Below are 112,205 nucleotides of genomic sequence, written 5' to 3' on the forward strand. Positions count from 1 at the left end.
GCCGCAGCACCGTCAAACGCCCGTTGCCATGACGCACTATCGCTGTGGGTGTCCGTAGCTCGACTATGTCCATACCCCCTGCGCTCTGTTGTGTCGTCACTCACGATAGGACGACCATGCCATGATTGTGACCACTCGGTCCGACACCAGGGGGTGATCGTCCCGACGTGTTGCCGCAGATGGTCGGGGAACCACCCGCGTTCTCCAGCCGTTGATCTGTCGAACTGCACTAACTGCTGAACTGCGCGATGTTACGACTCGACCCTACGGGGTAACGTGGCTTGTCCGCATCCGTTCGCCGGAACGGGCGCGCCACCAAGCATCGCAGGCATGCTCATGGTTGTTGTACGACCCCGGACACACCCCCCGGAAAGGACTGGCCCGCCGGCCGACGCTCTATGAACCGCAAGACTGTGTTCCGCAACCTGGCCATAGTCGCGGGCTTCCTGCTCGTGATCTACCTGGTCAGCTACTTCAGCAATGACACGCGCGGCTGGCAGAGCGTCGACACGTCGGTGGCGCTCTCCCAGCTCCAGGACAAAGGCAATGTCAAGTCGGTTCAGATCGACGACAAAGAGCAGCAGATCCGCATCACGCTGAACAATGGGAACGACGCCACCGACGGCAAGACCCAGATCCTCGCGAAGTACCCGGGCGGCGGTGAGATCTCGCAGCAGATCTTCCAGGCCGCGCAGGCCACCGGCGCGAAGGTCAACACCAGCGTGAAGCAGGACTCGTGGCTCAGCCAGATCCTGCTGTTCATGCTGCCCATGATCATCCTGCTGGGCCTTTTCATCTTTGTCATGGCCCGTATGCAGGGCGGCGGACGCGGCGGCATGATGGGCTTCGGCAAGTCGAAGGCCAAGCAGCTGTCCAAGGACATGCCCAAGACCACTTTCGCGGATGTGGCCGGTGCGGACGAGGCCGTCGAAGAGCTCTACGAGATCAAGGACTTCCTCCAGAACCCTTCGCGCTACCAGCAATTGGGCGCGAAGATCCCGAAGGGCGTGCTGCTGTACGGCCCGCCCGGAACCGGTAAGACGCTGCTCGCCCGCGCCGTCGCCGGTGAGGCCGGGGTGCCGTTCTTCACCATCTCCGGTTCGGACTTCGTGGAAATGTTCGTCGGCGTCGGCGCTTCGCGAGTGCGCGACCTGTTCGACCAGGCCAAGCAGAACAGCCCCTGCATCATCTTCGTCGACGAGATCGACGCGGTCGGCCGCCAGCGCGGCGCGGGCCTCGGCGGCGGTCACGACGAGCGGGAACAGACGCTGAACCAGCTGCTCGTCGAGATGGACGGCTTCGGTGAGCGCACCGGCGTCATCATCATCGCGGCCACCAACCGGCCCGACATCCTCGATCCCGCGCTGCTGCGCCCGGGTCGCTTCGATCGCCAGATCCCGGTGGGCAACCCGGATCTCGCGGGTCGCCGCGCGATTCTCCAGGTGCACTCCAAGGGCAAGCCGATCGCACCCGACGCCGACCTCGAGGGTCTGGCCAAGCGCACCGTCGGCATGTCCGGTGCCGATCTCGCCAACGTCATCAACGAGGCCGCGCTGCTCACCGCGCGCGAGCACGGCAATGTCATTACCGGTGCGGCACTCGAGGAGTCGGTCGACCGCGTCATCGGCGGCCCCCGGCGCAAGTCCCGCATCATCAGCGAGCACGAGAAGAAGATCACCGCCTACCACGAGGCCGGCCACACCCTGGCCGCCTGGGCGATGCCGGATATCGAGCCCGTCTACAAGGTCACCATCCTGGCGCGCGGCCGCACCGGCGGTCACGCCATGACCGTGCCCGAGGACGACAAGGGCCTCATGACGCGCTCGGAAATGATTGCGCGCCTGGTGTTCGCGATGGGTGGCCGCGCCGCCGAGGAGCTCGTGTTCCACGAGCCCACCACCGGTGCGTCGTCGGATATCGACCAGGCCACCAAGACCGCTCGCGCCATGGTCACCGAATACGGCATGAGCGCGCGCCTCGGCGCGGTCCGCTACGGGCAGGAGCAGGGCGACCCGTTCCTGGGCCGGTCCATGGGCATGAGCTCGGACTACTCGCACGAGGTGGCCCGCGAGATCGACGAGGAGGTGCGCAACCTCATCGAGGCCGCGCACACCGAGGCGTGGTCGGTGCTCAACGAGTACCGCGACGAACTCGACGCGCTCGCGACCGCGCTGCTGGAGAAGGAGACGCTGCACCGCAAGGAACTCGAGCAGGTGCTCGCCACCGTCGAAAAGCGCCCGCGCATCACGGCTTTCAACGATTTCGGCGACCGCGTGCCGTCGGACCGCCCGCCGGTGAAGACGCCGCGCGAGCTGGCCGCCGAACGCGGTGAGCCGTGGCCGGAGGAGCCGGCGCGCCCGCTGCGGGCCGCGCAGCCCGCGCCCGCCAATGGCGGTTACGCCCCCGACACCGGCGGCTACCAGGCCCCGCAGCCCGGTTACGGCTACCCGGCGCCCGCGCCCGCGGGCTACCCGGTGCCGTCCTCGGGCGGCTACCCGCAGCGCGGTGGCACGCACGGTTCGCGGCCCGATTACGGCGCTCCGGCCGGCTGGTCCGCGCCGGGCTGGCCGCCGCAGGAGGACGAGCAGCAGCAGCCCCCGGCCGGGCAGCGGCCGTCGTACGGCGGCTGGGCTCCGGCCGGTGGTTCCCGCTACCAGCAGCCGCCCGAGTACGGCCAGCAGCCGGAGTACGGGCAGCCGGGTTACGGCCAGCAGCCGGATCCGGCGCACGGTGACGACGAGAAGAACGACTGGGACGGACCGAACGGTCGGCGCTGACGCCGGTCCGGATAACCTCATAGGGTTCGCGATCCGAGCTATTCGGGCACGTGGGCAGGCGACGGTCCGGCCGTCGCCACCGCAGTACGGTTCGCGGCCCGGCTCGGTCCGGCCCGACCCCGGTGCCTCGACACCCGGGGACGGGCGGATCCGGGTGATCGGCAGCCGCGAATGCCGCCCGACAGCGCGGCAATTCAACTAGGAGGTGTCGATTGTCGGCCAACAACCACGTCGTCTCCGGCCCGATCGCGCTCGACACCGGTCGGCCGTTCGACCAGGAGCGGGCCGAGGCCGCCGTGCGCGAACTGCTGCTCGCGGTCGGTGAGAACCCGGATCGCCCCGGGCTCGCCGATACCCCGGCCCGCGTCGCGCGCGCCTACAAGGAAATGTTCGCGGGTCTCTACACCGACCCCTCGGAGGTGCTCAACACCACCTTCGACGAGGGCCACCAGGAACTCGTCCTGGTGCGCGACATCCCCATGTACTCCACCTGCGAACACCACCTGGTGGCCTTCCACGGCGTCGCACACGTCGGCTACATCCCCGGCCCGCACGGCCGCGTCACCGGCCTGTCCAAACTGGCCCGCCTGGTCGACCTCTACGCCAAGCGCCCGCAGGTGCAGGAGCGCCTCACCTCCCAGATCGCCGACGCCGTCATGAAGAAGCTCGACCCGCGCGGCGCCATCGTCGTGGTCGAGGCCGAGCATCTATGCATGGCCATGCGCGGCATCCGCAAGCCCGGCGCCAGCACCACCACCTCGGCCGTGCGCGGCCTGCTGCAAACCAACGCCGCCTCCCGCGCCGAGGCCCTGGACCTCATCCTGCGAAAGTGAGCGCACCGACCATGACCGAAAGCGGTACGCGGGGGACCGGATTGGTTGTTCCCCGCGGTGGCCGCTCCACGGTCGTCATGGGCGTGGTCAACGTGACCAGCGACTCGTTCTCCGACGGCGGCCGCTACCTGGATCCGGGCCTGGCCGTCGCGCATGGGCTCGAGCTGTACGAGATGGGTGCGGACATCGTCGATGTCGGTGGTGAATCCACCCGGCCGGGCGCGGTCCGCGTCGACCCGGAAATCGAAGCGGCACGGGTGGTTCCGGTGATCCGGGAACTCGCGGCGGCCGGTGTCCCGACCAGCGTCGACACCATGCGCGCCAGCGTCGCCGAGGCCGCCCTCGAGGCCGGCGTCACCATGGTCAACGACGTCTCCGGCGGTCGCGCCGACGCCGACATGGTGAAAGTCGTTGCAGCAGCCAAGGTTCCGTGGATCCTCATGCACTGGCGCGCCGATGCTGACTACCGGCACACCGGCCCGGCCGAACAGTACGACGATGTGGTGCGTCGGGTCTGGTACGAACTACACGACCAGGTCGACGCGGCTCTAGCCGGGGGCGTCGCCTTCGAAAATCTGATCTTGGATCCCGGCTTGGGCTTCGCAAAGAACGCCGAGCACAACTGGGAACTGCTGGGTGCGCTGTTCGCCGGTCTGACCGAGATGTCGGACTATCTGCCGGTGCTGATCGGTGCCTCGCGCAAGCGGTTCCTCGGTACGCTGCTGGCGGATTCGGACGGTCCGCGTTCGCCGGACGGCCGCGAGATCGCCACCGCTACCATCTCCGCGCTCGCCGCCGAGCACGGTGCGTGGGGTGTGCGGGTGCACGATGTGCGCGCCTCCCTGGACTCCATCGCCGTGGCCGACGCGTCCACGCGGGCCGCGGCGCGAGTGCGGGAGAAGTACCGCCTGGAACGTGCGGCCGCGACCGGTTCCGACGTACTGCGGGTGGACCTGCACATGCGTGCGGCCACGGACGATGATCTGTCCGCGAGCGACATTCAGGGAGACCGGCTTTGAGCACTGACCGGATTGAGCTGCGGGGGCTGAAGATCTATGGCCATCACGGAGTCTTCGATTTCGAGAAGCGGGACGGCCAGGAATTCGTGGTCGATGTGACGCTGTGGACCGACTTTTCGGCCGCGGCGAAATCCGATGACATCTCCGACACCATTCATTACGGCGAGCTGGCCGATGACGTGGTGCGGATCGTGTCGGGACAGCCGCGGAATCTGATCGAGACGGTGGTGTCGGAGCTGGCCGACGAGATCATGGGGGATCCGCGGGTGCACGCGGTGGAAGTGGTGCTGCACAAGCCTTCCGCGCCGATTCCGCATACCTTCGAGGATGTTCGCGTGATCACGTCTCGTCGTCGTGAGGTCCCGTCGTCGTGAACCGGAGGCGTTGGTGAGTCGGGTAGTTCTGTCGATCGGATCCAATCTCGGCGATCGGCTCGCGCATCTGCGCAGTGTGGTGGAGGCATTGCGACCGCGGCTGGTGGCCGTGTCGTCGGTGTATTCGACGCCGCCGTGGGGCGGTGTGCCGCAGCAGGACTACCTGAATGCGGTGCTGGTGGCCGAGGATCCGGCGCTGGAGCCCAGCGACTGGCTGAAGCTCGGGCAGGAACTCGAGCAGGCCGCCGAGCGGGTGCGTGAAGTGCGCTGGGGTGCAAGGACTCTCGACGTGGACGTGGTGTGGGCGGCGCAGCGCCGCCAGGCCGCGATGATGCCGGTGCGCAGTGCCGACCCGACGCTGACCCTCCCGCATCCGCAGGCGCACCATCGCGCCTTCGTGCTGGTGCCGTGGCTGGAGGTGGAGCCCGGTGCGCTGCTCGAGGTGGCCGGTGCCACGCGCCCCGTCGGCGAATTCCTGGCCGCGCTGGATGCCGCCGAGGTGGAAGGCGTTCGCCGCACCGAGCTTTCGCTGGGATGGCGTGTGCTGTGAAGCCGACCCGGGTGCTCGATCTGTGTTTGAACGTCCTGCTGGCGGCGTTCGTGGCGTGGGTGGCCACCAATGCCGCGTATTCGAGTTTCCCGCCGATCTCGGTGTTCTCGGGGGCCTCGCTGCTGCCGGTGGCGGTGCTGGAGGTGGTGCTCGCCTTCGTGATTCGGTCGCGGGTGGAGAACCGCGGCGTGGGCAACGATGGGCGGCAACTGCATCCGATCACGGCCGCGCGAGCGGTGGCGCTGGCGAAGGCGTCGGCGCAGGTGGGTTCGCTGGTGGGCGGCATCTGGCTGGGGTTCCTGATCTGGCTGCTGCCCAAGCGTTCGGATCTGAGTGCGGCCGCCGCGGACACCCCGGGTGCGGTGGTGGGTCTGGTGGCGGGGCTGGCGCTGGTGGCGGCGGCATTGTGGCTGGAATATTGCTGTCGCGCACCGATCGACCCGCCCGATGAAGCAGCTACCTCTTAGCTAACACTTTGGCGATGTTCTATTGCGAGGTGGGAGCCACGGCCGGAAGATCAAGCTACGCTGGCTGACATGGTTTCACCCTCCCGTAGCAGTACTTCCCGTCGACGGCGGGAGGACGCGGGAAAGTTCTTCACCGGCGTACTGCTTCTTCTCGGTCTGGTTGCCAGCATTTTCCTGGTCTTCAGCGACAACGTGCAAATGGTGCGCGTCGGCCTGGTGACCGCCCTCTGGGCCGCTGCCATCGGAGCCCTCGCCGCGACCCGTTTTCGCAGGGAATCGGCCATAGACAAGGCGAAAGTGGGTGACCTGCAGAAGGTCTACCAACTCCAGCTGGAACGCGAGGTTGCTGCCCGCCGCGAATACGAGCTCGGCGTGGAAGCCCGCATCCGCCGCGAAACCGGCGCCGACGCCGAGGAAATGGCGGCCCTGCGCGCCGAACTCACCGTGCTCCGCGAGAGCCTGCAGCGCCTTTTCGAGGGCGACCTGCCCTTCGACCGCCCGGCCCTGCGCGCGGATGCCGTTCGCGTCCAAGAACTCCCGGCCCGAGACGGCTCCGGCTCCGCGAATCCGGCGAACGATAACTGGCACAACGCGGACTCCGGCGAAGAGCCCTGGGACCCCTGGTCGGCTCCCCTCGGGGACGACATCCGCGGCCGCGTCACCCCTGTCTTCGACGCCGACCATCCCGAACCCCCCGTCTTCGCCACCCCCTACGACGATCCGGTCACCGCCGAAACCTCCATCGTGGTCACCGAGATCGTCGAGAAAACCGAACGCGTCGAGGTTCGCCACGAATTCACCCAGCACCACCCGGAACCGGCCCCGCCGACCGTCGACGCCACACCGCCCGCACAGTCCCCCAACACCCGCCACACCGAACCCATCCACGGCCCCGAACCCCTCCAGCAGGTCCCATGGTTCGAGACCGAACACCCGGCCGGCAACACCCCCACCGATCCGTCGGTCCCCCGCAACGGCAATGGCGCGGGCCCTGCCGCGCCCGCCCCGGCGCCGGCCACACCCATGGGCACCGCCAGCTCCCGCCGTCGCCGCCGCGCCGACGAGGACAGCGAAAGCACCGGCCAGCTCTCCGTAGCCGAGATCATGGCCAACCTCCGCTCAGAGTCCGGCCGCTGATCGCGCCCAGCGACCTTCGGGGGTCCGGGGCGAAGCCCCGAAATCTCGAGGGGGTTCGGGGGCGAAGCCCCTGAGAGCCCCAACGAGAGTGGTTCATCCCACAGAGGATGGCCGCGTCGTATCGGGACGGATATTCTCGGGCGGTAACGTCCGGTACCCGCCATGCGGGACTGGAACGAAACTTCGAGAGGACAAGGGTGACCCCGGACATTGATGTCCGTGGAACCGACCCCGCGCCTGCACGACTGACGGTGGGAATCGTCTCGGCGGGACGCGTCGGATCCGCGGTGGGTGTGGCACTGGAGCGTGCCGGCCATGTCGTATTCGGCGTTTCCGCTATTTCGGATGCGTCGGTCCGGCGGGCCGAGACTAGGCTCCCGGATTCCCGGATCCTGCCCGCCGAAGAGGTGGCCGCCCGCAGCGAGCTGCTGATCCTCGCGGTGCCGGACAGCGAATTGGCCGGTCTCATCTCGGGTTTGGCGGCCTCTGGCGCGGTGCGTCCGGGCACCATCGTGGCGCACACCTCGGGCGCGAACGGCGTCGGCATTCTCGCGCCGCTCACCGCGCTGGGCGCGCTGCCGCTGGCCATCCATCCGGCCATGACCTTCACCGGCCACGACGAGGATGTGGCGCGACTCGCCAACGCCTGCTTCGGGATCACCGCCGCCGACGAGATCGGCTACGCCATCGCCCAGTCGCTGGTGATCGAAATGGGCGGGGAGCCGGTCAAAGTCGCGGAGGAGAACCGCACCCTCTATCACGCGGCCCTCGCGCACGGCAGCAATCACCTGGTCACGCTCATCGTGGACGCCGTCGAAGCCCTGCGCGCCGCCCTCGCGGGACCGGGCCTGATGGGTCAGCAGGTGGTCGACGATCAGCCGAACGGCCTGGCCGAACGCATGCTGGCCCCGCTGGCCTCGGCCGCGCTGGACAATGCCCTGCGTCGTGGCCCGGCCGCGTTGACCGGTCCCGTCGCCCGCGGCGATGTGGAAGCCGTCGCCGCGCATCTGAACGCGCTCGAGGCCCTCGATCCCAAGCTGGCCGCCGGCTATCGCGCGCAGTCGCTGCGCAGCGCCGAGCGCGCGCGCACCAATCCTGATCTGCTCGATCTTCTGGAAGGACCCCGGCCGAGCGGTCAGGCCTGGAGGCGGCAGCGCAGCGTAACCACGGAAGGCCCCGATCGGCCGGAGAAAGGACACTGATGGACCCGAAACTTCGTGGCACCTACAAGCCCGGCGAGTTGACGGTGCTGCATGATCCGGCCGTGGTCACGCAGGTCGTGAACGCGCTGCGGTCCGTCGGCCGCAAGGTCGCGCTGGTGCCCACCATGGGTGCGCTGCATGAGGGTCACCTGGAGTTGGTGCGGCTGGCCAAGCGCACCAATCAGGTCGTCGTGGTGTCGATCTTCGTGAACCCCTTGCAGTTCGGCGCGAACGAGGACCTCGACAAGTACCCGCGCACCCTCGACGCCGATGTCGAACTGTTGCGCGGCGAGGGCGTCGAGCTGGTGTTCGCCCCGTCCGCCAATGACATGTACCCGGACGGCCCGCGCACCACGGTGCAGGCCGGTCCCTTCGGCGACATTCTCGAAGGCGCCCATCGCCCAGGGCATTTCGCGGGCGTGCTGACCGTGGTGGCGAAGCTGTTCAATATCTGCCGCCCGCACGAGGCGTTCTTCGGTGAGAAGGACTACCAGCAGCTGGCCCTGATCCGGCAGATGGTGCGGGACCTGAACTTCGATCTGAAGATCCGTCCGGTCGCCACCGTCCGCGAGGAGGACGGTCTGGCCAAGTCCTCACGCAACCGCTTCCTCGATCCGGAGCAGCGTGAGCTGGCCGCCACCCTCTCGGCCGCGCTCATCGCGGGCCGCCACTCGCAGGGTCTGGGCGCGGAGGCTGTGCTCGCGACCGCGCGTGCGGTCCTCGACACGGCGCCCGAGATCGAACTGGATTATCTGGCCCTGCGGTCCGCCGATTTCGGTGAACCGACGACCGGCAATGCCCGCCTGCTGGTCGCCGCGCGCGTCGGCAGCACCCGTCTCATCGACAACATGCCCGTCACGCTCGGAGTCCCGATCGACGGCCATCCCACGACTCCCGATCAGCCTGCCCAGGCAACCCTCTAGGAAGGCGCCCGCCATGTTGCGCACCATGATGAAGTCGAAGATCCACCGCGCCACGGTGACTCACGCCGATCTGCACTATGTCGGTTCCGTCACCGTCGACCAGGACCTCCTGGACGCCGCCGATCTGCTCGAGGGCGAGCAGGTCTGCATTGTCGACATCACCAACGGCGCTCGCCTCGAGACCTACATCATCGCCGGTGAGCGCGGCTCGGGTGTGATCGGAATCAACGGCGCCGCAGCGCATCTGGTGAATCCGGGTGATCTGGTGATCCTCATCGCCTACGGCATGCTGGACGAGGCGGAGCTGAAGGAGTACAGCCCGCGCGTGGTGTTCGTCGACGACCGCAACCGGCAGGTGGAGCTGGGCTCGGATCCGGCGCACGCGCCCGAGGGTTCCGATCTCGTCTCGCCGCGCACGCTCGCCTTCAACTGAGCCCTTCCGTCCGACCTTCGAGAACGGACCCAGCCATATGTTGCTGACCATCGACGTCCGCAACACCAGCATCGAACTAGGGCTGTTCACCGGCAGCGGTGACCACGCCAAGCTGGCGAAACAGTGGCGGATGCACACCAATCCGCTGATGACCGCCGACGAGTTCGCCATGCAGGTGCGCGGTCTCGTCGGCGCCGACGCCGAGCAGGTGACGGGTGTGGCGGCGCTGTCCACGGTGCCGCCGGTGTTGCGTGAACTGCGTGAGATGCTGTCCCGCTACTGGGGTCATGTCCCGAATGTGGTGGTGGAACCCGGTGTGCGCACCGGTATTCCGCTGCTGGTGGACAATCCGAAGGAGGTCGGTGCGGACCGCATCGTGAATTGCCTGGCCGCCTATCACCGTTTCAAGAATCCGTCGATCGTGGTGGATTTCGGCAGCGCCATCTGCGTGGATCTGGTGTCGGCCAAGGGCGAGTTCCTGGGCGGCATCATCGCGCCGGGCGTGGAGATCTCCATGGAGGCGCTGGTGGAGCGCACCGCCCTGCGCCGCGCCGAGCTGGCCCGCCCGCGCTCGGTGATCGGCAAGAACAGCATGGAGTGCATGCAGTCGGGGGCGATCTTCGGTTTCGCGGGTCTGGTGGACGGGCTGATCGACCGCATTCGCGACGAGTTCGACGCCTTCTCCGGTGAGGACGTGTCCGTGGTGGCGACGGGTGCTTCGGCGCCGTTGATCGTGCCGGAGTCGGAGACCATCGACCATCACGAGCCGCATCTGACGCTGGATGGCCTGCGGCTGGTGTACGAGCGCAATCAACTGCGCAGCCGCGCCCGCTGAAAATGATGGTGGCGGCCCGCAGGGCCTCGGTGGAGGGTGGTTGGTGGGCGACGGGTGGGCGGACCGCAAGGTTTGTGACCCAGTCGTCGCCGCGGGGCCCTATTGCTTCGCGGCGGCGCACTGTTAAACTCGCGCTCGTGTATTTCCGCATGAGCACCCAGGAGTGTTGTCGAGGCTGATTCGCCTCGACGGTCGTCGAGGCTTCGTATAGCCCCCGACCACATACACAATTCCTGGAGTTTCGCTCATGCGTTCCTCTTTATTCTCCCTATCTGTCGATGACACCGCCCGTACTCCGGGTACCTCGCGCCTGCTGCCCGAGGTGACCGAGCGGGCCACCGCCTCCGCTCTCCCCACCCGGCTGCGTCCCGCCGACCTGCTGCGTCTCACCGACGAGGGCGCCGAGGACGTGCTGGCCGGCCGCTACGATCACCTGCTCCCCGAGGACGGGCTGTGGCCCACCGAAAAGCGCTGGGCCGTAAGGCTTGTCGCCGACGACGAGGTGGACGTGTGGCTCATCTCCTGGGTGCCGGAGAAGGCCACCGAACTGCACGATCACGCGGGCTCGCTGGGCGCGCTGACCGTTCTCTCCGGGGCGCTCAACGAATTCCGCTGGAACGGCACCGAATTGCGCCGCCGCACGCTGGCCGCCGGTGACCAGGCTTCTTTCCCGCTCGGCTGGGTGCACGACGTGGTGCGCGCGCCCGCCGAGGAGGCGGGCATTGTCGGCCCCCTCGATCCCACTCTGAGCGTGCACGCCTATTCCCCGCCGCTGACGGCCATGTCCTATTACGAGGTCACCGGCCACGGCACCCTGCGGCGCACCCGTTCCGTCCTGACCGATCAGCCCGAAGGCGAACTCCAATGACGCACATGACGATCGACGGCATGCTCACCCAGGCGCGGGCGGCGCTGCGCCGGCTGCTGCCGGTGGAATTGCCGCAGGCCATCGCCCGGGGCGCGATTCTGGTCGATATTCGGCCGCAGGCGCAGCGCCAGCGCGAGGGCACCATTCCGGGCGCCCTGGTGATCGAGCGAAATGTCCTGGAATGGCGGTTGGATCCGTCCTCCTCGGCGCGTTTGGCGCTGGCCGCCGACCATGATGTGGAATGGATCATCGTCTGCTCCGAGGGTTACACCTCGAGCCTTGCAGCGGCCTCTTTGCAGCAGCTGGGCCTGCGTCGCGCCACCGATCTGATCGGCGGTTACCACGCATTGAAAGCGGCCGGTTTGTTGACCGTCGCGGCCGCCGCACCGCACTTTCAGCGTGAAGTAGCCACACTCGCCTGGGTGTGAGAGGCTCCCCGGGAGTTGGGGTAGGGCGGCGGAAAAAAGAGTTTCCGACGCCCAGTAGGCTAGAACCCCGTGAGCACCCCCAACCCCACTTCTACCGGTAGCAACAAGGCATCTGCTGGGCAAACGCGCGCCGCGAACCCCGTCGAGCAGGATGTCCCGGAGCAGATGCGGATTCGCCGGGAGAAGCGGGAGCGGTTGCTGGCGGAGGGCCGCGAGGCCTATCCGGTGGTGGTGCCGCGGACCCATACTCTCGCCGAAATTCGCGCGCAGTTCCCGGATCTGGAACCGGGAACCGAGACGGGCGTACAGGTCGGTGTGGCCGGCCGCGTCATTTTCATGCGCAATACCGGCAAGCTGTGCTTCGCCACGCTGCAGGAGGGCGACGGCACCAAGTTGCAGGCGATGATCAGCCTCAACGGTGTCGGCGAGGAATCCCTGGCGGCCTGGAAGGCCGATGTGGACCTCGGTGACTTCGTTTTCGTGCACGGCGCGGTGATCGCCTCCCGCACGGGTGAATTGAGCGTCATGGCCGATTCCTGGTCCATGGCGGCCAAGTCGCTGCGTCCGCTCCCGGTCGCGCACAAGGAGATGAGCGAGGAGTCCCGCGTCCGCCAGCGCTATGTCGATCTGGTGGTGAACGAGGACGCCCGCACCATGGCCCGCACCCGCGTGAAGGTCATGCGCGCGCTGCGAAATGCCTTGGAGCGCAGGGACTTCCTGGAGATCGAGACGCCCATGCTGCAGACCCTGCACGGTGGCGCCGCGGCTCGGCCGTTCGTGACGCACTCCAATGCCCTGGACATGGATCTGTACCTGCGCATCGCGCCGGAGCTGTTCCTCAAGCGCGCGGTGGTCGGCGGTATCGACAAGGTCTTCGAGATCAACCGGAACTTCCGCAACGAGGGCGCGGACTCCACGCATTCCCCGGAGTTCGCAATGCTGGAAACCTACGAGGCGTACGGAACCTACGACGATTCCGCGAAGATGATCCGGGAATTGATCCAGGAAGTCGCGCAGGAGGTGTACGGCACTCAGGTCGTCACCCTCGCGGATGGCACCGAATACGATCTGTCCGGTGAGTGGGCGACGGTCGAGATGTACCCGTCGCTGTCGGAGTCGATCGGTGTGGAGGTCACTCCGGAAACGACCGTCCCGGAATTGCTGGCACTCGCCGAACGAGTCGGTCTGGAAATTCCGCAGGACAAGGGCTACGGCCACGGCAAACTCGTGGAAGAACTTTGGGAACACGTGTACGGCGACAAGCTGTACGCACCGACTTTCGTCCGCGACTTCCCGGTTGAGACATCGCCGCTCACGCGCCAGCATCGGAGCAAGCCCGGGGTTACCGAGAAGTGGGACCTCTACGTGCGCGGCTTCGAACTGGCCACGGGCTATTCGGAACTCGTCGATCCGGTCATCCAGCGCGAACGGTTTGTGGATCAGGCGCGTTTGGCCGCTGCCGGTGATGACGAAGCCATGCGCCTGGACGAGGACTTCCTTGCCGCGATGGAGCACGGTATGCCGCCGACGACCGGAACCGGTATGGGTATGGATCGTTTGCTGATGGCCCTGACTGGCCACGGAATCCGGGAAACGATACTCTTTCCAATTGTGCGTCCATCGGCTCGTTGAGTTCGCTGGATTGCATTGCCGATCCCCGTTCTGGGACTATCGGAATTCGCGGTATTCTGGCGTCGGGTAATCGGCCTGACTATGCGGGTCGCACGATTTCGAGAGGACGTTCATCTCATGGCAAAGAAGGTCACCGTTAGCTTGATCGACGATGTCGACGGTGAGTCCATCGCGGACGAGACCATCGAGTTCGCTATCGATGGCGTCTCGTACGAGATCGACTTGTCGACCGAGAATGCGGCCAGGCTGCGGGACGGGCTGGAGCCCTGGGTTTCCAACGCGCGCCGGGTGAGTGGTCGCCGGCGCACCAAGACGGCTCCGGCCGGGACGGCCGGGCCGAAGAGCCGGGTCTCCATCGATCGCGAACAAAGTGCGGCGATTCGTGAATGGGCTCGCCGTAATGGACACAAGGTGTCGGCTCGTGGGCGCATCTCGGCAGATATCACCGAGGCTTACAACAAGGCTGCGGCGAAGAACTAGTTGCTCTTTGCGACTGCCGCTCGGGTGTTTCGTGCGAACCCGGGCGGCAGTGGTTTATTCATACGCTTTGCGTATAACTGTCATGGGTATGCACTGCCCATCTGTAAGGTGCGATCTTGCTCGTGCCCGAACTGCCAGGCACCATTGAAACTGTGCGAACGATGTCACTGGCTGGGTTGAGAGAAGAGGTATCGGCGCAGTGACCGCTTTCCACGGATCGTTCTTGCGAGTCAAAGACCACGAGGGGCGTCAGCACGAGCTGATGCTGACCCCTGACCAGCAGCGCATCACCATCGGCCGTTCCCCGCAGGCCGATCTGTCGCTGTTCTGGGACGTCGAGGTGTCCCGGCTGCACGCGACCGCCGAATACCTGGGCGCGCACTGGACCATCGTCGACGACGGGCTTTCCCGCAACGGCACTTTCGTCAACGGGGATCGCCTGGTCGGCCGCCATCGGCTGCAACCGGGCGACGTGATCCGCATGGGCACCTCGCGGGTCACCTTCCACGACTTCTCCGGCGCCGCAGGCGATATCACGCAGACCTCCACCGGCGGCCTGCCCACGCTGCGCTCGCTCACCGAAACCCAGCGCTCGGTGCTGGTGGCGCTGTGCCGCCCGCTGCGCGGCAATGACGGTTTCGCCTCCCCGGCCTCCAATCAGCAGATCGCGGCGGAGTTGTTCCTGAGCGTGGATGCCATCAAGACGCATCTGCGCGCCCTGTTCGCCAAGTTCGGTGTGGAGGATCTGCCGCAGAACCAGAAGCGGGTGCGGCTGGCGAACCTGGCCATGCAGTCCGGCGTCATCTCCGAACGCGACCTCTGAATCCCTGACCTGGACGCTCGCTGATGCGCTCGAGCGTTTCAGCGATGTTGTGCTGCGCTCCCGGGCGGTTGACTGTAAACAGTTGATCCCCCGAGGTTTTCGGGAGCAAGTCAGTCAGGAGATAGAGATGAACGCGCTTCGCATTGCCGCCCTGGTGGCCGCGATCCTGTCCACGGGCCTGATCGCGGGACTGTTCTACGGCTACGCGAATTCGGTCATGCCGGCGCTGAACCAGGTCGACGATCGCACCATGATCGACGTGATGCAGCGCATCAACGTGGTGATCATCAATCCGGTGTTCATGATCGGGTTCATGGGCACCGTCGGTTTCTCGATCCTGGCGGCGGCCCTGCACCTGGGCAAGGACCAGCGCGCCACGCTGATCTGGATCGGAGTCGGCCTGGTGCTCAATCTGATCGCCTTCGCGGTGACCTCGGGCCTGAACGTGCCGCTCAACGACCAGCTGGCCGCGGCCGGTGACCCGGCGCAGATCACCGATCTGGCCGCGGTGCGCGCCCAGTTCGAATCCTCCTGGGTGCGTTGGAATATCGTCCGCGGCGTGCTGCACGGCCTGGCCTTCCTGGTGCTCTGCGGCGCGCTGTTCGTGTCCGGTATGCAGCGCGGTGAGGCGAAGGCGCAGGGGCCGGTGCAGTCCGCGGCTCCGGTCGCGGCCGCGCAGAACTGGGCCCGGTAGCGCCCGCCGGTTTCGCCGAAGCGCCCGCCGCATCTCGCGGCGGGCGTTTTCGCGTTTCCGGAGCCCATCTGTGGGCCGTAGCCGAATTGTTGGAGTAACGCGTTGTAATAGTTACCCGCTGGTACGGCCGTCAACTGCGATGTTCCCCCGTTACATTGCCCGAAACGCGTTTCAATTTGGAGGGGTTCATGCAACGGCTGCGTCAACGGCGCGTGCCGCGATCAGTGCTGGTTCTGGCGGTTCTCACCGCGTTATGGGCCACAGTGAGCGGTACCGCGCGGGCGGAATATCCCGTCGACTACAACTTCTTCGCGGGCATTCCCTACGAGCTCGCGAATCCGGGCGGCTCCCTGCCCGGCTCCAACGACTGGTCCTGCCGCCCCAGCGCCGCGCATCCGAATCCGGTGGTGCTGCTGCACGGCACCGCCGGTGGCGCCCAGACCAATTGGGGCGCGTACGTCCCGCTGCTGGCCAATGAGGGCTACTGCGTCTTCGCGCTCACCTACGGCGCGCTGGATGTGCCCTGGCCGTTGTCGGCCATGGGCGGTATGCGCCCGCTGTCCGAAAGTGCCGCGCAGGTCACGACTTTCGTGAACAGCGTGCTGGCCGCGACCGGAGCCGGGCAGGTGGACTTCATCAGCCACTCGCAGGGCAGTCTGGTCGGCAACTACTTCGCCAAGAGCCCGGAAGGCGCGGGCAAGGTCGGCGCATTCGTCTCCATCGCGGGCCCGTGGCTGGGCGCGTACGGCGAGCAGATGGACGTCTGGCGCACCATCGGGCAGCGGCTGGGCGTCGCGGCCGAGGATCTGGACAGCATGGTCTCCGGCGGAATCTGCATGCCGTGCAGCGAGATCATGGGCGGATCGGCCTACATGCGGGAGGCGAACGCCGACGGCGTCTATGCCCCCGGCGTCCGCTACACCAATATCGCCACCGTGTACGACGAGATCGCCTACCCGTACACGAGCGGTCTGGTCGAGGGCCCGAATACGGTGAACATCGTGGTGCAGGACGGTTGCCCGGCCGATTTCTCCGAGCATCTGGCCATCGCGGGCAGTCCCCGGGCCGCCGCGTACGCGCTCAACGCCCTCGATCCGGCGCATCCGCGACCGGTTCCGTGTGAGTTCATCCCGCCCTTCACCGGGTAGCTCGCGGCGCTGTTCGCTGTGGGCGTAGCCGGGTCGGAAACGAACCCGGCTACAGGCCCGTTATGGATGAATGAGTCACGTTGTCGCCTGTTCGCAATAGGGTGGACGGACGACGTGCGTGACCCCTGCCAACTAGAGTGGAGGCGGGGGATGCAACCCCAGGGCTTCATGGCAGGCTGGCGTCAGTCATAGGCACTGAAGCGCCGGATGCCGTTGATAGCGGAGCAGGAAGTGAGGGAGCGATGTTCGAGAGGTTCACCGACCGTGCACGGCGGGTCGTTGTCCTGGCCCAAGAAGAAGCCCGGATGCTCAACCACAACTACATCGGCACCGAGCACATCCTGCTTGGCCTCATTCACGAGGGTGAGGGTGTCGCCGCGAAGTCGCTGGAGTCGCTGGGGATTTCGCTGGAGGGTGTGCGTTCGCAGGTAGAGGAGATCATCGGGCAGGGCCAGCAGGCGCCGTCCGGTCACATCCCCTTCACGCCGCGGGCCAAGAAGGTGCTGGAGCTGAGCCTGCGCGAGGCGCTGCAGCTCGGCCACAACTACATCGGCACCGAGCACATTCTGCTCGGCCTGATCCGCGAGGGTGAGGGTGTCGCGGCGCAGGTGCTGGTCAAGCTGGGCGCGGATCTGAACCGCGTGCGCCAGCAGGTCATCCAGCTGCTGTCCGGATACCAGGGCAAGGAGCCGGTCGAGTCCGGTACCCGCGGCGAGACGGGCACCCCGTCCACCTCGCTGGTGCTGGATCAGTTCGGCCGCAACCTGACCCAGGCCGCCCTCGAGGGCAAGCTCGACCCGGTCATCGGCCGCTCGAAGGAAATCGAGCGCGTGATGCAGGTGCTGAGCCGTCGCACCAAGAACAATCCGGTCCTGATCGGTGAGCCCGGCGTCGGTAAGACCGCCGTCGTGGAGGGTCTCGCTCAGGCCATCGTCAACGGCGAGGTGCCGGAGACGCTCAAGGACAAGCAGCTCTACACCCTCGACCTGGGTTCCCTGGTCGCGGGCAGCCGCTACCGCGGTGATTTCGAGGAGCGCCTGAAGAAGGTGCTCAAGGAGATCAACACCCGCGGCGACATCATCCTGTTCATCGACGAGCTGCACACCCTGGTGGGTGCGGGCGCGGCCGAGGGCGCGATCGACGCGGCCTCCATCCTCAAGCCCAAGCTGGCTCGCGGTGAGCTGCAGACCATCGGCGCCACCACCCTCGACGAGTACCGCAAGTACATCGAGAAGGATGCCGCGCTGGAGCGTCGTTTCCAGCCGGTGCAGGTGGGCGAGCCGACGGTCGAGCACACCATCAACATCCTGAAGGGTCTGCGCGACCGGTACGAGGCGCATCACCGCGTCTCGATCACCGATGCGGCGCTGGTCGCGGCGGCCACCCTGGCCGATCGCTACATCAACGACCGCTTCCTGCCGGACAAGGCCATCGACCTGATCGACGAGGCCGGCGCCCGCATGCGCATCCGCCGCATGACCGCGCCGCCGGACCTGCGCGAGTTCGACGACAAGATCGCCGATGCCCGCCGCGAGAAGGAAAGCGCCATCGACGCGCAGGACTTCGAGAAGGCCGCGCGCCTGCGCGACAAGGAGAAGCAGCTCGTCGCCAAGCGTCAGGAACGCGAAAAGCAGTGGCGCTCCGGTGATCTGGACGTCGTGGCCGAGGTCGACGACGAGCAGATCGCAGAGGTGCTGGCCAACTGGACCGGTATCCCGGTGTTCAAGCTCACCGAGGAGGAGACCACCCGTCTGCTCCGCATGGAGGACGAGCTGCACAAGCGGATCATCGGCCAGGAGGATGCGGTCAAGGCCGTGTCCAAGGCCATCCGCCGCACGCGTGCCGGTCTGAAGGATCCGAAGCGTCCGTCGGGCTCGTTCATCTTCGCCGGTCCGTCCGGTGTCGGTAAGACCGAGCTGTCGAAGGCGCTGGCGAACTTCCTGTTCGGCGACGACGACGCGCTCATCCAGATCGACATGGGCGAGTTCCACGACCGCTTCACCGCCTCGCGTCTGTTCGGCGCCCCTCCGGGCTACGTCGGCTACGAGGAGGGCGGCCAGCTCACCGAGAAGGTGCGCCGCAAGCCGTTCTCGGTCGTGCTGTTCGACGAGATCGAGAAGGCCCACCAGGAGATCTACAACACCCTGTTGCAGGTCCTCGAGGACGGCCGCCTGACCGACGGCCAGGGTCGCACGGTCGACTTCAAGAACACGGTGCTGATCTTCACCTCGAACCTCGGTACCTCCGACATCTCGAAGGCGGTCGGCCTCGGCTTCGCCCAGAGCAATGTCGAGGGCTCGAACTACGAGCGCATGAAGCTCAAGGTGAACGACGAGCTGAAGAAGCACTTCCGCCCCGAGTTCCTCAACCGCATCGACGACGTGATCGTCTTCCACCAGCTGACCCAGGATCAGATCATCCAGATGGTGGACCTGATGATCGGCCGCGTCGCCAAGCAGCTGAAGAACAAGGACATGGAGATCGAGCTGACCGAGAAGGCCAAGAGCCTGCTCGCCAAGCGCGGCTTCGACCCGGTGCTCGGCGCGCGCCCGCTGCGTCGCACCATCCAGCGCGAGATCGAGGACCAGCTGTCGGAGAAGATCCTCTTCGGCGAGCTCGGCGCCGGTCAGGTCGTCGTGGTGGATGTCGAGAACTGGGACGGCGAAGGCCAGGGCGAGGCGGCGAAGTTCACCTTCACCGCCAAGGCCAAGCTGACCAAGAAGGATGCTCCCGCCGAGGAGCCGGTCGTCGCCGTCGCCGGTGACGCTCCGGCCGCCGCGGCCGGCGAGTAATCCGGCAGGTTCGACCACGGAAGCCCCGCTCATCCTCGTGGTGGGCGGGGCTTCCGCATACCGGGACCCGAAAATCAGTGGCGGCCGGACAGTCTCTTCACGGATGCTCGAAACGAGTCATCCGATGAAAGGACCCCATGCTCACCGACAGTCAGGTAGCGGACTTCATTACCGACGGATTCGTGAAGCTGGAGAACGCCTTCCCCCGTGAGGTGGCCGAGGCCGGACGCGAGATCCTCTGGAAGGCAACCGGCTGCGACCCGGACGACCCCTCCACCTGGACCCAGCCGGTGCACCGCTTCGGCGATTTCTCCATGTTCCCGTTCGTGGCCGCCGCCAATACCCCCGCATTGCGTGAAGCGTTCGACCAGCTGGTCGGCCCGGGCCGCTGGTGGCCGCGAAACAGCTTGGGCGGCTTCGTCATCCGTTTCCCCAGTGATCAGAATCCCGGCGACGACGGCTGGCACGTCGACGCCAGCTTCCCCAGCGACGACCCCGACGCGGAACCCTTCGACTACCTGCGCTGGCGGGTCAATCTGACCTCGAAGGGCCGCGGCCTGCTCATGCTCTTCCTGTTCTCCGATGTCGAGCCCGATGACAGTCCCACCCGCATCCGGGTCGGCTCCCACCTGCGTCTCGCGAAAGCCCTGGAACCGTTGGGCGACAAGGGCGCGGCCGTCGTCGACGAACCTCTGGTCGAGGTCTACAACTCGACCGCGGACCTGCCCGAGGCGTACGCCACCGGCCGCGCCGGCGACGTCTACCTCTGTCATCCCTTCCTGGTCCACGCCGGCCAGGCTCATCACGGCAAGAACCCGCGTTTCCTGGCCCAGCCTCCGTTGCAAACTCTGGAACCGTGCGTCCTGGACCGCCCAGACGGCGCGTATTCGCCTGTGGAACAAGCGATTCGGCTGGGGCTGGGCAAGTAGTCCGAGTGCCTACCGGAACCGGGCGAGGATCGGGGCGAAGGCTTGGGCGAGTTCGCCGGGGACCAGCAGTTCGTCGATGCCGTACTTCTCGCGGCGCTGTTCGAGCAGGGCGGCGGCCTCGGCGGGGTCGCCGGGCAGGAGGGCGGCGGCATTGGCCTCGCGCAGCCGCTCGATGGTGATTCCCATGTATTTGCTCATGTAGAAGGGGATCTGGTCGCCAACAGCGACGGCCTGCAGGCTGAAGCCGATGGGGCGGTCGGTGTGATCGCGTACGGTGGCGACGATCTGGGCGAGGTCGTCCTCGGTGGCGGTGGGGTCGACGGCGAGATGGACGCGATCGGCGAGTTCGGCTGCCGTGGCCAGCATTTTCGGTCCGGAGGCCGCGATCACGATGCCGGGTGCGGGTTGCACGGCCGCCCGCACCGCTTCGATGGTCTCGATCAGCTGCCGCCGCCGCTCACCGGCGGAACCCCAGGTCACGCCGAGCTTTTCGGCTTCGGCCTGGGCGTCGGGGCGTCCGGTGCCCATGCCGAGTTCGAAGCGTCCGTCGGAAAGTAGTTGCAGCGCAGCGGTTTCCCGCACGGTGGCGGCGGCGGTGCGCATCGGGGAGGCCAGGACATTGGGGCGCAGGCGGAGGGTGCTGGTGACTGCTGCCGCTGCCGCCAGGGCCGGGAACGGTGACGGCGTGTACAGCGTGTCGGGCAGCAGTACCGTGCCGTAGCCCTGCTGTTCCGCGGCCTGTACCGCGCTAACCCATTCGGCGCCGGAGCGGGGTGCGAGGACGATTCCGAAGTTCATGCTCATACTCCGAGCATGCGCCGATCCGATTGTCGCGGAATCGGTTCGGAAGCGGTGATCCGGCTACGTCCGGATACGTACGCCAAGGACTTGACCCGGTGTTTCATAAGGTCGCGAGCGTACGCTCGAGGACATTCATCTGCGTCCGCTCGGGGGGTACACAATGACAGATCCGGATCTCACACTCATCGCCGTTCTGCTGGATCGGTCCGGTTCCATGCAGACCATCAAGTCCGATACCGAGGGCGGTTTCGCCGCCTACATCGACCAGCAGCATCAGGTCCCCAAGCGGATCGAGGTGACCCTGGCCCAGTTCGACACCGAGTACGAACTCCTCTACGCCAACCGCCCGCTGCACCAGGTCCCCGCGCTGGACCTGAAGCCGCGCGGCATGACGGCCCTCTACGACGCAGTGGGCCGCCTGATCACCGATGTCGGCGCCGAACTGGCGGCCCGCCCCGAGCCCGCCCGCCCGGGAACCGTCATCGTCGTGGTCCTGACCGATGGCCACGAGAACTCCAGTAAAGAGTGGTCCCACGCGGCGGTGAAGGCCCTGATCACCCAGCAGCAGGAGATCTACCGCTGGAACTTCCTGTTCCTCGGCGCGAACATGGACGCCGTAGCCATCGGCACCGGCATGGGTTTCGGCCCCCAGCAATCCATCACCTATTCCACCGGCTCCCGAGGAGTCGAAGGCGTCTTCCGCGCCGCCTCCGCCTACACCGCCCGCCTGCAGGCGGCCCCGCCCGGCTCCCGCCTCGTCGACGGCTTCACCGACGAGGAACGCGAACAGTCCAACCCCGGCCGCTGACTACTGCCAGCCGGGGCGGACCAGGCCGGATTCGTAGGCCATGACGACCAGCTGGGTGCGGTCGCGGGCGTTGAGTTTCAACAGGATTCGGCTGACGTGGGTGCGGGCGGTGGCGGGGGACATGTAGAGGCGTTCGGCGATTTCGGCATTGGTGAGGCCCTCGGCGACCAGGGTCATGACTTCGCGTTCGCGGTCGGTGAGTTCGGTGAGGTCGGCGGTGGGGGCCGGTTTGGCGTGGGTGGCGAATTCGGCCACCAGGCGTTTGGTGACGCTGGGGGAGAGCAGGGCTTCGCCGCCGGCGACGACTCGGACGGCTTTCACCAGGTCGGCTGGTTCGGTGTGTTTGACCAGGAAACCTGTTGCGCCGGAACGCATTGCCTCGAACACGTATTCGTCGAGTTCGAAGGTGGTGAGGACGACGACCTTCACGTCGGCGAGGGCGGGGTCGGCGGCTATGGCGCGGGTGGCGGCCAGGCCGTCGAGAATCGGCATGCGGATATCCATGAGGACCACGTCGGGGGTGAGCTCGCGGGCCAGGGTGAGGGCCTGCTCGCCATTGTCGGCCTCGCCGACCACCTCGATATCGTCCTGGGCGTCGAGCAGAGCGACGAAACCGGCGCGGACCAGGGCCTGATCGTCCGCGATGACGACTCGAACGGTCACGGTGCCTCCTGATGCGCGGACATGCCGAAACTACGCGGCGGGTTCGGGGTGTGCCAGATGGACGGGCAGGCGGGCCTCCACGTGGAAGCCGCCGTCGGGCTTGGGTTCGGCCAGCAGTCGCCCGCCCAGGGCGGTGGCGCGTTCGCTCATGCCGACGATGCCGTGGCCGCCGCTGGGGGCGGTGCTCACCGGGGTGGTGGCGGGGCGGGTGTTGTCGATCGCCACGAACAGCCGCTCGGGTGAATACCGCACGGTGACAAGGACACTCGCGCCGGGAGCGTGCCGCACCACATTGGTGAGGGATTCCTGCACGATGCGCGCCGCCGCCACGTCCACCACCGAGGGCAGCCGTTGCGGGACGCCGGTGACGATGCTGCGCACCTCGAGTCCGGCGGTGCGGGCCGGCTGGATCAGCCCCTCGATCTCGCTGATGCGCACTGTCGGCGCGGTCGGCGCGGGCACGGTGGCGGTGCCGGAGCGGATGGAACGCAGCAGCGCGTTCACCTCGCCGAGTGCGTCCTTGCTCGCGGACTTGATGGCCGACAGCGCCGTCGCGGCCTGCTCGGGCTTGCGGTCGAGCAGCTCCAGCGCCACCGAGGACTGCACGTTGATGAGCGAAAGACTGTGTGCCAGCACATCATGCAGTTCACGTGCGATGGCCAGGCGTTCCTCGCTGGCCCGGTGTTCGCGCTCGGCGAGCTCGCGAGCGCGTTCGGCCCGCTCGCGTTCCCGCTCGGCCTGCTCGTTGCGGCGCGCCTCCTCCTCGCGTTCGCGCCGGGCGGCGACGGCGAGGCCGCGTTGCCGGATGCCCTCGGCAATGGCGATGAGCACCACCAGCCAGGCCAGCAGCCCGAACTCCTGCCACACGGTGGTGTCGTAGCCGCGCCACCCGGGCACCGGCCACACCATGAGCAGATAGCCGACGCCGACCAAAGGGTAAGTGGCCCAGCGGGATCCGATGATCCCCGCGGTCAGGAAGGCGATGATGAGCGAGAAGAAGACCGGTCCGTAGCCGTATCCGACGAGCAGATACGCGGCGCTGACCGCCAGCACCCCGTAGAACACCGGATGCGGGTACCGCCGCCGCACCGTGAGCAGCAGTGGACCGGCCACCAGCAGCGCATATCCGAGTGCGTCGAGCGACCGCAGGCCCGTCTGATTGTGATTCGCGGCGACCCCACCGCCGACCTGCACCACGGCGACGATCAACGCCAGCAGTACGTCCCACCCTTGTGCGGACATCTTCCCCATAGCTGCACGGTAGCGCTGTACGCTCCGAATCGGCAGCGCCTCGGGCCGAAATACGTCCAGATACGTACGTCCGATCGCGCGCCGCGGCGGATGTGTCCGTGCAGGTCGGAGCGGATTCTTGAAGCCATGAACGAAGCGATTGTCACCACCGACCGGTTGACCAAACGCTACGGCTCCCACACCGCCGTGGACGCCGTGCGCATGAGCGTCCGCCGCGGTGAGATCTATGGATTCCTGGGCCCGAACGGCGCCGGCAAGACCACCACGCTGCGCATGCTGGTCGGCCTCATCCGCCCCACCGAGGGGACGGCGACGGTGCTCGGCCGGCCGCCCGGCGATCCGGAAACCTTGCGCCGCATGGGCGTTCTCATCGAGGGCCCGGGCTTCTACCCGTATCTGTCCGGCCGCGACAACCTGCGGGTCATGGCCCGCTACCGTGGCGTCGGCAAGGACGGCGTCGAGGAGGTCCTGGACCGGGTCGCCCTCACCGCCCGCGGTGACGACAAGTTCCGCACCTATTCACTCGGCATGAAGCAGCGTCTCGGCGTGGCGGCGGCCCTGCTCGGCCGCCCCGACCTGCTGATTCTGGATGAGCCCACCAATGGCCTGGATCCGGCCGGTATGGCCGAGATGCGGGAGCTCATTACCGGTTTGGCCGCCGACGGGCACACCGTCGTGCTGTCCAGTCACCTGCTCAGCGAAGTGCAGGAGATCTGTGATCGCGTCGGCGTCATCTCCGGTGGACAGCTGCTCACCGAATCCACCGTCCGGGAATTACGCGGCGCCGCATCGCTTTTCGTGCGCGCCGAACCCCTCGAACTGGCCTTCCCCGCGGTGCGTCGCGTGGTCGGAGACCGGTCCGCGCTGCTGACCGCCACCGGCATCAGGGTCGATGCCGGCGTGGCAAAGGCGCCGGCGGTGGCGCGCGCGGTGATCGAGGCGGGCGCGGACCTGCTGGAACTGCGCACCGATGAGAAGTCCCTGGAAGAAGTGTTTTTCGAAATGACGGAGACGGCGAAATGAACGACCTGATCTCGAGCACCCGCGCGGAACTGCTGCGGCTGCGCAAGTGGCCCGCCTTCTGGATCGTGCTGGGCGTCTGGATTCTGCTGAACCTGACGTTCGCGTACCTGTTCAACTACCTGGCCTACACCACCGGCGACAGCTCCCGCATGTCGAACGGCCAGCCGCGAGAAGTCTTGTTGCAGTTGATGCTTCCCGCTGCCGTCCCCGAGGTCTTCACGCAGGGCATGGCCATGTTCGGCGGCGCGCTCATGCTGGTGCTGGGTGCGCTCGCGGTGGGCAGCGGCTACGGCTGGGGCAGCTGGAAAACCGTTCTCACCCAGGGGCCTTCGCGAGTCGCCGCGCTCGGTGGCATGGTGAACAGCCTGGCGGTGACGGTGGTGTCCCTGGTGGTCGTGGCCTTCGTGGTCGACACCGGCGTGGCGGCGCTCATCGCCGCCACCGAAGGCCAGTCCCTGGCGCTGCCCGCCGTGAGTAAGATCCTGGCCGGAATCGTCTCGGGCTCAGCGATTCTGGGCATGTGGACGTTGGCCGGGGCCTTCATCGGTGCGATCGCCCGCGGCCCGGCGCTCGCGGTCGGCCTGGGTCTGGTGTGGGTGCTGGTGGTCGAGAACCTGCTGCGGGGTGTGGCCGGAATCTTCACGCCCATAGAGGTTCTCACCGATTACCTGCCGGGCACCGCCGCCGGTTCCCTGGCCGGTTCGATGCGCACCACGGGCGGTCCGGCCACCCCGGGTGTCGTCGACATTCTCACCCGCACGGAATCGCTTGTCGCCCTGGCGGTTTACGTCGCGATCTTCGCGGCGGGCACGGTTTTCCTGATCCGCCGTCGTGACATGGTCTAACTCAATACGCCGTGGGCGAGCCTGCCGAGCGCGGTCTTGATCTCTTCCGAGGTCAGGCCGCGCTCCTTCTGGTGCAGGTACACCTCCGCCGCCAGCGGCGCGAGCAGCGGCTCGACGAGCGAATCGGGTTCCGGCACACCGGCTTCCGTCGCCAGCGTGCGCACGTGCACCCGCCAGAACTGATAGGCCCCGGTGGCGAAGCGCGCACTTCCGGTTTCCGCGCCGAGCACCAGATTGGCATGCGCGTCCAGCAGGTCGATCATGGCGGCGTAGAAGGCGGCGAGCCGTTCGGCCGGTGGCGCGCCCGGCCCCAGCGGCGGCGGCCCGGACAGCAGCTGTTCCTGCACTGTGCGCTCGTACTCGTCCAGCAGCGCGACCGCGATCGAGACGACGTCCGGATACCGCCGATACAGCGTGCCGCGCCCGACCCCGGCGGCCTTGGCGATGTCGTCCATGGTGACGCCGCGTGGGTCGCGCTCAGCGAACAGTCCGGCGGCGGCCTCCAGGATCTTGGCTCGATTGCGGGCTGCGTCCGCTCGTTCCGCGGGTGCGGTTCCGGGTGTCGAGGGCTGACCGAGCAGCGGCAGATCGGCGGATTTCATGAGGTCACTGTAGCTCGGAAGGGAATAAGTGGACAAGATGTCCACTTGTGTCTACTGTTGCGAACAGCAAACGGACACAGTGTCCACTTGATTGGAGACCTGCTCATGACCACGCTGCTGCACCTCGACTCCAGCGCCCGCCGCAACTCCCTCAGCCGCGAGGTGAGCGCCGCCTTCGCCGACGCCTGGCGCGCCGAGCACCCGAACGGCCGCTACATCCACCGCGATCTGGCCGCCGACCCCGTCCCCTTCATCGGTGAGGGCTGGACCGAACTCTGCGACCGGGTACTCGCGGCGGGCCGCACCGACTTGGATCGGCTTGCGGCCCTGGTGGATTCGCCCGCCCAGGTCGAGGCGTGGGCGATCGTCGAACCCCTGCTCACCGAGGTCCGCGCCGCCGACGTGGTGCTCATCGGCACCCCGATGTACAACTACTCGATCCCGGCCGGCCTCAAGGCGTGGCTGGACCAGATCACCTTCCCGCGAATGTCGTTGGCCCCCACCCGTTTCGTGGTCGCCACCGCGCGCGGCGGCGCGTACTCCCCGGGCGCGCCCAAGGCGATCTACGACTATCAGGAGCGCTACCTGCGCGACTTCTTCGCCGGTCATTTCGCCGTCGAGGACACCGTCTTCATCAATGCGGAACTGGGCAATTCGCGGCAGGACCCGAATCTGGCGCACCTGCGCGACCAGCACGACGCGTCCTACGCCGCCGCCCTCGACACCGCTCGCGCACTCGGCAAGGAGTACTGAAATGCCCTGGCTCATCCTGGGTTTGGCCGGTCTGGTGGAGATCGCGTGGTCGCAGTCCATCAAGCCGACCCAGAATTTCACCAAGCCGCTGGCCACGCTCATCTGCCTGGTGCTCATGGCCGGTGCGGTGTACCTGCTGTCGGTGGCCATGCAGTCGTTGCCGGTCGGGACCGCCTACGCGGTATTCACCGGGATCGGCGCGGTCGGTGCGATCACCATCGGCATCGTGGTGCAGAAGGATCCGCTGTCGGCCGGACGCGTGCTGGCGCTGGCCATGATCATCGGCGGCATCGTGCTCGCTCACGCCACCAATCCCGAGTGACGACGCGGTCGGACGGTATCGTTCGCGCCCATGGACGTCGCACCTGTTCGGCCTCCGGATCTATCCCAGCGGCCGTTCTTCCTCGCCGTCGAAAGAATCATGGCGGCCTCACCCGACGAGCTCTACCGCATGTGCACCCGGCAATTGGGCCTCTGGTTCGCCGATCCCGGTTCGGTGCTCATGCATCAGCCCGCGGTGAACGAGACCTTCTTCTTCACCGCGGGCGGCGGGCATCCGCACTACGGCCGTTTCCTGAGATTGCTCCCCGAACGCCTCATGGAGGTCACCTGGGTGACCGGCGAAGGCGGCACCGAGGGCGCGGAAACCATTGTCACCATTGAACTCTCACCGCACGGCGCGGGCACGGCGCTGCTGCTCACCCATGCCGGATTCCCGAACGCGGCGGCCCGCGACCGGCACGAGAAGGCGTGGCCCAAAGTTCTGGAGCAGCTGGATCAGCGTGCCACCGCGGCCGTGTGAAGCGCGCCACCGCGACCGCGTGACACGGAGTAGGTTCTAGCGGTGAAGCTTCCGTAGATGAAAGGACAGTGATGCCCACTCGTAGCGCACGCACCGCGTGGACCGGCGGACTGCAGGACGGTTCCGGACAGGTCGAGCTGGTCAGCTCGGGCGTCGGCAAGTACGACGTCTCCTTCCCGAAGCGTTCGGCCGACAATGCCGACGGCACCACCAGCCCGGAAGAGCTGATCGCGGCCGCGCACTCCTCCTGCTACTCGATGGCGCTGTCGGCGCAGATCGGCAATGCCGGTGGCACGCCGCAGAGTCTGGACGTCACCGCCGATGTCACCCTCGGCCCGGACCCGGCCGGCGGCTTCCGCATCTCCAAGATCAAGCTGACCGTGGTGGGCCGCGCCGCCGGCATCGACGAGGCCGGCTTCCTGGCCGCCGCCGAGGCCGCCAAGGCGGGCTGCCCGGTGTCGAAGGCGCTCACCGGCGTCGACGACATCGAACTGGATGCCACCTTCGAGGCCTGATCCTCCCGGTGCCGGTCCGGACGCCGCACTGCGATTCCGTCCGGACCGGATAACCGGCGCTCTCTGCGAAAGTCCTTCCTGAACTGCGGTTTTCGGTGTCCGATCGACCGGAGCCGGACAATCGCCGCCCGTTTCGCCCGCCCCGGATTCCTACTCTCCGATCAGCGACAAAAGCTGCATTCGGAGGGGGAAGACAATGGGGAAAACGGCGACCATAGCGGTTCCGGAAGAGGGGCGGGGGGCCGATTCACTACCGCGCGTACTCGCGCTGGACGCGGCCCGCGCCATTGCGGTGCTCGGCATGTTCGCGGTTCATATGGGTCCGAGTACGGAGCTGTCGGACCAGGCCTCGTGGCTGAGTGTGTTCGAGGGCCGGGCATCGGCACTGTTCGCCGTGCTCGCCGGCGTATCGGTGGCGCTGCTGTCCGGCGGCGACCGGCCCACGCGTGATCGGACCCGGCTCGGCGCGCTGCGGATCGCGGTGCGCGCGGTGCTCGTCGTGCTGGTGGGTCTCGCACTGGCGCAACTGGAGTCGAGCATCGGGGTCCTGATCATCCTGGTCTACTACGGCCTGTTCTTCCTGTGCGCGCTGCCGCTGCTGCGCTTGCGGGGGCGGACTCTGGCGCTGATCGCGGTGGTGTGGGCGGTCGCCGGGCCCGTCGTGTCGTTTCTGATTCGAAGCCCCATGGAGACGACCTACCTGGGGAATCCGACCTTCGACATGTTCACGTCGCTGACGGGCGTACGGGCGCTGGCCGAATCGCTGCTGCTCACCGGCATCTACCCGGTGATGACCTGGATGCCGTTCATCATTGCCGGAATGGCCCTGGGCCGCATCGGAATCCGGTCGGTGCGACCGGCCGCGGTGATCGGGCTGGGAGCCGTGCTCGCGGTGCTCGGACACGGCGGATCCTGGGTGGCGCAGCAGGTGCTGGGCGGACGCGACCGCCTCGTCGAAGTGATGCTGCCGGAAGCCGCCGAATTGGGGCTCTCCGACTCCTACCTGGACCTCGTGCTCGATGGGAGCAGCTTCGGCACGGTGGGCACCAACAGCTGGTGGTGGCTGACGATCGACACGCCGCACAGCGGGACGCCGTTCGACATCTTCGCGGTCACCGGCTCGGCACTGCTGGTGATCGGCGTGCTGCTGCTGGTCACCCCGCGAGCACACATGGCGCTGCGGCCCTTGATCAGTGCCGGTTCCTGCGCGCTGTCGCTCTACATCCTGCATCTGGTGGCGCTCTGGGTGCTCGCGCCGCTGCCCGACTACAGCGCGATCATCGACTACGCCTCGCTCGAGGAACTTCCTCCGCCGCCCAGCGGAATTCACGAGCCGGGATGGTCGATGCTGGGGTTGGTGGCGATCGGCGGGGTGGTGCTGGCGACCCTGTGGCGTAGCGTCTTCCGCCGCGGTCCGGCGGAATGGCTGCTCCACGGCGTCAGCCTCGGTATCGCGAAACGGGTCGTGCCGGTTGCCGAGCGGCGCCGCCGCCGGGAACTCGCACAGTAGGAGCATAGGAGTGGTCCCCGGCTGAATCCATTGTTGGCCGGGGGTTAACTATTTCGTCTATTTATTGCGGATAAACAGGGATCGGCCTCGCCATGCGTACGTTTTCGCAGCTAGCGTCGTAATCGTGGTTGAAACCGTGATTGAGAAGGCTGATGCTGGAAGTTCGCTTCCGCGTGTGCTCGCGCTCGATGCGGCACGCGGAATCGCGGTGCTCGGTATGTTCGCGGTGCATGTGGGACCGCAGGGCGACATGCCTGGAGCCTCCTGGCTGACCGTTTTCGCGGGCCGCTCGGCTGCCCTGTTCGCGGTGCTCGCGGGCGTCTCCCTGGCACTGCTCTCCGGCGGTGATCGCCCCTACACCGGAATCGCGGCCCGCCGCAGCATCGTTCGCATCGCCGCGCGGGCGGTGCTCATCGCCCTGCTGGGTCTCGCACTGGCGCAACTGCATTCCGGTATCGGGATCATGCTCATCCTGGCCTACTACGGGCTCTACTTCCTGCTGGCCCTGCCGCTGCTGCGGCTGTCCGCGCGCACGCTCGCGCTGCTGGCGGCGGGGTGGGCGGTCGCGGGACCCGTCGTGTCCTTCTTGATCCGAAGTCATATGGAGCAGAACAGTTTCGGTGGCAGCCCCAGCTTCGAGATGCTCACCTCGTGGTCGGGCGTACGGGAGGCGGCCGAGATGCTGGTGCTCACCGGCGCGTATCCGGCGCTGACCTGGATGCCCTTCGTCCTGGCCGGAATGGCGTTGGGCCGGTGGGGAATCCGCGCGGCCCGCCCACTGCCGGTGATCGTGACGGGTGCGGGTCTGGCCTTGCTCGGTTACGGCGGATCGTGGCTGCTGCAGCATCCCGGCGGCGGCCGCGCGCAGCTGCTCGACCTGCTCACGAGCGCGCTGGCCACGAACGGCGGCACCGATATCGACGCGGGACAGATCATCGATGCGGGCAGCTTCGGCGCGGTATCCACCACGAGCTGGTGGTGGCTGACGGTCGCCACCCCGCACAGCGGCACCCCGTTCGAGATCGTGGGTGCGATCGGTGTGGCGTTCCTGGTGATCGGCGTCCTGCTGGCGGTCGTGCCGCGAGCGGAAACGGCGCTGCGGCCCCTGATCTACGCCGGTTCGTGCGCGCTGAGCCTCTACATCCTGCAGGTGGTGGCGGTCAGCGTGCTGGTGCCGATTCCGGATCCGGATGCCATCGAGCTGCCGTCCGGCATCCATGCCCCGGGCTGGGAACTGCTGGCGCTGCTGGCCATCGGCGCACTGCTCGCGGCAACCCTGTGGCGCAGCGTCTTCCGCCGCGGTCCGGCGGAATTGCTGCTCCACAGGGTCAGCATGGGTCTTACGAAAGCGCTTGTGCCCGATCCCGCGTCGCGAATTCGGTGAGCGCCGCGAAGGCCAGCCCGAGTGCGATCCACAGCGTGGCGGTCTGCGCCAGCGAGGACACCCGGAACTCCCACAGCAGCGTGGCCGGGAAGTCGGACTTCACCTCGTTGACGCCCGGCAGCGCGATGTAGCCGATGGCGACGACAAGGACGAACGCCGCCACTCCGCCGATGAAACGCACTGTGTCCAGCTGCTTTTCGAGCAGCTTGTACACGTACACGCCCACCCCGACGGCGGCGAAGCCGAGCAGCACCGACGCGAACCACAACCAGGTGCGGTCGGTGATGGTCTCCGGATCGCCCACGGCGGGCGGATTGGCCGGGTACTTGAAGAACGGCACCAGGGTGTACGCCACCCAGCCGCCGGCCGCGAGACCGAGCGCGAGCTTCGTCCCCGACATGGTGGTGTACCGGCGCGCCACATTCGCGGCGACCGCGTAGATCGCGCCGAGGGCCAGTCCGGCCAGGCTCAGCGCCAGGAACAATCCGAACTTCTGTCCGGTCCGGCTCACGAGGGGTTCTTCCTCGTCGCCGTGCGAATGCCCACCGGTCTCGGTGGACTCGTGCGAATGCCCGTCCGTGGCGGGCTGGGACTGAGCTTCCTCGATGGCGATGGCCGCGTTGATCTTCGGTTCTCCGATGAAGAATCCGACGGTGCCGGCGAGCAGGCCGGCGATGAGGCCGGCCAGCAAGCCACGCAGCAACAGCGTCTTGAGTGAACCCGTCAGTTCGGCGGAATCACTCAGTGGCACGGCACGCCCAGCAGGTGTCGTCCGTCGTGCATGAGCTCGTGCATGAACATGCCGCTGCGCGAGATGGCGCCCTGATCGAAGCCGACCAGGTACAGCGTGAGCAGTGCGAAGAGAACGACCGCGGCGGAAACGAGCAGCGCCTTGAGGGCGTCGCCTTCCCGGCTGGGGTTGTGGACGATAGCCATTCGAGCCTCCTTCGGGATTTCGCGTCCCGTCGAGTTGGGTGCGACGGTTCCGGTGTCTGGCTCTCCCGGCACCCGAACTGCTCGAAATGCTTGGATTACAGTGGCGCGACCGCCCCGGATTCCCACCGGGTTACACGTCACCGTCGCTTACTTCACCCCGAAGAGTGACATCCGAGCTGGCCCGGCGTCAATATGAGGCCCTATCAGGCGTTCTTCGCCGCCACATCGAGGACGACCTCGAATTCGAGCAGGGACGCGCCCGTGGAGACCGGCTTGCGATCCGAACCGGCGTGCGCGGCGCGCGCCGGGCCGTCGCGCCAGGCGGCGAAGGAGTCCTCGGAATCCCACTGCGTGACAACGAAGTAGCGGTTGTCGCCCGCGACGGGGCGCAGCAGCTGGAAGCCGAGGAATCCGGGCGAGTTCTCCACGGCGTGCGCACGCGCGGCGAAGCGGCTCTCCAGTTCGGGGCCCGCGCCCTCGGGAACCTCGATTGCGTTGATCTTGACGACTGCCATGGGTCGAGGCTACCTCGCACGGCGGGGGAGAAAGGGAGCGATATGGTCTGCGAGATGTTGTACGACGAAGGCGGCTCGGGCACACCGATTCTGCTGCTGCACGGGTTGATGGGCAGTGCTCGCACATGGCGTTCGCACCTGGACTGGTTGCGCGAGTTCGGGCATGTGTACACCTTCGACGCGGCCGGGCACGGACGTCCCGCACCGGCGGAGCTGACCACCGAGGCGTTCGTGGACGATCTCGCCCGGGCCACCGCGGCGATCACCGAACCCATGGTGGTGATCGGACATTCGATGGGCGCGCTGCACGGATGGGTTTTCACCGCGGCTCATCCCGAGCGTGTCCGCGCGCTCGTGGTCGAGGACATCGCGCCGGATTTCCGCGGGCGCACCGCCGCGAACTGGGCGGCCATGATCGCGGCCTGGCCGCAGCCGTTTCCGGACGCGGATTCCGTGCTGGATTTCTTCGGCCCGGTGGCCGGTCGCTACTTCCTCGACTCGTTCACGCACGGCCCCGACGGCTATCGCCTGCACGGCGAGGTGCCGACCTTCCGCGATATCTCCGAGGAGTGGGGTTCGCGCGATTTCTGGGCGCAGTGGCAGTCGATCACCGTCCCGGCGCTGCTCATCGAGGGTGAGCACACCATCACCCCGCCGGGTCAGATGCGGGAGATGGCCGCGGTGCATCCGAATGCCCGGCATGTGGTGATCGCGGACGCCGGGCATCTCGTGCACGACGATCAACCCGCTGCCTACCGGGCCGAAGTCGAGGGGTTTCTGCGCCGCGTCCGCATTTGAGGGCGGGTGCCTTCAGTCATCGGTGGGTCGCGTCGTATGCTCGGCTCGCACGCCAACTCGAACGAATGGTGACCACCGATGATCGACTTCACGATTCCTGCCGAACTCGCCGCCGAACGTGACCGGGTGCGGCAGTTCGTCATCGACAAGATCGTTCCCTTCGAGCGCGATCCCCGCCTGACCGCGCACGGCCCCAATGACGAATTGCGCCAGGAACTGGTCGAACTCGCGCGCGCCGAAGGCCTGCTGACCGTTCAGGCCCCCAAGGAGCTGGGCGGTCGCGGCCTCACCCACGTCGAGCAGGCCGTGCTCTACGAGGCCTCCGGCTGGTCCACGCTGGGCCCGGTCGCCATGAACTGCGCCGCCCCCGACGAGGGCAATATGTTCCTGCTCTCCAAGATCGCCGACGAGGAGCAGACCAAGCGCTACCTGCAGCCGGTCATCGACGGCCACCAGCGCTCCGTCTTCGCCATGACCGAGCCCGGCGGCGCCGGCTCCGACCCCAACCAGCTCGCCACCGCGGCCACCTTCGACGGCGAGAACTTCACCATCAACGGCCGCAAATGGCTGATCACCGGCGCCGACGGCGCGAAGACCTGGATCATCATGGCGCGTCTGGCCGCCAACCCGCACCTGCCCGAGGGTCCGACCCTGTTCCTCTGCGACGGCGACCAGCCCGGCATCGTCATCGAACGCATCATGAACACCATGGACCGCAACTACGTCGGCGGCCACGCGGTGGTGAACTTCGAAAACCTGGTGCTGCCAAAGGATTCCGTGCTCGGCGAGACCGGCCAGGCGCTGCGCTACGCCCAGCTGCGCCTGGCCCCCGCGCGCCTCACGCACTGCATGCGCTGGCTCGGCGCGGCCGAACGCGCCCAGGCCATCGCCATCGACTACGCCAAGACCCGCACCGCCTTCGGCAAGCCCATCGGCGAGCACCAGGGTGTGTCGTTCCTGTTGGCGGACAACGAGATCGCGCTGCACCAGTGCCGCCTCACCATCTGGCACGCCTGCTGGCTGATGGATCAGGGCGAGAAGGCGCGGCACGAGTCCTCCATCGCCAAATCCTATGTCTCCGAAGAACTTTTCAAGGTGACCGACCGCTGCGTGCAGGTGCTCGGCGGCATCGGCATCTCCGACGAGACCGTGGTGGAGATGATCTTCCGCGACATGCGCGCCTTCCGCCTCTACGATGGCCCCACCGAGGTCCACAAGTACGCGATCGGACGTCAGATCCTGAGGGGGTAGCTACGACCGCGATCGGGAGGTTTCCCGGCCGCTGCCGTCGCTGTGGATCGTCGGCCGCACCGACGGCAACTACGGACAGATGACGAAGGCCCGGGACAAGGTGCTGGCCGCCTGGAAGCTGGGTGACGGCCGGGTGCTCGCGGACAACCCCGGCTACACGACGACCGAGTACGGCGGGCCGGGGCCGGTACTCCAGTTCTGGGCGCACAACTACTCCGCGCCCGATGCCGCAGTGCTGAAAGGCCATTGCATGCCGGGCGGCACGCACGCGAGCATGCTGCCGCTGCTGCCGGAATTCTGGGCCGGCACCAGCTGCGCGCCGACCGGGCCCGAACCCGTGTTCAGCGCCGGAGAGGTGGCGATGGATTTCTTCCTGGCCCATCCCCGGCAGCCCTGACCATCGCGGTCCGATTCGGCCGCGATGGCTCGTCGCGGGTGGTTCGATCCGAACCCTCGCGCCCTCGCGTGCCCGGTTTTTCGCGCTTGACGAGCACTTTTTATTCGAACAGTGAACACGGATTCGGGCGTGCCGTGCTCGCGATGACTAGGATTCCCGCACATGAGTTCGGAATTGCACGTGGACGTCTCCGGGGGAGTCGCCGTGCTCACGCTCAACCGGCCCGCCCAGCAGAATGCGCTCACTCCGGCCATGGCGTCGGAACTCGGTGCGGCGCTACGACGCTGCGACAACGATGATGCGATCGGTGCGGTCGTCATCACCGGGACGGCGCCGGCGTTCTGCGCGGGCGCGGATCTGTCATTGAAGGTCGGCGAGGTGAACGGCCTGATCGATCCGCCGCCCTTCCGCATTCGCAAACCGGTCATCGCCGCGGTGAACGGGCACGCGGTGGGGATCGGCCTGGAGATCGCGCTGCAGTGCGATCTGCGCTACCTGGCCCGCGACGCCGTCTACGGGCTGAACCAGGTGCGGCGCGGCGCGCTCGCCGACGGCTACGCGCACTGGACGCTGCCGCGGCTCGTCGGCAGCGCCAATGCCGCTGACCTGCTGCTCACCGGCCGCACCTTCGACGGCTACGAGGCCCGCGCGCTCGGCCTGGCCAATGGCGTCCTGGATGCCAGTGAGGTGCTGCCCACCGCGCTGGCCGTCGCCCACGACATCGCGCACGGCTCCGCCCCGCTGCCGGTGGCGCTGTCCAAGCGCCTGCTGTGGGAGGCCCCGACCATGACGCCGGAATCGGTGGGCCGTTTGGAAACCGAGCTCAACGACTACGTCGCCAAGAGCGCCGATGGCGGCGAGGGCGTGGCCGCGCTCAAGGATCGCCGTCAGCCCAAGTGGACCGGCAGCGTCAGCGCCGAATGGCCGGCCTGGGATGCCGTCACCGACGGCAAGCGCCCGACCCTGGACTAACCCCGGCCGCCCAGGATCATCAGCAGGTAGAGGAACGCGAAGAAGATCATGAAGAAGGTCCCCACGATCCCCGCGACGTAGCCGACCATCACCTGGGTGCGTCCGCCGAGCGCGCCGCCGGACGCATCGATCTCATTGAGCGCGCGCCGCCCCAGTACCCAGGCCATGGGCCCGGTGATCCCGCAGCAGAACAGGCTCAGCACCCCGAGCAGCAGCACGGTTGTCGCATAGTTGTGCTCGACCGGAGACCCGATGGGCTGCTGAGGAATGACCACCCGCCGATTTTACGGTCGCAACCCGGTTGCGAGCAGGGTGACGCGCGGAATTCATATAGCGGGGCAATTGATTTCGCGCGGGCCGGATGCCCCCGCCCGGCCCCTCCCTGACCGCCCGCCCCGTCATCCTGGCGCGTGCCCCCGCCCCGTCATCCCGGCGCGTGCCCCCGCCCCGTCATCCCGGCGCGTGCCCCCGCCCCGTCATCCCGGCGCGTGCCCCCGCCCCGTCATCCCGGCGCGCTTTTGGCCGGGATCCACACTGTCCGCCAACAACTTCCGGGTGTGGATTCCGGCCAAAAACATGCCGGAATGACGGGGTGACGGTCCCGTTGACGACGCCCGTTGACGACGCCCGTTGACGACGGGCTCGTTTCAGTTGCGGCGCTGCCGGGCGGCCTCGGCGAGGACCACACCGGCGGCGACAGAGGCGTTGAGCGACTCGACCGGGCCCGCCATCGGGATGCTGAGGATGGTGTCGCAGGTTTCGCGGACCAGGCGGGACAGGCCCTTGCCCTCGGAGCCGACGACGATGACAGTCGGTGCGCTGCCGTCGAATTCGTCGAGGGTGGTGTCGCCGCCCGCGTCCAGGCCCACGATCTGGTAACCCTTGTTGGCCCAATCCTTCAGCGTGCGAGTGAGATTCGTGGCGCGAGCCACGGGGAGCCGGGCCGCCGCACCCGCGCTGGTGCGCCACGCGACAGCGGTGACGCCCGCGCTGCGACGCTGCGGGATCACCACGCCCTGACCGCCGAACGCCGCCACCGAACGCACCACCGCGCCCAGATTGCGTGGGTCGGTGATGTTGTCCAGCGCCACCAGCAGGCCGGGCTCGCCGGCGGCGCGCGCCCGCTCCACCAGATCGTCCGGATGCGCGTACCGGTACGGCGGCACCTGCAGGGCCAGCCCCTGGTGCATCCCGTTGTGGCTCAGCTTGTCCAGGTCGGTGCGCGGCACCTCCAGGATCGAGATGCCGGTGTCGGCCGCGATCTTGACGGCCTCGGTGAGCCGGTCGTCGTTCTCGGTGCCCACGGCCACGTACAGCGCGGTCGCCGGAACTCCGGCGCGCAGGCACTCCACCACCGGATTGCGCCCGAGCACCAGCTCCGGCCCCTCCCCGTCCTTGCGGTTGACCGCGGGCCGCGCCGCATTGCGGGCGCGCGTGGTGGCGCTCTTGGCTTCCGCCTTGGCCTTCAGCTTCGCGCGCTTGGCGGCCGCGTGATAGACGCGATCCTCCGCCTTCGGGGTCGCGCCCTTGCCTTCGAGCCCGCGTCGCCGCTGCCCGCCCGAGCCGACCGTCTGCCCCTTCTTGCTGCCCGCCTTGCGGGTCGCGCCGCGTCGCTGCGAATTGCCTGCCATTACTTCGCCTTCCGTATCACGCGGTCGTCCCGCACTGAGTCCGGTCGCGGGAGAACCCGCGCTCCATCGATCATGCGGGAAACCTGCATCCGGTCGGCGCAGCAATCGGCTGCGCCCCTGTCGTTCCGTGCGTCACCGAGGTGACGCGCCATCTCGGCACACGACCGAGTGCTGTCGCCCGGCATCGGTGCCGGGCGGGTGGGTGTGATTCCGCCGGAGCGGAATCACACCGTCAATCCTTGGCGAGCGACCATTCCGCTCCCTCGGCAGTATCGGTCACCTCGATGCCCGCGGCCTTCAGGCGGTCGCGGACCGCGTCGGCGGTGGCCCAGTCCTTGGTGGCGCGGGCTTCCTGGCGGCGCAGCAGTTCGGCATTGATGAGCACGTCGAGGGCGTCCAGCGCGGACGACGAGTCGGCGGGGGTCACCCAGTGCGCGTCCAGCGGATCCACGCCGAGGATGCCGAGCATGGCCCGGACCTGACCCGCCAGCGTGCGCGCCTGCTCGAATTCGCCCGCCTCGACCGCCTTGTTGCCCTCGTGCACCAGCCGGTGAATCTCGGCCAGCGCCTTGGGAACCGCGAGGTCGTCATCGATCGCGTCCGCGAACCCCTGGGTCCACTCGCCGACCGGAACATCGCCGGCCCGCTCGGCCACCCGCTGCACGAAGGCTTCGATCCGCTGATACGCGGCCGCCGCCTCGGTGAGCGCCTGATCCGAGTACTCCAGCATGGACCGGTAGTGCGCGCTGCCCAGGTAGTAGCGCAGCTCGACCGCCCGCACGCCGACGCGTTCGAGCACATTGTTGATGGTCAGCACATTGCCCAGCGACTTGGACATCTTCTCGCCGCTCATGGTGACCCAGCCGTTGTGCAGCCAGTAGCGGGCGAACCCGTCTCCGGCGGCCTTGGACTGCGCGATCTCGTTCTCGTGATGCGGGAAGACCAGATCCATTCCACCGCAATGGATGTCGAATTCCGGTCCGAGATAGAACTCGGCCATGGCGGAGCATTCCAGATGCCAGCCTGGCCGGCCCGGACCCCACGGCGACGGCCATTTCGGCTCGCCCGGCTTGGCGGCCTTCCACAGCGTGAAGTCGCGCGGGTCCTTCTTGCCCAGCCCGGCGCTCTCGCCCTGGTGCACGTCGTCGAGCTTGTGCCCGGACAGCTGCCCGTAGTCGGGGTAGCTCAGCACGTCGAAGTAGACATTGCCCTCCGACGCGTAGGCGTGCCCCTTGTCGATGAGCCGCTGCATCAGCTCGACCATCTGCGTGATGTGCCCGGTGGCCCGCGGTTCCGCGGACGGCGGCAGCACGCCGAGGGTGTCGTAGGCGCGGTCGAAGGCGCGCTCGTGCGTGGTCGCCCACTCCCACCAGGGCCGGCCGTGCTCGGCGGCCTTGTTCAGGATCTTGTCGTCGATATCGGTGACATTGCGGATGAAGGCCACGTCGGAACCATTGGCGGCCAGCCAGCGTCGCAGCACGTCGAAGGCGACGCCGGAGCGCACATGGCCGATGTGGGGTTCACCCTGCACGGTCGCGCCACACAGGTACACCGAAGCGTGGCCGGGGACCAGCGGAACGAACTCACGCAGGGTCCGCGTCTCGGTGTCGAAAAGGCGCAGAGTCACGACAGGGCATCCTAGCTTGTGGGAAATGGCGGTTTACGGGCGGATACGGCTTTTCTCACAGCCGTACGACTGATTTATCGACGGCCGGTTCAGGACCGGCAACACAGCAGGGCGGTGGCAACCGCCGCCACGCCTTCGCCACGGCCGGTCAAACCGAGACCGTCGGTGGTGGTGCCGGAAACCGACACGGGAGCGCCGAGCAATTCGCCCAGTACCTCTTGCGCCTCGGCGCGGCGCGGCCCGATCTTGGGCCGATTGCCGATCACCTGTACAGAGGCATTGACGGTTGTATAGCCCTCTTGCTCTATGAGACGTCGCACTTCTTTGAGCATGGCCGCACCGGACACACCCTCCCATTCCGGGCGTCCGGTGCCGAAGATCGCGCCGACATCGCCGAGACCGGCGGCCGACAGCAGGGCGTCGCAGAGGGCGTGCGCGGCCACATCACCATCGGAATGTCCGGCGCAGCCGCTGTCCCCGTCGAAGAGCAGGCCCGCCATCCAGCAGGGGCGGCCCGGTTCGATCGGATGCACATCGCTGCCGATGCCGACGCGCAGCGCGGTGGGGTCGATCATCGTGTCGCCACCGCCTCCCTGGAATCCGCGGAATTCCCGCCCTGCGCCACAAGTGTATTGGCGAGCACGAGATCCAGGGGGGTCGTGATTTTGAAAGCCATCGCATCACCGGTCACGGTCTGCACGGTAGTGCCGAGCAATTCCACCAGGCCCGCGTCGTCGGTCGCCTGGGTGCCGGTCGCGTAGGCGGCGCGCAGCAATTCGGCGTCGAAGCCCTGCGGAGTCTGGATGGCGCGCAAGCCGGATCGGTCCGGGGTTCCGGTCACCGCGCCGGCGGCGTCCACGGATTTGATGGTGTCGCTCACCGGCAGGGCGGGCACCACGGCGAGCGCGCCCGCGCGCAGGGCATCGACCACGCGCGTGATCAGCGCGGGCGGGGTGAGGGCGCGGGCCGCGTCGTGCACGAGCACGAAGGCGGCGTCCGGAGCGGCGTCGAGTCCGGCGCGGACCGAATCCGTGCGCTCGGCGCCACCGGGAACCACATGCACCGGAGTAGGGGAGACCGGCAGCAGGGCGCGGGTCTCGTCGACGAGTTCGGCGGGCACCATAACCACAACCTCGTCGACGGACCCGGACGCGATGAGCCCCTGAACCGCCAGTGTGAGCATGGGACTGCCGCCGACGTGGACGAAGGCCTTGGGCTTGTTCTCACCCAGACGCACACCCATACCGGCGGCAGGCACCAGCGCTACGACACGGCTCGCGCCGTGTGTGTTGCTCACGGTCAGGAAGCCGCGGCGAGAACCTCGTCGAGCAGGGTCTCGGCTTTCACGTCGTCGGTGCCTTCGGCGAGCGCGAGCTCACCGACGAGGATCTGGCGCGCCTTGGCCAGCATCCGCTTCTCACCGGCGGACAGGCCGCGGTCCTGCTCACGACGCCACAGGTCGCGGACGACCTCGGCCACCTTGTTCACATCGCCGGAGGCGAGCTTCTCGAGGTTGGCCTTGTAGCGGCGGGACCAGTTGGTCGGCTCCTCGGTGTGGGGAGCGCGCAGCACCTGGAAGACTCGGTCCAAGCCCTCCTGGCCGACGACATCGCGGACGCCCACGTACTCGGCGTTCTCCGCGGGAACCCGAACGGTCAGGTCGCCTTGAGCGACCTTCAGGACCAGATACTCCTTTTGTACACCCTTGATGGTGCGGGTTTCGATAGCTTCGATCAGCGCCGCTCCGTGGTGGGGGTAAACGACGGTGTCTCCGACCTTAAAAATCATGTGTCCCGTGCCCCTTTCGATGTTCACAGTTTAACATGCGACTCGGTAACGGCGCGATCAACGGCGCAGGTCAGGGCCACAACGAGCCAGCGGCGGGGGTTGACAGAACGCGAATCGTGTGCATCTTGTTGTGGCATAACGGGATAGCGCTCTGCAATGTTCTCGCGCATATGCGACCGCCTTCATCGCATACGCAATCAGGCACTGCGCAATTTGCGCGCATCGACTGAAAATCGCAACACCCCTCAACGGGGGCCGGGGGCAGCGCCCCGATTCCGGGGGGTCCGGGGGCGGAGGCCCCGGGGAGGAAACGCCGTCCCCCGCGCAAGGCGTGGGAACCGACGCATTACTCTCATTGACTACTACTCTCCATAGTGGAGTTAGCCCGGTCGACATGGAGGACAACCCGTGACTGCCCTGAAAGCCACCACTGCGTCCAAGGCGCGTCGGAGTGCCGTGACAGTTGCAGCACTCGCGGCCGGCGCGGTGCTCACCCTGTCGGGCTGTGGCGCCGGACAGATCTCTCAGACGGCGGACCAGGTCGCGGCCGTCAACGGCAACGGCGCGGACGTCGGCCAGGTGGCGCTGCGCGATGTGCGATTCCTGCTGCCGCAGAACGAGGAATACCGCAATGCCAAGGGCGGCAAGGCCGTTCTGGCCTTCAGCGCCGTCAACTTCAGCGAAGGCACCACCGACAAGCTGGTCAGCATCAAGACCGAGCTGGGCGAGGTGACCATCAAGGGCAGCAACGAGATCAAGCCGCAGGCGACGCTCGTGTCCGACCTGTCCACCGCCGCCGTCGAGGAGCACGGCGCCCCCGCCGACTCGCACGGAGCCGACTCGCACGGCGCGACCACCAGCGCCCCCGCCGCCCCGGCCGCCGATCAGGCCGCCGACCCGAACAAGGCCCCGGTCCTGATCGAGGTCACCGGCCTCACCAAGGACGTCACCGCCGGCCTGACCTACCCGGTCACCTTCAACTTCGAGAAGGCCGGCACCGTCGTGGTCAACGTCCCGGTCGACGCCGGGCCGGACCTCGAGCGCAAGGAGTCCCCGAACGCCGGCGCCGCCGAGGAGCACAAGGGCGGCGGCCACTGAGCCCCCACTGAAAACCCTTCCACCGCACCCGCTTCGGACCACCGAGGCGGGTGCGGTCGTTTCAGCACCCCAAGAAACAAGCGCGAACCCGCCCGGAACGAAGCGGAGGGCAAAATGTCACCGCGCGTCGCTAGGCTGCCGGGCGTGGCCAAGGTGAAATCGCTGTACCGGTGTGCGGATTGCGCGCACGAGGTCGCCAAGTGGGTCGGGCGGTGTCCCTCGTGCGGCGGGTGGGGGACCATCGAGGAGTCGGTGTCGTCGTCGGCGGCGGTGGCCGTGGGGCGGCGGGCGATGCTGCCGAGCACGGCGGCCGCGCCCATTTCGACGATCGATTCGCAGACCACGCAGGCGCGCTCCACGGGTGTGTCGGAGTTGGACCGGGTGCTGGGCGGGGGCATCGTGCCCGGGTCGGTGGTGCTGCTGTCGGGCGAGCCGGGGGTCGGCAAGTCGACGCTGTTGCTCGAGGTGGCGCATCGGTGGGCGCGGGCGCGCGGCGAGATCGCGCTGTACGTGACGGCGGAGGAGTCCGCCGGGCAGGTGCGGCTGCGGGCCGACCGCACCGGGGCCGTGCACGAAAAGGTCTATCTGGCAGCCGAATCCGATCTCGCCACGATTCTCGGGCACGTCGAGCAGGTGCGCCCGACGCTGCTGGTGGTGGACTCGGTGCAGACCATGATCGCCCACGACGCCGACGGCGTGATCGGCGGCGTCACCCAGGTGCGCTCGGTGACGGCCGCGCTCACCTCGCTGGCCAAGGCAAGCGGCGTCTCGGTGCTGCTGGTCGGTCACGTCACCAAGGACGGCGCGGTCGCGGGCCCGCGCACGCTCGAGCATCTGGTGGACGTGGTGCTGCAGTTCGAGGGCGACAAGCATTCCTCACTGCGCATGGTGCGCGGCATCAAGAACCGTTTCGGCAGCACCGACGAGGTGGGCTGCTTCGAGATGCGCGAGGCCGGAATCGCCTGTGTGGACGACCCTTCGGGCCTGTTCCTGCACCATCGCGGCGACGCGGTCCCCGGCACCGCCGTCACCGTGGCCATGGACGGCAAGCGTCCCATGCTCGGCGAGGTGCAGGGCCTCACCGTCGACACCCAGGCCCCCGCTCCCCGCCGCGCGGTGAGCGGCCTCGACTTCAACCGTGTCGCAATGGTTCTGGCGGTCCTGCAGAGCCGCGGCGGCGTCTACGTCGGCAAGCAGGACGTGTACGCGGCCACCGTCGGCGGCATGCGCCTCACCGAACCCGCCGCGGATCTGGCCGTGGCCCTTGCCATCGCGTCCGCCAGCATGGACCGCGCCCTCCCCAGCGGCATGGTCGTGCTCGGCGAGGTCGGTCTCGCGGGCGAGGTGCGCCAGGTGACGGGCCTGACCCGCCGCCTCGCCGAGGCCGAACGCCTGGGCTTCACCGAAGCGCTCGTCCCGCCCGGCGTCGAACGCACCGGCCGCAATATGACTGTGCGTGAGGTCTCCGATCTCGGTGCGGCCCTGTCCATCACCGGCCTGCGGGCACGCCGTCGGCCGCGCACGGACGTGGCCGAGATGGCGGAGTAGAGCCGGTCCTGAAACGTGCGGAACTTCTGGCGACATGCTCGGGCATGGCCGCCGCCGAGGCCGCTCGGTACGGGTGATCGAATGAGGGGGGAGAGGATCGACGAGGAGGCCGCTGCGGCGGCGTGACGCGAAGGTGGTCCGATGACGGTCGGGGGATCGAGTTGGCTACGCCGTGGGATGGGCACGTAATGGCCGGGCGCTGGATGAGCGGGCTGCTGGGCCGTTCGGGGACGCTGTCCTCGCGCGGCGGTGATACTGCCGCGCTGCAGGAGTTTCCGGTGGAGGCCGAGCGGGATGTGATCGCGCGGCTGGTGCCGGGCACGCAGCTGCGGGACGGCATCGACCGGATTCTGCTGGCGGGTACGGGCGGGCTGGTGGTGCTCGGCTACGACGAGCGGGTGGAGCGGATCTGCGACGGCGGCTTCGAACTGGATGTGGAGTTCGCGCCGACGCGGTTGCGGGAACTGTCGAAAATGGATGGGGCCGTGGTGCTCTCCACCGACGGGTCGCGGATCGTGCGGGCCAATGTGCATCTGGTGCCGGATCCGGCGCTGCCCACGGTGGAGTCGGGGACCCGGCACAAGGCGGCCGAGCGCACTGCCGCGCAGACCGGATACCCGGTGGTGTCGGTGAGCGCCTCGACCGGGCTGGTGACCGTATACGTCGGTGGCGCACGGCATCTCGTGCAGCCGTCGGCGATCATCCTGACGCGGGCCAATCAGGCCATGGCCACGCTGCAGCGGTATCGGTCGCGGCTGGACGAGGTGACGCGGCGGTTGTCGGCCCTCGAGGTGGAGGATCTGGCGGCGCTGCGCGATGTGCTCACGGTGGTGCACTGCCTCGAGCTCATGCGGCGCACGGCGGGTGAGATCGAGCAGGATGTGCTGGAGCTCGGCGTGGACGGCCGCCAGTTGGCCCTGCAATTGAGCGAATTGATCGCCGACACCGAGAATCTGCGCCGCCTGCTGGTGCGCGACTATCTGGTCGGTGAGGCGGCGGGTGAGGCGCAGGTGGATCGCGCCCTCGCCCGGCTGGACGCGCTGGCCGAGCCGGATCTGCTGGAGCTGGCGAATCTGGCTCCGCCCCTGGGCTATCCGGCCACGCTGGAGGCCCTGGACACCGCGGTCGGCCCGCGCGGTTACCGGCTGATCGCTCAGATTCCGCGCGTGCCCTTCCGCAGGGTCGAACCCCTGGTGGCCAATTTCGGGACGCTACGCGCGCTGCTGGAGGCCGCGCAGGCCGATCTGGAGGACGTGGACGGCGTGAACGCCCAACTGGCGCGCCGCATTCGGGAGGGCCTCGCGCGATTGAGCGAGCACGGCTACGCCTGAGTTTGCACCGTCATTCCGGCATGCTTTTGGCCGGAATCCACAGAGTGGGGCACGCTATCCGTGTCGATCCCGGCCAAAAGCGCGCCGGGATGACGAGGCCGCGCCGGGATGGCAGGGACCGCGATCAGGCGATGTTGAACGGCTCCGGGTTGCTGCGGACCGAACCCAGTTGGGCCGTGACCACATACGCGCCCGCGGGCACCGGCACGCGTTCGCCCGCGCAGCTCGGCTGGGAGGAGGTTCCGGTCCAGGTGACCCGGAAGAAAGCCTGCTGGCCGGCGGTCAGGGTGCGCAGGTCGGAGGGGCCCTCCGGGTAGCAGTCGGTGCTGGCCCACATGCGGCGCTGGCCGTCCAGGGATTGCACCGTGACCTGCTGCAGGGCGCTGCCCATATCGCGTTCGCAGGTGGCGCTGGAGATATTGGTGATGACGATGCCGAACACCGGCTGCTCGCCCGCCTTGTAGGTGGGCTGCTCCGGATTCACCTTCACCGCCAGCGACTGATCCGGGCACTGCTTGTTCTGCCCGGCCGGCGCGGCGCTGGCGCTGACGCTCGTACCCGACGGGTTGGCGCCACTGGATTCCGGTGCGCCGGAGGAGCTTCCGGCCGGTTTGTGCGTGGCCGACGTCGTGGTCTTCGCCCCGTCGGCCTTGTTGTCGTCACCGCCGCCGCGCAGCACGGCGAAGGCGATCCAGAGCACCAGTGCGAGCGCGACCGCCAGCACACCGATCGCGAGCAGGCGACGGCGCCAGTAGATTTCCGGCGGCAGTGGTCCATTCGGTTCCAGCACGGTGACAACGGTAAGGGCACGGTCCGGTGCACCCGGCGCAGGGTCTCGGCGTGTCGGACGTGAAAAGCCCTACCCGCCGGGTACATTTCGCAGCTTCGCCCCGCGACCGGGGGATCAGACGATTTCGCCGATATTGCCGATGACGCGGTGCAGCTTGATCTGACCTTCGGCGAGGTTGTAGGTGACGCAGGCGATGGCGCACTCGCCGGTGGCGACGCGCTGGGAGATGATCATCGACCGCTGCATGAGCAGGCGAGCGGTCTCCTCGACGTGGCGGGCCTCGAGCTCGTCGACGGAGCTGAGCCCTTCGCGGCGGCCGAGCAGGATGGACGGGGTGACGCGTTCGACGACGCTGCGAATGAACCCGCCGGGCACATTGCCGTTGTCGAGAGCGTCGATGGTGGCGTGCACCGCGCCGCAGGTGTCGTGGCCGAGCACCACGATCAGCGGCACATTGAGGACGTGCACGCCGTACTCGATGGATCCGAGCACGGAGGAGTCGATGACATGGCCGGCCGTGCGGACCACGAACATCTCGCCCAGGCCCTGGTCGAAGACGATCTCGGCGGCCACGCGGGAGTCGCCGCAACCGAAGAGAATGGCCGAGGGCTGCTGGCCTTTGCTGAGCCTGGCCCGGTCGGCGGCGCCCTGGCTAGGGTGCTGCAACGTGCCGTTGACGAAGCGCTCGTTGCCTTCACGCAGGGCTTTCCAGGCACTGATCGGGTTGGAATGCGGCATGCGTCCCATTTTCCATAGAGGTTCGGTTACCGGCGAGTCCGTGAAGTTACGGTCCGGCAAAGACGGACTGGCACCGGCCGCTGACCGGTGGTGAGTCCGGATCTCGCGGACGCCGTCACCGTACCTGTAGCGACAACTGATTTCGTAAGATGCGGGTAACTCGTCGGCCGGGGAGGCGGAATTCTTGGACAGCGACACGCTCATCGACTGGTACGGCGAAACCGCCCGCGATCTCCCGTGGCGGCGGCCGGAAGTCACCGCCTGGCAGATTCTGATGAGCGAAATCATGTTGCAGCAGACACCTGTGGTCCGCGTCGAACCGATCTGGCGGGAATGGGTGGCCCGCTGGCCGGTGCCCTCCGCCATGGCCGCCGCCCCGCAGGGTGAGGTGCTGCGGGCCTGGGGCAAGCTCGGTTACCCGCGCCGCGCGCTGCGCCTGCACGAGTGCGCCCAGGTGCTGGCTCGCGATCACGGTGACGAGGTGCCCACGGATGTGGATGTGCTGCTGAGCCTCCCGGGCATCGGCGCGTACACCGCCCGCGCCGTGGCGTGTTTCGCCTACGGTCAGCGAGTCCCGGTGGTGGACACCAATGTTCGCCGCGTCGTGGCGCGCGCCGTGCACGGCAAGGCCGAGGCGGGCAATCCGGCAGCCCGCGACCTCACCGAAACCGAGGCCCTGCTCCCGGCCCGCGTCGACCGCGCGGCGGTCTTCTCGGCCGCTCTCATGGAATTGGGCGCGACCGTCTGCACCGCCCGCAATCCGGACTGCGCGCGCTGCCCGCTCCCGGCCTGTGCGTGGGTCGCGGCGGGCCGCCCGGCGTCGGAAGTGGTGCGCCGCGTGCAGAAGTACGAGGGCACCGACCGTCAGGCCCGCGGCCGCCTCCTCGACGTGCTGCGTGACGCGCACGGGCCGGTGGAGCGCGTCCTGCTCGATCTTGCCTGGACGCGCGATCCGGGTCAGCGCGCCCGCGCACTCGACTCACTGCTGGTGGACGGCCTCATCGAGCAGACCGCCGACGGCCTGTTCGCACTCGCGGGCGAGGGCGGCACGGTCTCCTGAACCCGGAAGCGCACCCCGCACAAGGCAGGACGAGGGGACGTCGCCTTGGACGGGGTGCGCGCGGGCATGATCTGCGGCCCCTCACGCCGCAGATCGCAGACCTCGGACGCGGTGTGCGGCGCGTGCCGAGGCCGAGCTGTGGGGATCGGTCAGGCTGGAACGAGCGCCTTGCGGCGGTTGCGGGTGCGCGAACCGATCAGCCGGCACACCAGGTAGATGGTGAACGAGATGGTGGTGACGAAGGTCGAGATCGGCACGCCGGGCGCGAGGGACAGCAGGATGCCGCCCACCGCCGCGGTTTCGGCGAACACGATCGCGAGAACCGTTGCGCGGACCGGGTTCGCGGTGAGCTGGGCCGCTGCCGCAGCCGGGGTGATGAGCAGCGACAGCACCAGCAGCGCACCGACGATCTGCACGCCGAAGGCCGCGGTGACGCCGAGCAGCACGGCGAACACGATGGACAGCGCCCGCACCGGAACTCCGCGCGCCACCGCCACTTCCGGGTCGGAGCTGGCGAACAGCAGCGGCCGGTAGATGGCCGCGAGCACGATCAGCACGGCGGCGGTGCAGGTGGCGAGCAGGCTCAGCCCGCTGTAACCGACGCTGGCCACCTGCCCGGTGAGCAGCGAGAACTTCGAGCCCGCCCGCTCGGGGCCGAGCCAGAGGAACAGCACCGACAGGCCGAGCCCGAAGGACAGCACCACGGCGATGACCGAATCGCGTTCGCGCGCACGGTTTCCCAGCACGCCGAACAGCACGGCCGCCACCACGGAGCCGATGATCGCCCCCATCCCGACGCCGATTCCCGCGAGCAGCGCCGCCGCCGCGCCGGTGAGCGACAGTTCGCTGGTGCCGTGCACCGCGAACGACATCTGCCGCGAAATGATCAGCGGGCCGATGGCTCCCGCGAGCAGGCCCAGCAGCGCGGCCGCGATCACGGCCTGCTGCACGAAGTCGTAGGACAGCAGATTCGCGGTGGTGGAGAAGTCCAGCATCTTCGTCAGGACGCCGGAGAGCTTGTCGTTCATGCCCGGACCTCGTCGTCGCCGTGGCAGTGCCCGCCGGCGGTGCCGAGCGCGTCCATGACGTCGCCGGTGCCGACGACCACGAGCCGCCCGCGTACCCGCAGCACGTCGACCTGGGTGCCGTACAGCTCGGACAGCACCTCGGAGGTCATGACCTCGTCGGGCGTGCCGATCCGGAACTTGCCGTCGACCAGGTAGAGCACCCGATCCACCAGCGGCAGAATGGGATTGATCTCGTGTGTCACGAACAGCACGGCGGTGTCGTGTGAGTGCCGCCGCTGGTCGATGAGTTCGGACACGAGGCGCTGATTGGCGAGGTCGAGGCTGAGCAGCGGTTCGTCGCAGAGCAGGACGCGCGGATCGCCGACCAGGGCCTGCGCGACGCGTAGTCGCTGCTGTTCACCGCCGGACAGCACGTCCACTGGTGAGTCGGCGAATTTCTCCGCCCCCACGGCTGTAATGGCTTCCGCCACTTTTCTTTTGCGTTCCTTGCGCCCGCGCAGTCCGAGTCCCCAGCGGTGCCCGTCCACGCCGAGTCCGACCAGATCGACGCCGCGCAATTGCACTCCGGCGTCGAAGGTCTTCTGCTGCGGGACATATCCGATATCGGGATTCCCCGCGCGCGCGGGTTTTCCGGCGATTTCGGCGGCGCCGCCGCTGAGCGAATTCTGGCCGAGCAACACTTTCAGCAGCGAGGTTTTCCCGGATCCGTTGGGCCCCAAGACCGCAATGAATTCTCCGGGCTGAATTTCCAGATCCAGTCCCTGCCACAGGGTTCGGTCGCCGAACGCCAGTCGCGCGTTCGACAGCCGGACCGCGGGCGCGCTGTCGGCGGTGGCCGGCGCGGCTTCCGCGCGGCTTGCGGTCGCCGTTGAAACCTGTCCGTTCACAGGCATATTCATGTCGCCGAGGTGTGCGCTGATTCCCGTCGTGTCGACGAGGGCTGGTTTCGGGTTCATGGTGGTGCTCCCGGTGTTGGCAGCGGGGTTCGACCGCGGGGTGGCGGACGCCTGCCGGGGGCGTGCTGCGGTGCGGAGATTCAGCGCGACCCCTTCCTTCGATTCGACGGTGGCAGGCATCGGGTGCGGTTACCCCAGCGCCTTGGCGAGGGCCTGGGCGTTGGCGGTCATCCACTGCACGTAGGTCTGGCCCTCGGGGAGGGTCTCGGTGACGTTCACGACCGGGATGCCGGCGGACTCGGCGGTTTTGCGCAGGTCCTCGGTGATCTTGCTCTCGGTCTGGATGTTGTAGACGAGGGCGCGAACCTGCTTGCCGTTCAACAGGTCCCGTACGGCGGCGACATCGGCCGGGGCCGGATCGGTCTCCTGCTCGACGGCCTCCTGGAAGCCGTGCGGGGTGCGGTCGTCGGCCTTGGCGGCGAGCAGCATGTAGTAGGCGAGCGGCTCGGTCTGCAGGACCGGCTGGTTCGGGTGCTCGGCGGCGATCTTGGTGGTGACGGCCTCGATGGCGGTCAGCTGGGCGGCGAAGTCTGCGGCGCGCTTGGCGTAGTCGTCCTTGTGCGCGGGATCGATCTCGCCGAGCTGTTCGGCGATGTGCTCGGCGACCTCACCGGCGACGTGCACGTCGTACCAGACGTGCTCGTTGCCGTGCTCGTGATCGTGGCCGCCGGTGGTGGCGGGCGCGGCGGTGGTGGTGGCGCCGTGTTCGTGCGAGTCCTCGCCGGCGATCTCGACCGCGTTCACGTTCCGCTTGTTCTTGCCCGCGATGGCCTTGTCGATGAACTCGTCGTAGCCGCCGCCGTTGTAGACGACGAGTTCGGCGTCGCTGATCTTGGCCGCGTCGACGGGGGATAGTTCGAACGAGTGCGGGTCGGCGCTCGGGTCGTTGATGATCGACTCGACCTTCACGTCGGAGCCCGCGACGGTCCGGGCGATATCGCCCCAGACGTTGGTGGACGCCACGACGGTCAGCTCATCGGATCCGCTCTTGCCACCGCACGCGGTGAGAGTAGCGACAGCGGCAAGCCCTGCGGCGAAGCAGGCGAATCCTCGAGCAAGTCTGGCGGTCACGCGGGGCACTCCTGAACTGAACAGCACTATCCAAAACGAAAACGATTGCCATTTGAATGTAGCGCACCCGTCCAGGTCGAACGAATTCCGACTGCCCGGTGTGGTGCTTGACACCCCTCAGTGAGGCCGGGAGGGAGGGGGAGTGCGAGAGCGGGACGCACGCGGGGCGAATATGGGTGCGGCCCTCGCGAACGTTCAGTTCGCGAGGGCCGCAACGACTTCGGTCCGGTAGGACCGTTACGTCAGCGCTGCCACCGGCTGGCTCAACAGCTGAGCGCAGCGCAGCAGGCCGAGGTGGCTGTAGGCCTGGGGGTGGTTGCCCAGGGAGCGTTCGGCGACGGGGTCGTACTCCTCGCTCAGCAGGCCGGTCGGGCCCGCGACGTCGACGAGCTGGGCGAAGAGCGCTTCGGCGTCCTCGCGCTTGCCGATGAGGAGGTAGGCCTCGACGAGCCAGGCGGCGCACAGGTGGAAGCCGCCTTCCCCGCCGGGCAGGCCGTCGTCGTGGTGGTAGCGGTAGACGGTGGAACCGCTGCGGAGTTCGGCTTCGGTGGCGGCGAAGCGGGGGTCGGAGGGGTCGATCAGACCGCTCAGACCGATGTGCAGGGTGGCGGCATCCAGGTCGGTGCCGTCGTAGGCGGCCGTGTAGGACTGGACCTCGTCGTTCCAGCCTTCGATCTTCACCTCGTCGGCGATGGTGTCGCGCAGTTTCTCCCATTCGGGATCGACGCCGCGCCCGAACTGGCGCGCCAGGGTGATGGCCCGGTCGGCGGTCAGCCAGCCCATGACCTTCGAGTACACGTGATGCCGCGGATTGCCGCGAATCTCCCAGATGCCGTGGTCGGGTTCGCGCCAGCGCCGCTGCACGGCGGACACCATGGCGTGCACGAGCTCCCAATCCGCGTCCGGCAGAGCCCGTTTCGGATCGGTGATGCCCTTGCGTTCCCGTGCGTGCGCGAGCTGCGAGATGAGGTCCACGATGGGACCGAACACATCGAGCTGCACCTGCATGTTGGCCGCGTTGCCGACGCGCACCGGCCGCGATCCGGCATAGCCGGGCAGCTGGTCGAGCGAGGCTTCGGGCGGCAGGGTTTCGCCGTAGAGCGTGTAGAGCGGGTGCAGGCGTTCGGGTCCGGGCAGGGTTTCCAGCACCCGGTGCACCCAGGCCAGCAGGTCCTCGGCCTCGCCGATGGACCCCAGCGACACCAGCGCGGAGGCGGTGAGCGAGGCGTCGCGCAGCCAGCAGTAGCGGTAGTCCCAGTTGCGCACGCCGCCGATGTCCTCGGGCAGCGAGGTGGTGGCCGCGGCCAGGATGGATCCCGACGGCGCGTGCACCAGTCCGCGCAGGGTGAGCGCGGACCGCTTCATGAGATCGGGCTTGAGCGGCGGCAGTTCCAGCGAGCTGGCCCAGCCGGCCCAGTACCGCTCGGCTTCCCGTCGCCGGTCCGCCTCGGGGGTCATGGCGGGGGCGAGATCGGAGGTGCCGCAGCGCAATTCCAGGACGATCGGTCCCTGGCGCGGGTCGACGACGGCGCGGGCGGTGTGGTGATTGCCGTCGTCGATGATCTCCCAGTCCACGCCGGGGGAGCGCAGCACCATCGGATCGTTGGTGCCCTGCACGATCAATCCGGACGGATCGGGCACGATGCGCACCGGCACCTGTCCGAATTCCGGTCGGGGCGCGAAGGTTACGACCGCCTTGGCGTCACCGGTGATGACGCGGGTGAGGTCGGTGCGTTCGGGCACCACGTCGTGCGGCAGGTAGTCGACGACCTGCAAACTGGCCCACCGGGTTTCGGCGGTCATGGTGCCGTCGATGTAGCGCTGGGACAGCGGCAGTCCGGCCCGTTCGGGCTGGATGGTGAAGTGCCCGGCGCCGGGTCCGCCCAGCAGGTGCGCGAAGACGGCGGCCGAATCGGGTTCCGGATGGCACAGCCAGGTGACCGTTCCGTCCGGTGTGACAAGGGCTTTGGAGCGCGGGCTGGCCAGCATGGTCAGCCGCTCGATTCGGGGGGCGGAGGCACCGGCCAGCCAGCTCCGGCGTTCCTCGAGCAGGAACGCGAGGGCGCGCGAGACGTCCTCGGTGGAGGCGACCCGGTATTCGGCGAGGGATTCGCCGTCGCCGACCTTGATGCCGACATCCGGTCCCGAAAGACGTTTGAACGCCTTCTCATCGGTTACATCATCACCGATGAAGACGGCGGCCGAGGCTCCCTGTTGATGCCGGACGATGTCCAGCGCGGCGCCCTTGTCGGTTTCGACGACCGCGAGTTCGATGACCTCCTTGCCCTCGGTGACCTGAACGCCGACCCAGCTGGCCGGCCCCTGCCGCACCTGAACGAGTGCGCGGCGGCCGATTTCGGGGGAGGCATTGCGGACATGCAGGGCGACGGAAGCCGGTTTGATCTCGACGGTCGCACCCGGATTGTCCTGGGCGATCTGGGTCAGCGTCGCCTGGACTTCCTGATGCAACTGCTTGGCGTCGTTGTCGATGGCGTGCACGAAGCCGACATCGAATTCCGAACCGTGGCTGCCGATCAGCTGTACCTCGACGGGCAGCCGGGACAGCGCCGCGAGATCTCGTAGGGCACGGCCGGAGATCACGGCCGCGGTGGTTCCGGTGAGACCGGCGAGTGCGCGCAGCGCACTGACCGATTCTCGATGGGGATAGGCCTTCGCGGGGTCGGAGACGATGGGCGCGATCGTCCCGTCGTAGTCCGAAGCGACCAGCAGCCGAGGCACTCGGGCGATGGCTGCCAACGCACGGCGAAGTTCGAGTGGCAAATCCTGTGCGCTCACGCATCCAACCTAATGATCGGAGGAGATTTTTCAGGGCGCGAGTGATGCTACTGGGTAGAGATTGCCCACTTGTTCTGGCGGTGATACATAGCGTTTACAGGACACTTGCACGCCGTTCACCAACTGTGTGATCTTCAACCTCGATACCCCCCTGAACAGCGGAAACAGCAACGGCCGCGCACTCTCCGGGGGTGCGCGGCCGTTCGGGCATTCGTGAGAACGCCCGGTGTGCGTTCGCTGGGAAGCCTCTCCCGCCGTCGGGGGTTCGGGGGCGAAGCCCCTGAGGGATCCCAGGGAGTTGGGCTACTCCTTCTTGCCGATGAGCAGATCGACGGTCAGCTCCAGGCGTTCGGTCACGTCGGTGGCGGAGGCCCTACGGGTCAGCCACGCAACGAGGTTGGACAACCAGACATCGGAGATGACTCGGGCGATGGCCAGTTCCCGGTCAGTGGGAATCTCGTCGGACAGTGCGCGGGCGAAGAACCGGTCCATCACCTTGCCGACGCGATCCACTTCGGCCGCCGCGGACGCGTCGGCGAACATGAACGCGCGCGTCATGGCCTCGGTGAGCAGCGGGTCGCGCTGCATGGCCCGGGTGACCTGGGTCAGCAGCAGGTGCATGCGCTCCTGGGGAGTGCTGCCCTGCAACGGCTTCCGCCGTCCCTCGAACTGCTCGAATTCCCGGGCGAGCGCGGACACCAGCAGGTGCACTTTGGACGGGAAGTACCGGTAGAGCGTGCCCACGGCGACATCGGCGCGTTCGGCGACCGCTCGCATCTGGACCGCGTCGTACCCACCCTTGGAGGCCAGCGCGAGGGTCGCGTCGAGGATCCGCTTGCGCCGGTCGCGCTGGGCGGCCGAGCTCAGGTCGTCCTCGCTGAGCGTGGTGACAGGCGCGGTGCGCGCGGTAGCCACCCCGTCGGCGGCCTGCGATCGGGAGGGACTGGCCATCGGTTGAAAGTCCTTTCCTGCACGAATCGTTCGGTTCATCTCACCCCAGCGTCGGCTGGATACGAGTTCGTACCGCGACCGGACGGCGCTTGACTTCCGCCCGGCTCGAACATTAGAACATGTTCTAGGAGCTGAAGTCACGCCGGAAAGGCGGTATGGAGTGTGACCATAGCCACCACTGACGAGCATAAAGCCGTTCAGGAGTCGATGCGTGGATGGGCCGCGGCAGTGCGCCCAATTGCAACAATGCGAACCGGCGCACCGGAATATTGGCGCGAATACTGGTCGCGCCTGGCCGATCTCGGAATTTTCCGGGTCGCGGTTCCGGAGGAGGCCGGCGGGGCCGGTGGTTCCGTCGCGGATCTGGCCGTTCTGGTGGAGCAGGCGGCACATGATCTGGTCGGCGGACCGGTCCTCTCGACCGCATTGGCGGGACTCGTTGCGGGCGAGATGCTCGACGAGAATACGCCGTGCGGCATTGCCCTCGGGGGCGAAATCGCAATATCGGCAGACGATTACTCCGGTTTGGGCAGGTCGCGAACCGGCGGCTCGAACACCGCCCCCGATCTCACCATGTCCGGCGTGTGGGACAACGTGATCGGCGCCGCACCCGGCACCGCCGTCCTGCTGCCGCTGCGCAGCGGTGACCGGCGACTCTGGGCGCTGATCGACGCCGAGGCGACGGGTCTGCGGGTGGAGCCGCTGGATGCCATCGACCAGAGCACGCCGCTGGCGCGGGTCACCCTCGCGGATGTCGCTGTGCCGCAGGATCGGATCTTCGAACCGGTCCAGGATCCGCGCGATCTGGCCGCCGTGCTCATTGCCGCCGAGGCCGCGGGCATCGCGGGCTGGTGCCTGGAGACCGCCACCGAATACGCCAAGGTGCGTGAGCAATTCGGTAAGAAGATCGGCGAATTCCAAGCGGTCAAACACATTTGCGCGTGGATGCTGTGCCGGGCCGAGCAGATTCGCGCCGTGGCCGCCGATGCCGCGCATGCCGTGGACACCGGCAGTAGCGAACTCGGCTTGGCCGCCGCCATCGCGCTCGCGGTATCCCTGGATGCCGCTGTCGAGACGGCGAAGGATTGCATTCAGGTGCTGGGTGGAATCGGTTTCACCTGGGAGCACGACGCGCACCTGTATCTGCGCAAGGCCACCGCCATGCGCCAGCTGGTGGGCGGCAGCGCGCACTGGCGGGCCCGGGTCGCCGAGCTGACCTACGCGGGTCACCGGCGTTCGGTCGGTCTGGCGCTGGGCGCGGATTCCGATGCGGCCGAGGGTGACTCGGCCTGGGACACGCTGGGCATCGACGCGGCCGACGCCGCGGTGCTGGCGGCCGATCTGGCCAAGATCGCGGCGCTGCCGGTCGAGCAGCAGCGCAACGCGCTGGCCGAATCCGGTCTGCTGGCTTCGCACTGGCCGGCCCCGTACGGTCGCGGCGCGGGCCCGATCCTGCGCACCTGGCTCGACGATCAGGTTCGCCAGGCCGGGATCGAGTTGCCGGAGCTGGCCATTGCCAACTGGGCGATTCCGACCCTGCTGCAGTGGGGTACCGCCGAGCAGATCGAGCGCTACGCCATGCCCACGCTCACCGGTGAGGTGATCTGGTGCCAGCTGTTCTCCGAGCCCGGCGCGGGTTCGGATCTGGCGGCGCTGCGCACGGTGGCCGAACGGGTCGAGGGCGGCTGGAAGCTGCGCGGCCAGAAGGTGTGGACCTCGCTCGCCGACAAGGCGACGTGGGGTATCTGCCTGGCGCGCACCGATGCCGACGCGCCCAAGCACAAGGGCATCAGCTATTTCCTGGTCGATATGAAGAGCGCGGGCCTGGATATCCGGCCGCTGGTGGAGATCACCGGTGAGGCGCGATTCAACGAGGTGTTCCTGGACGATGTGTTCGTTCCGGACGAATGCTTGGTCGGCACGCTCGGAAATGGTTGGAAGATCGCGCGTTCCACTTTGTCGGCCGAGCGGGTCGCCATGGGCGGCAAGGGAATCGGCGAGGAATTGGAGAAGCTCATCGCGGCCGCGCCCAAGTCCGGCCCGGGTGCGGAATTGGTCGCCGATCGTCTCGGCGGGCTTATTTCCGAGTCGGTAGCAGGAACTTTGCTGGAAGCTCGTGCAGCGCAAAAGCTGCTCAGCGGAGGCGATCCCGGGCCGCAGAGCAGTGTTCGCAAACTGGTCGGTGTGCGTCACCGGCAGGCGGTGGCCGAATTTGCCGTCGAATTGTCCGGTGCGGCGGGCGCTCTGGAAACCGAAGTGGTGAAAGAATTCCTGCTCACACGTTGTTTGTCGATTGCGGGCGGTACCGAGCAAATTTTGTTGACCGTCGCCGGTGAACGAATTCTCGGACTGCCGCGCGAGTCGCACGGCTGAGTCCACACTTCTACCGGGAGCATTGAATTGGACTTCACCAGGGACGAGAGCCAGGACGCTGTCGCCGAGGTTGTCGTAAGTTTGCTGGAACGCGAAAGCGCGCGGGATATCGCACTGTGGCCGGTGATCGCGGACAGCGGTCTGCTGGCCGTGCCGCTACCCGAGCGCTTCGGTGGTGACGATATGGGGCTGCTGGAGGTGTCGGCCATGCTCACCGAGCTGGCCACCGACGCCGTGCAGACCCCCGCGCTGAGCACGCTCGGCTTCGGCGTGCTGCCGCTGCTGGCCATCGGCGTGCCGGATACCGTGGCGGAGAAGGTGTTTCCCGCCGTCGCGGAGGGTGCGGTGCTGACCGCCGCCCTGCACGAGACGGGCGCGCCGTTCACCGTCAAGCCGGAAACCGTGGCGGTGGCCGACGGCGCGACCGTCCGCGTCACCGGCCACAAGATCGCCGTGCCGTACGCCGACACCGCGCGCTGGATCCTGGTGCCCACTGACGCCGGCATCGCGCTGGTGGACGGTGAAGCGCCGGGCATCACCCGCACCGCGAGCCCCACCTCCGATGGCGTGCCGGAGTTTTCGCTCCAATTCGATCAGGTGCAGATCCCGGCCGAGCAGCTGCTGCCCGGCGGCCTCACCGAACTGCACCGGTACGCCCTGGCTGCCCTCGGCGCGGTGGCGGACGGTCTGCTCAAGGGCGTCATCGCCCTGACCGCCGAGCACGTCCGCACCCGGCAGCAGTTCGGCCGTCCGCTGGCCGAGTTCCAGGCCGTGGCCCAGCAGATCGCGGACGTCTACGTGGTCTCGCGCACCCTGCACGCCGCCGCCCTGTCCGCCAATTGGGCGCTCGCGCAGGAGAATCCGACCGCCGAACAGCGTGAGCGCACCGACGACGACCTCGACGTGCTCGCCTACACGGTCGCCTCGGAACTGCCCGCGGCCCTGCAGAAGTGTCACCACCTGCACGGCGGCATCGGCGTGGACGTCACGCACCCGCTGCACCGCTACTACTCACAGGCCAAGGACATCGCCCGCTGGCTGGGCGGCGAATCGTTTCGGCTGGACCGACTTGGAGCAAGATGTTCATCGACCTAACCCCTGAGCAGCGTCAGCTCCGGGACGAATTGCGTTCGTACTTCAGCGGTCTCGTGACTCCCGAGGAGGAGGCCGAGATGCTGGTGAACCGGCACGGCGACGCCTACCGCGCGGTGGTCAAGCGCATGGGCCGGGACGGCTGGCTCGGCGTGGGCTGGCCGAAGGAGTTCGGCGGCCAGGGTTTCGGGCCGCTGGAACAGCAGATCTTCTACAACGAGGCCGTCCGCGCGGATGTGCCGGTGCCGCTGGTCACGCTGCTGACCGTCGGCCCGGCACTGCAATCCTTCGGCACCGATGAGCAGAAGCAGAAGTTCCTGCCCGGAATCCTCACCGGCGACGTGCATTTCGCCATCGGCTACTCCGAACCCGAGGCGGGCACCGACCTCGCGGCGTTGCGCACCACCGCGGTCAAGGATGCCAATGGCGACTGGATCGTCAACGGGCAGAAGATCTTCACCACCGGCGCGCACGAGGCCGACTACGTCTGGCTGGCCGTGCGCACCGGCACCGTCGAGTCGCGGCACCGCGGCATCACGATCCTCATCGTGGACACCAAGGATCCGGGCTACTCCTGGACCCCGATCATCACCGCCGACGGCGCGCACCACACCAATGCCACCTACTTCGACAATGTCCGCGTCCCCGCGAACATGATCGTCGGCGAGGAGAACGGCGGCTGGAAGCTCATCACCACCCAGCTCAATCACGAGCGGGTGAGCCTGGGCCCGTCCGGCAAGATTGAGCAGCTCTACGAGCGGGTGCGCGAATGGGCGCAGCGCCAGGGCGTTCTGGGGGAGGCCGACGTGCGCCGCTCGCTGGGCCGCCTGCACGCCATGGTGCGGCTCAACGAGCTGCTCAACTGGCAGGTCGCCTCGAATATGGAGCGCCCCGACGCCGCCCCGGCCGATGTGATCGCCGACGCCTCCGCCACCAAGGTGTACTCCACCGAGGCGGTGCAGGAGGCCGGTCGCCTGGCCGAGGAGATCGTGGGCCGCTTCGGTGATCCCGCCGCCCCCGAGACCGCCGAACTGCTGACCTGGCTGGACCGGCGCACCAAGCAGAACCTGGTGGTCACCTTCGGCGGCGGCGTGAACGAAGTCATGCGCGAGCTGATCGCCCAGATGGGCCTGTCGCTGCCGCGAGTTCCCAGATAAGGAGTGTCCTTGTGACGCAGAGCTTGACGGCCGACGAGATCCGCTCGGCGGTGGAGAAGATGAAGGCGGCGGGGGAGTCCGCGCCGCGCGCCGGACGCGATCCGGTCAACCAGCCGATGATCAACAACTGGGTCGAGGCTCTCGGCGACACCAACCCCATCTACGTGGACGAGGAAGCGGCCAAGGCCGCCGGGCATCCCGGCATCGTCGCGCCGCCCGCCATGGCGCAGGTGTGGACCATGCTGGGGCTCAACGGCGTTCGCGCGGACGACGACCCGATGACGCTCACCAACAAGCTGTTCGACGAGGCCGGTTTCACCTCGGTGGTGGCCACCAACTGCGAGCAGATCTATCACCGCTATCTGCAGATCGGTGAGCAGGTCACGGTGCGCTCCAGCATCGAGGAACTGGTGGGGCCCAAGAAGACCGGGCTCGGCGAGGGCTGGTTCACCACCTACCGTACGAACTGGTACGTGGGGGAGGAGCTGGTCACCGAAATGCTCTTCCGCATGCTGAAATTCGCGCCCGGCACCGGTGCGCAGGCCCCCGCGACCGAGCAGCCGAAGTCTGAGGATCTCGCCAAGCGCGTTCGCCCCACCACTTCCCGGGACACTGACTTCTTCTGGGAGGGAACAAAACTCGGCGAGCTCCGGATTCAGAGTATGCCGGATGGGACGCTCCGGCATCCCCCGGTTCCCGCATTGTGGAAGGACAAGTCGGAGCAGACGGAGTACGTCGTGGCCTCCGGGCGCGGCACCGTCTTCAGCTTCGTGGTTCACCACGCGCCCAAGGTGCCGGGCCGGCAGCTGCCCTACGTGGTCGCACTGGTCGAGCTCGAGGAAGGCGTGCGCATGCTCGGCGAGCTGCGCGGCATCGACCCCTCCGAGGTCGAGATCGGGCTCACGGTGGAAGCCGGTTTCGAGCAGCTCGACGATGACAACACCGTCCCGTACTGGAAGGCCATCCGATGACAGCCACCATCGAACCGGCCGCCGTGACGGTCGGAACGGTCCTGCCGGAGTTGGCGATTCACGCCGACACCACCTTCGTGGTCAGCACCGCGCTGGCGACCCGCGACTTCCAGGACGTGCACCACGACCCGGACAAGGCGGTCCAGCGCGGTTCCAAGACCATCTTCGTCAATATCCTCACCGACACCGGCCTGGTGCAGCGCTATGTCACCGACTGGGCGGGGCCGAAGGCCATCGTGAAGTCGATCTCGCTGCGCCTGGGCGTGCCGCTGTACGCGGGTGACACCCTCACCCTGTCCGGAACGGTCGCGGCCGTCGACGGCGAGGACATCACCATCGACGTGGTCGGCAAGGACAGCCTCGGCGCCCACATCACGGCGAAAGCCGTTATCTCGCTGCAGGAGGCACGCTCGTGACGGGTTTGAGCGGGCGCGCCGCCATTGTCGGCATCGGCGCGACAGACTTCTCGAAGGACTCCGGCCGCAGCGAATTGCGGCTGGCGGCGGAGGCGGTCACCGCGGCACTCGCCGACGCGGGCCTGACCCCCGCCGACGTGGACGGCCTGACCACCTTCACCATGGACACGAACACCCAGGCCGCCGTGGCTCGCGCCGCGGGCATCCCGAGCCTGAAGTTCTTCTCCAACATCCCCTTCGGCGGCGGCGCGGCGGCGGCCACCGTCCAGCAGGCCGCCATGGCCGTGGCCACCGGCGTCGCGGATGTCGTTGTGGCATACCGGGCCTTCAACGAACGCTCCGGAAACCGCTTCGGCCAGTTCGCAACCCACCTGGCCACCGGCAACCCGACCTCCTCGGGCGTCGACAATGCCTTCTCCTACACCCACGGCCTGGGCACCCCCGCCGCTCAGGTGGCCATGGTGGCGCGCCGCTACATGCACGTATCCGGCGCCACCAGTGCGGATTTCGGCCGCGTGGCCGTGGCCGACCGCAAGCACGCCGCCGTGAACCCGGCCGCCCACTTCTACGGCAAGCCCATCACGCTGGAGGAACACCAGTCCTCCCGCTGGATCGCCGAACCCCTGCACCTGCTGGACTGCTGCCAGGAGACCGACGGCGGCGTCGCCATCGTGGTGACGAGTGCCGAACGGGCCAGGGACCTTCCGAACAAGCCCGCCGTGATCCGCGGCGCCGCACAGGGTTCCGGCGCCGACCAGTACGTCATGACCAGCTACTACCGCGACGCCATGACCGGTCTCCCGGAGATGGGTCTGGTGGGCGACCAGCTGTGGGCGCAGAGCGGATTGGGCCCGCAGGACATGCAGGCCGCCATCCTCTACGACCACTTCACCCCCTTCGTCCTCATGCAGCTGGAGGAGCTCGGCTTCTGCGGTCGCGGTGAGGCCAAGGACTTCGTCAAGGACGGGGCCATCGAACTCGGCGGCCGGCTCCCGCTCAACACCCACGGCGGCCAGCTCGGCGAGGCGTACATCCACGGCATGAACGGCATTGCCGAAGGCGTGCGCCAGATCCGCGGCGCCTCGGTCAATCAGGTCGCGGGGCTGGAGAACATCGTGGTCACCGCCGGCACCGGCGTCCCCACCTCCGGCCTGGTGCTCAGCGCCAACTGAGTTCCGCGCCAACCGGATTCACCCGAACCCCGAGAGCCGCCCCGGGCCTCGGGGTTCCGGCGTAGATTGGGATGAGTCCGACGCGCAGGAGGGGGCTGGCAGCATGCTGCAGGATCGCCTGAACGAATTCCCGACCGGCACACTCGTCTACGGCCAGCCGTACGAGACGGCCGACGGCTCGACCGTCATCACGGTGGCCACCAATGGACGCCTGCTCGGAGCCCGTCCGCTGGGTGTGTTCGTGGTGCACGGCGGCGAGGTGAAATGGCAGGCCGCCGTGGACGAGACCAGGATCGCCCTGCTCGCCGTCCTGTCCGGCCTGATCGCGGCCGGGCTGACGACCGCCGCCCTGTTCAAACGGCCGCCGTGGCCCGATCTGCGGATCATCCAGCGGCATTGAGCTGAATCGCGACAACGCCCGTCAGCTGCGCGACGCTGGCGGGCGTTCCCGGGGTGAGCCCGCTGCGGATTCCGGCGAAGCGATCGAAGACCACCCCTTCCAGGACCGCGATGAAATCGGCTGCGGCCCGGCCGGGTTCGCGTGCGTCCAGCAGCCGGAACAGCCCGGTGGCTCGTTCCAGCGAGAACAGGCAGCCGATGAGTTTCGCGTGCAGTTCCGCATCACCCAGCAGGTCGACGATGAGGGCATGTCGCACGATCAGATGGTTGCGGCGTTGCGCCAGTAGCCGATCCAGCCAGACAGCGATGCCCTGCGCCAGGGCGTCCGGATCGACGGTGGCGGGCGCCTCGAGGTTCCCGGCCTCGAAGTCGGCGCGGGAGCGGGTGGCGATGCGGTCGACGATGGCCTCCACGAGCGCCCGCTTGGTGCGGAAGTAATACGACGTCGAGCCCGCGGGCAGCCCCAGGGCGGTGTCCAGGGCGCGGTGGGTCAGCGCCCGAAGTCCCTGGGCGGCAATGAGATCGATGGCGCTCTCGACGATCAGGGTGCGCCGGTCGAGTGTGGAAGCGGTCACTTCTGGTTCCTTACGTCGATGCGATCCTCTACAACTATAGAGGAAGCTCTACCGATGTAGAGGACCGAGGAGGTCGCAATGGATACGCAGGCTGTGGTGCTGGACGCCGATCAGCAGATCGCGGCGGAGCGGCTGGCGGGCATCGCCACCCGCGTCGGCAGGCGGTGGCGGCGTCCACGTGGGCTCTATCTGTGGGGTGGCCCGGGCCGGGGCAAGACAATGCTGATGGATCGCTTCTATGCCTCGGTGTCGTCGAAGCACAAGCGCCGCTACCACTTCCACAGCTTCTTCGCGCAGCTGAACGCGGCCATTCACGAGCACGGCACCCTCGACAAGGCCGCCGATGGCCTGCTCGGCGGGGTCGATCTGGTGTGCTTCGACGAATTCCACGTGCACGACTCCGGGGATGCCCGGCTGGTGGAGCGGCTGCTCGAGCACCTGTTCGCGCGGCACATCACCCTGGTGGTGACCTCGAACTACCCGCCCGCCCAGCTGCTGCCGAACCCGCTGTTCCACCACATGTTCGAGCCGACCATCGAGCGCATCCTCGAGCATCTGGATGTGGTGTCGGTGAATGGCCCGCAGGACTACCGCCGGCTCGGCGGCAAGCACACCGGTTTCGCGGCCGGGGAGTACATCGTGGGGGAGTCTCCGGTGACCGGTCGCGCGCAGGTGCCGGTCGCGCATCGGCTCATGAACGCCCGGGTCGCGGAGAACGGCGCGCTGACGGTCGATTTCGCGGAGCTGTGCGGAATCCCGGTGTCGGCGGCCGATTTCCTGGAGCTGGCTCGCGAGTACGACCACTGGACCGTCTGCGACGTGCCCGAGCTGTCCACCGTCTCGCCGGACTGGGTGATGCGTTTCGTGAATCTGGTCGACGTGCTCTACGACGCCGACTACCCGCTGTCGATCTACGCGGCGGTTCCACTGGCCGAACTCGGCGGCGAAAGTGCCCGGGTCCCAGACCTGTACCGAACGGTCAGTCGGCTCTCCGAGCTCGTGTCGAGCGAGTCCGAGCGTGTCGGGTAGCGCAGTACCACCACGGGGCAACGCGGAGGTGAACTCGCCACCTTGATCGACTCGCACGGTTCACGTGCCGTCCACGCGCACGGGGTGTGGCGTTGCTGACCGCTCCTTAACGTGCAGTAAGGAGGCAGCACCGAACCGGAGGGGACCGATGCGAATCCGCGATCAGGTAAGGGGTCCCGCACCGCGGCACCCCAGCCACCCTGGCGCCCGGCTACGTGTGCTGGTCGTCGCCGAAAGCTTTCTTCCCCAGGTCAACGGCGTCACCAACTCCGTACGCCGGGTGCTGGATCATCTTGCGGCGAAAGGGCACGAGGCCGTGCTCATGGCCCCGACCGGGCCCGCGAGATATGCGGGATTCCGTGTGCACGTGGTCCGCGGGGCCCGGCTGCCCTTCTATCGGGACTTCCGCATCGGCCTGGAAACCCGCCGCCGGCTGCGGAAGATCATGCGCGAGTTCGAGCCCGATGTCGTGCACATCGCCTCGCCCGCGACCCTCGGCTATCAGGCCGCGCGCGTGGCGGCCGAACTCGATGTGCCGACCGTGGCCATCTATCAGACCGATCTGGTGGGTTTCGCCGAACGCTACGACCTGCCCGCCGGAGTGCGCGCCATGGCCGCGCTCACCCGGCGCATCCACCTCCAGGTGGACCGCACCCTCGCGCCCTCCACCGCGAGCCTGCGGCAGCTGGAACTGATGGGCATTCCCGGCCTGGCGCGCTTGCCGCGCGGCGTGGACCTGCAACAGTTCGACCCGGCCCGGCGCTCGGAAGCCCTGCGCGCCCGGCTCGCGCCGAACGGTGAACTGCTGGTGGGCTATATCGGCCGCCTCGCCCCGGAGAAGGAACTCGAGCTGCTCGCGCACCTGCGCGGCGTCGGCGGCATCCGGCTGGTCGTGGTCGGCGGCGGGCCGGAGGAGAAACGCTTGCGCAAACTCCTCCCGGACGCGGCCTTCCTCGGGGTGCTGCACGGTGACGAACTGGCCGCCGCGTACGCCTCGCTCGATGTCTTCGTGCACACCGGACGCCACGAAACCTATTGCCAGGCAGCGCAGGAAGCCCTCGCTTCCGGCGTCCCGGTGGTGGCTCCCGCCTCCGGCGGGCCCATCGACGTGGTGAGCCCCGGCACCGGATTCCTCTATCCGCCCGGAGACGCCGACGCGATGGTGTCGCTGGTGCACCGGCTCGTCTCCGATCCCGCACTGCGCGCCGAGACGGCCGACGCCGCCCATCGCAGCGTGCAGGACCGCTCCTGGGACGCGGTCAACAACCTGCTGATCCGCCACTACCGCGACGTGATCGCCGAGCGCCGCTCCGACGGCCGGCTCACCAAGGAGGCATCCTGATGCTGCGAATTTCCGTGATAGGCACCGGATATCTGGGCGCCACCCATGCCGCGGGCATGGCCGAACTCGGTTTCGAGGTGCTCGGCGTCGACAACGATCCCGCCAAGGCCGCCGCGCTGGCAGCGGGCCGGGTGCCGTTCCACGAGCCGGAACTGCCGGAACTGCTTGCCGGGCACGTGAACTCGGGACGGCTGCGATTCGGCACCTCCCTGGTGGAAGCGGCCCGCTTCGCCGACATCCACTTCCTGTGCGTGGGAACGCCGCCCGGCCGCAACGGCGCGGCGGACCTGTCGCAGCTGTACTCCGCGCTGGACGGCCTGGTGCCGCACCTGACCCGCAACTGCCTGATCGTCGGCAAGTCGACGGTCCCGGTCGGCACCGCCGAGGCGTTGACCGCCCGCATCGCCGAGCTTGCGCCGCACGGCATTTCGGTGGATCTGGCCTGGAATCCGGAGTTCCTGCGCGAGGGCCACGCCGTCTTCGACACCCTGCACCCCAATCGTCTGGTCTTCGGCGTGACCACGCCGGACGCGGAATGGGCGCTGCGCCAGGTGTACGCGAGACCCATAGCCGACGGCTCCCCGGTGGTGATCACCAATATGCCGACCGCGGAACTGATCAAGGTATCCGCCAATGCCTTTCTGGCGACGAAGATCTCGTTCATCAATGCGATGGCGGAACTGTGCGAGCTGACGGGTGCGGACGTGAGCCTGCTAGCCGACGCCCTCGGTCACGACGACCGCATCGGCCGCAAATTCCTCGGCGCCGGACTGGGTTACGGCGGCGGCTGCCTGCCCAAGGACATTCGCGCGCTCATCGCCCGCGCCGACGAACTGGGTGCGGGCGCGGCGGTCGACTTCCTGCGTGATGTCGACACGGTCAACCAGCGCCGCCGCGAGCGCGTCGTGCGAGAGACCCTGAACCTGGTGCGCGCCAACGGTGATGGCGGCCGGGTGGGCATTCTCGGCGCGGCCTTCAAACCGCTCTCCGACGATGTCCGCGACTCTCCGGCCCTGGATGTCGCCACCCGCCTGCATGCCGCCGGCCTCGAGGTGAGCGTCTACGACCCGGCCGCCGCGGGTCCCGCGCGGACGGCGGCCCCGCAACTGGTCTACACGGCGACGGCCGCCGCCGCCCTGCACGAGGCCGATGTGGTCCTGCATCTCACCGAATGGAGCGAATTCCGGGACCTGGACCCGGTTTTTCTGCGCTCGGTGGCGCGCGGCGGCGTCATCATCGACGCCCGCAACACCCTCGACCCGGAACCGTGGCTGGCCGCCGGATGGGACTTCCGCGCCCTGGGCCGGCTGGTCGAGCGGCGTGCCGCCGCCTATCCGGCCGTGGAATCACCTGCTGTGGAGCCGAATACGGCTCCGAAGACGGCAGACGCACTGGTGCCGCCCGCGCCCCTGACCCGCTTGCGTTCCCGGTTGCGTCGAACGGCCTGAAACGCAACGCGTGCAACGCGCCCAGCACTGAAAAGTGCTGGGCGCGTTCGCGTATGTCTCGTTCGCGGGCTGCCCTATCAGTTCTGAGGGCCGCGGGTGATGGTGTCGCAGCCCGAGATCTGCACGCCCGCACCCCATCCGGCGGAGTCGATGGCGAGCGCCTCGGCCTCTTCCCAGGTGTTGCCCCACGACCAGCCCCAGTGCCCGCGCGCGGTCACCGCGGCGGCGGCGCAGCGCTTGTTGTCGGAGCGGTCGGCGTCCCAGTTGATCTTCGAGACGCAGTCGGTGTAGCCGCACTTGGAGACGGCGGCGGCCTCGGCCGCCTCCTTGCTCGGGTAGCCGGTCACGATCGAGTAGGCGCGCTCGTGGTTGCCGAGCGCGATGGCGCCCCAGGTCCCCCCGTAGGCCTGAGCGGGTGCCGCGACGACGGTGGACACGGCCGAGACGCCGATGGTCAGGGCCGCGGCGGCGAGCAGTGTGGTCGAGCGCGCGGTTTTCGAAAAGAGCATTCCAGCCTCCCGTTCTGGCGTGGCACCGGTGACGCGCGGTGCCGAACGGACTGGAGCATAACCGGCGAAACCGACATGCCACACCGGCCGAATGGACATTTTGTGCCGCGGATCACCTGCGGCACTGGACTATTCGGCCTCGGCCGAAACTGATCCGGGTTCGTCATAGATGCCGTATGGCACCCCGTGGCGAATCGTGCGTGCGCACAGCGGATTCGTGGCACGTTCGGTCATGATGCCGCAGGACCCGATTCATGTGCGATCTGCATGTAACCGGCGTTCGCGATTTTCCTCCCTATGGACCGCTTGGCATGTAACTATGTGCCTGATTTTGCAGAACTCCGGTTGGGGGTGATCTCGTGACTGGGGTGGGGACGGTGGTCACGCGCGCGACCGTACTGATCGCGTTGCTGATGTTCGCTGTCTTCGCGCTGCGCGGATACATCCCCGGCAGCGGCGGGCCCTCGGCGCCGCACACACCCTCGGCGGTCGCCATCGCATTGATGCCGGTCCTGCTGCTGGTCTCCGTGGTCATCCTGGTCGCGGGGGTGATCAACAGTCAGCACCGGCTGCCGCTGGCCATGCCCGAAGCGGACGAGGACGCGCGCAGGCGGTCCTGGAAGCTGGGCGGCCTCGGGCTGCTGATACTCGTCGGCCTGGCGGCCGTCGCCCTGCTGCTCACGGCGCTGATCTCGGTGTACGTGCTCGGGCCCGGCCGGGAGGAGGAGACCCCGACCGCGGCGACGCGGCCTCCGGCCACCGAAACCATCGGCGCCCCGGTCGAAACCACCACTCCGGTCGGCGAGATCCTGTCCGCGCCCGCGCTGACCGGTCCGGCGCTGGTCATCGTGGCCGTCGGCGCGACCGTCCTGATACTGGTGGCCATGACCGGTCTGGTGGTGGTCGCGGTGAGCTCGAATCGCCGCCCCGCCACGACAATCGGGTTGCCCCCGCCCCGAAAGTCCACCGAGGCCGTGTCGCTGGCGAAGGTTGCGGAGATGGGCCTGGCCGCCATGATCGCGCCGGGCCAGGATCCGCGCACCGCCATCATCGCCTGCTACGTCGCCATGGAAAGCGGTCTGGCACAGGCGCGGGAGGTCGCGCCGCTGGTCTCGGACACCCCCTCCGAGGTGCTGGCGCGCGCCTTCGATCGGGGCTTCCTGCACGACGCCTCGGCGCGGGAACTGGTGGCGCTGTTCGAGGAAGCCCGGTTCAGCCCGCACTCCATGCTGGAGTGGCAGCGGATGCGTGCCGAGCAGCTGCTGCGTATCGTATTGGCTGACCTGCAGGGGGCTGCGGCATGAAAGATGTTGTCGCAGTGTGGATCACGCTGCACCGGACAGGGGATCGGCAATGAACCGGATGGCGATCGTGATCGGCGCGGTACTGCTGGTCGGCGTGCTCGAGCTGATTGCCGTGAGCAATCAGCGGGACGCGCTGCTGCTGGTGGCGGGCCTGCCGGTGGCGGGCGCGCTGGGCCTGCTGGTGTGGTCGCTGCTGGAGCGGTCGCGCCGGCTGCGAATCATGCCCGGCGACAACGAGATCGACAATGGCCCGGCCGACATGCTGCGACGCTGGGAAGCGCGCGCCAGCATGCTCGCCGACCGCGCCGACGGCTCCCGCGCCGACTGGGACCGCCATCTGCGGCCCCTGCTGGCCAAGGAGTTCGAGCTCACCAGCGGGCATCGGATGGCCAAGAACCGGCGCGCCACCGAGGCCGCCGGGCAGCTGCTGTTCGGACCGGAACTGTGGCGCTGGGTGGATCCCGCCAATTCGGCGTTGCGCGATCAATCGAATCCGGCGCCGGGGCGACCCGCGCTGGACGAGATCCTGCGCCGCCTCCAGAACATGTGAAACGGGTTGAGATGCGAGATATGACATGACATCACCGATGGATGTGACCATCAAGCGCACCGAGGCCGTGCTGCGGGAAATGGGGCGGGTCGTCGTCGGCAAACGCGACGAACTGCAACTGATCATGATCGCCGTGCTGTCCGGCGGGCACATCCTCATCGAGGATCTGCCCGGCCTGGGCAAGACCCTCATCGCGCGCTCGTTCGCCTCGGCGCTGGGCCTGAACTTCACCCGCGTGCAGTTCACCCCCGACCTGCTGCCCGCGGACCTGATCGGCTCCACCATCTACGACATGCATTCGGGCCGCTTCACCTTCCGCCGCGGCCCGGTGTTCACGAACATGCTGCTGGCCGACGAGGTCAACCGCACCCCGCCCAAGACGCAGGCCGCCCTGCTGGAGGCCATGGCCGAGGGCCAGGTCTCCATCGACGGCGAAACCTTCCTGCTTCCCAAGCCTTTCGTGGTGATGGCCACCGACAACCCCATCGAGTACGAGGGCACCTACCCCCTGCCCGAAGCCCAGCTCGACCGCTTCGCCATCCAACTGCGCCTCGGCTATCTCTCCGAACAGGACGAGATGCAGATGATCCGCCGCCGCCTGGAGCGCGGCGCGCAAACCCCGCAGGTCGGCCAGGTCGTCGATGCCGACGGCCTGATCGAGATGCGCCAGAGCGTCGAATACGTGACCGTGCACCCCGATGTGGTCGGCTATGTCGTCTCCCTCGCCGCCGCCACCCGCAACCACCCCCAGGTCGAAGTGGGCGCTTCCCCTCGCGCCGAACTCGACCTGGTCCAAATGGCCCGCGCCCGAGCCCTTTTGAACGCCCGCGACTACGTGGTCCCGGAAGACGTGAAGGCCCTGGCGATTCCGGCCATGGCGCACCGCATCACCCTCCGCCCCGAAATGTGGGTCCGCCGCATCCGCGGCGAAGACGTGATCGCCGAGTTGCTGCGCCGCCTCCCCGTCCCGCGCGCCACCACCGCGTGAGCTGCCCATGAGGTTCCCCGCCACAGTCGTGCCCGCCCCGCCCGTAACGACCTGCCCCCGCCCCGGCCTGCGGCACCGTCCTGCTCGTCCCGGCCCGAGTGGGTTGTCCCCAGCGCCGGGCAGCGTCGCACGGGATGTGCGCACGAATTCGGGGCCGCTATGAGGCATCGCGATACCAGCACGTCAGTCGAGGCCGAATTGCAGTGGCGGCCTGCGCCTCTGGTGTTCATGCTGGCTGCGGTGTCCGCGCCCGCGTTGGTGCTCGCGGTGATCCTGGGGCAGTGGCAGCTGGTGGTGTTCGCCGCGCCGATGATCGGCGTGCTGGCCAGTGCGCCGTTGCAGCAGTCGCGGACGCGGATCCAGGTGGACGGGGTGGGGGTGCTGCGCTGCTTCGAGACCGAGGAGGTGGTGCTGACCGCGGCCGCGTTCGTGGAGTCGGGACATGCGTTGCTGCGCTTGCACTCCGAGCCGATTCACGGCATGGAGATCCGGGTGGAGGAGGCGGTGGATTCCGGGCCGGCTCCGGCCGGACTGCGGCAGTCGCTGTCGGCGTCGCGGTGGGGGCGGTATCCGGTGCCGGTGCGGGTGACCGCCTTGAATCCGGCGGGGCTGTCGGTGGCGTCGGTGGTCTTGTCGGCGGGGGATGTGTATGTGTACCCGATCGCCGACCCGCAGCGAACTCGATTGCCGCGCACCGAACTTCCCGAACGCATCGGTATGCACCTGACGCGCAGGCACGGTCCGGGTGTGGAGTTCGCGGATGTGCGGGCCTACGCGCCGGGTGATCAGTTGCGCACCGTGAACTGGGCGGTCAGCGCCCGCCGCGGAAGGCTCTTCGTGACCGAGCGATTCACCAACCGGGCAGCGGATGTCGTTGTGCTGGTGGACACTTCGCTGCAAGCGCCCGGACCCGCGACGGATTCGCTGGAGCTGTCGGTGCGCGGCGCGGCGCAGGTGGCGCAATCGGCCTTGCAGGCCGGTGACCGCACAGCCGTTGTCTGCCTTGGCCGTTCGCCCCGCTGGCTGCGCCCCGACATCGGCCGCCGCCAGTTCTACCGCATCGTCGACACCGTCCTGGACGTGGGCGACGAGCACATTTCCACGGTCGGCACCCTCGCCCCGCACGCCGCCGTCCCCATCGGCGCGGTGGTGGTGGCCTTCTCCACCCTGCTCGACACCCAATTCGCGCTGTCCCTCATCGATCTGCGCAAGCGCGGGCACGTCGTGGTGGTGGTGGACGTGCTGCGCGGCACGCCTTTCGGCGCCGGTCTGGATCCCACGCTGGCGCGCATGTGGCAGCTGGAGCGCAGTTCCATGTACCGCGATATGGGCACGGTCGGCGTGGATATCGTGGCCTGGCCCGAGGACGCCCGGCTCGATCAGGTCATGCGCCTGCTCCCGGAGCATCGCCGCACCGTGCGGGTGCGCCGATGACCCGATTTCTGGCCGTATTGTCCGGTCTCCTACTGACTTTCGGTATCGCACTGGTCGAACCGTGGCCCGCCCTGCCCGCCCTCGCCCTGGTGATCGCGGGCTGGCGCTGGCGAGTGTGCGCCGTCGGCGCGGTCCTGGTGGCTCTCGGCGTCCTCACCGTGGCGGAGACGGGTGCGCTGATCGCGGGTGCGATAGGGCTGGTTGCGACCACATATCTGCTGAATACGGCCACCGTGTCGGCCCCGGTCGGCGTGGTGCCCACCACGATTCCGTCGGTTGCCGGTGCGCTGGTCTTCACCGTGGCCGCGGGTGTGGCGTCCCTGCTGCCCGCCGGTCTCGCCTGGATCCCCATCGCGGCCCCCGTCGCGGTGATCCTGCTCTACGCCCTGGTGGTTCGCGGTTTGGCCGATGACCGGCAACCTGACCCAAAATAGGCGGAAAATTGCGGGTCGAGAGCTGATTCCGGCCACGGTCGCGCAAATTCATGGTCAATAACCACTTTCGATCACCCTGCCGCCCTGCTTCACTCGCGGCATGGATGACATACGGCTGATCAGAACCTCGAAGAAGCTGGCCTATCACCTGCGGCACGCGCCGGAGGGGATCGGGCTGGAGCCCGACGGCGCGGGCTGGGTGGACGTGCGCGAGCTGCTCGCGGCCCTGGCCGCGCACGGGCGGGCCGTCAGCCGCGCCGAACTGGACGAGGTGGTGGCGCGAAACGACAAGCGCCGCTTCGAATTCGACGAGACCGGAACCCGTATCCGGGCCAGCCAGGGGCACAGTATCGACGTGGAACTCGACTACGAGGTCTCCGTCGCACCGGACATTCTCTACCACGGTACGGTGGCCGCGGCGTTGCCCGGAATCCGCTCCGAGGGTCTGAAACCCATGCGGCGGCACGCTGTTCACCTGTCGGCGAGCTTCGAGACCGCCGTGAAAGTGGGCACTCGGAGGGGCAAGCCGGTGGTGCTGTTCGTGGATGCCGCCGCTATGCAGCGCGACGGTCATGAGTTCCGCGTCAGCACCAATGGCGTGTGGTTGGCGGCTGCCGTGCCGACCGCCTATCTCACCGGGTTGTGAGCTACTGCAGGGCGGGAGGCATCCGGCACGGTTTGATGCGGCCGGCGTCGACCAGCACCCGGAAAGCCGCGGCTTTGCGGGCGCATTCGGCCACGGGGCAGTCGCGGTGCCGCTGCATGGTGCGGTGTGCTTCCGACACGGTGAGTTCGTGGTCGGGGGCCTGATGCGACCAGGTTGCGGGGTCGGAGAGCGCTGAGGGGGAGTCCGCGGGGGATGCGCTGCGCTCGTTGATGATTCGTTCTCTGATTCGATCCACCGACAATCTGTCCGGATCGCGTCGAGGTTGCAGGCTCACGATGGTGACAGTCATGATCGCGAGCATTGCGAGGGTGGCCGTGAACACCTGCCAGGCGGCCATTGGTTCACCTTCTCTAGGTTCTATCGGTTGTAGAGGGTCAATCAGGTGTAGTTCGCTAGACATTCACTGTATGACCGAAATTGAGGTTTCCGCCAGTGTTTCGCAGGTCAGAAACAGGCGAATTTCGGCCTACTCCAGGAACTTACCTGCCGGTTTCGGGGTTGCGTACGCCGAAAGTTTGCGACTATTCCCCCGTGACGGACGGTCTCGCGCAACTTCGCTCCATCACCAGTGCGGCCCTGCTGGTCGAGTTCGCCAGAGGCCGCGACATCCCGCTGACCGCCCTGTTACGCGACACCGGCATCCGCGAAGCCGACCTGATGGACTCCACCGCGGAGATCACCCTCGGCCAGGAGTTGGCCCTCATGCGCAATGTGGTCACCGGCGTCGGCGACGAACCCGGCATGGGCCTCATGGCCGGCCTGCTCTGCCACCCGCCCAGCCTGGGCGTCCTCGGCTTCGCCCTGATGAGCTGCCCCACCGTCCGTGAAGCCGTCGGCCTGGCCCTGCGCTACGCGGACCTGTCCTTCACCGTCGCCCGCCACACCCTGGTCCTCAACGAGTTCGAGGCGTCCATCATCCGCGACGACAGCGCCGTCCCCCGCGACCTGCGCCGCTTCGCCGTGGAACGCGATGTGGCCGCCATCTGGACCATCCAGCAGGACGTCCTCCCCATGCGCCCGCCGATAACCCGCGTCGCCGTCGCCTTCCCTCCGCATCCCGTCTACGAGATGTTCGGCGCCATGCTCGGCGTCGAAGAGGTGGTCTTCAACGCCCCCCGCTCGGTGGTCACCGGCCCCATGAACATCCAGGATCTCCAACTCCCGCAGGCGAATTCGGCTACCGCCCGCTTCTACGAACAGCAGTGCGCCGACCTCGTCCAGCGCCGCAAACGCCGCCTCGGCATCAGCGGCCAGGTCCGTCAGCTCCTCATCGGCCGCGGCGGCATAGCCGACCAGGCTCGCATAGCCGCCGACCTCGACATCAGCGTCCGCACCCTGCGCCGCCGCCTCGCCGACGAGGGCACCACCTTCCGCGAATTGACCACGGAGACAATAGGTCTGCTCGCCGAAGAACTCCTCATCACCGGAATGACGGTGGAACAGGCCGCGATCCGGCTCGGCTACGCCAGCGTCTCCGCCTTCACCTCCGCCTTCCGCGCCTGGAAGGGCCAATCCCCCGGCCAGTTCGCTCGCGAGAACCGGGGCCGCGTCTCCTCCCGTGTCTCCTGAACGCTTAACCGACCGGTTTGTACCTATATGCCCGAAATGCTCTGACCAGCGGATTAATAACCCGTGAAGCCATTTCTCCCCCTCTGGCGTTCCCGCGTATACCCGGATCAAGATCGGCACTGTCAGTGATCCCCAGCATTCCGGCTCAACGGCGATCTCTGGAATGCACTGCAACAGAAAGCTATCCCATGGAACTCGCAGTCTCGATCATCAAACTCATCACCACCTCCATCGGCGTCGCAGGCTCCACCCTCGACCTCCTGAGCAGCGGCTCCGGCGCCCTCAGCTCCGGCTCCGGCCTCCTCTGACCCAGGTGAGGGAGCTCTGATGGCGGGAATTTGCCCGGTTCTCCGTCATCGGAGCTCCTTGATCTTGTGACTACTCGTAGGTGAGGACTACGTCGGCGAGGACGGGGGATTCTTCGCGCTCTACGACTGTCACCGCGATGGTGAGTTCACCCTCGGCGGTTTTCCAGATGCGGGAGTGGAGGGTTTCGCCGGGGTAGAGGACGCCGGCGAAGCGGGTGCGGAAGGACTTCACGCGCGTCGCGTCCGAATCCAGGACGGTGTCCGTGGCGGCCTTGCAGACCAGGCCGTAGGTGCCGAGGCCGTGCATGATCGGGTTGGGGAAGCCTGCGGCGCGGGCGAATTCGGGGTCGGAGTGCAGGGGGTTGCGGTCGCCGCACATGCGGTAGAGGAGGGCCTGCTGGGGCAGGGTGGGGGTGAAGATGTCGAAATCCGGTGTGCGGTCTGGGAGTTCGGATTTCGAGCTGGGGCCGCGGTCGCCGCCGAAGCCGCCCTCACCCTTGGCGAAGATGGAAGAGCGTGCGGTCCAGAGAAGTTCGCCGTCGGAGGAGGTGGCGGTGTGCTCCTGCCAGATCACAGCGGCGGAGCCCTTGTCCCAGAGTTCGCTGATGCGGCGTTCGAAGGTGGCCTTGCCCGAGGCCGGGATCGGCTGGTGCACAACGACTTCCTGGCTGCCGTGCACGACCTTCGCGAGGTCGATGTCGATGCCGGGGAACTGCACCTTCGGCGGTTCGGTCTCGTGGAAGAACGGGGCCACGGTGGCGAAGGTGGGCAGCACCTGGGGTGCGCGATCGTCGAGGTAGCGCAGTTCGGCGGGGTCGGTCCAGCGGGCGCCCGCGCCCAGGGCGAGGTTGTAGTGCTGGACATCGGTGGGGGTCCAGGCGAAGTCGATGGACTCGAGCTGCGCGCCGAGCGCGATATTCGGATCGATGGGCATGCGGTTCTCCTGAGGTCGGTGGGCGCGAGGCGACCCCACACTCGGGGCTGATAGTGCGGCGCGACCCGGAGTCGGCGCAAGCTGTCCGCCCGCTCGTTGGGACGACACCCGAACGGGTGCCGGATTTCAGTTGTGGAGGGTCCCGCACCGGCGCCGGGGTAATGGGTACAGCGCCGGTGCGGGGGTTGGGCCGGGCGAGGCAACGTGACCTGACCTCGCCCGGCCCGATCCTGAACCGGGTTGGGACGGTTCAGGATGCCTTGGCCGCCTGCGCCTTTCCTGCCTTGGCCTGCTCGGCGATATCGAGAACGGCCAGGTAGGCGAAGGTGATGGCGGGGCCGATGGTGGCGCCCGGGCCGGCGTAGGTGTGGCCCATGGCGGGGGTGGCGGTATTGCCGGAGGCGTAGAGGCCCTCGATGACGGTGCCGTCCTCGCGCTGCACACGGCCGGCGGTGTCGGCGACGAGACCACCCTTGGTGCCGAGGTCGCCGGGGACCATCTTGGCCGCGTAGAACGGGCCCTGCACGAGCGCCGCGAGGCACGGATTGGGCTTCACGGTCGGGTCACCGTAGTAGCGGTCGTAGTGGCTGTTGCCGCGACCGAAGTCCTCGTCCTTGCCGGTCTCGGCGAACTTGTTGAAGCGCTGCACGGTGGCCGTCAGGTTCTCGACGGGCACGCCGATCTTGGCGGCCAGTTCCTCGAGCGTATCGGCCTTGACGATGTAGTCGTTTTCCATCCACCGGGACGGAATCCGCTGACCAGGCTGCAATCCGGCGAAGATGTAGCGGTTCCGGTAGCGCTGGTCGAACACCAGCCAGGCGGGGATGTTCTCGCCCGGGCCTTCACCCTGACCGTATTCGCCGCCGTACATGGTGTGCACTGCCTCGACGTAAGGAGCGGACTCATTTCCGAATCGCTTGCCGTCGGCGTTCACCATGATGGTGCCGGGCAGGTTGCGCTCGGCGAGCGCGAACCACGGCTTGCCGCCCTTGAAGATGGTCGGCCCCCACCAGGCGTCCTCCATGAAGTCGACCGCGCCGCCGGCCTCCATGCCCGCGATGATGCCGTCACCGGTGTTCCCGGCCGCACCCGTCGTCCACTCGGTGGTGATGGGCTGGCGCTGGTACTTGGTGCGCATCTCCGCATTGTGTTCGAAGCCGCCCGCACCCAGCACCACGCCGTAGCGGGCGTTGAACACGACGGTCTCCCCGTTGTGCACGGCTTCGACACCGGTGACCCGGCCGTTCTCGTCCTGGATCAGCTTGGTCATCGGAGTTTCCAGCAGCACCGGCACATTCGCGTCCATGAGCCCCTTGCGCATGGCGGCGATGATGGCCTGGCCCATGCCGAGGATGTGCTTGCCGGTCCACTTGGCCAGGTAGGTGCGGGCGCCGACGCGCATGGCCCGCATGATGCCCTTGGGGTGGCGCTTGATCAGGTTGAGTCGCACGAAGTCGGCCTGCATGACGACCACGTTCAGCGGCGCCTTGGCGTACGGCGGTTCCAGTTTCGCGAGTTCGGCGCCGAGCACCTTGGCATTGAACGGCTTCGGCTCGCACGAGCGTCCGTCGCCGAGTCCGCCGGGAGCCTCCGGGTAGTAGTCGGAGTAGCCGGGCACCCACTTCATCTGCAGCGGGGAGTGATCGAGCACGAAGTCGAAGGCTTCCGCGCCGCGGTCGATGTAGGTGTCGATCCGCTCCTTGGGCACCACGTCTCCGATGATGCTGTGCAGGTAGCGGCGGGCGTCTTCGCGATCGTCGGGACGACCCGCGGCCTTGAGCGCCTTGTTGCCCGGAATCCACACGCCGCCACCCGAGCGTGCGGTGGATCCGCCGTAGTGAGCGGCTTTTTCGATGAGCACCACGCGCAGACCGTTGTGAGCAGCGGTGAGGGCGGCGGTCATACCGGCGGCACCGCTGCCGACCACCACCACGTCGTAATCCCGATCAGTCATGTAGAACACGTTATAGAATCAATCCTGGTTTGGTCTATGTTGGTCTGGCAGATGGGACCGCTGACGCGATCTTCTTCACAAAAACTCGTTTCAGTTTCTAGGCTTGTTACTGCTACGGCCCCCGGCCCTGCCCACTATGGAAGGAAACAGCGTGCTGACCGACGCGCTTCGCACTGAACTGGCGGAAGAACTCGCCGTCGCTGAGCGGGACCGGGTGGCACTCGACCCGCTGGTCGCGCGGCATCCCGGCATCGACGTGGTCGACGCCTACGAGATCCAGCTCATCAATATCCGCGGCCGCGTCGCGAACGGCGCGCGCGTCATCGGCCACAAGGTGGGGCTCTCCTCCGAGGCCATGCAGAAGATGATGGGTGTGGACGAGCCCGACTACGGGCATCTGCTCGCGGAAATGGAAGTCTTCGAAGACGTTCCGGTCGACACGTCCAAGTACCTGTTCCCGCGCGTCGAGGTCGAGGTCGGCTTCATTCTGGGCGCGGACCTGCCGGGCGAGGACTGCACCGAGGAGGACGTGCTCGCCGCGACCGTCGCCTACGCGCCCGCCATCGAGCTCATCGACACCCGCATCAAGAACTGGCAGATCGGCCTGTGCGACACCATCGCCGACAATGCCTCCTCCGCCGGGTGGGTGCTGGGCCCCGAGCGCGTCGCGCCGAAAGACCTGGACATCAAGAAGATCGACGCCGTGCTGACCCGCAATGGCGAGGTCGTCGCCGAGGGCCGCTCCGATGCCGTGCTCGGTGATCCGACCATTGCCGTCGCGTGGCTGGCCCGCAAGGTCGCCTCCTTCGGGGTGCGCCTGAAGAAGGGCGACATCGTGCTGCCCGGCTCCTGCACCCGCGCCATCGACGCCCGCCCGGGCGACGACTTCACCGCCGAGTTCGCCGGACTCGGTTCTGTCCGCCTTCGGTTCGAATGACTCAGCCGTTTCAGCTGAACCAGACTTCAAAGGAGTAAGACGTGACTAGCAAAGTCACCGCCGCGATCGTCGGGTCCGGCAATATCAGCACCGATCTGCTGTACAAGCTGCTGCGTTCGGAGAAGATCGAGCCGCGCTGGATGATCGGCATCGACCCGGATTCCGAAGGCTTGAAGCGAGCGCGCGGGCTCGGCCTGGAAACCTCCGCCGAGGGCGCGGATTGGCTGCTCGCCCTGGACGAGAAGCCGGACATGCTGTTCGAGGCGACCTCGGCGTACGTGCACCGCGCCTACGCGCCGAAGTACGAGGCCGCGGGCATTCGCGCCGTCGACCTCACCCCGGCCGCGGTCGGCCCGGCGGTGATCCCGCCGGTGAACCTGGATTCGCTGCGCGACGCCATGAACGTCAACATGATCACCTGCGGCGGTCAGGCGACGATTCCGATGGTGGCGGCCGTATCCCGGGTCGTGCCTGTCGAATACGCGGAGATCGTGGCCTCGGTGTCGTCGGTCTCGGCCGGTCCGGGTACCCGCGCGAACATCGACGAGTTCACCAAGACCACCTCCAAGGGTGTCGAGACCATCGGTGGGGCCAAGCGTGGCAAGGCCATCATCATCCTGAACCCGGCCGAGCCGCCGATGATCATGCGCGACACCATCTTCTGCGCGATCCCGGAAGACGCCGATCGGGATGCCATCGCCGACTCCATCTTCCGCATGGAGAAGTCGATCCAGGAGTACGTGCCGGGCTACCGCCTGCTCAATGATCCGCAGTTCGACGATCCGTCGGTGATCTCCGGTGGCATGGCCAAGGTTTCGATCTTCGTCGAGGTCGAGGGCGCGGGCGACTTCCTGCCGCCGTACGCGGGCAACCTCGACATCATGACCGCCGCCGCCACCCGCGTCGGCGAAGTGCTGGCGGATCAGATCATTTCGGCTCGGGTGTAAGGAGTTTCAGCAATGAGCAATATCTTGAAGCCCTTCTCGGGCGAACTCGATGTGCGCGTCACCGACACCTCGCTGCGGGACGGCTCGCATCACAAGCGGCACCAGTTCACCGTGGATGAGGTGCGCAATATCGTTGCCGCACTCGATGGTTCGGGCGTCCCGGTCATCGAGGTCACGCACGGTGACGGCCTCGGCGGTTCCTCGTTCAACTACGGTTTCTCCAAAACCCCTGAGCAGGAACTGATCAAGGCCGCCGCGGAGACCGCCAAGCAGGCCAAGATCGCCTTCCTCATGCTGCCGGGTGTCGGCGTCAAGGAAGACATCAAGATCTCGCAGGACAATGGCGCGAGCATCTGCCGCATCGCCACGCACTGCACCGAGGCGGACGTCTCCATCCAGCACTTCGGCCTGGCCCGGGATCTGGGCCTGGAGACGGTCGGCTTCCTCATGATGGCGCACTCCACCACCCCGGAGAACCTGGCCAAGCAGGCGCGCATCATGGCCGACGCGGGCTGCCAGTGCGTGTACGTCGTGGACTCGGCGGGCGCGCTGGTGCTGGAGCAGGTGTCGGACCGCGTCTCGGCGCTGGTCGCCGAGCTCGGCGACGACGCGCAGGTCGGCTTCCACGGCCACGAGAACCTCGGCCTGGCCGTCGCCAACTCGGTGTACGCGGTGCGCGCCGGCGCCACCCAGATCGACGGCAGCGCACGGCGTTTCGGCGCGGGCGCGGGCAACCTGCCGGTCGAGGCGTTCATCGGCGTGTGCGACAAGCTCGGCATCAAGACCGGCGTGGACTTCTTCGCCGTCACCGACGCCGCGGAAGACGTGGTCCGCCCGGCCATGCCCAGCGAGTGCCTCCTGGACCGCCAGGCCCTCATGATGGGTTACGCGGGCGTCTACTCCTCGTTCCTCCGGCACGCGGAGCGCCAGGCCGAACGCTACGGCGTCTCCGCCGCGGAGATGCTGGTCCGCGCGGGCAAACGCAAACTGGTCGGCGGCCAGGAAGACCAGCTCATCGACATCGCGCTCGAACTGCAGCGCGAGGCTGCCACCACCGCCTGAAATGTCTGATTGTTACCCTGAGTTTGCCGCCTGAGCTCGGAGGGACAACCAGCTTCGGGGGCAAACGGCCGGGCCGTGACCGCATCAGCGGTCACGGCCCGGTTCTGTTTCACCCGAATGGCGTTGCGGCTCAGCCGTTCCAGATGGCGGCCACGAAGGTCTGGCCGTTCACCGTGTAGTAGTTCTCCTGCACGAGGGTGTAGCCCTGGTGGCGGAAGAGCGCGTCGCGGCTGTTGAACTCGTCGATCGACATGTCGTGGCCGGCCTGCCAGCGGCGGCCGTCGTTCTGCTCCCAGATGCCGACGAAGTGCGAGGCGCCGTTGACCTCGTAGCCGCGCACCAGGACGAGGCGGTAGCCCTGGTTGTTCAGGCTGTCGAACTCGGCCTGATAGGTGGCCGAATCCACGCCGTGCCGGGCCGCCCACGGGGTACCGGTGGTGTCGAAGCTCCAGGTGCTCGAGTAGCGCGGGTCGCTGCCGCTGGTCGCGGTGATATCGGTGAGCCGGTAGCCCTTGGCGGTCAACTCGTCGAAGGCGGCCTGGTGCTCGGCTCCGGTCAGGTTCGAGCGGGTGACCTGCAGGGGCAGCTCGATGCCGCCGACACCACCCTCCGAGGTGTCGGAGGCGAAGGTGACCGTCCAGAACTGGCTGCCGTCCTTGTAGATCACCGAGACGCCGACCTGGGTGAGTCCGCCGTCCAGGATGATCGCCCTGTGGGTCGGCGAGTTGGCCCAGAAGTTCATGGCGTCGGACGGGGTCACGTTCGTGCCGTAGAAGTTGATCTCGGCAATGGAAGTGGCTGCGGGAACACCACATTCGGCGAACCGCGTCGAGATGTCGCGACCCAGCGTGTCGACGTGGTTCGCCGGAGCGCTGCCACGACCGGCGCTGTCGTTGCTGGCCCATTCGGACGCGCGGGACATGGTCTCGGTGTGGGTCACCGCGGGCAGGCCGGCTTCGGCGCGCATCACATTGATGGTGTCGAACACCTCGGGCTCTTCCTGATTCAAGGCCAGAGCGGCGGTGTCCACATCGCAATTGGTGAGCGCCTGGGCGGGTGCGGCCGGGAGGGCGAACAAGCCCGCACCGGCGGCAACAGCCAGGGCCGCAGCGGTTGTCGAGAGTTTCATCGGGATTCCTTGTGCTGGTTGGGAAGGTTTGCACAAAGGTTCCCGCCGGGCGCGAATCAGTTTCTAATGACGGACCAATGAACGCCGGTAGGCGCCGACCACGCCGTACTCGATGACGGCCAGCAGGTCGTCCGCGGTGAGTTCGGGGTGGTCATCGAGGATCTCGGTGACCGGCAGCCCGGCCGCGAGCAGATCCAGCAGCAACTCCACCGGATACCGTGAACCCCGGATCACCGGGCTGCCGCCGCAGACCTCCGGGTCGAAGACGATGCGCTCCAATTTCGACATGCCTCGACCATACGGTCCGACTATTACCGCACTCTGTGGGCCCGATGAGGACCTGACGGCGGATCGGGCTCTAATGTCGGACGGCATGGACGACATCGTGCTGTACGGGGCCGACTGGTGTGGCGACTGCCGCCGCGCGAAGGTCTGGCTACGCGAGAACAACGTGGCCTTCACCGAGATCGACGTGGAGCACGACGAGGTGGCCCGCGAGCGGGCGATCGAGATCTCGGGGCGCAAGAACATTCCGGTCATCGTGTTGCCGGACGGCACGGTGCTGGTGGAGCCGACCAATGCGCAGCTGGCGGCGGCGCTGGGGCGCTGATTTCGACTAGTCTCCGAGTGAAGACGTACGGACAAGAACTGGAGACTCGAAGGCATTCAAAGTCTTCTCCCGCCTTCCTAACGTTGACGACATCAAGTTCGACGGAACGAAGTCAGGAGCGAGACAATGCGTGCGGTGATCCAGCAGACGGTCGGTGGCCCCGAAGTACTCGAGGTCGCGGAGCTCGAGAAGCCGGAACTGCTGTCGGGTGAGGTGCTGGTGCGGGTACACGCCAGCGGCGTGAACCCGGTGGACGTGGCGGTGCGGGCGGGCTACTTCCCGCTGCTGGGCGCGCCGCCGTTCGGAGTCGGCTGGGATATCTCCGGCGTGGTCGAGGCCGTCGGCCCGGGTGCGCGCTACGAGATCGGTGAGGAGGTGTTCGGGATGCCGTTCTTCCCGCGCGCCGCCACCGGCTACGCCGAGTACGTAGCCACCCCGTCCCGGCAGGTGGCGCGGAAACCCAAGTCGCTCAGCCACATCGAGGCCGCCGCGCTGCCGCTGGCCGCGCTCACCGCCTGGCAGGGTCTGGTCGACAAGGCTCAGGTCGGCCCCGGCGACCGGGTGCTCATCCACCGCGCGGCAGGCGGCGTCGGCCACTTCGCGGTCCAGATCGCCAAGGCGCGTGGGGCTCACGTGATCGCCCTGGCCAGCGCGGAGAAGCACGATTTCGTGCGATCGCTCGGCGCAGACGAGGTGATCGACTATCGCACAACGGATTACACCGAGGTGCTGCGCGATCTCGATATCGTCCTGGACTCCAATGCCGATGGTGAGCGCTCCGTGCAGGTCCTCAAGCCCGGCGGCACCCTGGTGAGCATCATGGAGCACATGAACCCCGAGCGCGCCGCCGCGGTGCGGGCCGCGGGCCGCCGGTTCGCCGGAGTCTCGGTGGAACCGGATTACGCGGCGCTGGAAGCGATTTCGGAACTGGTCGACGCGGGCAAGATCCGCCCGCACGTCTCCGCCACCTTCCCCCTGGAAGAGGCGGGCAAGGCGCACGAGATCGTCGGCGCCGGCCAGGCGGTCGGCAAGGTGGTCCTCGCCGTGCGCGAGGACTGAACGAAGGGAACGGGAATGGATGTCCTCACGGAGGCCCTGGCCTCGATGCGCACCGGCGCACCGTCCTCGGTCCGCACCGATGGCCGCGCCCCGTGGGGCATGCTCCTGCCCGAAGTCCTCGGCGCGGGCTTCCATGTCGTCCTGCACGGCACCTGCTGGATCATTCTGTCCGAGAAGGGATCCGAGCCCATCGCCCTCGGCCCCGGCGACGTCATCTTCATCCGCGACGGCGCCGGCCACATCCTCGCCGACCACCCGAGCACTCCAGCGACGGTCCCTCACCCCGACGAGTACACCCAGCGCCCACCGGTCGGGGCGCTGTCCATCGGTGGTGACGGCCCCCGGACCAGCCTGCTGTGCGGCAACTACCACCTCGACGGCGCCCGTCCGCATCCCCTGCTCCGGCAACTCCCCGAATTCATCCACCTCCCCGCCCGCCACGGCAAACACCCCGAGTTGGCCGCCGCCATCCAACTGCTCGGAGCGGAACTGGACAATCCACGCATAGGAACCAGCGGCATAGTCCCCGCCCTGATCGACTCCCTACTGCTCTACATCCTGCGCGCCTGGATAGAAGACCAACCCGCATCGAAATCCGCGGGCTGGGCTGCGGCCCTGAAGGATCCAGCGATCTCCCCCGCCCTGGAAGCCATGCACGCGGACCCCGCCGCCCCCTGGACGGTCCAATCCCTCGCAGACCACGCCGGCCTGTCCCGAGCAGCTTTCGCGAAAAAGTTCACCACCATGATCGGCGAACCCCCACTCGCCTACCTGACCCGCTGGCGCCTGACCACAGCCGCCCGCCTCCTCCGCGAAGACGACCTCCCCGTAGCCGTCATCGCCACCCGCACCGGCTACACCTCCGAATTCGCCTTCGCAAAAGCCTTCAAACGCGAATACTCCCTCCCCCCAGGCCAATACCGCCGCCAGTCCCGCCCCGCCGCGTAGCCCACAAGATCAAGGAGCTCTGGCGGCGGGGAAACGGGCAAAATCCCGCCATCAGAGCTCCCTGACACCCTTTGCTACGGGATGAGGGTGGGCTGGTCTACTGCCCAGAGCCAGGTGCCGTCGGGTTGGCGGCGGGCTACCTCGGCGGTGACCTCGCCGGTGGTGAGGGTGGTTGCTGTCAGGGCTAGGTCGCCGCTGATAAGGGCGGGGTGTTGGCGGCCGGGGTGGAGGGGGAGGGGGGCGTGGGCTACGAAGCCTTCGTAGACCTTGCGGATTTCGGCGTGGCCGGTGGCCAGGTTGCCCGGGGGGAATTCGAGGACGGCGGTGGGTTCGTAGAGGGCGACCAGGCCGTCGACGTCGCCTGCGTTGGCTCGTTCGATGAAGAATCGGGCGAGGTCGTTGGGGTCTTTGGCTACTTCCCTGTTGGTCATGGTTATAAGGCTCGCAGGGAATCACGACATCTTGTGTCGTGTATTTCTGGGAAGATTTTCGGTATGCGTGCGGATCGGTTGGTGTCGTTGGTGCTGTTGCTGCGCCGGCACGGCCGGATGACCGCGGAGGCGCTGGCCGGCGAGCTGGAGGTGTCCACTCGGACGGTGCTGCGGGATATCGAGGCGCTGTCCACGGCGGGGGTTCCGGTTTATGCGGAACGGGGGCGGCATGGCGGGTTTTCGTTGCTGCCGGGGTTTCAGTTGGAGCTCACGGGGCTCAATCACGATGAGGCGCTGGCGTTGCTGGTGGCCGGATCACGAAGGGGCGCACAGGAATTCGGGCTCGGGTCGGCGCTCGCCTCGGCCATGCGGAAAGTGGTGGACGCGCTGCCGGAGAGTAATCGGATCACCGCGGATGGGGCGGCGCAGCGGGTGCTGATCGAGCCGGAAATCGATCTGCTGTCGCGGCGGCGGGGGACCGAGGAGGTGCCCGACGCCGTGGCGGGGGCGGTGCGGCGCGCGGTGTTCGGCGGGCACAAGTTGCGGATTCACTATGCGGCGGTGGATCAGGAACCGAAGTGGCGCACCGTCGATCCGATCGGCCTGGTCACCGTGCGCGGGCAGGGATATCTGCTGGCCACGCGGGAGGGCGCGGATCGCACCTATCGGCTGTCGCGGGTGCGCGCGGCCGAGGTGCTGCCGGAGCTCGCGGAGCGACCGGACCGCGTCGATCTGGATCGGGCGTGGCAGGAACGCAGTTCGCGGTTCCGGACCGGCGGCGAACAGGTCGCCGTGCTCATGCGGGTGCGCCCGGCACGGCGGGAGGAACTGGTGGACACCGCGCTCGCGGTCCTCGCCGAAGCCGCCGACGCGGACGGCTGGCTGCGGATGGAGGTGACCTTCCAGGATTCGCGGCATGCCGAGTGGGCGCTGTGGCAGCTGGCCACCAATGCGGAAGCCCTTGCCCCGCAATGGTTGCGCGACACCTTGCGGGATCGTGCCACGGCTGTCGCCGACGCATATCGGCTGTCGCCCTGACACGGAACAGGCCCCCGCGTCACCCGCGGGGGCCTGTCCGGACTCGAAACCTGGTGGCTACAACCAGGTATCGAGCGTCGTGGTGGTGAGGAAGTGTTCCAGGTCCGCACGCCAGGGCGCGGGGGTCGACTTCTTCGGTTCGATGGCGGTGTACTGCCCCCGGTAGAAGAGCAGGGGCCTGTCGGAGCCGGTGGACTCCGACAGGGCCTGGACTCGGCCGATCACTATGTAGTGGTCGCCGCCGTCGACGACGTTGGCCACTGTGCACTGGAGTGTGGCCAGGGCGCCGTCGAGGATCGGGAGGTTCAATTCCGAGGTGTGCCAGTCGATTCCGCCGAACTTGTCGGGTTCGCGGGAGCCGAAGCGGGCACACACGGGCTGCTGCTCTTCTGCGAGGACGTTCACGCAGAAGCTGCCGTTCTTCTCGATCGCCGCCCAGGAACGGGATTCCTTGGTCGGGCAGAAGAGGATGAGCGGCGGGTCGAGGGAGAGGGCGGCGAACGACTGGCAGGCGAAGCCGATCGGCGCTGCATCCTCGTCGAAGGTGGTGATGACGGTGATGCCGGTGCAGAAGCTGCCCAGCACATTGCGGAATGCGCGGGGGTCGATCACCGGGTCGGTCGTGGTCATAGCGTTCGCCCCCATGGTCACTTGAAGCCGACGGTGAAGTCGTGGCCCCACAGGGACACGGCGGTGGATTCCCGCGCGATCCACGAGTGGTCTTCGACTTCCAGTCCCTCGCAACCGAATTCGATGTCGAATCCGCCCGGCGTCTTCATGTAGAAGGACAGCATCTTGTCGTTGATGTGGCGGCCGAGGGTGGCCGACATCTTGACCTTCTTGCGGTTGGCGCGATCCAGGCAGAGGCCGACGTCGTCGGAGTTCTCCACCTCGACCATGAGGTGCACGATGCCGGTCGGATTCGGCAGCGGCAGGAACGCCAGCGCGTGATGGCGCGGGTTGCAGCCGTAGAAGCGCAGCCAGGCCGGGTCGCCGTCGGCGGGCCGGCCCACGATCTGCGGGGGCAGCCGCATGGAGTCGCGCAGCCGGAAGCCGAGCACGCCCTGGTAGAACTCCTGCGCGGCGGCATCGTCGTTGCAGGTGAGGACCACGTGGCCGAGGCCCTGCTCGGCGGTCACGAACTTGTGGCCGTACGGGCTGACGAAGCGGCGCGCCAGGTACTGCATGCCGTAGAAGGCTTCGAGGGTGTTGCCGGACGGGTCCTCGAAGCTGATCATGCCTTCGACGCGGCGCTCGGCGAGCTCCTCCTTGGTGCCCTCCTTGAAGGGCACGCCGTGCGTCGCGAGCGTCTCCCGAAGCTCTTGCAGCGCAGGCGCGTCCGCGACCTCCCAGCCGGAGACCTGTAGCCGGTCCTTCTCGCCGGGTACGATCACCAGGCGGGCGGAGAACTCGTCCATGCGCAGGTAGAGGTGATCCTTGTTGGGACCGTCACCCTCCATCATGCCGAGCACCTTCAGGCCGTATTCGCGCCAGGCCGCCATATCGGTGGCCTCGATGCGCATGTACCCGAGGGAACGAATACCCATGCTCACTTCTCCTTGACGCCGAGCAGGAAGTCCGTTGCCAGGCGGTTGAATTCGTGGAACTTCTCCAGCTGCGCCCAGTGCCCGCAGCCGCCGAACACATGCAGCTGGACCCGCGGCACCATCTTCAGTGCTACGAGCGCGCCGTCGATCGGGTTCACCCGGTCTTCACGGCCCCAGATCATGAGTACAGGCTGCCGCAGCTTGTAGGCGTCGCGCCAGATCATGCCCTTGGCGAAATCCGGTCCGGCGAAGGACTTTCCCATGGCGCGGGTGGCGGCCAGCGCTTCCGGCGTGGACGCGGAGGAGAAGCGCTCCTCGACGAGTTCCGGCGTGATGAGCGACTGGTCGAACACCATGATCCGCAGGAACGCCTCCAGGTTCTCCTTCGTGGGTGCGAAGTTGAACTTGGACAGCAGTTTCACGCCCTCGGTCGGGTCCGGCGCGAACAGGTTGGTGCTCAACCCGCCCGGACCCATGAGCACGAGCTTCCCGGCGCGATCCGGGTAGTCGAGCGCGAACCGGGTGGCGGTGCCGCCGCCGAGCGAATTGCCCAGCAGGTGAACGCGTTCGGTGATGCCGAGGGTGTCCAGCAGGTCCTTCAGCGCCGATGACGCGTGCACGAAGTACTGCGGGTGGTCGATCGGCTTGTCCGACAATCCGAATCCGGGCTGGTCGACGGCGATGACGTGAAAGTCGTTGGCCAGCACCGGAATGTTCTTGGCGAAGTTCGACCACGACGAGGCGCCCGGCCCGCCGCCGTGCAGCAGCACGATGGTGGGCCCGTTGCCGACGCCGGCCTCGTGGTAGTGCAGCTTCAGATCCTCGCGGACCTGCGCGTACTTCGAGGTGGACTCGAACGTGATTTCCTCTACGGCGGTCACGGATTACACCATCGTGTCGGTGACGGGCAGCCCGAAGGCGTGCGTGCCGTACATGACGTAGGCGCGCTCGGCGTCGTTGGCCGCGTGCACCCGGCCCGCGTGCGCGTCGCGCCAGAACCGCTGCAGCGGAGTGCCATTGGCGAGCGCGGTGGCACCGGAAGCCTCGAACAGCCGGTCGATGGAGGCGACGGCGCGGCCGGTGGCGCGCACCTGGTCGCGGCGGGCGCTGGCGCGCAGGTCGAACGGAACTTCCTTGCCCGCCACCAGCAGGGCGTATTCGTCGGCCACATTGCCCGACAGCTGCCGCCAGGCGGCGTCGATGTCGGAGGCGGCCTCGGCGATGCGCACCTTGCCGAACGGGTCGTCCTTGGCCTTCTCGCCGGCGTAGGCGGCGCGCAGGCGCTTGCCCTGGTGCTCGACGTGGGCTTCGTACGCGCCGTAGGCCATGCCCACGATCGGGGTGGAGATGGTGGTGGGATGGATTGTGCCCCAGGGCATCTTGTACACCGGGTCGGTGTTCTGCTCCAGGCCGGGCGCGCTCAGTTCGCTCATGGCGCGGAAGCTGAGGAACCGGTGCCGGGGCACGAAGACGTCCTTCACCTTGATGGTGTTGGAGCCGGTGCCGCGCAGGCCGACCACGTGCCACACGTCGTCGATGGCGTATTCGGTCCGGGGGATCAGGAAGGAGCCGAAGTCGACCGGCTTGCCGTCCTTGATGACCGGGCCGCCCACGACCACCCAGTCGCAGTGATCGGAGCCCGAGGACCAGGCCCACGCGCCGTTGACGATGTAGCCGCTCTTGTCCTCGGTGAGCACACCGGCGCCCATGGGCGCGTAGGAGGACGAGATGCGCACATCGGTGTCCTCGCCCCAGACCTCTTCCTGCGCACGCTGATCGAACAGCGCGAGGTGCCAGTTGTGCACGCCCACGATGCCGGACACCCAGCCGGTGGAGCCGCAGGCGGAGGCGATCTTGCGGACGGTGTCGTAGAAGACGACGGGGTCGCCGGCGTAGCCGCCCCACTGGCGCGGCTGCAGCAGCTTGAAGAATCCGGTCTCCTGCAGGTCCTTGACGGACTCCTCGGGGAGTTTGCGCAGATCCTCCGCCTCTTGCGCGCGTTCGCGCAGTGTGGGCAGCAGCGCCTCGACCCGCTCAACTACTTCTTGCGTCATCTCGCCAGGTGCTCCGATCGGGATGCGGTTCTCGTTTGCACCTGAGAGTAGAACACGTTCTTATTCCTGTCGAGAATCCGGTTCATTCCCAGCGGGAACTGCCCCCATCCTGGTAGTTGGGTGAATCGCTGGCGTCTTGTCGCGTCATTTTGTAACGTGTTCTAGTAATCCGAAGGAGGATGGAAACGATGGCGACTACCCCTCAAGGGCCCCGCGGGAAGGTCCGCGAGATCGACGTGGGCAGCACACCCACCCGCTATGCCCGGGGCTGGCACTGCCTGGGCGTCGCGCGCGACTTCCGTGACGGTAAGCCGCACGCGGTCAACGCTTTCGGCACCAAGCTGGTCGTATTCGCCGACAGCAAGGGCGATCTCAAGGTTCTGGACGGGTACTGCCGGCACCTCGGCGGCGACCTGTCCATGGGCGAGATCAAGGGCGACGAGGTCGCCTGCCCCTTCCACGACTGGCGCTGGGGCGGCGACGGCAAGTGCAAGCAGATCCCCTACGCGCGACGCGTGCCGCCGCTCGCCCGCACGCGCGCATGGCAGACGCTGGAGCGCAACGGACAGCTGTTCGTCTGGCACGACCACGAGGGCAACCCGCCGCCGGACGATGTCACCATCCCCTACATCGATGGGGCGTTCGTCGACGCGGACGGCAACAACCTCGAGACCATCAGCGACGGCTGGACCGACTGGACCTGGCACTCCATGCTGATCGAGGGCGCCAACTGCCGCGAGATCATCGACAACGTCGTGGATATGGCGCACTTCTTCTATATCCACTACGCCTTCCCGACGTTCTTCAAGAACGTCTTCGAAGGTCATGTCGCCACCCAGTACCTCAAGAGCAAGAGCCGGCCCGACATGGGCATGGCCGCCAAGTCCGGGGTGGACACGCTGCTCGAGTCGGAGGCGTCGTACTTCGGACCGTCGTACATGATCAACCCGCTGTTGAACATCTACAACGGCTACGAGGTGCGCACCACGCTGATCAACTGCCACTACCCGGTGACGCAGGACTCGTTCATGCTCATGTGGGGCGTCACGCTGGAAAAGCCCAAGGGACTGCCGGATTCGCAGGCCGAGAAGTTCGCCCGCAAGATGACCGACGGTGTCAGCGAGGGCTTCCTGCAGGACGTCGAGATCTGGAAGCACAAGTCCAAGATCGAGAATCCGCTGCTCACCGAGGAGGACGGCCCCGTCTACCAGCTGCGCCGCTGGTACGAGCAGTTCTACGTGGACGTCGCCGATGTGGACCCGAAGTCGCAGCAGCGCTTCGAATTCGAGGTCGACACCTCCAAGGCCAATGTCGCCTGGGAAGCTGAGGTGGCGGAGAACCTGCGCAGGAAGCGCGAGGCGGAAGCGGCGCAAGCGGCCGAATCACAGGAGGCGGGAGTCTGATGACCAGCTGGGCGAAGGCACCGGATTTCGCGGACCGTCCCGAGCGGCGCGAGGAAGTGCGCGCCCAGACTGTTCTCGACAAACAGCACTACATGGAGTCGGGCTTCACGCCGCTCGGCTGCCGCACCTGCGGCACCGAGGTGCTGGTGCGCAAGCACAGCAGCCATCAGCGGACCATGCAGTGGACGGTCAACCCGGCCGACCACTGCCCGGTTTTCCGCGAGATGGCCGCCGCCGGACCGGTTTTCGGCAAGCCCGACACCTGCCCCAACCTCGAGAAGACCATCGATCACGCGATCGCCGAGGGTCTGCTCGAAATCGACGACTAGTCGAGACGGAAGTCCGCGAAGTCGAAGCCCGGCGCGACCACACAGCTCACCAGCACGTGTTCGTCGCCCGCCGGGCGGGCGGCCTGGGAAACCCCGCCGGGGACCACCGCCTGCGGGCGATGCCCCTGCGCCACATCGGGTCCGAGGACGATCTCCTCACCCCCGATGTTCAGCAGCAGGGGACCGCCCTGATGCCAGAACCAGATCTCGTCCGAGGCCACCGTGTGCGGCGCGGACGTCTCACCCGGCAGCAGCAGAAAGTAGATGGCCGTCGCGCTCGCGCGCTTGCCCTGGTAGCCGGGCGGCTCGAATTCCACCGCACTGCGCCAGGTTTCGCGATACCAGCCGCCCTCCGGATGCGGTAGCAGATCCAATTCCGCGGCCAGCTCGGGTCTTTCATCGATCACGAGCCCAACGTATGGGCCCGGCGCGGTCGCCGCATCTCGAGGCCGCAGGGGGATGCCGTGCGGAACGCAAGCATGTGGAAGGTCCTCGGAGGCCCCAGGTGTCCGAAGGTCGATATGGGTGCCTGCACCCTGGCTTGCGGTCGATCTCCGGCCTACGCTCGGGTGAATGGACTGGCGAGAGAGCAGTGGGCCGATCGGAGTTCTCACCGGGGCGGGCATTTCCACCGACTCGGGCATCCCTGATTTTCGCGGGCCACGGGGTGTCTGGACCAGGGACCCGATCGCCGAACTGCTGTCGACCTATCAGAACTATGTCGCCGACCCGGAGCTACGTGTGCGCGCGTGGCTGGCGCGGCGCGACAATCCGGCTTGGCAGGCGCGGCCGAATGCCGCGCACGAGGCGCTGGTGCGGCTCGCCGACGCGGGGCGTGCGGTCGGGATCATCACGCAGAACATCGACCGGCTGCATCAGCGGGCGGGGTCGAAGACGGTGGTGGAGATCCACGGCAATATGTTCGAAGTCGTTTGTATCGACTGCGATTTCGGGACCACCATGCGGGCCGCTCTGGACCGGGTCGCGGCCGGTGAGCCCGATCCGGCCTGTCCGGCCTGCGGGGGGATTCTGAAGGCCGCCACCATCATGTTCGGTCAGCAGATGGACGCGGCATCCATTCGGGCCGCCGTGGAGATCGCCGAATCCAGTGAGATCTTCATGGCCGTGGGCAGTTCGCTCCAGGTGGAACCGGCGGCCTCCATGTGCGCGGTCGCGGTGGACGCCGGGGCGCACCTGGTCATCGTGAACGCCGAGCCCACCCCCTACGACGAGTACGCCGACGAGATTGTGCGCGACCCCATCGGCGAGGCGCTGCCCCGGCTGGTGGACGAGATGCTGGCGCTGTAGGTTTCGTCGCCCTAGCTGAATTTGGACTTGGGGCGCGGAACCGGTTCACCGTCGATGTAGATGTCGACCTTCTCGTTGTAGAAGCAGGCCAGGCCCGCAACCTTCTGGCTTTCGGGCAGCGGGGTCCGGTATGTCCAGACGATGTCGCGGTATTCGTCCTCGCCGATGCGCACGTGCCAGTACGCGGCGGTGCCCTTGTACGGGCATTGCGAGCTGGTGTCGGAGTGCCGCAGCAGATCCATGCGCACATCGGTGAGCGGCAGGTAATACCGTGCGGGCAGGCCGGTTTCGAACAGGATCGTCGGCTTGTGCGAATCCGCCACCGTGACACCGTCGATCTCGACGCGAATGTGCCGGGAACTGGCCAGGATGTCCACCCGGCTGTACGGGTCGCGCGGATGCACGTAGATGGGCTCGTCCTCCTCGAACCACTGGTCCATGGCGTCGAATTCGATGCGCACCAGATCGCGGAGCTCGGCGACGGGGGAGTCCAGGAAGCGTACGGCGGCCCCGAAAGCGGTCGAATTGTCCACCAGCACATCGAATTCCGTGCCGTCGCCGCGAGTCTCGGATTTGTGCGTCCTGCCGGACGGTTCGAGTTTGGCGGTGAGATCCGCGGCGGGCAGGTAATACGTGGGGTAGTAGGGGTGCTCCCACACCAGCACGGGCCGGGAGGTGTCGGCGACCAGATGCCCGCCGAGATAGGTGCGAACGCGCTTGGCGCAGGGTTCGACGCGGACGGGGACGGGATGCGTCTCGCTCATACCTTCCGACGGTACGCCGGGGCCTCGCGATCCAGCTCACACCTCGGTTTCTGGGCGCATGACCAGGAACGTTATGGTGTTGGCGCAACATTGTGGCAATCAGTGAGGACGACATGCCGGAGAGCAACACCGCCGTGCGGGAAGGCGAGCAGCAGGGTCTGCGGACCGGACTGCGCCGCCGTCATATGACGATGATCGCCATCGGCGGTGCGATCGGGGCCGGTCTGTTCGTCGGCAGCGGCTCGGTCATTCAGACCGCCGGGCCCGCGGCCATCCTCTCCTACGCCGCCGCCGGATTGCTCGTGCTGTGCGTGCTGCGCGCCCTCGGTGAGATGGTGGTGGCCCGCCCGGTCGCCGGATCGCTGGCCGAATACGCGCGCATGGCCATGGGCCCGTTCGCGGGCTTCACCGTCGGCTGGCTGTACTGGTACCTCTACGTGGTGTTGGTCGGCGCGGAAGCCGTTGCCGGCGCGGCCATTCTGAGCCAGTGGATCGACCTCGACCAGTGGGTGCTCTCGGCCGGACTGCTGATCATCATGACGGCGGTGAACCTGGTCTCGGTCAAATCCTTCGGCGAATTCGAATTCTGGTTCGCCTCGATCAAGGTCGTGGCCATCGTCCTGTTCCTGGCGGTCGGCCTGGCCTGGGTCTTCGGCCTGTGGCCCGACGCCGACGCCGGCTTCCACAATCTCACCGACCACGGCGGCTTCGCCCCCAATGGCATCGCCGGGGTCTTCTCCGCCATCGTCGTGGTCATGTTCGCCTTCGGCGGCACCGAGATCGTGTCCATGGCCGCCGCCGAATCCAAGGAGCCCGGACGCGAGGTCGCCCGCGCCACCAACAATGTGCTGTGGCGGGTCGGCATCTTCTACGTGGCCTCGATCTTCCTGGTCGTGACGATCCTGCCGTGGAATGACGCCAAGGTGCTGACCAGCCCGTTCGTCAGCACCCTCGACCGCATCGGCATCCCCGCCGCGGGCACGATCATGCAGGTCGTCATTCTGACCGCGGTCCTGTCCGTGCTGAACTCGGCCATCTACGTCTCCTCCCGCATGCTCTACGTCCTCACCCGCGACGGTGACGCCCCGGCCTCCCTGGTGAAACTGAACAAGCGCGGCGTCCCGGCGCGCGCGGTCCTGCTGGGCACGGTCGCCGCCTGGGGCGCGGTCATCGCGTCCTACATCTCGCCGGACAAGGTCTTCACCTTCCTGGTGAACTCCATCGGCGTGATCCTGGCCTTCGTCTACGTGGCGATCATGTTCTCCCAGATCCGCCTGCGTGCTCGCCTGCGCCGCGAGGACCCGTCGGCCCTCACCTACCGCATGTGGGGTTACCCGTACCTGAGCTGGCTCGTGGTCGCCACCATCGGCGTGGTCTTCATCGCCATGGCCCGCAACCCCGATCAGCGCAACCAGCTCATCGCCTCCACGGTGAGCCTGCTCTTCGTCGCGGCCCTGTACCCGTTGCGCGCCAAGCTCGGCCGCAAGCCTCCGGTGCGCGAGGTCGAGGTGCTGCACCACTGACACGACGAAAGCGGCCCGTGTGCTGAACGCACACGGGCCGCTTCGTGTCTTCGGGTCAGGCGGGCCGGGCCAGCGGATGGGCCGGGGTGCCGAACAGCTGGGCGTCGCCGTGGGCGCGCTTGAAGAACAGGTGCGCGTCGTGCTCCCAGGTGATGGCGATGCCGCCGTGCATCTGGACCGTCTCGGAGACGACCTTGTTGAAGGTGTCGATGGCGTGCAGGCGGGCCGCGGCGACGTCGATCGCTTCGGCGGTGCCGTCGGCCAGGCCCGAAACAGCCAGGTAGACAAGCGAACGCGCGGATTCCACCAGCACGTACATGTCGGCCATGCGGTGCTTGAGGGCCTGGAAGCTGCCGATCGGGCGACCGAACTGCACGCGGGACTTGCTGTATTCCACGGTCAGGTCGAGGCAGCGCTCGGCCGCGCCGAGCTGCTCGGCGGCCACTGCGGCCCAGGCGATTTCGCGCAGGCGCGCGATGTCGAGCGCGCCGACGTGCTGCCCGGAAACCGAGTCGAAATCGATGGTGGTCAGGCGACGGGTCGGATCCATGGGCGGCACGGCCGTCCGGCTGACACCGGCGGCGTCACCGGCCACCTCGTACAGGCCGTCCTCGGTCACCACCAGGAGCGTGTCCGCGTAGGTGCCGTCCAGCACGTAATGCGCGGTGCCGGACAGGGTTCCATTCTCGACGCGCACCCCGAAGGAATCCCAGCCGCTCACCCCGGCCCAGCACACCGCGAGAGTGCTTGCACCCTCGGCGATTTCGGGCAGCAGCCGCTCATTGGCCGCGCTGTTCCCGGCCAGCAGCAGCGCCTGAACGCCCAGGACCGCGGAGCCGAGCATGGGCGGCGCGGCCAGCGTGCGGCCGAGTTCCTCCACCACCAGCAGCGATTCGACCAGCCCGACCCCGACGCCGCCGAACTCCTCCGGAATGGCCAGCGCCGCAACGCCGACCTGCTCGCACAGCAGCGCCCACAGTTGCTCGTCGTATCCGCGCTCACCTTCGAGCCCGCGCCGCATGGCCGCACTGTCCCCGTGCTTGGCCAGCACGGCGCGCACGGTGGTCGCGAGTTCCTGCTGTTCGGCGGTGATGCTCATGCGTCGGCTCCGATCGTCTCGAAAGTCATGCCGCGGTGTCGGCGCGCAGGGCGGCGGCGATGCGGGCGCGGTGCAGATCCGGTGTGCCCCAGGCGCTCCGGAGGGCGGTGACCTTGGTCAGCCACAGCGACAGGTCGCATTCGGCGGTGTAGCCGATGGCGCCGTGCACCTGGAGGGCGATGCGGGCGGCCTGGTAGGCGGCTTCGCCCGCGGCCAGCTTGGCGGCGGAGATGTCGCGGGCGCGGACCGTCGCGTCGGCGCCGTCCTGCAGGGTGAGGGCGGCGCGGTAGAGCAGGGGCTGCGCCATCTCCAGGCCGATGAGGGCATTGGCCAGGTGGTGCTTGATGGCCTGGTAGCGGCCGATCGGCGTGCCGAACTGCTGGCGCTGCTTCACGTACTCGACGGAGGTGTCGAGCAGGGCGCGGCCCGCACCGAGCAGCTGGGCCGCGGCGGCGAGAGCGCCTGTGTCGAAGGCGGTTTCGACGGCTTCCCGGACGCCCGCGCCCTCGGCGAGCACGTCGCCGGGGTGCACCGCGAACAGGCGGCGGGCGGCGTCGATGGACTTCACCTGCTCGTCCACGACCGCGAGCGAGAGCCGGTCGCCGTCGGCGATGAGCACGAGGTCGGCGATATCGGCATCCAGGGCGAGCGAATCCGCCGCGGAACCGGGCAGGGCGATGGTGGCCAGCTTCGCGCCCTCGGCGAGCTCCGGCAGCTGCTCGGCGGCCAGCGCCGAATCCGGAAGTGCTTGCAGCAGGGCGGGAATCGCGGCGGCGGTCTCCACCAGCGGGCCGGGCACGGCGGCGCGGCCGATCTCGGTGAAGGCCACGATCAGGTCCACCGGTCCGGCGCCGAAGCCGCCATTGTCCTCGGTGATGGTCAGGCCCAGCGCGCCCGCTTCGGCCAGCTGGCCGATCAGGGTTCGCCCGGCGGCGGAATCGCCTGCGCCCCAGGCGCGCACGATGCCGGGCGTCTTGCCGGCCTCGCCGATCTTGCGCAGGCTGGCGGCGAAGTCGTGCTGTTCTGCGGTCAATGCGAATCGCATGTCGTCCTCCGTGGGGTTATCGCGGCAGGCCGAGCAGGCGTTCGGCGATGATATTGCGCTGAATCTCGTTGGTGCCCGCGTAGATCGGGCCGGCGAGGGAGAACAGGTAGCCGTCGGTCCAGGCCGATTCCTGTTCGGCGGCGGCGCCGTGCAGGTCGAGCGCGGTCTCGTGCATGGCGATGTCGAGTTCCGACCAGAAGACCTTGTTCACCGAGGATTCCGCGCCCAGCTGCCCGCCGTCGGCGAGGCGGGTGACGGTGGCCCAGGTGTTGAGCCGGTACGCCTCCGCGCCGACCCAGGCGTCCACGACGCGGTCGCGAGCAGCGGTGTCGGACTCGGAACCCACGGTGCGCCACAGGTCGATGAGTTTGGCGGCGGTGGCATTGAACCGGCCGGGGCTGCGCAGCGACAGGCCGCGCTCATTGCTGGAGGTCGCCATGGCGACCTTCCAGCCATTGTTGGCCTCGCCGATCACATCGGCGTCCGGTACGAACACATTGTCGAGGAAGATCTCCGCGAACCCGGGTTCGCCGTCCAGCTGCGGAATCGGCCGTACCGTAATCCCTTCCGCGGTGAGCGGGAACATCAGGTAGGTGAGCCCGCGATGCCGTTCGGCCTCCGGGTCGCTGCGGAACAGGCCGAATCCCCAGTCCGCGTACGAGGCCCGCGAACTCCAGGTCTTCTGCCCGTTGAGAATCCACCCGCCCTCGGTGCGCTTGGCGGTGGATCGGATGCCGGCCAGGTCGCTTCCGGCCTCCGGCTCCGACCAGGCCTGCGCCCAGATGTCGTCGGCGCGAGCCATTCTCGGCAGAATCCGGGCCAGCTGCTCGGGTGAGCCGTGCTCGAACAGCGTCGGCGCGAGCAGGAAGATGCCGTTCTGCGAGACGCGTCCGGGCGCACCGGCCGCGTAGTACTCCTCCTCGAAGATGACCCATTCGGTCAGCGAGGCGTCGCGGCCGCCGTACTCGGAAGGCCATGCCACACAGGACAACCGGGCGTCGGCCAGCTTGGCCTCCCACGCCCGGTGGGCCTCGAAGCCCTCCTTGGTGTCCATGGACGGCAGGGGAGCGGCGGGCACATTGGCGGCCAGGAACTCCCGGACTTCCTTGCGGAATTCCTCGGTCTTGCTGTCGAATTCGAGATCCACTGACTAGGCCCCGTTCTGCTGAGTGGAGGTGGTGGCGGTGGCCTTCATGGACTTGGCGTTCATCCCGCCCAGCGAGTCCGCGCCGACCTCGGCATTGTGCGCGTGCGCGAAGTGATGCAGCCCGAACACCGAGTCCATGCCCGCGCGCATGCCCATGAGGTCCTCGCACTGGTTGACGGCCTTCTTGGTCAGCGCCAGCCCGAATTGCGGCATGGCCGAGATCTTCTCGGCCAGCGCGAAGGTCTCGGTCTCCAGGTTCTCCCGCGCCACGACGCGATTCACCATGCCCCACTCGTACGCCTGGGCGGCGGTGAAGCGGTCACCGGTGAACAGGATCTCCTTGGCGCGGCGCGGTCCCAGCACCCACGGGTGCGCGAAGTATTCGACGCCCGGAATGCCCATCCGCACAACGGGATCGGAGAAGAACGCGTCCTCGGACGCCACGATCATGTCGCAGGACCAGGCCAGCATCAGAGCGCCGGCGATGCACGCGCCCTGCACCATGGCGATGGTCGGCTTGGGGATCTCCCGCCAGCGCCGGCACATGCCCAGGTACACCTCGGACTCGCGGGCGAAGCGCTGATCGCCGCCGGGCCGGTCCACGTGGTCCCACCACAGCGCGGCCTTGTTCTCGTACGAGATGTGGTGGTCGCGGCCCGGCGTGCCGATATCGTGCCCGGCGCTGAAATGCTTTCCGGCCCCGCCCAATACGATGACCTTCACCTCGGCGTCCTCGACGGCGCGGGTGAACGCGGCATCGAGCGCGTAGGTCATGACCGAGTTCTGCGCGTTGCGGTAGTCCGGCCGGTTCAGCGTGACGATGGCGATCGGCCCGCGCTTCTCGTAGAGGACGACCTCGCCCTCGTCCGGGATGGCCCCGAGTTCCGGTGTCACACTTCCTTTTTCAGAAGCACTCACGCCTTCTCCTCACGTAGTTGCCGCTTCAGAACCTTCCCGGCGGCGCTGTACGGCAGTGCGTCACGGAACTCCACGAACCGCGGCACCTTGTAGTTGGCGAGCAGCTTCTTGGCATGCGCCACAACATCTTCGGTGGTCAGCGCCGCGCCGGGCTTGAGCACGACGTAGGCCTTGCCGACCTCGCCCATGCGCTCGTCCGGCACACCGATGACCGCGCTCTCCGCGACGCCCTGCAACCGCGCGAGGGCCTGTTCCACCTCGGCCGGGTACACATTGAACCCGCCGGAGATGTACATGTCCTTGAGCCGGTCGGTGATCTTGATGTACCCGCGCTCGTCGATCACCGCCACATCGCCGGTGTGCAGCCAGCCGTCCGGATCGATGGTGGCGGCGGTGGCAGCCGGATCGTCCAGGTACCCGAGCATGATCTGCGAACTGCGCAGCAGCAGTTCGCCATTGTCGGCCAGCTTGGTCTCGAACCCGTCGATGGCCCGGCCGCAGGTATTGGCAATGGTCTCGGCGGAGTCCTCGGGCCGGCACATGGTGCCGAAGCCGCCGGATTCGGTCTGCCCGTACGCGGTCAGCACCACGTCGAAATCCAGCTCGCTGCGCATGCGCTCGATGAGCACCACGGGCACGGTGGCCGCGCCGGTGACCGCGACCCGCAGCGTGGACAGGTCCGCGTCCTGCCGCGCCGGGTGTTCGAGGATGGTCTGGAAGATGGTCGGCGGCCCGGTGAGCACGGTGATGCGCTCGCTCTGCACCAGCCGCATGGTCTCCGGCACGTCGAAGGTGGCCTGCGGCACGATGGTCGCGCCGGTGACCAGGCACGCGAGAATGCCCGCCTTGTATCCGAAGCTGTGGAAGAACGGCGGCACCACGAGGTAGCGGTCCTCGTGATGCAGCGTGGCGCAGTCCGACCAGGCGCGTGCGCTGGTCAGCGCCCGCGTGTGCGGAATGAGCGCGCCCTTGCTGCGGCCGGTGGTCCCGGAGGTGAAGAGGATGTCGGAGACATCGTCGGGCGCAACGGATTCCGCGCGCGCGATGGCGTCCTCGAGACTCACGGCCTCGGCCAGCTTGGGCAGCTGATCCCAGGCGATGGCGTCCTCGACCGCCGCATCCCGGTCACCGGGAATGACGATGACCGTTCCGATGGCGAGTTCCGGTGCGTCGGCCCGCAATTCGGCCAGCCGGTCGCGGCCCAGGAAGCTGCCCACGATGAACAGCGCCTGGGCGTCGACTCGTTTCAGCACATCGGCGGCCTCGTCGGCGACGTACCGCGTGTTGAGCGGCACGATCACCGCGCCCACATAGTGGGTGGCCAGCGCGGCGGTGATCCAGTGGTGCGTATTGGGAGCCCAGATGCCGATCCGGTCGCCGCGCTCGATGCCCTGGGCGAGGAGCACGCGGGCAGTCTCACGGACCGAGTCGAGCAGTTGTGCCCAGCTCAGCTGGACGGCACCGTCGGACACGGCTGGTGCGGAACCGTAGGCGTTCGCGGCGGCGTGCAGCGCGAGCGGTGTGGTCTGCGGTGGGGATGTCACGGGGTCTCCGAGCGTCCGGGAACGGTCTAACAAAGCAAGTGCTTGGTAGGTTACTCTACGGAGGTGAGCATGATCCAGACCCCCGAACCGGCTAGCGGGACGAACCCCGCCGAGGATGCGAAGTTCCGCTCCGACGTGCGGGAATGGCTGGCCGAAACCTTGAACGGCGAGTTCCGTGAACTGCGCGGACTCGGCGGTCCGGGCCGCGAGCACGAGGCCTTCGACGAACGCCTCGAGTGGGACCGCCACCTCGCCGCCGCGGGCTGGACCTGCCTGGGCTGGCCCAAGGAATGGGGCGGCCGGGACGCCACGCTGCGGCAGCAGGTCATCTTCCACGAGGAATACGCGAAGGCCGATGCGCCCAGCCGGGTTTCGCACCTGGGTGAGGAACTGCTCGGCCCGACCGTGCTGGCCTTCGGCACCGAGGAGCAGAAGAAGCGCTTCCTGCCCGGCATCAAGAACGTGACCGAGCTGTGGTGCCAAGGCTATTCGGAGCCCGGCGCCGGCTCGGACCTCGCGGCCGTCACCACCTCGGCGTACCTGGACGGCGACGAATGGTCGATCTCCGGCCAGAAGATCTGGACCTCCCTCGCCCATCTGTCCGACTGGTGCTTCGTGGTCGCCCGCACCGAGAAGGGCTCGAGCCGCCACCACGGCCTGTCCTATCTGCTGGTGCCGATGAAGCAGCCCGGCGTCGAGGTGCGCCCGATCATCCAGCTCACCGGGACCGCGGAATTCAACGAGGTCTTCTTCGACAATGCCCGCACCGCAGCCGATCTCGTGGTCGGCAAGCCCGGCGACGGCTGGAAGGTCGCCATGGGCACGCTGACCTTCGAACGCGGCATCTCCACCGTCGGCCAGCAGATCCGCTACGCGCGTGAGCTCGCCGATCTGGAGGCCCTGGCGCGCAAGCACGGCGCGCTCGAAAACCCGGTCCTCGCAGACCGTTTCGACCGCATGTGGGTTGGGTTGCGAGTGCTGCGCGCCCACGTGCTGCGCACCCTCGAGGACGGCCACGACAGCGCCACCGTCGATGCCCGCACCGCCGCCGGGTCCGCCTCGGTGACCAAGCTGCTGTGGGCCAACTGGCATCGCGAACTCGGCGAGCTGGCCATGGATGTGCTCGGCGCACCCGGCCTCATCGCCGACGCCCCGGGCGACGATCTCAATGCCTGGCAACGGCTTTTCCTGTTCAGCCGCGCCGACACCATCTACGGCGGCTCGAACGAAGTGCAGCGCAACATCATCTCCGAGCGCGTGCTCGGACTTCCCCGAGAGGCTCGCCCGTGAGTGACCTGTCCATCGCCCCCGAGATCACCCCGGGCCACAACCTTCTCGCCGGCAAGGTCGCCGTGGTGACCGCCGCCGCGGGCACCGGCATCGGCTCGGCCACCGCGCGCCGCCTGCTCTCCGAGGGCGCGGATGTCCTCGTCTCCGACTGGCACGAGCGTCGCCTGAAGGAGACCGAGGAGGCGCTGAAAGCCGAATTCCCGGACCGCCGAATCGCTTCCGTGCCCTGCGATGTGAGCAGCACCGAGCAGGTGGATCAGCTCATCGCGCAGGCCGCGCAGCTCATGGGCCGCATCGACATCATGGTCAACAATGCCGGGCTGGGCGGCGAGACGCCGGTCGTGGACATGACCGACGAGCAGTGGGACAAGGTTCTCGACATCACCTTGAACGGCACGTTCCGGGCTACCCGGGCCGTGCTCAAGTACTTCCGCGAGGCGGGCCACGGCGGCGTGATCGTCAACAATGCCAGCGTCCTCGGCTGGCGCGCCCAGCACGGCCAGGCGCACTACGCCGCGGCCAAGGCGGGCGTCATGGCGCTGACGCGCTGCTCGGCCGTGGAGGCCGCCGAGTACGGCGTGCGCATCAACGCGGTCGCGCCGTCCATTGCCCGGCACGCCTTCCTCGACAAGGTCACCTCGGGTGAACTGCTCGACCGCCTCGCGGCCGGTGAAGCCTTCGGCCGGGCCGCCGAACCGTGGGAGGTGGCCGCCACCATTGCCATGCTGGCGAGCGATTACACCACCTACCTGACCGGTGAAGTGGTTTCCATTTCGAGTCAGCGTGCCTGATTTAAGGCGTTCGCCCGATTTCGAAATCGGCCCTGCGTAATTCGCGCGCCCGGATGAATGCGGAGTGTCCGCATCATCCGGGCGTTTCGCTGTCAAAGGGGAGGTCCGAGGGGGGCGCCGGGGCGCCCATATTCTTCGCGGCGGAAAATGGCTGGCGCGCGTATGGCCTTGTTGTGCAATCCTGGGTTAGGCCGGTTCCGCAAAGCGAAGGGCGCGACCCATGGGTCCGGAACGCCGACAAGAACAAGTCCCCGAAGAACTGGAACTCGAGCTCGTGCGCGAGGTCGTGCTGGCGCGTCGCAGGCTCGACAATGTCGTCCTGGCCGCACTCACGCTGGGTGCGGAATTACTGGATCATGATTCCGAGCGCGCCACCGCCATGCGGGCGGCGCAGATACTCGAACAGCACGCCGTGGACGAGGGCGAGGTGGTCCGCGATCCGCGAGCGGCGTTGCGCAGCGACATGATTCGCGATCGCGACCGTGCCCGCCGGCTCGGCCTCTCGCGGGAACACGGCCGCGGCATTTCCGAGGCCGAGCGCCGCCGCCGAAAACAAACCGCTCTGCTCTGCGAAGTCCGCGCCGATCTCCTGGAGGTGGTGCGCCGCTGCCGTGGACTCCGCTACGACCGCGCCGCCTTCGCCGACGGCATAGCCCAGGGCTTGTGCGCCGCCACCGACAAATTGGTGATCGGCGCGGACATGGAGACCTATCGCGCCTGGCAGCGCGGCATGGTCCTCAAAATCGCCGAGGAACCCGCGCGCGACGGCAGCCCACCCCGCGTCATGGCGACCGTCGACGCCGGGCCGGGCCGCGGCCCCCTGACCGTTGAATGGGACTCGCCCGAAAGACGATTGGCCCTGGTGGCCCGCATGGCCAGGGCCGGAATCTCACCCGTCGTCATCTGCGATCGGCTGCTCGCGGACCTGTCGGTATCGTCGCCGCTGCGCTACTCGGTTCGTTGAGGCCCCGCTCGACCAAGCAAACGCTTGGTTGTATATTGGGTTCGTGACCCAACCAGACTCTTCGAAGTCAGCACGTCGTAGCGAGCTGCTCGGCCTGGCTGCGACCCTGTTCGCCGAACGCGGACTGCGCGCCACCACGGTCCGGGATATTGCCGATGCGGCGGGGATTCTATCGGGGAGTCTGTACCACCACTTCGATTCCAAAGAAGCGATGGTCGACGAAATCCTCAGAGGCTTCCTCGATGACCTTTTCGCCCGATACCGCGAGATCGTCTCCTCGGGCGTGAGCGCCCGCGACACCCTCGAAGCCCTCGTCATCGCCTCCTACGAATCCTTCGACCGCTCGCACGCCGCCGTCGCCATCTATCAGGCCGAAGCCAAACGCCTCAGCGCCACACCGCGATTCGGCTACATCGCGGAATACAACAAGGAATTCCGCGAGCTCTGGCATCAGGTGCTGAGCAAGGGCGTCGAAGACGGCAGCTTCCGGCCCGAACTCGATATCGAGCTGGCCTACCGATTCCTGCGCGACACCGTCTGGGTGTCGGTGCGCTGGTACCAACCCGGCGGCGGGCGCATCACCGTCGACGGCCTCGCAAAGCAGTACCTCACCATCGTGCTCGACGGGCTCACCAACCCCGATTCGCGCGCATAGCAGTAGGAGTTCTCGAATGTCTGCACCGTCCCGCCGCCAGTACGCACCCATGCGCGAGGCGTATGTCATCGACGCCGTGCGCACCCCGGTCGGCAAGCGCGGCGGGGCGCTCGCCTCGGTGCACCCGGCCGATCTCGGCGCGGCCGCGCTCAAGGGCCTCATGGGCCGCAACAAGATCGACCCCGGCCATGTCGACGACGTCGTGTTCGGCTGCTGCGACACCATCGGCCCGCAGGCCGGAAACATCGCCCGCACCGCCTGGCTGGTGGCCGGCTACCCGGAATCGGTGCCCGGCGTGACCGTCGACCGGCAGTGCGGATCCTCGCAGCAGGCCGTCAACTTCGGCGCGCAGGCCATCATGGCCGGCACCGCCGAGGTGATCGTGGCGGGCGGCGTGCAGAACATGAGCGCCATCCCGATCTCGGCCGCCATGCTGGCCGGCCAGCAGTACGGCTTCGACGCGCCGTTCGTGGGCGCCGAGGGCTGGGACCACCGTTACGGCACCGCCGAAGTGTCGCAGTTCAATTCGGCCCAGATGATCGCCGAGAAGTGGGACATCTCCCGCCGCGACATGGAAGAGTGGGCGCTGCGCTCGCACGACCGGGCGCGCAAGGCCATCGCGGAGGGCAAGTTCGACCGGGAGATCGTCCCCGTCGGCGACTTCTGGATCGACGAGGGCCCGCGCGAGACCACCCTGGAGAAGATGGCCGGCCTGCAGCCGCTCACCGAGGGCAGCCGCATCACCGCCGCCCTGGCCAGCCAGATCTCCGACGGCGCCAGCGCCACCCTGCTGGCCTCCGACTGGGCGGTCCAGGAATACGGCCTCACCCCGCGCGCCCGCATCCTGCATGTGAGCGCCCGGGGCGCGGATCCGATCTACATGCTCACCGCGCCCATCCCGGCCACCAAGTGGGCGCTGGAGAAGACCGGGCTGACCATCGACGACATCGATGTCATCGAGATCAACGAGGCGTTCGCGTCCGTCGTGCTGGCCTGGATCAAGGAGACCGGCGCCGACCCGGCCAAGGTCAATGTGAACGGCGGCGCGATCGCGCTCGGCCACCCGCTGGGTGCCACCGGCGCGAAGCTGTTCGCCTCCCTGCTCAACGAACTCGAGCGCGTGAACGGCCGCTACGGCCTGCTCACCATCTGTGAAGGCGGCGGCACCGCCAACATCACCATCATCGAACGACTCTGAGGTGTCGCTGACGGGAGCCGCACACTGAATCGGGTGTGTGGCTTCCGTCGTTTGCATAACGAAAGCGATCGAGAGCGGCCGCTGCTGGGGATTCCGGGTGGAGAATCGACAGGCATGAGCGGCAACCTGCCTAGACGGGGGTTCCTCCTGGGTGCTCTCGGAGTATCGGTGGCCGGCTTCGCGGCGAAGGCCGGAGCCGCTCCTGTTCCGCTGCCGCCGCCTCCGGTGCCGATTCCGCCGCTGCCCGCGCCGTCGTTCACGCCGTTGAACTATCATTCGCCGCCCTTGCAGCCGTATGTGGATCCGCTGCCGATGATCGAAACACGCCCGGCGGCAGGCGAATTGACGGCGATGTCGAGCATGCACCGCTATCATCGCGATCTGCCGGAAACCCGGAACTGGGGTTTCGATCGACCGGTGCTCGGGCCGACCCTCGAAGCCTGGCGGGATCGTTCCGCCCAGATGAGCTTTCGCAATGAGCTGGGCCCGCACGTGCTGCCCACGCACGTCGATCTCACCATGCACGGCGTCACCGAACTGGATCGCACCGATCCGCGCTTCACCGTGCACCTGCACGGCGGCGCGAATTCCCCTGAGGCGGACGGGCATCCGCTGATCGGGTGGCGCAATGGCGGTCGTGCCGTCTTCCAATTCACGAATCGCCAAGAGGCCGCGACGCTCTGGTATCACGACCATGTCATGGGTATCACCCGCCTGAACATTCAAGCCGGGCTGGCCGGAATGTATTACGTCCGGGACGAATTCGACACCGGCCGGGAGGACAACCCGCTCGGACTGCCCGCCGGGGAGTTCGAGATCCCGCTGGTGGTGCAGGACCGCACCTTCAACCCCGACGGCAGCGTGCAGCCCATGGTCGGCACCTACATCCCCGAGGGCTACAACCAGTCCGGGCAGCTCGGGGACGTCTGCTGCGTCAACGGCAAGGTGTGGCCGTTCCTGGAGGTGCGCCGCACCGTCTACCGTTTCCGCATCCTCAATGGATCCAATTCCCGCCCATACATTTTCGAGCTTTCGAACGGAATGCCGTTCTGGGCCATCGGAACCGAACTCGGTCTGCTGGACGCCCCGGTGCCCACGCCCTCGATCCGGGTCAGCCCCGGCGAAAGGGCCGACCTGCTCCTGGATTTCACCGGTCTCCCCGACGGCGCAGCGATCGACCTGATCAACACCGCCAAGAACGATCTCGGCAACACCGTCTTCATGGCTCCGGAGCTCCGCACCATCATGCGCTTCACGGTGTCCGGCGACGGCCCGCCCGCGGCGATCCCGCCGATTCTGCGCGGCGGCCCCGGCCTTCCGGAAGCCTTGCCTCCCATGGCTGTTCCGGAATCCGTCCGCACCATGACCCTCATCGGCCTGAACGACGACTCCCGCTCGGCGGCGGTCTTCCCCACCATGATGGCCCTCAACAACCTGGCGTTCCTCGGCACCGATGTGGACCTGGCCCGCGCGGGCACCGTCGAACAGTGGGATCTGGTCAACACCACGCCTTTCGATCACCCCATCCACATCCACCTGGCCCGCATGCGGGTGATCGGCCGCCAGCCCATCCTCACGCTCCCGTACTGGCTCGCCAACTACCCGCCTGCCTTCGGCATCCGCTGGTCACCCTCCGCCGACGCCCACGCCATCGGCCCCCAGCAGGGCCCGCCCCCGTGGGAAGTCGGCTGGAAGGACACCGTGGAATGCCCGACCGACACCATCACCCGGATCATGGTGCACTGGCCGTCCATCGATGAGCTCGGCTTCGACCCCGACGCCCCCATTCCCATCCCCGAAGGCGCGGAAGCCATCTCGCCCACCGGTTCCCACGGATCGCACCTGCGGTCCGGCCACGAGGAGATCCGCGGCTACGTCTGGCACTGCCACAACCTCGACCACGCCGACCACGACATGATGCAGCAAATCCGGGTAACCCCCTGATCCGAACCACTTTCCGATGTCCATGGAACGTGGATTGGAAGAGGTCGCCCGCAAAGCTCGAGCCGTTCAGGAGGCCATCGAGCAGGTCCGCGGCTACGCCACCGTCCCGGGCGTCCGCATCGAAGTGACCGCGGACGGCCGGATCACCGGCCTGGACATCGGCCACCCGCAACTGGCCGAAGCCATCGCGGCGGCCCACGCCCGAGCCCTCCGGCACGCGTCCGACCAAGCCGCCGACCTCCGGCGAGAACTCGCCGACGACCCCACCGTGGCCTTGCTGACCAGGCGGTTGCTTACGGAGGAGACCGCACCCCCGCCCGCCTCGGAACCGGCTCCCGCCGCACCCCGAAAGCCGGAACCCTACGACGAGTTCGACGACCCCGACTACGAGAACCCCTACGCCCTGCCGCCGGACGTCCAGCGCCGTTACGGCATCCGCTGAGCTACCGCACAGCCGCGCACGCGGCGGCTCCGGATGCTCTGGGCAGGCCCGCGGGCTCGATTCGGTCGCTGCGGTGCGTGGAGCGCGAAGCTGTCGGTTTGCCCGCTTTACGATGTGCGGGATCGTTTCCCGGACTCAGGAGAAAGCGGGCTGAATATGGATCTGGGTGTCCGCTGGACGCTGCACGGTGACGGGCGCACGCCTGCGCCCGGTGCTGTGGTGAAGCCGGATGAGCGGTTGTCGTGGCCGCGCACCGCGGGGTTGGGTGCGCAGCATGTGGTGGCCATGTTCGGGGCCAGTTTCGTCGCGCCGGTGCTGATGGGGCTGGATCCCAATCTGGCGATCATGATGTCCGGGGTCGCGACGATCCTGTTCCTGTTGGTCACGCGCGGGGCGGTGCCGAGCTATCTCGGGTGTTCGCTGTCGTTCGTCGGTGTGGCGGCGGTGATTCGGGCGCAGGGCGGCAGTAGCGCGACGGTTACCGGGGCGTGCCTCGCGGTCGGCGCGGCGCTGTTCCTGATCGGCCTGGCCGTGCAGAAGTTCGGGGCGCGGATCATTCACGCGGCCATGCCGCCGGTGGTCACCGGTGCGGTGGTCATGCTCATCGGGTTCAATCTCGCGCCGGTGACCGCGTCCACCTATTGGCCGCAGGATCAGTGGACGGCCTTGCTGGTCATGCTGTTCACCGGTCTCGCCGTGGTCGGACTGCGCGGATTCTGGTCGCGCATCGCGATTTTCCTCGGACTGGTTTTCGGGTACGGCATCTCCTGGGTGTTCGACCGGGTCTTCGGCAAGATCCACTCCGCCGACGGCAGCGGCGCGGTGACCGATCACTGGCGCCTGGATCTTTCCGGTGTGGGACAGGCGGATTGGATCGGTCTGCCCACCCTGCACGGACCATCGTTCGAATGGTCGGCCATCCTGGTCGCCCTGCCGGTCGTCATCGCGCTCGTCGCCGAAAATGCCGGGCATGTGAAGGCGGTCGGTGAGATCACCGGCTCGTCCCTGGACGGCAAGCTGGGCACCGCCATCGCGGCGGACGGCGCGGCCTCGATGCTCTCCACCGCGGTCGGCGGCCCGCCCAACACCACCTACTCCGAGAACATTGGCGTCATGGCCGCCACCCGCGTCTACTCGACCGCCGCCTATTGGGCCGCAGCCGGTTTCGCCCTGCTGTTCGGCCTCTGCCCGAAGTTCGGCGCGGTCGTCGCCGCCATCCCCGGCGGCGTTCTGGGCGGCATCACCGTCATCCTCTACGGCATGATCGGCCTGCTCGGCGCGCAGATCTGGACCAATGCCAAGGTCGACCTGCGCAACCCCCTCAACCTGGTTCCGGCGGCAGCCGGTCTCATCATCGGCATCGGCAATGTCAGCATGAAGTTCACCGACAACTTCACCCTCAGCGGGATCGCGCTCGGCACCCTGGTCGTCATCACCGGCTACCACGCCCTGCGCTTGTTCGCCCCGGCCCATTTCAAGGTCGAAGAGCCCCTGTTGGACGAGGGCACATCCTCCTACGACGAGCCGAACGGCCCGCGCGACTAGTCCGCGTACAGCGGCAGGCACCCGGTGTCGATCTCGAATCCGAAGGGGTCGGGTAGCGGCACCGGGTCGCTGTAGGTTCCGTCCAGAAGACCGTGGTAGACACCGTCTTTCGGATGTGTGTGCAGTGACCATCGGCCGAACCGCGGGTCGAGGACCAGCAGCGTCCGGACTCCGGCCGTGCTGTACCAGCCGGTCTTGTCGGTGATCTGCTTGGCCTTCTCCGACTTCGAGATCACTTCTATTGCGAGTTCGACGTCGGCCGGGTCAGCCAGCCACGCGTCGTCCTCGTCCCAGGATTCCGGAAGGACAACCAGGTCCGGGGTGCAGTAGTCATCGGCGTCGCCGGGCATCGGTATGGAGGACACCTCGTACGACGCGAAGCCCACGGGCATGCGCGGTTCGAGCTGCTGACGCACACGGCGGATCGTGCCCGCATGCTTGCCACGGGGCGTCGGTGACATCACGAGACTTCCCCCCAGGATTTCGACGCGCAGACTGGTGGCGCGTTCGATCTGCTCGGCAACAGCGCGCAGGTTACCTGGACGCGGGTGCATGGCAGGGAGGTTCACGGAAATCTCCAACCCCTTCGTGGACGGGTCGTCACTAAAGATACTCGCAGCTCAGCCCGCGGCGGGTTCGGTCAGGATCTCGGCTGTGCAGGGGAGGGGGAGGACGTGCCAGGACTGGTCGCTGTCGTAGGTGGGGTGCTGGGAGGCGTTGGGGTCGGCGGCGAGGCCCTCGACGCGGGTCCAGGTGTTGTCCCCGGCGGGGATGGTGTCGGTGTAGCGGTAGTGCAGGTGGCCGTGGAAAAGCACTGTGGGGTGGAGGGTTTCGACCAGGCGCTGGATGCGGTCCTGGTTCGGGAGGCATTCCGCTTTGGTCTTGCGGTTGAACTTGGGCTGGGAGGAGCGGGGTTTGTCGTGCGTCAGCAGAACGTCCACCGGTGAGCTGTCGGCCTCCAGGAACGCGTCCAGTTCCGCGTCGGTCATCTCCTCTTCGGGGAACCAGAGGGTGCCGGTGGTGACGCGCTGGCGGGTGGAGCCGTAGCGGCGGTGGCGGTCGTCGACGGCGTCCCGGCGGGCTTCGCGGGCCAGGCGCCAGAGCTTGTCGGTGGAATAGGCGCCGCCGAAGGCCGCGAAAGTTGTTCCGTCCCAGGTCCAGCGGTGGCCGCGGGGTGCGTAGCGGAGGAACCTGCGGCACTGCAGGAAGCCTTCGTCGTCGCGGCGGTGGTCGTAGAGCTCGTGCAGTAGGGAGGATTTGTCGTGGTTGCCGTCGAGGAAGTAGACGGTGACGCCGGCCTTGCGGGCGGCCTTGTTGACGACGTCGAAGTAGCGGCGGCCGGAGGGGACGTGTTCCCAGGCGCCGAAGTCGCCGACGGAGAAGATCTTGTCGCAGTCATTGCGGACGGCCACCTGCAGCAGTGACAGCGCATGACTGGTGTTGCCGTGCAGGTCTCCGACAATCAAGACATTCCCCATGGGCACATGGTGGCAGCCCTGCGCGGCTGTGGCACATCTATTTCGTTGTGGCTCGTAAGTGACAGGGCGAGCCGAACAGCCGATTCCTGTCGGTGGCCGGGGGCATACTCGGGTCATGAGTGATTCCGAATCGGTTGTGCCCCAGTCAGACAACGTGAAGATCACCTCTTATGACGATCCCGATGCGCCCTGGAACCAGGAGTTCGACCAGGCGCAGATGGGCGATTGGAACGCCGGTGTGATCCAGGAGTTCCGCGAGAACGGCGGCAAGGTCGGCGGCGCGTACCAGGACGCGACGATCCTGCTGCTCACCACCACCGGCGCGAAGAGCGGCAAGCAGCATGTGGTTCCGCTGGGTGCGCTGTACCGGGACGAGACGATCTACGTCTCCTCCTTCATCGAGGACAAGTACCCGGCCTGGTGGTTCAACATCAAGGCCAACCCACAGGTCACGGTGGAGATCGGCGGCAAGACGCACCGGGCCGTCGGCCGCGCGCTGGAGGGCGCGGACTACGACGAGTTCGCGGCCTGGGTGCTCGCCAACAATCCGCTGCTGGCCGATTTCCAGTCCAAGATCGAACGCCCGCTACCCCTGGTCACCCTGGAGCTCGGCGAAGAAATCTGACCCACCGCCCGCGGGCGGTTGGTTCTAGGCTGACCGCATGAGATCAGTTTTGGTGACCGGCGCGGCCCGGGGGATCGGGAAGGCCATCAGCCTGCGGCTGGCGCAGGACGGCTGGCAGGTCTACGCCGGTGTCCGCAAGCTGTCCGATGGCGATGACCTGGTGCAACAGGATTCGCGCATTACGCCGGTGCTGCTCGATGTCACTGACGCCGAGCACATCGCCGCCCTCGACGCCGTGCTGCCCGCGGACCTGTACGCCGTGGTCAACAATGCCGGCATTGTCGAGGACGGCCCGGTGGAGCTGCTCGAAATCGACGCGCTGCGAACCCAGTTCGAGGTGAACGTCTTCGGTGCGCTGGCCGTCACCCAGGCGGTACTGCCCCGTCTGCGCAGCACGCGCGGCCGGGCCGTGTTCATCTCCTCGCTCAGCGGCCGCATCGCCACGCCGGGCACCGGCGCGTACAACTCCTCCAAGTTCGCCCTGGAGGGTCTGGTCGATGCCCTGCGAATCGAGTTGCGGCCCTGGGGAATCCGCACTTCGCTGATCGAACCGGGCCCGATCGACACCGATCTGTGGACCGGTGCGTCGCAGATGGTGGACGACACCATCGCCCGGCTCACTCCGGCACAGCGCACGCTCTACGGCGATCATCTGAACGGCCTGCGCACCATGGCCGCACGGGTTCCCAAGATCACCGCGGCCCCCGAGACCGTGGTGAACGAGGTCGTGAAGGCGCTCACCGCGAGCCGTCCCAAGGCGCGCTACATGGTCGGCCTCGCGGGCAAGGTACAGCTGCTGGCCGCCGGTCTCACCCCGACGCCGGTGCTGGACTTCGTCCTCGGCCTGGCTTCCGGCGTCCCGCGCAAGAAGTAGCGGACGTCCGGCGCGGCCGCGCGAGCCGTCGCCCCAGTCGGACGCGACTCCGAAAGCACGGAAAGCCGCCCCCGGGCGAGAGGTTCCGGGGACGGCCCGTGCACGGCCGAGGTTCGCGGCGTGCAGACGGATCGGACATGGTGGTCCGAATCCGCTGGGTGCGCGGAGATCGTGTCCGCCGCGCAGGATCGAGGGGGCGTACACCCTCGTCATCCCGGCGCGCTTTTGGCCGGGATCCACGCCGTCGACCGTGTGGATTCCGGACAAAAGCATGCCGGAATGACGAGGGGAATGGTCAGGCCGAGGTGGACTCCGCCTCTGTCACGCGGTATTTCGCGAGACCGTCGAT

118 protein-coding genes (2 of these 118 running past the window's edge) are annotated in these 112,205 nt (G+C 67.6%); 75 read left to right on the forward strand and 43 right to left on the reverse strand.

Annotation, left to right across the window (positions count from 1 at the left end; genetic code table 11):
* On the reverse strand, positions 1-37 hold the 5' end (the start) of the coding sequence (locus tag H0264_RS03395) for a hypothetical protein (protein WP_231083919.1). Its footprint begins 848 nt before the window's first position; only the first 37 of its 885 coding nucleotides appear in the window; its start codon is at positions 35-37; its stop codon lies off the left edge, out of view.
* Between the two features lie 361 nt (positions 38-398).
* On the opposite strand from H0264_RS03395, the gene ftsH reads away from it, so the two are divergent.
* The 20 genes from ftsH (at position 399) to H0264_RS03495 (ending at position 20,344) form a co-directional block, all read left to right on the forward strand.
* Positions 399-2,777 (forward strand): ATP-dependent zinc metalloprotease FtsH, encoded by a 2,379-nt coding sequence (ftsH, locus tag H0264_RS03400; protein ID WP_181582605.1) that lies wholly within the window; start codon positions 399-401, stop codon positions 2,775-2,777.
* A gap of 212 nt (positions 2,778-2,989) precedes the next feature.
* Entirely contained in the window at positions 2,990-3,610 is a 621-nt protein-coding gene (gene folE, locus H0264_RS03405) for a GTP cyclohydrolase I FolE (protein WP_181582606.1), read from the forward strand.
* 11 nt (positions 3,611-3,621) lie between these two features.
* Entirely contained in the window at positions 3,622-4,629 is a 1,008-nt protein-coding gene (gene folP, locus H0264_RS03410) for a dihydropteroate synthase (protein WP_181585263.1), read from the forward strand.
* On the forward strand, positions 4,626-5,003 hold the full coding sequence (gene folB, locus H0264_RS03415; protein ID WP_181582607.1) for a dihydroneopterin aldolase: 378 nt from the start codon (positions 4,626-4,628) through the stop codon (positions 5,001-5,003). The genes folP and folB overlap by 4 nt, the downstream gene beginning before the upstream one ends.
* 13 nt (positions 5,004-5,016) lie before the next feature.
* Entirely contained in the window at positions 5,017-5,553 is a 537-nt protein-coding gene (gene folK / locus H0264_RS03420; RefSeq protein WP_181582608.1) for a 2-amino-4-hydroxy-6-hydroxymethyldihydropteridine diphosphokinase, read from the forward strand.
* On the forward strand, positions 5,550-6,020 hold the full coding sequence (locus tag H0264_RS03425) for a DUF3180 domain-containing protein (RefSeq protein WP_231083921.1): 471 nt from the start codon (positions 5,550-5,552) through the stop codon (positions 6,018-6,020). Before folK ends, H0264_RS03425 begins: the two co-directional genes overlap by 4 nt.
* A gap of 69 nt (positions 6,021-6,089) precedes the next feature.
* Complete coding sequence (locus H0264_RS03430; protein ID WP_181582610.1) at positions 6,090-7,157, forward strand: DUF6779 domain-containing protein; 1,068 nt, start codon at positions 6,090-6,092, stop codon at positions 7,155-7,157.
* A gap of 197 nt (positions 7,158-7,354) precedes the next feature.
* The gene (locus H0264_RS03435) at positions 7,355-8,359 is read left to right on the forward strand and encodes a Rossmann-like and DUF2520 domain-containing protein (RefSeq protein ID WP_244976095.1); all 1,005 of its coding nucleotides are present in this window, start codon (positions 7,355-7,357) and stop codon (positions 8,357-8,359) included.
* On the forward strand, positions 8,359-9,282 hold the full coding sequence (gene panC / locus H0264_RS03440; protein WP_181582612.1) for a pantoate--beta-alanine ligase: 924 nt from the start codon (positions 8,359-8,361) through the stop codon (positions 9,280-9,282). The genes H0264_RS03435 and panC overlap by 1 nt, the downstream gene beginning before the upstream one ends.
* A 13-nt stretch (positions 9,283-9,295) precedes the next feature.
* On the forward strand, positions 9,296-9,715 hold the full coding sequence (panD, locus tag H0264_RS03445; RefSeq protein ID WP_181582613.1) for an aspartate 1-decarboxylase: 420 nt from the start codon (positions 9,296-9,298) through the stop codon (positions 9,713-9,715).
* Between the two features lie 37 nt (positions 9,716-9,752).
* Complete coding sequence (locus H0264_RS03450; protein ID WP_181582614.1) at positions 9,753-10,550, forward strand: type III pantothenate kinase; 798 nt, start codon at positions 9,753-9,755, stop codon at positions 10,548-10,550.
* Positions 10,551-10,797: 247 nt separating this feature from the next.
* Positions 10,798-11,418: a cysteine dioxygenase gene (locus tag H0264_RS03455; RefSeq protein ID WP_181582615.1), complete on the forward strand. Its 621-nt coding sequence runs from the start codon at positions 10,798-10,800 to the stop codon at positions 11,416-11,418.
* Between the two features lie 5 nt (positions 11,419-11,423).
* On the forward strand, positions 11,424-11,846 hold the full coding sequence (locus H0264_RS03460; protein WP_181585264.1) for a rhodanese-like domain-containing protein: 423 nt from the start codon (positions 11,424-11,426) through the stop codon (positions 11,844-11,846).
* Between the two features lie 165 nt (positions 11,847-12,011).
* Complete coding sequence (lysS, locus tag H0264_RS03465; RefSeq protein ID WP_181585265.1) at positions 12,012-13,478, forward strand: lysine--tRNA ligase; 1,467 nt, start codon at positions 12,012-12,014, stop codon at positions 13,476-13,478.
* Positions 13,479-13,595: 117 nt separating this feature from the next.
* Positions 13,596-13,958: a histone-like nucleoid-structuring protein Lsr2 gene (locus tag H0264_RS03470; protein WP_181582616.1), complete on the forward strand. Its 363-nt coding sequence runs from the start codon at positions 13,596-13,598 to the stop codon at positions 13,956-13,958.
* A gap of 262 nt (positions 13,959-14,220) precedes the next feature.
* Complete coding sequence (locus H0264_RS03475) at positions 14,221-14,781, forward strand: FHA domain-containing protein (RefSeq protein WP_231087219.1); 561 nt, start codon at positions 14,221-14,223, stop codon at positions 14,779-14,781.
* A gap of 127 nt (positions 14,782-14,908) precedes the next feature.
* Complete coding sequence (locus tag H0264_RS03480) at positions 14,909-15,475, forward strand: anthrone oxygenase family protein (RefSeq protein ID WP_181582618.1); 567 nt, start codon at positions 14,909-14,911, stop codon at positions 15,473-15,475.
* 188 nt (positions 15,476-15,663) lie between these two features.
* Positions 15,664-16,623 (forward strand): esterase/lipase family protein, encoded by a 960-nt coding sequence (locus H0264_RS03485; protein WP_181582619.1) that lies wholly within the window; start codon positions 15,664-15,666, stop codon positions 16,621-16,623.
* 242 nt (positions 16,624-16,865) lie between these two features.
* Positions 16,866-19,415 (forward strand): ATP-dependent Clp protease ATP-binding subunit, encoded by a 2,550-nt coding sequence (locus H0264_RS03490; RefSeq protein ID WP_181582620.1) that lies wholly within the window; start codon positions 16,866-16,868, stop codon positions 19,413-19,415.
* Positions 19,416-19,552: 137 nt separating this feature from the next.
* Positions 19,553-20,344: a phytanoyl-CoA dioxygenase family protein gene (locus tag H0264_RS03495; RefSeq protein ID WP_181582621.1), complete on the forward strand. Its 792-nt coding sequence runs from the start codon at positions 19,553-19,555 to the stop codon at positions 20,342-20,344.
* Between the two features lie 9 nt (positions 20,345-20,353).
* On the opposite strand, the gene H0264_RS03500 is transcribed toward H0264_RS03495, so the two are convergent.
* Positions 20,354-21,148, reverse strand: a complete 795-nt coding sequence (locus H0264_RS03500; RefSeq protein WP_231083923.1) for an LLM class flavin-dependent oxidoreductase — start codon at positions 21,146-21,148, stop codon at positions 20,354-20,356.
* 157 nt (positions 21,149-21,305) lie between these two features.
* On the opposite strand from H0264_RS03500, the gene H0264_RS03505 reads away from it, so the two are divergent.
* Complete coding sequence (locus H0264_RS03505) at positions 21,306-21,953, forward strand: vWA domain-containing protein (protein ID WP_181582622.1); 648 nt, start codon at positions 21,306-21,308, stop codon at positions 21,951-21,953.
* Here H0264_RS03505 and H0264_RS03510 read toward each other — a convergent pair whose 3' ends face one another.
* On the reverse strand, positions 21,954-22,616 hold the full coding sequence (locus H0264_RS03510; protein WP_181582623.1) for a response regulator: 663 nt from the start codon (positions 22,614-22,616) through the stop codon (positions 21,954-21,956).
* A gap of 30 nt (positions 22,617-22,646) precedes the next feature.
* A complete protein-coding gene (locus tag H0264_RS03515) occupies positions 22,647-23,867 on the reverse strand; it encodes a sensor histidine kinase (RefSeq protein ID WP_181582624.1) in 1,221 nt (406 codons plus the stop codon).
* A 126-nt stretch (positions 23,868-23,993) separates the two neighbouring features.
* On the opposite strand from H0264_RS03515, the gene H0264_RS03520 reads away from it, so the two are divergent.
* Positions 23,994-24,890, forward strand: a complete 897-nt coding sequence (locus H0264_RS03520) for an ABC transporter ATP-binding protein (RefSeq protein ID WP_181582625.1) — start codon at positions 23,994-23,996, stop codon at positions 24,888-24,890.
* Entirely contained in the window at positions 24,887-25,735 is an 849-nt protein-coding gene (locus H0264_RS03525; RefSeq protein WP_181582626.1) for an ABC transporter permease, read from the forward strand. The genes H0264_RS03520 and H0264_RS03525 overlap by 4 nt, the downstream gene beginning before the upstream one ends.
* Here the strand turns inward: H0264_RS03525 and H0264_RS03530 are convergent.
* Positions 25,732-26,337 carry a TetR/AcrR family transcriptional regulator gene (locus H0264_RS03530; RefSeq protein WP_181582627.1) on the reverse strand — a complete coding sequence of 202 codons (606 nt, stop codon included), beginning with the start codon at positions 26,335-26,337 and terminating at the stop codon, positions 25,732-25,734. The two genes, H0264_RS03525 and H0264_RS03530, sit on opposite strands and share 4 nt — an antisense overlap.
* A gap of 105 nt (positions 26,338-26,442) precedes the next feature.
* On the opposite strand from H0264_RS03530, the gene H0264_RS03535 reads away from it, so the two are divergent.
* The 6 genes from H0264_RS03535 to H0264_RS03560 all read left to right on the forward strand — a co-directional run bounded on the left by H0264_RS03535 (position 26,443) and on the right by H0264_RS03560 (position 31,301).
* On the forward strand, positions 26,443-27,090 hold the full coding sequence (locus H0264_RS03535; RefSeq protein WP_181585267.1) for an FMN-dependent NADH-azoreductase: 648 nt from the start codon (positions 26,443-26,445) through the stop codon (positions 27,088-27,090).
* Position 27,091: 1 nt separating this feature from the next.
* Positions 27,092-27,412, forward strand: coding sequence for a DMT family transporter (locus H0264_RS03540; RefSeq protein ID WP_181582628.1), 321 nt, complete (start codon positions 27,092-27,094; stop codon positions 27,410-27,412).
* 30 nt (positions 27,413-27,442) lie between these two features.
* Positions 27,443-27,892, forward strand: coding sequence for an SRPBCC family protein (locus H0264_RS03545; protein ID WP_181582629.1), 450 nt, complete (start codon positions 27,443-27,445; stop codon positions 27,890-27,892).
* Between the two features lie 71 nt (positions 27,893-27,963).
* Positions 27,964-28,407, forward strand: a complete 444-nt coding sequence (locus H0264_RS03550; protein ID WP_181582630.1) for an OsmC family peroxiredoxin — start codon at positions 27,964-27,966, stop codon at positions 28,405-28,407.
* 196 nt (positions 28,408-28,603) lie between these two features.
* Positions 28,604-29,917 carry a heparan-alpha-glucosaminide N-acetyltransferase domain-containing protein gene (locus H0264_RS03555; RefSeq protein WP_181582631.1) on the forward strand — a complete coding sequence of 438 codons (1,314 nt, stop codon included), beginning with the start codon at positions 28,604-28,606 and terminating at the stop codon, positions 29,915-29,917.
* A 175-nt stretch (positions 29,918-30,092) separates the two neighbouring features.
* The gene (locus H0264_RS03560; RefSeq protein ID WP_181582632.1) at positions 30,093-31,301 is read left to right on the forward strand and encodes a DUF418 domain-containing protein; all 1,209 of its coding nucleotides are present in this window, start codon (positions 30,093-30,095) and stop codon (positions 31,299-31,301) included.
* Here H0264_RS03560 and H0264_RS03565 read toward each other — a convergent pair.
* From H0264_RS03565 to H0264_RS03575, 3 genes are all read right to left on the reverse strand, one after another.
* Positions 31,258-32,052 (reverse strand): CbtA family protein, encoded by a 795-nt coding sequence (locus H0264_RS03565; protein WP_181582633.1) that lies wholly within the window; start codon positions 32,050-32,052, stop codon positions 31,258-31,260. The two genes, H0264_RS03560 and H0264_RS03565, sit on opposite strands and share 44 nt — an antisense overlap.
* The gene (locus H0264_RS03570) at positions 32,043-32,237 is read right to left on the reverse strand and encodes a CbtB domain-containing protein (protein WP_181582634.1); all 195 of its coding nucleotides are present in this window, start codon (positions 32,235-32,237) and stop codon (positions 32,043-32,045) included. Before H0264_RS03570 ends, H0264_RS03565 begins: the two co-directional genes overlap by 10 nt.
* Positions 32,238-32,440: 203 nt before the next feature.
* On the reverse strand, positions 32,441-32,752 hold the full coding sequence (locus tag H0264_RS03575; protein WP_181582635.1) for an antibiotic biosynthesis monooxygenase family protein: 312 nt from the start codon (positions 32,750-32,752) through the stop codon (positions 32,441-32,443).
* Between the two features lie 54 nt (positions 32,753-32,806).
* Here H0264_RS03575 and H0264_RS03580 point away from each other — a divergent pair, with 54 nt between their 5' ends.
* The 4 genes from H0264_RS03580 (at position 32,807) to H0264_RS03595 (ending at position 36,170) form a co-directional block, all read left to right on the forward strand.
* Positions 32,807-33,550 carry an alpha/beta fold hydrolase gene (locus H0264_RS03580; protein ID WP_181582636.1) on the forward strand — a complete coding sequence of 248 codons (744 nt, stop codon included), beginning with the start codon at positions 32,807-32,809 and terminating at the stop codon, positions 33,548-33,550.
* A 78-nt stretch (positions 33,551-33,628) separates the two neighbouring features.
* Entirely contained in the window at positions 33,629-34,801 is a 1,173-nt protein-coding gene (locus H0264_RS03585) for an acyl-CoA dehydrogenase family protein (protein ID WP_181582637.1), read from the forward strand.
* Positions 34,802-34,880: 79 nt separating this feature from the next.
* Positions 34,881-35,198 carry a hypothetical protein gene (locus H0264_RS03590; protein WP_181582638.1) on the forward strand — a complete coding sequence of 106 codons (318 nt, stop codon included), beginning with the start codon at positions 34,881-34,883 and terminating at the stop codon, positions 35,196-35,198.
* A gap of 162 nt (positions 35,199-35,360) precedes the next feature.
* Entirely contained in the window at positions 35,361-36,170 is an 810-nt protein-coding gene (locus H0264_RS03595; RefSeq protein ID WP_181582639.1) for an enoyl-CoA hydratase/isomerase family protein, read from the forward strand.
* Here the strand turns inward: H0264_RS03595 and H0264_RS03600 are convergent.
* The 6 genes from H0264_RS03600 to carD all read right to left on the reverse strand — a co-directional run bounded on the left by H0264_RS03600 (position 36,167) and on the right by carD (position 41,216).
* Positions 36,167-36,445: a DUF4190 domain-containing protein gene (locus H0264_RS03600; protein ID WP_181582640.1), complete on the reverse strand. Its 279-nt coding sequence runs from the start codon at positions 36,443-36,445 to the stop codon at positions 36,167-36,169. The two genes, H0264_RS03595 and H0264_RS03600, sit on opposite strands and share 4 nt — an antisense overlap.
* A gap of 372 nt (positions 36,446-36,817) precedes the next feature.
* On the reverse strand, positions 36,818-37,801 hold the full coding sequence (gene rlmB, locus H0264_RS03605) for a 23S rRNA (guanosine(2251)-2'-O)-methyltransferase RlmB (RefSeq protein WP_181582641.1): 984 nt from the start codon (positions 37,799-37,801) through the stop codon (positions 36,818-36,820).
* Positions 37,802-38,033: 232 nt separating this feature from the next.
* Entirely contained in the window at positions 38,034-39,428 is a 1,395-nt protein-coding gene (cysS, locus tag H0264_RS03610) for a cysteine--tRNA ligase (RefSeq protein WP_181582642.1), read from the reverse strand.
* Positions 39,429-39,517: 89 nt separating this feature from the next.
* Complete coding sequence (gene ispF / locus H0264_RS03615) at positions 39,518-39,985, reverse strand: 2-C-methyl-D-erythritol 2,4-cyclodiphosphate synthase (protein ID WP_181585268.1); 468 nt, start codon at positions 39,983-39,985, stop codon at positions 39,518-39,520.
* Between the two features lie 14 nt (positions 39,986-39,999).
* Positions 40,000-40,725: a 2-C-methyl-D-erythritol 4-phosphate cytidylyltransferase gene (ispD, locus tag H0264_RS03620; RefSeq protein ID WP_181582643.1), complete on the reverse strand. Its 726-nt coding sequence runs from the start codon at positions 40,723-40,725 to the stop codon at positions 40,000-40,002.
* Between the two features lie 2 nt (positions 40,726-40,727).
* Positions 40,728-41,216: an RNA polymerase-binding transcription factor CarD gene (gene carD / locus H0264_RS03625; RefSeq protein ID WP_019931623.1), complete on the reverse strand. Its 489-nt coding sequence runs from the start codon at positions 41,214-41,216 to the stop codon at positions 40,728-40,730.
* 456 nt (positions 41,217-41,672) lie between these two features.
* On the opposite strand from carD, the gene H0264_RS03630 reads away from it, so the two are divergent.
* The 3 genes from H0264_RS03630 (at position 41,673) to disA (ending at position 45,193) form a co-directional block, all read left to right on the forward strand.
* Positions 41,673-42,314 carry a copper chaperone PCu(A)C domain-containing protein gene (locus H0264_RS03630; RefSeq protein ID WP_231083932.1) on the forward strand — a complete coding sequence of 214 codons (642 nt, stop codon included), beginning with the start codon at positions 41,673-41,675 and terminating at the stop codon, positions 42,312-42,314.
* A 144-nt stretch (positions 42,315-42,458) separates the two neighbouring features.
* Complete coding sequence (gene radA, locus H0264_RS03635; RefSeq protein ID WP_181582645.1) at positions 42,459-43,862, forward strand: DNA repair protein RadA; 1,404 nt, start codon at positions 42,459-42,461, stop codon at positions 43,860-43,862.
* Positions 43,863-44,050: 188 nt separating this feature from the next.
* Complete coding sequence (disA, locus tag H0264_RS03640; RefSeq protein ID WP_231083933.1) at positions 44,051-45,193, forward strand: DNA integrity scanning diadenylate cyclase DisA; 1,143 nt, start codon at positions 44,051-44,053, stop codon at positions 45,191-45,193.
* Between the two features lie 124 nt (positions 45,194-45,317).
* Here the strand turns inward: disA and H0264_RS03645 are convergent, their stop codons facing one another.
* Positions 45,318-45,983 (reverse strand): hypothetical protein, encoded by a 666-nt coding sequence (locus H0264_RS03645; RefSeq protein ID WP_181582646.1) that lies wholly within the window; start codon positions 45,981-45,983, stop codon positions 45,318-45,320.
* Between the two features lie 114 nt (positions 45,984-46,097).
* On the reverse strand, positions 46,098-46,721 hold the full coding sequence (locus H0264_RS03650; protein WP_181582647.1) for a carbonic anhydrase: 624 nt from the start codon (positions 46,719-46,721) through the stop codon (positions 46,098-46,100).
* Between the two features lie 184 nt (positions 46,722-46,905).
* On the opposite strand from H0264_RS03650, the gene H0264_RS03655 reads away from it, so the two are divergent.
* Entirely contained in the window at positions 46,906-47,781 is an 876-nt protein-coding gene (locus H0264_RS03655; RefSeq protein ID WP_244976096.1) for an HhH-GPD family protein, read from the forward strand.
* Positions 47,782-47,930: 149 nt separating this feature from the next.
* Here H0264_RS03655 and H0264_RS03660 read toward each other — a convergent pair whose 3' ends face one another.
* The 5 genes from H0264_RS03660 to kstR all read right to left on the reverse strand — a co-directional run bounded on the left by H0264_RS03660 (position 47,931) and on the right by kstR (position 54,583).
* A complete protein-coding gene (locus H0264_RS03660; protein WP_181582648.1) occupies positions 47,931-48,809 on the reverse strand; it encodes a metal ABC transporter permease in 879 nt (292 codons plus the stop codon).
* Complete coding sequence (locus H0264_RS03665; RefSeq protein ID WP_181585271.1) at positions 48,806-49,702, reverse strand: metal ABC transporter ATP-binding protein; 897 nt, start codon at positions 49,700-49,702, stop codon at positions 48,806-48,808. Before H0264_RS03665 ends, H0264_RS03660 begins: the two co-directional genes overlap by 4 nt.
* Positions 49,703-49,894: 192 nt before the next feature.
* On the reverse strand, positions 49,895-50,836 hold the full coding sequence (locus tag H0264_RS03670; RefSeq protein ID WP_181582649.1) for a metal ABC transporter solute-binding protein, Zn/Mn family: 942 nt from the start codon (positions 50,834-50,836) through the stop codon (positions 49,895-49,897).
* A 237-nt stretch (positions 50,837-51,073) separates the two neighbouring features.
* Positions 51,074-53,632 (reverse strand): trehalose-phosphatase, encoded by a 2,559-nt coding sequence (otsB, locus tag H0264_RS03675; RefSeq protein ID WP_181582650.1) that lies wholly within the window; start codon positions 53,630-53,632, stop codon positions 51,074-51,076.
* Between the two features lie 303 nt (positions 53,633-53,935).
* Positions 53,936-54,583 (reverse strand): cholesterol catabolism transcriptional regulator KstR, encoded by a 648-nt coding sequence (gene kstR, locus H0264_RS03680; RefSeq protein WP_181582651.1) that lies wholly within the window; start codon positions 54,581-54,583, stop codon positions 53,936-53,938.
* Positions 54,584-54,745: 162 nt separating this feature from the next.
* On the opposite strand from kstR, the gene H0264_RS03685 reads away from it, so the two are divergent.
* From H0264_RS03685 to H0264_RS03715, 7 genes are all read left to right on the forward strand, one after another.
* Positions 54,746-56,956, forward strand: coding sequence for an acyl-CoA dehydrogenase family protein (locus H0264_RS03685; protein ID WP_181582652.1), 2,211 nt, complete (start codon positions 54,746-54,748; stop codon positions 56,954-56,956).
* A gap of 27 nt (positions 56,957-56,983) precedes the next feature.
* Entirely contained in the window at positions 56,984-58,051 is a 1,068-nt protein-coding gene (locus H0264_RS03690; protein ID WP_181582653.1) for an acyl-CoA dehydrogenase family protein, read from the forward strand.
* Positions 58,036-59,205: an acyl-CoA dehydrogenase family protein gene (locus H0264_RS03695; protein WP_181582654.1), complete on the forward strand. Its 1,170-nt coding sequence runs from the start codon at positions 58,036-58,038 to the stop codon at positions 59,203-59,205. The genes H0264_RS03690 and H0264_RS03695 overlap by 16 nt, the downstream gene beginning before the upstream one ends.
* 59 nt (positions 59,206-59,264) lie before the next feature.
* Positions 59,265-60,176, forward strand: a complete 912-nt coding sequence (locus H0264_RS03700; RefSeq protein WP_181585272.1) for a bifunctional MaoC family dehydratase N-terminal/OB-fold nucleic acid binding domain-containing protein — start codon at positions 59,265-59,267, stop codon at positions 60,174-60,176.
* The gene (locus tag H0264_RS03705; protein WP_181582655.1) at positions 60,173-60,592 is read left to right on the forward strand and encodes a MaoC family dehydratase; all 420 of its coding nucleotides are present in this window, start codon (positions 60,173-60,175) and stop codon (positions 60,590-60,592) included. The genes H0264_RS03700 and H0264_RS03705 overlap by 4 nt, the downstream gene beginning before the upstream one ends.
* The gene (locus H0264_RS03710; RefSeq protein WP_181582656.1) at positions 60,589-61,764 is read left to right on the forward strand and encodes a lipid-transfer protein; all 1,176 of its coding nucleotides are present in this window, start codon (positions 60,589-60,591) and stop codon (positions 61,762-61,764) included. Before H0264_RS03705 ends, H0264_RS03710 begins: the two co-directional genes overlap by 4 nt.
* Before the next feature lie 103 nt (positions 61,765-61,867).
* Positions 61,868-62,164 carry a hypothetical protein gene (locus tag H0264_RS03715; RefSeq protein ID WP_181582657.1) on the forward strand — a complete coding sequence of 99 codons (297 nt, stop codon included), beginning with the start codon at positions 61,868-61,870 and terminating at the stop codon, positions 62,162-62,164.
* On the opposite strand, the gene H0264_RS03720 is transcribed toward H0264_RS03715, so the two are convergent.
* Positions 62,148-62,738, reverse strand: coding sequence for a TetR/AcrR family transcriptional regulator (locus H0264_RS03720; RefSeq protein WP_181582658.1), 591 nt, complete (start codon positions 62,736-62,738; stop codon positions 62,148-62,150). The two genes, H0264_RS03715 and H0264_RS03720, sit on opposite strands and share 17 nt — an antisense overlap.
* Positions 62,739-62,816: 78 nt before the next feature.
* Between H0264_RS03720 and zapE the strand changes: the two genes are divergently transcribed.
* The 3 genes from zapE (at position 62,817) to H0264_RS03735 (ending at position 66,557) form a co-directional block, all read left to right on the forward strand.
* Positions 62,817-63,767 (forward strand): cell division protein ZapE, encoded by a 951-nt coding sequence (zapE, locus tag H0264_RS03725; protein WP_181582659.1) that lies wholly within the window; start codon positions 62,817-62,819, stop codon positions 63,765-63,767.
* A gap of 148 nt (positions 63,768-63,915) precedes the next feature.
* Positions 63,916-65,109, forward strand: coding sequence for a glycosyltransferase family 4 protein (locus H0264_RS03730; RefSeq protein WP_181582660.1), 1,194 nt, complete (start codon positions 63,916-63,918; stop codon positions 65,107-65,109).
* A gap of 2 nt (positions 65,110-65,111) precedes the next feature.
* Positions 65,112-66,557 (forward strand): UDP-glucose dehydrogenase family protein, encoded by a 1,446-nt coding sequence (locus H0264_RS03735; protein ID WP_220140014.1) that lies wholly within the window; start codon positions 65,112-65,114, stop codon positions 66,555-66,557.
* A 77-nt stretch (positions 66,558-66,634) separates the two neighbouring features.
* Here the strand turns inward: H0264_RS03735 and H0264_RS03740 are convergent, their stop codons facing one another.
* Positions 66,635-67,066 carry a DUF4189 domain-containing protein gene (locus tag H0264_RS03740; RefSeq protein WP_181582661.1) on the reverse strand — a complete coding sequence of 144 codons (432 nt, stop codon included), beginning with the start codon at positions 67,064-67,066 and terminating at the stop codon, positions 66,635-66,637.
* A 359-nt stretch (positions 67,067-67,425) separates the two neighbouring features.
* On the opposite strand from H0264_RS03740, the gene H0264_RS03745 reads away from it, so the two are divergent.
* From H0264_RS03745 to H0264_RS03770, 6 genes are all read left to right on the forward strand, one after another.
* The gene (locus H0264_RS03745; protein ID WP_244976097.1) at positions 67,426-68,370 is read left to right on the forward strand and encodes a DUF4129 domain-containing protein; all 945 of its coding nucleotides are present in this window, start codon (positions 67,426-67,428) and stop codon (positions 68,368-68,370) included.
* Between the two features lie 49 nt (positions 68,371-68,419).
* Complete coding sequence (locus tag H0264_RS03750) at positions 68,420-68,920, forward strand: hypothetical protein (RefSeq protein WP_181582662.1); 501 nt, start codon at positions 68,420-68,422, stop codon at positions 68,918-68,920.
* 25 nt (positions 68,921-68,945) lie between these two features.
* Entirely contained in the window at positions 68,946-69,908 is a 963-nt protein-coding gene (locus H0264_RS03755; protein WP_181582663.1) for an AAA family ATPase, read from the forward strand.
* Positions 69,909-70,067: 159 nt separating this feature from the next.
* Positions 70,068-71,342, forward strand: coding sequence for a DUF58 domain-containing protein (locus H0264_RS03760; protein WP_181582664.1), 1,275 nt, complete (start codon positions 70,068-70,070; stop codon positions 71,340-71,342).
* Positions 71,339-71,776, forward strand: a complete 438-nt coding sequence (locus H0264_RS03765; RefSeq protein WP_181582665.1) for a hypothetical protein — start codon at positions 71,339-71,341, stop codon at positions 71,774-71,776. The genes H0264_RS03760 and H0264_RS03765 overlap by 4 nt, the downstream gene beginning before the upstream one ends.
* A 100-nt stretch (positions 71,777-71,876) precedes the next feature.
* On the forward strand, positions 71,877-72,422 hold the full coding sequence (locus tag H0264_RS03770; protein ID WP_181582666.1) for an RNA 2'-phosphotransferase: 546 nt from the start codon (positions 71,877-71,879) through the stop codon (positions 72,420-72,422).
* A gap of 1 nt (position 72,423) precedes the next feature.
* Here the strand turns inward: H0264_RS03770 and H0264_RS03775 are convergent, their stop codons facing one another.
* Complete coding sequence (locus H0264_RS03775) at positions 72,424-72,780, reverse strand: hypothetical protein (RefSeq protein ID WP_181582667.1); 357 nt, start codon at positions 72,778-72,780, stop codon at positions 72,424-72,426.
* A gap of 194 nt (positions 72,781-72,974) precedes the next feature.
* On the opposite strand from H0264_RS03775, the gene H0264_RS03780 reads away from it, so the two are divergent.
* Entirely contained in the window at positions 72,975-74,012 is a 1,038-nt protein-coding gene (locus H0264_RS03780) for an AraC family transcriptional regulator (protein ID WP_181582668.1), read from the forward strand.
* A 378-nt stretch (positions 74,013-74,390) separates the two neighbouring features.
* Here H0264_RS03780 and H0264_RS03785 read toward each other — a convergent pair whose 3' ends face one another.
* Together H0264_RS03785 and kstD are read right to left on the reverse strand one after the other, a co-directional pair.
* Positions 74,391-75,254, reverse strand: a complete 864-nt coding sequence (locus H0264_RS03785) for a MaoC/PaaZ C-terminal domain-containing protein (RefSeq protein WP_181582669.1) — start codon at positions 75,252-75,254, stop codon at positions 74,391-74,393.
* 250 nt (positions 75,255-75,504) lie between these two features.
* The gene (kstD, locus tag H0264_RS03790) at positions 75,505-77,208 is read right to left on the reverse strand and encodes a 3-oxosteroid 1-dehydrogenase (RefSeq protein ID WP_181582670.1); all 1,704 of its coding nucleotides are present in this window, start codon (positions 77,206-77,208) and stop codon (positions 75,505-75,507) included.
* 136 nt (positions 77,209-77,344) lie between these two features.
* Here kstD and H0264_RS03795 point away from each other — a divergent pair, with 136 nt between their 5' ends.
* From H0264_RS03795 to dmpG, 3 genes are read left to right on the forward strand one after another with little or no spacing between them, the layout of a single operon-like run.
* Positions 77,345-78,145, forward strand: coding sequence for a 2-keto-4-pentenoate hydratase (locus H0264_RS03795; RefSeq protein ID WP_420832034.1), 801 nt, complete (start codon positions 77,345-77,347; stop codon positions 78,143-78,145).
* Between the two features lie 41 nt (positions 78,146-78,186).
* Positions 78,187-79,092: an acetaldehyde dehydrogenase (acetylating) gene (locus H0264_RS03800; protein ID WP_181582672.1), complete on the forward strand. Its 906-nt coding sequence runs from the start codon at positions 78,187-78,189 to the stop codon at positions 79,090-79,092.
* Positions 79,093-79,104: 12 nt separating this feature from the next.
* Positions 79,105-80,154, forward strand: a complete 1,050-nt coding sequence (gene dmpG, locus H0264_RS03805; protein WP_181582673.1) for a 4-hydroxy-2-oxovalerate aldolase — start codon at positions 79,105-79,107, stop codon at positions 80,152-80,154.
* Between the two features lie 130 nt (positions 80,155-80,284).
* Here dmpG and H0264_RS03810 read toward each other — a convergent pair whose 3' ends face one another.
* Both H0264_RS03810 and H0264_RS03815 read right to left on the reverse strand, forming a co-directional pair.
* Positions 80,285-81,283 carry a CAP domain-containing protein gene (locus tag H0264_RS03810; RefSeq protein WP_181582674.1) on the reverse strand — a complete coding sequence of 333 codons (999 nt, stop codon included), beginning with the start codon at positions 81,281-81,283 and terminating at the stop codon, positions 80,285-80,287.
* Positions 81,284-81,346: 63 nt separating this feature from the next.
* A complete protein-coding gene (locus tag H0264_RS03815; protein WP_181582675.1) occupies positions 81,347-81,571 on the reverse strand; it encodes a DUF433 domain-containing protein in 225 nt (74 codons plus the stop codon).
* Positions 81,572-81,656: 85 nt separating this feature from the next.
* Here H0264_RS03815 and H0264_RS03820 point away from each other — a divergent pair, with 85 nt between their 5' ends.
* The 3 genes from H0264_RS03820 to H0264_RS03830 all read left to right on the forward strand — a co-directional run bounded on the left by H0264_RS03820 (position 81,657) and on the right by H0264_RS03830 (position 83,900).
* Complete coding sequence (locus tag H0264_RS03820; protein WP_181582676.1) at positions 81,657-81,893, forward strand: glutaredoxin family protein; 237 nt, start codon at positions 81,657-81,659, stop codon at positions 81,891-81,893.
* A 126-nt stretch (positions 81,894-82,019) separates the two neighbouring features.
* On the forward strand, positions 82,020-82,952 hold the full coding sequence (locus H0264_RS03825) for an NADP-dependent oxidoreductase (RefSeq protein ID WP_181582677.1): 933 nt from the start codon (positions 82,020-82,022) through the stop codon (positions 82,950-82,952).
* Positions 82,953-82,967: 15 nt separating this feature from the next.
* On the forward strand, positions 82,968-83,900 hold the full coding sequence (locus H0264_RS03830; protein WP_181582678.1) for an AraC family transcriptional regulator: 933 nt from the start codon (positions 82,968-82,970) through the stop codon (positions 83,898-83,900).
* Between the two features lie 74 nt (positions 83,901-83,974).
* On the opposite strand, the gene H0264_RS03835 is transcribed toward H0264_RS03830, so the two are convergent.
* Positions 83,975-84,331 carry a YybH family protein gene (locus tag H0264_RS03835; protein WP_181582679.1) on the reverse strand — a complete coding sequence of 119 codons (357 nt, stop codon included), beginning with the start codon at positions 84,329-84,331 and terminating at the stop codon, positions 83,975-83,977.
* Between the two features lie 63 nt (positions 84,332-84,394).
* On the opposite strand from H0264_RS03835, the gene H0264_RS03840 reads away from it, so the two are divergent.
* On the forward strand, positions 84,395-85,369 hold the full coding sequence (locus H0264_RS03840; protein ID WP_181582680.1) for a helix-turn-helix transcriptional regulator: 975 nt from the start codon (positions 84,395-84,397) through the stop codon (positions 85,367-85,369).
* A 57-nt stretch (positions 85,370-85,426) separates the two neighbouring features.
* Here the strand turns inward: H0264_RS03840 and hsaB are convergent, their stop codons facing one another.
* The 4 genes from hsaB to hsaA are packed head-to-tail and all read right to left on the reverse strand — an operon-like array spanning position 85,427 to position 88,970.
* Entirely contained in the window at positions 85,427-85,999 is a 573-nt protein-coding gene (gene hsaB / locus H0264_RS03845; protein ID WP_181582681.1) for a 3-hydroxy-9,10-secoandrosta-1,3,5(10)-triene-9,17-dione monooxygenase reductase subunit, read from the reverse strand.
* Positions 86,000-86,016: 17 nt separating this feature from the next.
* A complete protein-coding gene (gene hsaC, locus H0264_RS03850) occupies positions 86,017-86,916 on the reverse strand; it encodes an iron-dependent extradiol dioxygenase HsaC (protein WP_181582682.1) in 900 nt (299 codons plus the stop codon).
* A 2-nt stretch (positions 86,917-86,918) separates the two neighbouring features.
* Positions 86,919-87,797, reverse strand: coding sequence for a 4,5:9,10-diseco-3-hydroxy-5,9,17-trioxoandrosta-1(10),2-diene-4-oate hydrolase (gene hsaD / locus H0264_RS03855; protein ID WP_181582683.1), 879 nt, complete (start codon positions 87,795-87,797; stop codon positions 86,919-86,921).
* Between the two features lie 3 nt (positions 87,798-87,800).
* Positions 87,801-88,970 carry a 3-hydroxy-9,10-secoandrosta-1,3,5(10)-triene-9,17-dione monooxygenase oxygenase subunit gene (hsaA, locus tag H0264_RS03860; protein WP_181582684.1) on the reverse strand — a complete coding sequence of 390 codons (1,170 nt, stop codon included), beginning with the start codon at positions 88,968-88,970 and terminating at the stop codon, positions 87,801-87,803.
* A 188-nt stretch (positions 88,971-89,158) separates the two neighbouring features.
* Here hsaA and H0264_RS03865 point away from each other — a divergent pair, with 188 nt between their 5' ends.
* Positions 89,159-90,373 carry a 3-ketosteroid-9-alpha-monooxygenase, oxygenase component gene (locus H0264_RS03865; RefSeq protein ID WP_181582685.1) on the forward strand — a complete coding sequence of 405 codons (1,215 nt, stop codon included), beginning with the start codon at positions 89,159-89,161 and terminating at the stop codon, positions 90,371-90,373.
* The gene (locus tag H0264_RS03870; protein ID WP_181582686.1) at positions 90,373-90,702 is read left to right on the forward strand and encodes a hypothetical protein; all 330 of its coding nucleotides are present in this window, start codon (positions 90,373-90,375) and stop codon (positions 90,700-90,702) included. The genes H0264_RS03865 and H0264_RS03870 overlap by 1 nt, the downstream gene beginning before the upstream one ends.
* Here the strand turns inward: H0264_RS03870 and H0264_RS03875 are convergent.
* Positions 90,699-91,109, reverse strand: a complete 411-nt coding sequence (locus H0264_RS03875) for a cupin domain-containing protein (RefSeq protein WP_181582687.1) — start codon at positions 91,107-91,109, stop codon at positions 90,699-90,701. The two genes, H0264_RS03870 and H0264_RS03875, sit on opposite strands and share 4 nt — an antisense overlap.
* A gap of 166 nt (positions 91,110-91,275) precedes the next feature.
* Here H0264_RS03875 and H0264_RS03880 point away from each other — a divergent pair, with 166 nt between their 5' ends.
* On the forward strand, positions 91,276-92,010 hold the full coding sequence (locus tag H0264_RS03880) for an SIR2 family NAD-dependent protein deacylase (RefSeq protein WP_181582688.1): 735 nt from the start codon (positions 91,276-91,278) through the stop codon (positions 92,008-92,010).
* Between the two features lie 11 nt (positions 92,011-92,021).
* Here H0264_RS03880 and H0264_RS03885 read toward each other — a convergent pair whose 3' ends face one another.
* A complete protein-coding gene (locus tag H0264_RS03885) occupies positions 92,022-92,774 on the reverse strand; it encodes a DUF427 domain-containing protein (protein ID WP_181582689.1) in 753 nt (250 codons plus the stop codon).
* 113 nt (positions 92,775-92,887) lie between these two features.
* Here H0264_RS03885 and H0264_RS03890 point away from each other — a divergent pair, with 113 nt between their 5' ends.
* Positions 92,888-94,297 (forward strand): amino acid permease, encoded by a 1,410-nt coding sequence (locus H0264_RS03890; protein ID WP_220139941.1) that lies wholly within the window; start codon positions 92,888-92,890, stop codon positions 94,295-94,297.
* Between the two features lie 55 nt (positions 94,298-94,352).
* Here the strand turns inward: H0264_RS03890 and H0264_RS03895 are convergent, their stop codons facing one another.
* Genes H0264_RS03895 through H0264_RS03915 form a run of 5 tightly spaced genes read right to left on the reverse strand, consistent with a single transcriptional unit; the run spans position 94,353 to position 100,050 of the window.
* A complete protein-coding gene (locus H0264_RS03895) occupies positions 94,353-95,396 on the reverse strand; it encodes an acyl-CoA dehydrogenase family protein (protein WP_181582690.1) in 1,044 nt (347 codons plus the stop codon).
* Positions 95,397-95,421: 25 nt separating this feature from the next.
* Positions 95,422-96,441 (reverse strand): acyl-CoA dehydrogenase family protein, encoded by a 1,020-nt coding sequence (locus H0264_RS03900; protein WP_181582691.1) that lies wholly within the window; start codon positions 96,439-96,441, stop codon positions 95,422-95,424.
* A gap of 16 nt (positions 96,442-96,457) precedes the next feature.
* Positions 96,458-97,588, reverse strand: a complete 1,131-nt coding sequence (locus H0264_RS03905; protein ID WP_181582692.1) for an acyl-CoA dehydrogenase family protein — start codon at positions 97,586-97,588, stop codon at positions 96,458-96,460.
* Between the two features lie 3 nt (positions 97,589-97,591).
* Complete coding sequence (locus H0264_RS03910) at positions 97,592-98,506, reverse strand: enoyl-CoA hydratase (protein WP_231083948.1); 915 nt, start codon at positions 98,504-98,506, stop codon at positions 97,592-97,594.
* Positions 98,503-100,050, reverse strand: a complete 1,548-nt coding sequence (locus tag H0264_RS03915; protein ID WP_181582693.1) for a FadD3 family acyl-CoA ligase — start codon at positions 100,048-100,050, stop codon at positions 98,503-98,505. Before H0264_RS03915 ends, H0264_RS03910 begins: the two co-directional genes overlap by 4 nt.
* 69 nt (positions 100,051-100,119) lie before the next feature.
* Here H0264_RS03915 and H0264_RS03920 point away from each other — a divergent pair, with 69 nt between their 5' ends.
* The 8 genes from H0264_RS03920 to H0264_RS03955 all read left to right on the forward strand — a co-directional run bounded on the left by H0264_RS03920 (position 100,120) and on the right by H0264_RS03955 (position 108,879).
* Complete coding sequence (locus H0264_RS03920; protein ID WP_181585277.1) at positions 100,120-101,340, forward strand: acyl-CoA dehydrogenase family protein; 1,221 nt, start codon at positions 100,120-100,122, stop codon at positions 101,338-101,340.
* Entirely contained in the window at positions 101,337-102,131 is a 795-nt protein-coding gene (locus H0264_RS03925) for an SDR family oxidoreductase (RefSeq protein WP_181582694.1), read from the forward strand. The genes H0264_RS03920 and H0264_RS03925 overlap by 4 nt, the downstream gene beginning before the upstream one ends.
* Positions 102,132-102,351: 220 nt before the next feature.
* Positions 102,352-103,095 carry a hypothetical protein gene (locus tag H0264_RS03930; RefSeq protein WP_181582695.1) on the forward strand — a complete coding sequence of 248 codons (744 nt, stop codon included), beginning with the start codon at positions 102,352-102,354 and terminating at the stop codon, positions 103,093-103,095.
* Between the two features lie 43 nt (positions 103,096-103,138).
* Positions 103,139-103,750: a TetR/AcrR family transcriptional regulator gene (locus tag H0264_RS03935; RefSeq protein WP_181582696.1), complete on the forward strand. Its 612-nt coding sequence runs from the start codon at positions 103,139-103,141 to the stop codon at positions 103,748-103,750.
* A gap of 49 nt (positions 103,751-103,799) precedes the next feature.
* Positions 103,800-104,948 carry an acetyl-CoA C-acetyltransferase gene (locus H0264_RS03940; protein WP_181585278.1) on the forward strand — a complete coding sequence of 383 codons (1,149 nt, stop codon included), beginning with the start codon at positions 103,800-103,802 and terminating at the stop codon, positions 104,946-104,948.
* 168 nt (positions 104,949-105,116) lie between these two features.
* Entirely contained in the window at positions 105,117-106,892 is a 1,776-nt protein-coding gene (locus H0264_RS03945; RefSeq protein ID WP_181582697.1) for a multicopper oxidase family protein, read from the forward strand.
* Between the two features lie 16 nt (positions 106,893-106,908).
* Entirely contained in the window at positions 106,909-107,334 is a 426-nt protein-coding gene (locus H0264_RS03950; RefSeq protein ID WP_181582698.1) for a hypothetical protein, read from the forward strand.
* A gap of 156 nt (positions 107,335-107,490) precedes the next feature.
* On the forward strand, positions 107,491-108,879 hold the full coding sequence (locus H0264_RS03955) for a uracil-xanthine permease family protein (protein WP_181582699.1): 1,389 nt from the start codon (positions 107,491-107,493) through the stop codon (positions 108,877-108,879).
* On the opposite strand, the gene H0264_RS03960 is transcribed toward H0264_RS03955, so the two are convergent.
* A complete protein-coding gene (locus H0264_RS03960) occupies positions 108,876-109,433 on the reverse strand; it encodes a Uma2 family endonuclease (protein WP_181582700.1) in 558 nt (185 codons plus the stop codon). The two genes, H0264_RS03955 and H0264_RS03960, sit on opposite strands and share 4 nt — an antisense overlap.
* Before the next feature lie 66 nt (positions 109,434-109,499).
* Entirely contained in the window at positions 109,500-110,357 is an 858-nt protein-coding gene (locus H0264_RS03965; protein WP_181582701.1) for a metallophosphoesterase family protein, read from the reverse strand.
* A 115-nt stretch (positions 110,358-110,472) separates the two neighbouring features.
* Here H0264_RS03965 and H0264_RS03970 point away from each other — a divergent pair, with 115 nt between their 5' ends.
* Complete coding sequence (locus tag H0264_RS03970) at positions 110,473-110,982, forward strand: nitroreductase/quinone reductase family protein (protein WP_181582702.1); 510 nt, start codon at positions 110,473-110,475, stop codon at positions 110,980-110,982.
* 37 nt (positions 110,983-111,019) lie between these two features.
* Entirely contained in the window at positions 111,020-111,856 is an 837-nt protein-coding gene (locus H0264_RS03975) for an SDR family oxidoreductase (protein WP_181582703.1), read from the forward strand.
* Between the two features lie 295 nt (positions 111,857-112,151).
* Here H0264_RS03975 and H0264_RS03980 read toward each other — a convergent pair whose 3' ends face one another.
* On the reverse strand, positions 112,152-112,205 hold the final stretch of the coding sequence (locus H0264_RS03980; RefSeq protein ID WP_181582704.1) for an NAD(P)H-dependent flavin oxidoreductase. 1,035 nt of this gene lie beyond the right edge of the window; 54 of the gene's 1,089 nt are visible here — the last part of the coding sequence; its start codon lies beyond the right edge, outside the window — the gene reads right to left on this strand; the stop codon is at positions 112,152-112,154.

Source organism: Nocardia huaxiensis (assembly GCF_013744875.1).
GTDB classification, from domain to species: Bacteria; Actinomycetota; Actinomycetes; order Mycobacteriales; family Mycobacteriaceae; genus Nocardia; species Nocardia huaxiensis.

Bases quoted from the DNA above. Each gene is read 5' to 3' on its own strand.
- ftsH (WP_181582605.1), top strand. From the start codon at position 399: ATGAACCGCAAGACTGTGTTCCGCAACCTGGCCATAGTCGCGGGCTTC.
- folP (WP_181585263.1), top strand. From the start codon at position 3,622: ATGACCGAAAGCGGTACGCGGGGGACCGGATTGGTTGTTCCCCGCGGT.
- H0264_RS03430 (WP_181582610.1), top strand. From the start codon at position 6,090: ATGGTTTCACCCTCCCGTAGCAGTACTTCCCGTCGACGGCGGGAGGAC.
- panC (WP_181582612.1), top strand. From the start codon at position 8,359: ATGGACCCGAAACTTCGTGGCACCTACAAGCCCGGCGAGTTGACGGTG.
- panD (WP_181582613.1), top strand. From the start codon at position 9,296: ATGTTGCGCACCATGATGAAGTCGAAGATCCACCGCGCCACGGTGACT.
- H0264_RS03450 (WP_181582614.1), top strand. From the start codon at position 9,753: ATGTTGCTGACCATCGACGTCCGCAACACCAGCATCGAACTAGGGCTG.
- H0264_RS03455 (WP_181582615.1), top strand. From the start codon at position 10,798: ATGCGTTCCTCTTTATTCTCCCTATCTGTCGATGACACCGCCCGTACT.
- H0264_RS03460 (WP_181585264.1), top strand. From the start codon at position 11,424: ATGACGATCGACGGCATGCTCACCCAGGCGCGGGCGGCGCTGCGCCGG.
- lysS (WP_181585265.1), top strand. From the start codon at position 12,012: ATGCGGATTCGCCGGGAGAAGCGGGAGCGGTTGCTGGCGGAGGGCCGC.
- H0264_RS03470 (WP_181582616.1), top strand. From the start codon at position 13,596: ATGGCAAAGAAGGTCACCGTTAGCTTGATCGACGATGTCGACGGTGAG.
- H0264_RS03475 (WP_231087219.1), top strand. From the start codon at position 14,221: ATGCTGACCCCTGACCAGCAGCGCATCACCATCGGCCGTTCCCCGCAG.
- H0264_RS03480 (WP_181582618.1), top strand. From the start codon at position 14,909: ATGAACGCGCTTCGCATTGCCGCCCTGGTGGCCGCGATCCTGTCCACG.
- H0264_RS03485 (WP_181582619.1), top strand. From the start codon at position 15,664: ATGCAACGGCTGCGTCAACGGCGCGTGCCGCGATCAGTGCTGGTTCTG.
- H0264_RS03490 (WP_181582620.1), top strand. From the start codon at position 16,866: ATGTTCGAGAGGTTCACCGACCGTGCACGGCGGGTCGTTGTCCTGGCC.
- H0264_RS03495 (WP_181582621.1), top strand. From the start codon at position 19,553: ATGCTCACCGACAGTCAGGTAGCGGACTTCATTACCGACGGATTCGTG.
- H0264_RS03500 (WP_231083923.1), bottom strand. From the start codon at position 21,148: ATGAGCATGAACTTCGGAATCGTCCTCGCACCCCGCTCCGGCGCCGAA.
- H0264_RS03505 (WP_181582622.1), top strand. From the start codon at position 21,306: ATGACAGATCCGGATCTCACACTCATCGCCGTTCTGCTGGATCGGTCC.
- H0264_RS03515 (WP_181582624.1), bottom strand. From the start codon at position 23,867: ATGGGGAAGATGTCCGCACAAGGGTGGGACGTACTGCTGGCGTTGATC.
- H0264_RS03520 (WP_181582625.1), top strand. From the start codon at position 23,994: ATGAACGAAGCGATTGTCACCACCGACCGGTTGACCAAACGCTACGGC.
- H0264_RS03525 (WP_181582626.1), top strand. From the start codon at position 24,887: ATGAACGACCTGATCTCGAGCACCCGCGCGGAACTGCTGCGGCTGCGC.
- H0264_RS03530 (WP_181582627.1), bottom strand. From the start codon at position 26,337: ATGAAATCCGCCGATCTGCCGCTGCTCGGTCAGCCCTCGACACCCGGA.
- H0264_RS03535 (WP_181585267.1), top strand. From the start codon at position 26,443: ATGACCACGCTGCTGCACCTCGACTCCAGCGCCCGCCGCAACTCCCTC.
- H0264_RS03540 (WP_181582628.1), top strand. From the start codon at position 27,092: ATGCCCTGGCTCATCCTGGGTTTGGCCGGTCTGGTGGAGATCGCGTGG.
- H0264_RS03545 (WP_181582629.1), top strand. From the start codon at position 27,443: ATGGACGTCGCACCTGTTCGGCCTCCGGATCTATCCCAGCGGCCGTTC.
- H0264_RS03550 (WP_181582630.1), top strand. From the start codon at position 27,964: ATGCCCACTCGTAGCGCACGCACCGCGTGGACCGGCGGACTGCAGGAC.
- H0264_RS03555 (WP_181582631.1), top strand. From the start codon at position 28,604: ATGGGGAAAACGGCGACCATAGCGGTTCCGGAAGAGGGGCGGGGGGCC.
- H0264_RS03570 (WP_181582634.1), bottom strand. From the start codon at position 32,237: ATGGCTATCGTCCACAACCCCAGCCGGGAAGGCGACGCCCTCAAGGCG.
- H0264_RS03575 (WP_181582635.1), bottom strand. From the start codon at position 32,752: ATGGCAGTCGTCAAGATCAACGCAATCGAGGTTCCCGAGGGCGCGGGC.
- H0264_RS03580 (WP_181582636.1), top strand. From the start codon at position 32,807: ATGTTGTACGACGAAGGCGGCTCGGGCACACCGATTCTGCTGCTGCAC.
- H0264_RS03585 (WP_181582637.1), top strand. From the start codon at position 33,629: ATGATCGACTTCACGATTCCTGCCGAACTCGCCGCCGAACGTGACCGG.
- H0264_RS03590 (WP_181582638.1), top strand. From the start codon at position 34,881: ATGACGAAGGCCCGGGACAAGGTGCTGGCCGCCTGGAAGCTGGGTGAC.
- H0264_RS03595 (WP_181582639.1), top strand. From the start codon at position 35,361: ATGAGTTCGGAATTGCACGTGGACGTCTCCGGGGGAGTCGCCGTGCTC.
- rlmB (WP_181582641.1), bottom strand. From the start codon at position 37,801: ATGGCAGGCAATTCGCAGCGACGCGGCGCGACCCGCAAGGCGGGCAGC.
- carD (WP_019931623.1), bottom strand. From the start codon at position 41,216: ATGATTTTTAAGGTCGGAGACACCGTCGTTTACCCCCACCACGGAGCG.
- disA (WP_231083933.1), top strand. From the start codon at position 44,051: ATGGCCGGGCGCTGGATGAGCGGGCTGCTGGGCCGTTCGGGGACGCTG.
- H0264_RS03650 (WP_181582647.1), bottom strand. From the start codon at position 46,721: ATGCCGCATTCCAACCCGATCAGTGCCTGGAAAGCCCTGCGTGAAGGC.
- H0264_RS03660 (WP_181582648.1), bottom strand. From the start codon at position 48,809: ATGAACGACAAGCTCTCCGGCGTCCTGACGAAGATGCTGGACTTCTCC.
- H0264_RS03665 (WP_181585271.1), bottom strand. From the start codon at position 49,702: ATGCCTGTGAACGGACAGGTTTCAACGGCGACCGCAAGCCGCGCGGAA.
- kstR (WP_181582651.1), bottom strand. From the start codon at position 54,583: ATGGCCAGTCCCTCCCGATCGCAGGCCGCCGACGGGGTGGCTACCGCG.
- H0264_RS03695 (WP_181582654.1), top strand. From the start codon at position 58,036: ATGTTCATCGACCTAACCCCTGAGCAGCGTCAGCTCCGGGACGAATTG.
- H0264_RS03700 (WP_181585272.1), top strand. From the start codon at position 59,265: ATGAAGGCGGCGGGGGAGTCCGCGCCGCGCGCCGGACGCGATCCGGTC.
- H0264_RS03705 (WP_181582655.1), top strand. From the start codon at position 60,173: ATGACAGCCACCATCGAACCGGCCGCCGTGACGGTCGGAACGGTCCTG.
- H0264_RS03715 (WP_181582657.1), top strand. From the start codon at position 61,868: ATGCTGCAGGATCGCCTGAACGAATTCCCGACCGGCACACTCGTCTAC.
- zapE (WP_181582659.1), top strand. From the start codon at position 62,817: ATGGATACGCAGGCTGTGGTGCTGGACGCCGATCAGCAGATCGCGGCG.
- H0264_RS03730 (WP_181582660.1), top strand. From the start codon at position 63,916: ATGCGAATCCGCGATCAGGTAAGGGGTCCCGCACCGCGGCACCCCAGC.
- H0264_RS03740 (WP_181582661.1), bottom strand. From the start codon at position 67,066: ATGCTCTTTTCGAAAACCGCGCGCTCGACCACACTGCTCGCCGCCGCG.
- H0264_RS03750 (WP_181582662.1), top strand. From the start codon at position 68,420: ATGAACCGGATGGCGATCGTGATCGGCGCGGTACTGCTGGTCGGCGTG.
- H0264_RS03755 (WP_181582663.1), top strand. From the start codon at position 68,946: ATGACATCACCGATGGATGTGACCATCAAGCGCACCGAGGCCGTGCTG.
- H0264_RS03760 (WP_181582664.1), top strand. From the start codon at position 70,068: ATGAGGCATCGCGATACCAGCACGTCAGTCGAGGCCGAATTGCAGTGG.
- H0264_RS03765 (WP_181582665.1), top strand. From the start codon at position 71,339: ATGACCCGATTTCTGGCCGTATTGTCCGGTCTCCTACTGACTTTCGGT.
- H0264_RS03770 (WP_181582666.1), top strand. From the start codon at position 71,877: ATGGATGACATACGGCTGATCAGAACCTCGAAGAAGCTGGCCTATCAC.
- H0264_RS03775 (WP_181582667.1), bottom strand. From the start codon at position 72,780: ATGGCCGCCTGGCAGGTGTTCACGGCCACCCTCGCAATGCTCGCGATC.
- H0264_RS03785 (WP_181582669.1), bottom strand. From the start codon at position 75,254: ATGCCCATCGATCCGAATATCGCGCTCGGCGCGCAGCTCGAGTCCATC.
- kstD (WP_181582670.1), bottom strand. From the start codon at position 77,208: ATGACTGATCGGGATTACGACGTGGTGGTGGTCGGCAGCGGTGCCGCC.
- H0264_RS03795 (WP_420832034.1), top strand. From the start codon at position 77,345: ATGGAAGGAAACAGCGTGCTGACCGACGCGCTTCGCACTGAACTGGCG.
- dmpG (WP_181582673.1), top strand. From the start codon at position 79,105: ATGAGCAATATCTTGAAGCCCTTCTCGGGCGAACTCGATGTGCGCGTC.
- H0264_RS03810 (WP_181582674.1), bottom strand. From the start codon at position 81,283: ATGAAACTCTCGACAACCGCTGCGGCCCTGGCTGTTGCCGCCGGTGCG.
- H0264_RS03815 (WP_181582675.1), bottom strand. From the start codon at position 81,571: ATGTCGAAATTGGAGCGCATCGTCTTCGACCCGGAGGTCTGCGGCGGC.
- H0264_RS03820 (WP_181582676.1), top strand. From the start codon at position 81,657: ATGGACGACATCGTGCTGTACGGGGCCGACTGGTGTGGCGACTGCCGC.
- H0264_RS03825 (WP_181582677.1), top strand. From the start codon at position 82,020: ATGCGTGCGGTGATCCAGCAGACGGTCGGTGGCCCCGAAGTACTCGAG.
- H0264_RS03830 (WP_181582678.1), top strand. From the start codon at position 82,968: ATGGATGTCCTCACGGAGGCCCTGGCCTCGATGCGCACCGGCGCACCG.
- H0264_RS03835 (WP_181582679.1), bottom strand. From the start codon at position 84,331: ATGACCAACAGGGAAGTAGCCAAAGACCCCAACGACCTCGCCCGATTC.
- H0264_RS03840 (WP_181582680.1), top strand. From the start codon at position 84,395: ATGCGTGCGGATCGGTTGGTGTCGTTGGTGCTGTTGCTGCGCCGGCAC.
- hsaB (WP_181582681.1), bottom strand. From the start codon at position 85,999: ATGACCACGACCGACCCGGTGATCGACCCCCGCGCATTCCGCAATGTG.
- hsaC (WP_181582682.1), bottom strand. From the start codon at position 86,916: ATGGGTATTCGTTCCCTCGGGTACATGCGCATCGAGGCCACCGATATG.
- hsaA (WP_181582684.1), bottom strand. From the start codon at position 88,970: ATGACGCAAGAAGTAGTTGAGCGGGTCGAGGCGCTGCTGCCCACACTG.
- H0264_RS03865 (WP_181582685.1), top strand. From the start codon at position 89,159: ATGGCGACTACCCCTCAAGGGCCCCGCGGGAAGGTCCGCGAGATCGAC.
- H0264_RS03870 (WP_181582686.1), top strand. From the start codon at position 90,373: ATGACCAGCTGGGCGAAGGCACCGGATTTCGCGGACCGTCCCGAGCGG.
- H0264_RS03880 (WP_181582688.1), top strand. From the start codon at position 91,276: ATGGACTGGCGAGAGAGCAGTGGGCCGATCGGAGTTCTCACCGGGGCG.
- H0264_RS03885 (WP_181582689.1), bottom strand. From the start codon at position 92,774: ATGAGCGAGACGCATCCCGTCCCCGTCCGCGTCGAACCCTGCGCCAAG.
- H0264_RS03890 (WP_220139941.1), top strand. From the start codon at position 92,888: ATGCCGGAGAGCAACACCGCCGTGCGGGAAGGCGAGCAGCAGGGTCTG.
- H0264_RS03895 (WP_181582690.1), bottom strand. From the start codon at position 95,396: ATGAGCATCACCGCCGAACAGCAGGAACTCGCGACCACCGTGCGCGCC.
- H0264_RS03900 (WP_181582691.1), bottom strand. From the start codon at position 96,441: ATGCGATTCGCATTGACCGCAGAACAGCACGACTTCGCCGCCAGCCTG.
- H0264_RS03920 (WP_181585277.1), top strand. From the start codon at position 100,120: ATGATCCAGACCCCCGAACCGGCTAGCGGGACGAACCCCGCCGAGGAT.
- H0264_RS03930 (WP_181582695.1), top strand. From the start codon at position 102,352: ATGGGTCCGGAACGCCGACAAGAACAAGTCCCCGAAGAACTGGAACTC.
- H0264_RS03940 (WP_181585278.1), top strand. From the start codon at position 103,800: ATGCGCGAGGCGTATGTCATCGACGCCGTGCGCACCCCGGTCGGCAAG.
- H0264_RS03950 (WP_181582698.1), top strand. From the start codon at position 106,909: ATGTCCATGGAACGTGGATTGGAAGAGGTCGCCCGCAAAGCTCGAGCC.
- H0264_RS03955 (WP_181582699.1), top strand. From the start codon at position 107,491: ATGGATCTGGGTGTCCGCTGGACGCTGCACGGTGACGGGCGCACGCCT.
- H0264_RS03960 (WP_181582700.1), bottom strand. From the start codon at position 109,433: ATGCACCCGCGTCCAGGTAACCTGCGCGCTGTTGCCGAGCAGATCGAA.
- H0264_RS03965 (WP_181582701.1), bottom strand. From the start codon at position 110,357: ATGGGGAATGTCTTGATTGTCGGAGACCTGCACGGCAACACCAGTCAT.
- H0264_RS03970 (WP_181582702.1), top strand. From the start codon at position 110,473: ATGAGTGATTCCGAATCGGTTGTGCCCCAGTCAGACAACGTGAAGATC.
- H0264_RS03975 (WP_181582703.1), top strand. From the start codon at position 111,020: ATGAGATCAGTTTTGGTGACCGGCGCGGCCCGGGGGATCGGGAAGGCC.